116 protein-coding genes and 1 tRNA gene (2 of these 117 cut by a window edge) are annotated in these 109412 nt (G+C 64.8%); 53 read left to right on the top strand and 64 right to left on the bottom strand.

The features are described 5' to 3' along the window. The 3 genes from EAE28_RS11580 to EAE28_RS23750 form a co-directional block, all read left to right on the top strand. On the top strand, positions 1–791 hold the final stretch of the coding sequence (locus EAE28_RS11580; protein ID WP_127106364.1) for an NADP-dependent malic enzyme. The gene continues 1480 nt to the left of window position 1, outside the view; the window shows 791 of its 2271 coding nt (coding positions 1481–2271); the start codon falls outside the window, past its left edge; the stop codon is at positions 789–791. Further along, a complete protein-coding gene (locus tag EAE28_RS11575) occupies positions 788–1660 on the top strand; it encodes a ribokinase (protein ID WP_127106362.1) in 873 nt (290 codons plus the stop codon). The genes EAE28_RS11580 and EAE28_RS11575 overlap by 4 nt, the downstream gene beginning before the upstream one ends. Positions 1661–1768: 108 nt before the next feature. Beyond that, entirely contained in the window at positions 1769–1912 is a 144-nt protein-coding gene (locus EAE28_RS23750; protein ID WP_164736620.1) for a hypothetical protein, read from the top strand. Between the two features lie 226 nt (positions 1913–2138). Here EAE28_RS23750 and EAE28_RS11570 read toward each other — a convergent pair whose 3' ends face one another. Next, positions 2139–3371, bottom strand: coding sequence for an argininosuccinate synthase (locus tag EAE28_RS11570; protein ID WP_127106360.1), 1233 nt, complete (start codon positions 3369–3371; stop codon positions 2139–2141). Between the two features lie 150 nt (positions 3372–3521). Between EAE28_RS11570 and EAE28_RS11565 the strand changes: the two genes are divergently transcribed. Genes EAE28_RS11565 through EAE28_RS11555 form a run of 3 tightly spaced genes read left to right on the top strand, consistent with a single transcriptional unit; the run spans position 3522 to position 5258 of the window. Then, positions 3522–4301 carry a hypothetical protein gene (locus EAE28_RS11565; RefSeq protein WP_127106358.1) on the top strand — a complete coding sequence of 260 codons (780 nt, stop codon included), beginning with the start codon at positions 3522–3524 and terminating at the stop codon, positions 4299–4301. Next, entirely contained in the window at positions 4294–4731 is a 438-nt protein-coding gene (locus EAE28_RS11560; protein WP_164736619.1) for an acyl-CoA thioesterase, read from the top strand. Before EAE28_RS11565 ends, EAE28_RS11560 begins: the two co-directional genes overlap by 8 nt. Then, a complete protein-coding gene (locus EAE28_RS11555) occupies positions 4728–5258 on the top strand; it encodes a GNAT family N-acetyltransferase (RefSeq protein ID WP_127106354.1) in 531 nt (176 codons plus the stop codon). The genes EAE28_RS11560 and EAE28_RS11555 overlap by 4 nt, the downstream gene beginning before the upstream one ends. Positions 5259–5344: 86 nt before the next feature. On the opposite strand, the gene hslU is transcribed toward EAE28_RS11555, so the two are convergent. Further along, a complete protein-coding gene (hslU, locus tag EAE28_RS11550; RefSeq protein WP_127106352.1) occupies positions 5345–6643 on the bottom strand; it encodes an ATP-dependent protease ATPase subunit HslU in 1299 nt (432 codons plus the stop codon). Then, complete coding sequence (gene hslV / locus EAE28_RS11545) at positions 6640–7197, bottom strand: ATP-dependent protease subunit HslV (RefSeq protein ID WP_127106341.1); 558 nt, start codon at positions 7195–7197, stop codon at positions 6640–6642. Before hslV ends, hslU begins: the two co-directional genes overlap by 4 nt. Positions 7198–7299: 102 nt before the next feature. Here hslV and tsaE point away from each other — a divergent pair, with 102 nt between their 5' ends. From tsaE to trxA, 4 genes are read left to right on the top strand one after another with little or no spacing between them, the layout of a single operon-like run. Next, positions 7300–7755 carry a tRNA (adenosine(37)-N6)-threonylcarbamoyltransferase complex ATPase subunit type 1 TsaE gene (gene tsaE / locus EAE28_RS11540; protein ID WP_127106339.1) on the top strand — a complete coding sequence of 152 codons (456 nt, stop codon included), beginning with the start codon at positions 7300–7302 and terminating at the stop codon, positions 7753–7755. Then, entirely contained in the window at positions 7748–10666 is a 2919-nt protein-coding gene (gene addB, locus EAE28_RS11535; protein WP_127106337.1) for a double-strand break repair protein AddB, read from the top strand. The genes tsaE and addB overlap by 8 nt, the downstream gene beginning before the upstream one ends. Then, positions 10659–13973: a double-strand break repair helicase AddA gene (gene addA / locus EAE28_RS11530; protein ID WP_127106335.1), complete on the top strand. Its 3315-nt coding sequence runs from the start codon at positions 10659–10661 to the stop codon at positions 13971–13973. The genes addB and addA overlap by 8 nt, the downstream gene beginning before the upstream one ends. Positions 13974–14028: 55 nt before the next feature. Further along, positions 14029–14349 (top strand): thioredoxin, encoded by a 321-nt coding sequence (trxA, locus tag EAE28_RS11525; RefSeq protein WP_127106333.1) that lies wholly within the window; start codon positions 14029–14031, stop codon positions 14347–14349. A 51-nt stretch (positions 14350–14400) separates the two neighbouring features. Here trxA and EAE28_RS11520 read toward each other — a convergent pair whose 3' ends face one another. Beyond that, positions 14401–15969 (bottom strand): PAS-domain containing protein, encoded by a 1569-nt coding sequence (locus EAE28_RS11520; protein WP_127106331.1) that lies wholly within the window; start codon positions 15967–15969, stop codon positions 14401–14403. 125 nt (positions 15970–16094) lie between these two features. Next, positions 16095–17483 carry a sensor histidine kinase RegB gene (gene regB / locus EAE28_RS11515; RefSeq protein ID WP_127106329.1) on the bottom strand — a complete coding sequence of 463 codons (1389 nt, stop codon included), beginning with the start codon at positions 17481–17483 and terminating at the stop codon, positions 16095–16097. A 90-nt stretch (positions 17484–17573) separates the two neighbouring features. Between regB and EAE28_RS11510 the strand changes: the two genes are divergently transcribed. Next, the gene (locus EAE28_RS11510) at positions 17574–18194 is read left to right on the top strand and encodes an SCO family protein (RefSeq protein WP_127106327.1); all 621 of its coding nucleotides are present in this window, start codon (positions 17574–17576) and stop codon (positions 18192–18194) included. An 85-nt stretch (positions 18195–18279) separates the two neighbouring features. Next, complete coding sequence (locus EAE28_RS11505) at positions 18280–18837, top strand: ActR/PrrA/RegA family redox response regulator transcription factor (RefSeq protein WP_127106325.1); 558 nt, start codon at positions 18280–18282, stop codon at positions 18835–18837. Between the two features lie 111 nt (positions 18838–18948). Here the strand turns inward: EAE28_RS11505 and EAE28_RS11500 are convergent, their stop codons facing one another. The 4 genes from EAE28_RS11500 to EAE28_RS11485 all read right to left on the bottom strand — a co-directional run bounded on the left by EAE28_RS11500 (position 18949) and on the right by EAE28_RS11485 (position 21335). Continuing rightward, positions 18949–19341: a MarR family winged helix-turn-helix transcriptional regulator gene (locus EAE28_RS11500; protein ID WP_127106745.1), complete on the bottom strand. Its 393-nt coding sequence runs from the start codon at positions 19339–19341 to the stop codon at positions 18949–18951. Between the two features lie 44 nt (positions 19342–19385). Continuing rightward, positions 19386–20231, bottom strand: coding sequence for a carbon-nitrogen hydrolase family protein (locus EAE28_RS11495; RefSeq protein ID WP_127106323.1), 846 nt, complete (start codon positions 20229–20231; stop codon positions 19386–19388). A 4-nt stretch (positions 20232–20235) separates the two neighbouring features. Next, positions 20236–20499 carry a glutaredoxin 3 gene (gene grxC, locus EAE28_RS11490; RefSeq protein WP_127106321.1) on the bottom strand — a complete coding sequence of 88 codons (264 nt, stop codon included), beginning with the start codon at positions 20497–20499 and terminating at the stop codon, positions 20236–20238. A 74-nt stretch (positions 20500–20573) separates the two neighbouring features. After that, positions 20574–21335 (bottom strand): ComF family protein, encoded by a 762-nt coding sequence (locus tag EAE28_RS11485; RefSeq protein ID WP_127106319.1) that lies wholly within the window; start codon positions 21333–21335, stop codon positions 20574–20576. Here EAE28_RS11485 and EAE28_RS11480 point away from each other — a divergent pair. Continuing rightward, positions 21334–22194, top strand: a complete 861-nt coding sequence (locus tag EAE28_RS11480; protein WP_127106317.1) for a methyltransferase domain-containing protein — start codon at positions 21334–21336, stop codon at positions 22192–22194. The genes EAE28_RS11485 and EAE28_RS11480 overlap by 2 nt on opposite strands. Before the next feature lie 65 nt (positions 22195–22259). Next, a complete protein-coding gene (gene hemH, locus EAE28_RS11475; protein WP_127106315.1) occupies positions 22260–23318 on the top strand; it encodes a ferrochelatase in 1059 nt (352 codons plus the stop codon). A gap of 129 nt (positions 23319–23447) precedes the next feature. On the opposite strand, the gene EAE28_RS23745 is transcribed toward hemH, so the two are convergent. Both EAE28_RS23745 and EAE28_RS11470 read right to left on the bottom strand, forming a co-directional pair. After that, complete coding sequence (locus EAE28_RS23745) at positions 23448–23624, bottom strand: hypothetical protein (protein WP_164736618.1); 177 nt, start codon at positions 23622–23624, stop codon at positions 23448–23450. A gap of 148 nt (positions 23625–23772) precedes the next feature. Further along, positions 23773–24396 carry a L,D-transpeptidase family protein gene (locus EAE28_RS11470; RefSeq protein WP_127106313.1) on the bottom strand — a complete coding sequence of 208 codons (624 nt, stop codon included), beginning with the start codon at positions 24394–24396 and terminating at the stop codon, positions 23773–23775. A 151-nt stretch (positions 24397–24547) separates the two neighbouring features. Here EAE28_RS11470 and dalA point away from each other — a divergent pair, with 151 nt between their 5' ends. Beyond that, positions 24548–25141, top strand: a complete 594-nt coding sequence (gene dalA / locus EAE28_RS11465) for a divisome-associated lipoprotein DalA (protein WP_127106311.1) — start codon at positions 24548–24550, stop codon at positions 25139–25141. A 4-nt stretch (positions 25142–25145) separates the two neighbouring features. On the opposite strand, the gene EAE28_RS11460 is transcribed toward dalA, so the two are convergent. After that, positions 25146–25628 (bottom strand): L,D-transpeptidase family protein, encoded by a 483-nt coding sequence (locus EAE28_RS11460; RefSeq protein ID WP_127106309.1) that lies wholly within the window; start codon positions 25626–25628, stop codon positions 25146–25148. After that, on the bottom strand, positions 25625–26062 hold the full coding sequence (locus EAE28_RS11455; RefSeq protein WP_127106307.1) for an NUDIX hydrolase: 438 nt from the start codon (positions 26060–26062) through the stop codon (positions 25625–25627). Before EAE28_RS11455 ends, EAE28_RS11460 begins: the two co-directional genes overlap by 4 nt. Before the next feature lie 123 nt (positions 26063–26185). On the opposite strand from EAE28_RS11455, the gene hslO reads away from it, so the two are divergent. The 8 genes from hslO to EAE28_RS11415 all read left to right on the top strand — a co-directional run bounded on the left by hslO (position 26186) and on the right by EAE28_RS11415 (position 35149). After that, positions 26186–27178: an Hsp33 family molecular chaperone HslO gene (gene hslO / locus EAE28_RS11450; protein ID WP_127106305.1), complete on the top strand. Its 993-nt coding sequence runs from the start codon at positions 26186–26188 to the stop codon at positions 27176–27178. Continuing rightward, positions 27165–27761: a CoA pyrophosphatase gene (locus tag EAE28_RS11445; protein WP_246022334.1), complete on the top strand. Its 597-nt coding sequence runs from the start codon at positions 27165–27167 to the stop codon at positions 27759–27761. Before hslO ends, EAE28_RS11445 begins: the two co-directional genes overlap by 14 nt. Beyond that, positions 27758–28909 (top strand): CCA tRNA nucleotidyltransferase, encoded by a 1152-nt coding sequence (locus tag EAE28_RS11440; protein ID WP_127106301.1) that lies wholly within the window; start codon positions 27758–27760, stop codon positions 28907–28909. Before EAE28_RS11445 ends, EAE28_RS11440 begins: the two co-directional genes overlap by 4 nt. Before the next feature lie 48 nt (positions 28910–28957). Continuing rightward, positions 28958–30793 (top strand): ABC transporter ATP-binding protein, encoded by a 1836-nt coding sequence (locus EAE28_RS11435; protein ID WP_127106299.1) that lies wholly within the window; start codon positions 28958–28960, stop codon positions 30791–30793. 94 nt (positions 30794–30887) lie between these two features. Beyond that, a complete protein-coding gene (locus EAE28_RS11430; protein WP_127106297.1) occupies positions 30888–32723 on the top strand; it encodes an ABC transporter ATP-binding protein in 1836 nt (611 codons plus the stop codon). Beyond that, positions 32723–33145: a VOC family protein gene (locus tag EAE28_RS11425; RefSeq protein WP_127106295.1), complete on the top strand. Its 423-nt coding sequence runs from the start codon at positions 32723–32725 to the stop codon at positions 33143–33145. Before EAE28_RS11430 ends, EAE28_RS11425 begins: the two co-directional genes overlap by 1 nt. After that, entirely contained in the window at positions 33142–34359 is a 1218-nt protein-coding gene (locus EAE28_RS11420) for a class I SAM-dependent RNA methyltransferase (protein ID WP_127106293.1), read from the top strand. The genes EAE28_RS11425 and EAE28_RS11420 overlap by 4 nt, the downstream gene beginning before the upstream one ends. Positions 34360–34375: 16 nt before the next feature. Continuing rightward, positions 34376–35149 (top strand): ion transporter, encoded by a 774-nt coding sequence (locus tag EAE28_RS11415; protein WP_127106291.1) that lies wholly within the window; start codon positions 34376–34378, stop codon positions 35147–35149. Between the two features lie 6 nt (positions 35150–35155). Here EAE28_RS11415 and EAE28_RS11410 read toward each other — a convergent pair whose 3' ends face one another. Then, complete coding sequence (locus EAE28_RS11410; protein ID WP_246022333.1) at positions 35156–36430, bottom strand: PP2C family protein-serine/threonine phosphatase; 1275 nt, start codon at positions 36428–36430, stop codon at positions 35156–35158. Between the two features lie 155 nt (positions 36431–36585). Here EAE28_RS11410 and EAE28_RS11405 point away from each other — a divergent pair, with 155 nt between their 5' ends. Continuing rightward, on the top strand, positions 36586–36912 hold the full coding sequence (locus EAE28_RS11405) for an Hpt domain-containing protein (protein WP_127106289.1): 327 nt from the start codon (positions 36586–36588) through the stop codon (positions 36910–36912). A 5-nt stretch (positions 36913–36917) separates the two neighbouring features. Here EAE28_RS11405 and ilvA read toward each other — a convergent pair whose 3' ends face one another. After that, positions 36918–38165: a threonine ammonia-lyase IlvA gene (ilvA, locus tag EAE28_RS11400; RefSeq protein WP_127106287.1), complete on the bottom strand. Its 1248-nt coding sequence runs from the start codon at positions 38163–38165 to the stop codon at positions 36918–36920. Positions 38166–38282: 117 nt separating this feature from the next. On the opposite strand from ilvA, the gene EAE28_RS11395 reads away from it, so the two are divergent. After that, a complete protein-coding gene (locus tag EAE28_RS11395; RefSeq protein WP_164736617.1) occupies positions 38283–39467 on the top strand; it encodes an alpha/beta hydrolase in 1185 nt (394 codons plus the stop codon). A 3-nt stretch (positions 39468–39470) separates the two neighbouring features. Here EAE28_RS11395 and EAE28_RS11390 read toward each other — a convergent pair whose 3' ends face one another. Together EAE28_RS11390 and EAE28_RS11385 are read right to left on the bottom strand one after the other, a co-directional pair. Beyond that, positions 39471–40097: a Smr/MutS family protein gene (locus EAE28_RS11390; RefSeq protein ID WP_127106283.1), complete on the bottom strand. Its 627-nt coding sequence runs from the start codon at positions 40095–40097 to the stop codon at positions 39471–39473. A gap of 21 nt (positions 40098–40118) precedes the next feature. Further along, positions 40119–40784 carry a Tim44/TimA family putative adaptor protein gene (locus EAE28_RS11385; protein ID WP_127106281.1) on the bottom strand — a complete coding sequence of 222 codons (666 nt, stop codon included), beginning with the start codon at positions 40782–40784 and terminating at the stop codon, positions 40119–40121. A gap of 102 nt (positions 40785–40886) precedes the next feature. Here EAE28_RS11385 and EAE28_RS11380 point away from each other — a divergent pair, with 102 nt between their 5' ends. The 4 genes from EAE28_RS11380 to EAE28_RS11365 all read left to right on the top strand — a co-directional run bounded on the left by EAE28_RS11380 (position 40887) and on the right by EAE28_RS11365 (position 43362). After that, positions 40887–41342, top strand: a complete 456-nt coding sequence (locus EAE28_RS11380) for an FxsA family protein (protein ID WP_164736616.1) — start codon at positions 40887–40889, stop codon at positions 41340–41342. A gap of 68 nt (positions 41343–41410) precedes the next feature. Then, positions 41411–41947, top strand: coding sequence for a protein-export chaperone SecB (secB, locus tag EAE28_RS11375; RefSeq protein ID WP_127106277.1), 537 nt, complete (start codon positions 41411–41413; stop codon positions 41945–41947). Between the two features lie 380 nt (positions 41948–42327). Then, positions 42328–42699 (top strand): hypothetical protein, encoded by a 372-nt coding sequence (locus tag EAE28_RS11370; protein ID WP_127106275.1) that lies wholly within the window; start codon positions 42328–42330, stop codon positions 42697–42699. A 63-nt stretch (positions 42700–42762) separates the two neighbouring features. Continuing rightward, positions 42763–43362, top strand: coding sequence for an HD domain-containing protein (locus EAE28_RS11365; protein ID WP_127106273.1), 600 nt, complete (start codon positions 42763–42765; stop codon positions 43360–43362). 219 nt (positions 43363–43581) lie between these two features. Here EAE28_RS11365 and fghA read toward each other — a convergent pair whose 3' ends face one another. From fghA to smpB, 3 genes are all read right to left on the bottom strand, one after another. Next, positions 43582–44415, bottom strand: coding sequence for an S-formylglutathione hydrolase (gene fghA / locus EAE28_RS11360; protein ID WP_127106271.1), 834 nt, complete (start codon positions 44413–44415; stop codon positions 43582–43584). Further along, positions 44415–45524: an S-(hydroxymethyl)glutathione dehydrogenase/class III alcohol dehydrogenase gene (locus EAE28_RS11355; protein WP_127106269.1), complete on the bottom strand. Its 1110-nt coding sequence runs from the start codon at positions 45522–45524 to the stop codon at positions 44415–44417. Before EAE28_RS11355 ends, fghA begins: the two co-directional genes overlap by 1 nt. A 75-nt stretch (positions 45525–45599) precedes the next feature. After that, entirely contained in the window at positions 45600–46076 is a 477-nt protein-coding gene (gene smpB, locus EAE28_RS11350) for an SsrA-binding protein SmpB (RefSeq protein ID WP_127106267.1), read from the bottom strand. 85 nt (positions 46077–46161) lie between these two features. On the opposite strand from smpB, the gene EAE28_RS11345 reads away from it, so the two are divergent. The 4 genes from EAE28_RS11345 to EAE28_RS11330 all read left to right on the top strand — a co-directional run bounded on the left by EAE28_RS11345 (position 46162) and on the right by EAE28_RS11330 (position 48331). Beyond that, a complete protein-coding gene (locus EAE28_RS11345) occupies positions 46162–46548 on the top strand; it encodes an I78 family peptidase inhibitor (RefSeq protein WP_127106265.1) in 387 nt (128 codons plus the stop codon). 247 nt (positions 46549–46795) lie between these two features. Next, positions 46796–47134 (top strand): DUF2794 domain-containing protein, encoded by a 339-nt coding sequence (locus EAE28_RS11340; protein ID WP_127106263.1) that lies wholly within the window; start codon positions 46796–46798, stop codon positions 47132–47134. A gap of 74 nt (positions 47135–47208) precedes the next feature. Next, on the top strand, positions 47209–47565 hold the full coding sequence (locus tag EAE28_RS11335; RefSeq protein ID WP_127106261.1) for a YigZ family protein: 357 nt from the start codon (positions 47209–47211) through the stop codon (positions 47563–47565). Positions 47566–47680: 115 nt separating this feature from the next. Then, on the top strand, positions 47681–48331 hold the full coding sequence (locus EAE28_RS11330) for a pseudouridine synthase (RefSeq protein WP_127106259.1): 651 nt from the start codon (positions 47681–47683) through the stop codon (positions 48329–48331). Between the two features lie 3 nt (positions 48332–48334). Here EAE28_RS11330 and EAE28_RS11325 read toward each other — a convergent pair whose 3' ends face one another. The 23 genes from EAE28_RS11325 to EAE28_RS11215 all read right to left on the bottom strand — a co-directional run bounded on the left by EAE28_RS11325 (position 48335) and on the right by EAE28_RS11215 (position 67541). Further along, entirely contained in the window at positions 48335–48799 is a 465-nt protein-coding gene (locus tag EAE28_RS11325) for a PTS sugar transporter subunit IIA (protein WP_127106257.1), read from the bottom strand. A 70-nt stretch (positions 48800–48869) separates the two neighbouring features. Continuing rightward, a complete protein-coding gene (gene hpf, locus EAE28_RS11320) occupies positions 48870–49436 on the bottom strand; it encodes a ribosome hibernation-promoting factor, HPF/YfiA family (RefSeq protein WP_127106255.1) in 567 nt (188 codons plus the stop codon). Between the two features lie 81 nt (positions 49437–49517). Beyond that, positions 49518–50786 carry an RNA polymerase factor sigma-54 gene (locus EAE28_RS11315; RefSeq protein ID WP_127106253.1) on the bottom strand — a complete coding sequence of 423 codons (1269 nt, stop codon included), beginning with the start codon at positions 50784–50786 and terminating at the stop codon, positions 49518–49520. A gap of 24 nt (positions 50787–50810) precedes the next feature. Next, positions 50811–51551, bottom strand: a complete 741-nt coding sequence (lptB, locus tag EAE28_RS11310; RefSeq protein ID WP_127106251.1) for an LPS export ABC transporter ATP-binding protein — start codon at positions 51549–51551, stop codon at positions 50811–50813. A 6-nt stretch (positions 51552–51557) separates the two neighbouring features. Continuing rightward, positions 51558–52055: an LptA/OstA family protein gene (locus EAE28_RS11305; protein ID WP_127106249.1), complete on the bottom strand. Its 498-nt coding sequence runs from the start codon at positions 52053–52055 to the stop codon at positions 51558–51560. A gap of 10 nt (positions 52056–52065) precedes the next feature. Continuing rightward, positions 52066–52683: a hypothetical protein gene (locus EAE28_RS11300; protein ID WP_127106247.1), complete on the bottom strand. Its 618-nt coding sequence runs from the start codon at positions 52681–52683 to the stop codon at positions 52066–52068. Positions 52684–52690: 7 nt separating this feature from the next. Then, a complete protein-coding gene (locus EAE28_RS11295) occupies positions 52691–53302 on the bottom strand; it encodes a ribonuclease D (protein WP_127106245.1) in 612 nt (203 codons plus the stop codon). A gap of 107 nt (positions 53303–53409) precedes the next feature. Beyond that, on the bottom strand, positions 53410–54006 hold the full coding sequence (locus EAE28_RS11290) for a pentapeptide repeat-containing protein (RefSeq protein WP_127106243.1): 597 nt from the start codon (positions 54004–54006) through the stop codon (positions 53410–53412). Further along, positions 54006–54452, bottom strand: a complete 447-nt coding sequence (locus EAE28_RS11285; RefSeq protein WP_127106241.1) for a flavodoxin domain-containing protein — start codon at positions 54450–54452, stop codon at positions 54006–54008. The genes EAE28_RS11290 and EAE28_RS11285 overlap by 1 nt, the downstream gene beginning before the upstream one ends. Continuing rightward, the gene (locus EAE28_RS11280) at positions 54452–55642 is read right to left on the bottom strand and encodes an FAD-dependent oxidoreductase (protein ID WP_127106239.1); all 1191 of its coding nucleotides are present in this window, start codon (positions 55640–55642) and stop codon (positions 54452–54454) included. Before EAE28_RS11280 ends, EAE28_RS11285 begins: the two co-directional genes overlap by 1 nt. A gap of 1 nt (position 55643) precedes the next feature. Next, a complete protein-coding gene (locus EAE28_RS11275) occupies positions 55644–57134 on the bottom strand; it encodes an aldehyde dehydrogenase (RefSeq protein ID WP_127106237.1) in 1491 nt (496 codons plus the stop codon). Continuing rightward, positions 57131–57922 (bottom strand): aspartate dehydrogenase, encoded by a 792-nt coding sequence (locus EAE28_RS11270; RefSeq protein WP_127106235.1) that lies wholly within the window; start codon positions 57920–57922, stop codon positions 57131–57133. The genes EAE28_RS11275 and EAE28_RS11270 overlap by 4 nt, the downstream gene beginning before the upstream one ends. 4 nt (positions 57923–57926) lie before the next feature. Then, positions 57927–59600: a thiamine pyrophosphate-binding protein gene (locus tag EAE28_RS11265; protein WP_127106233.1), complete on the bottom strand. Its 1674-nt coding sequence runs from the start codon at positions 59598–59600 to the stop codon at positions 57927–57929. An 18-nt stretch (positions 59601–59618) separates the two neighbouring features. Next, positions 59619–60407 (bottom strand): SDR family oxidoreductase, encoded by a 789-nt coding sequence (locus EAE28_RS11260; RefSeq protein ID WP_127106231.1) that lies wholly within the window; start codon positions 60405–60407, stop codon positions 59619–59621. Between the two features lies 1 nt (position 60408). Beyond that, complete coding sequence (locus tag EAE28_RS11255; RefSeq protein ID WP_127106229.1) at positions 60409–61323, bottom strand: VOC family protein; 915 nt, start codon at positions 61321–61323, stop codon at positions 60409–60411. Then, positions 61320–62129 carry an alpha/beta fold hydrolase gene (locus tag EAE28_RS11250; protein ID WP_127106227.1) on the bottom strand — a complete coding sequence of 270 codons (810 nt, stop codon included), beginning with the start codon at positions 62127–62129 and terminating at the stop codon, positions 61320–61322. The genes EAE28_RS11255 and EAE28_RS11250 overlap by 4 nt, the downstream gene beginning before the upstream one ends. After that, positions 62126–62866: an SDR family oxidoreductase gene (locus tag EAE28_RS11245; RefSeq protein ID WP_220443922.1), complete on the bottom strand. Its 741-nt coding sequence runs from the start codon at positions 62864–62866 to the stop codon at positions 62126–62128. Before EAE28_RS11245 ends, EAE28_RS11250 begins: the two co-directional genes overlap by 4 nt. Then, positions 62863–63909, bottom strand: coding sequence for a Rieske 2Fe-2S domain-containing protein (locus tag EAE28_RS11240; protein WP_127106225.1), 1047 nt, complete (start codon positions 63907–63909; stop codon positions 62863–62865). The genes EAE28_RS11245 and EAE28_RS11240 overlap by 4 nt, the downstream gene beginning before the upstream one ends. A gap of 64 nt (positions 63910–63973) precedes the next feature. Next, positions 63974–64543, bottom strand: coding sequence for a cupin domain-containing protein (locus EAE28_RS11235; RefSeq protein WP_127106223.1), 570 nt, complete (start codon positions 64541–64543; stop codon positions 63974–63976). A gap of 52 nt (positions 64544–64595) precedes the next feature. Next, the gene (locus EAE28_RS11230) at positions 64596–65363 is read right to left on the bottom strand and encodes an ABC transporter permease (protein WP_127106220.1); all 768 of its coding nucleotides are present in this window, start codon (positions 65361–65363) and stop codon (positions 64596–64598) included. Between the two features lie 99 nt (positions 65364–65462). Continuing rightward, positions 65463–66440 carry an ABC transporter substrate-binding protein gene (locus EAE28_RS11225; protein WP_127106218.1) on the bottom strand — a complete coding sequence of 326 codons (978 nt, stop codon included), beginning with the start codon at positions 66438–66440 and terminating at the stop codon, positions 65463–65465. A gap of 38 nt (positions 66441–66478) precedes the next feature. After that, positions 66479–67249, bottom strand: a complete 771-nt coding sequence (locus EAE28_RS11220; protein ID WP_127106216.1) for an ABC transporter ATP-binding protein — start codon at positions 67247–67249, stop codon at positions 66479–66481. Beyond that, positions 67239–67541, bottom strand: a complete 303-nt coding sequence (locus EAE28_RS11215) for a recombinase-like helix-turn-helix domain-containing protein (protein WP_127106214.1) — start codon at positions 67539–67541, stop codon at positions 67239–67241. The genes EAE28_RS11220 and EAE28_RS11215 overlap by 11 nt, the downstream gene beginning before the upstream one ends. 217 nt (positions 67542–67758) lie before the next feature. On the opposite strand from EAE28_RS11215, the gene EAE28_RS11210 reads away from it, so the two are divergent. Next, the gene (locus tag EAE28_RS11210; protein WP_127106212.1) at positions 67759–68559 is read left to right on the top strand and encodes an IclR family transcriptional regulator; all 801 of its coding nucleotides are present in this window, start codon (positions 67759–67761) and stop codon (positions 68557–68559) included. Here the strand turns inward: EAE28_RS11210 and EAE28_RS11205 are convergent. Both EAE28_RS11205 and EAE28_RS11200 read right to left on the bottom strand, forming a co-directional pair. Further along, complete coding sequence (locus EAE28_RS11205) at positions 68556–69677, bottom strand: FAD-dependent monooxygenase (protein WP_127106210.1); 1122 nt, start codon at positions 69675–69677, stop codon at positions 68556–68558. The genes EAE28_RS11210 and EAE28_RS11205 overlap by 4 nt on opposite strands. Before the next feature lie 191 nt (positions 69678–69868). Further along, a tRNA-Leu gene (locus tag EAE28_RS11200) sits at positions 69869–69955 on the bottom strand. A 193-nt stretch (positions 69956–70148) separates the two neighbouring features. Between EAE28_RS11200 and EAE28_RS11195 the strand changes: the two genes are divergently transcribed. Beyond that, positions 70149–71138: a complex I NDUFA9 subunit family protein gene (locus tag EAE28_RS11195; protein WP_127106208.1), complete on the top strand. Its 990-nt coding sequence runs from the start codon at positions 70149–70151 to the stop codon at positions 71136–71138. A gap of 3 nt (positions 71139–71141) precedes the next feature. Here the strand turns inward: EAE28_RS11195 and EAE28_RS11190 are convergent, their stop codons facing one another. Continuing rightward, positions 71142–71945, bottom strand: a complete 804-nt coding sequence (locus EAE28_RS11190) for an undecaprenyl-diphosphate phosphatase (protein ID WP_127106206.1) — start codon at positions 71943–71945, stop codon at positions 71142–71144. A 215-nt stretch (positions 71946–72160) separates the two neighbouring features. Here EAE28_RS11190 and EAE28_RS11185 point away from each other — a divergent pair, with 215 nt between their 5' ends. From EAE28_RS11185 to gltB, 3 genes are read left to right on the top strand one after another with little or no spacing between them, the layout of a single operon-like run. Continuing rightward, positions 72161–73597, top strand: a complete 1437-nt coding sequence (locus EAE28_RS11185; RefSeq protein WP_127106204.1) for an NAD(P)-dependent oxidoreductase — start codon at positions 72161–72163, stop codon at positions 73595–73597. After that, positions 73594–74055 (top strand): GFA family protein, encoded by a 462-nt coding sequence (locus EAE28_RS11180; protein WP_246022332.1) that lies wholly within the window; start codon positions 73594–73596, stop codon positions 74053–74055. The genes EAE28_RS11185 and EAE28_RS11180 overlap by 4 nt, the downstream gene beginning before the upstream one ends. Next, positions 74052–78590: a glutamate synthase large subunit gene (gene gltB, locus EAE28_RS11175; protein WP_127106202.1), complete on the top strand. Its 4539-nt coding sequence runs from the start codon at positions 74052–74054 to the stop codon at positions 78588–78590. Before EAE28_RS11180 ends, gltB begins: the two co-directional genes overlap by 4 nt. Positions 78591–78658: 68 nt before the next feature. Here the strand turns inward: gltB and EAE28_RS11170 are convergent, their stop codons facing one another. From EAE28_RS11170 to EAE28_RS11145, 6 genes are read right to left on the bottom strand one after another with little or no spacing between them, the layout of a single operon-like run. After that, the gene (locus tag EAE28_RS11170) at positions 78659–79825 is read right to left on the bottom strand and encodes an ABC transporter substrate-binding protein (RefSeq protein ID WP_127106200.1); all 1167 of its coding nucleotides are present in this window, start codon (positions 79823–79825) and stop codon (positions 78659–78661) included. A gap of 53 nt (positions 79826–79878) precedes the next feature. Next, positions 79879–81744 (bottom strand): AMP-dependent synthetase/ligase, encoded by a 1866-nt coding sequence (locus tag EAE28_RS11165; protein ID WP_127106198.1) that lies wholly within the window; start codon positions 81742–81744, stop codon positions 79879–79881. Further along, positions 81741–82511, bottom strand: coding sequence for an ABC transporter ATP-binding protein (locus EAE28_RS11160; RefSeq protein ID WP_127106196.1), 771 nt, complete (start codon positions 82509–82511; stop codon positions 81741–81743). Before EAE28_RS11160 ends, EAE28_RS11165 begins: the two co-directional genes overlap by 4 nt. Further along, complete coding sequence (locus tag EAE28_RS11155) at positions 82508–83308, bottom strand: ABC transporter ATP-binding protein (RefSeq protein ID WP_127106194.1); 801 nt, start codon at positions 83306–83308, stop codon at positions 82508–82510. Before EAE28_RS11155 ends, EAE28_RS11160 begins: the two co-directional genes overlap by 4 nt. Further along, positions 83305–84384 carry a branched-chain amino acid ABC transporter permease gene (locus tag EAE28_RS11150; RefSeq protein WP_127106192.1) on the bottom strand — a complete coding sequence of 360 codons (1080 nt, stop codon included), beginning with the start codon at positions 84382–84384 and terminating at the stop codon, positions 83305–83307. The genes EAE28_RS11155 and EAE28_RS11150 overlap by 4 nt, the downstream gene beginning before the upstream one ends. Positions 84385–84388: 4 nt before the next feature. After that, positions 84389–85264, bottom strand: a complete 876-nt coding sequence (locus EAE28_RS11145) for a branched-chain amino acid ABC transporter permease (RefSeq protein ID WP_127106190.1) — start codon at positions 85262–85264, stop codon at positions 84389–84391. Positions 85265–85632: 368 nt separating this feature from the next. On the opposite strand from EAE28_RS11145, the gene EAE28_RS11140 reads away from it, so the two are divergent. The 4 genes from EAE28_RS11140 to EAE28_RS11125 all read left to right on the top strand — a co-directional run bounded on the left by EAE28_RS11140 (position 85633) and on the right by EAE28_RS11125 (position 89875). Beyond that, positions 85633–86730: a transglutaminase-like domain-containing protein gene (locus EAE28_RS11140; RefSeq protein WP_127106188.1), complete on the top strand. Its 1098-nt coding sequence runs from the start codon at positions 85633–85635 to the stop codon at positions 86728–86730. Continuing rightward, on the top strand, positions 86727–87995 hold the full coding sequence (locus EAE28_RS11135) for a phosphopantothenoylcysteine decarboxylase domain-containing protein (protein ID WP_127106186.1): 1269 nt from the start codon (positions 86727–86729) through the stop codon (positions 87993–87995). The genes EAE28_RS11140 and EAE28_RS11135 overlap by 4 nt, the downstream gene beginning before the upstream one ends. A 126-nt stretch (positions 87996–88121) precedes the next feature. After that, a complete protein-coding gene (locus EAE28_RS11130) occupies positions 88122–89213 on the top strand; it encodes a GSCFA domain-containing protein (protein ID WP_127106185.1) in 1092 nt (363 codons plus the stop codon). Between the two features lie 137 nt (positions 89214–89350). Further along, positions 89351–89875 (top strand): hypothetical protein, encoded by a 525-nt coding sequence (locus EAE28_RS11125; protein WP_164736615.1) that lies wholly within the window; start codon positions 89351–89353, stop codon positions 89873–89875. On the opposite strand, the gene EAE28_RS11120 is transcribed toward EAE28_RS11125, so the two are convergent. After that, on the bottom strand, positions 89859–90563 hold the full coding sequence (locus tag EAE28_RS11120; protein ID WP_127106181.1) for a winged helix-turn-helix domain-containing protein: 705 nt from the start codon (positions 90561–90563) through the stop codon (positions 89859–89861). The two genes, EAE28_RS11125 and EAE28_RS11120, sit on opposite strands and share 17 nt — an antisense overlap. Continuing rightward, complete coding sequence (locus EAE28_RS11115; protein WP_127106179.1) at positions 90541–90831, bottom strand: hypothetical protein; 291 nt, start codon at positions 90829–90831, stop codon at positions 90541–90543. Before EAE28_RS11115 ends, EAE28_RS11120 begins: the two co-directional genes overlap by 23 nt. A 224-nt stretch (positions 90832–91055) precedes the next feature. On the opposite strand from EAE28_RS11115, the gene EAE28_RS11110 reads away from it, so the two are divergent. From EAE28_RS11110 to EAE28_RS11090, 5 genes are all read left to right on the top strand, one after another. After that, positions 91056–91802, top strand: coding sequence for a hypothetical protein (locus EAE28_RS11110; protein ID WP_127106177.1), 747 nt, complete (start codon positions 91056–91058; stop codon positions 91800–91802). A 223-nt stretch (positions 91803–92025) separates the two neighbouring features. Further along, positions 92026–92643 (top strand): ribonuclease HII, encoded by a 618-nt coding sequence (locus tag EAE28_RS11105; protein WP_127106175.1) that lies wholly within the window; start codon positions 92026–92028, stop codon positions 92641–92643. 114 nt (positions 92644–92757) lie between these two features. Further along, entirely contained in the window at positions 92758–93867 is a 1110-nt protein-coding gene (locus EAE28_RS11100) for a site-specific DNA-methyltransferase (protein ID WP_127106173.1), read from the top strand. A 204-nt stretch (positions 93868–94071) separates the two neighbouring features. Beyond that, positions 94072–94461: an MbcA/ParS/Xre antitoxin family protein gene (locus tag EAE28_RS11095; protein ID WP_127106171.1), complete on the top strand. Its 390-nt coding sequence runs from the start codon at positions 94072–94074 to the stop codon at positions 94459–94461. Then, positions 94458–95150, top strand: a complete 693-nt coding sequence (locus EAE28_RS11090) for an RES family NAD+ phosphorylase (protein ID WP_127106169.1) — start codon at positions 94458–94460, stop codon at positions 95148–95150. The genes EAE28_RS11095 and EAE28_RS11090 overlap by 4 nt, the downstream gene beginning before the upstream one ends. Here EAE28_RS11090 and EAE28_RS23740 read toward each other — a convergent pair. The 5 genes from EAE28_RS23740 to EAE28_RS11070 form a co-directional block, all read right to left on the bottom strand. Then, positions 95147–95302, bottom strand: a complete 156-nt coding sequence (locus EAE28_RS23740; protein WP_164736614.1) for a hypothetical protein — start codon at positions 95300–95302, stop codon at positions 95147–95149. The genes EAE28_RS11090 and EAE28_RS23740 overlap by 4 nt on opposite strands. Positions 95303–95313: 11 nt before the next feature. Further along, positions 95314–96084 (bottom strand): FCD domain-containing protein, encoded by a 771-nt coding sequence (locus EAE28_RS11085; RefSeq protein WP_127106167.1) that lies wholly within the window; start codon positions 96082–96084, stop codon positions 95314–95316. A gap of 119 nt (positions 96085–96203) precedes the next feature. Further along, entirely contained in the window at positions 96204–96836 is a 633-nt protein-coding gene (locus tag EAE28_RS11080) for a YiaD family glycine zipper/OmpA-like lipoprotein (protein WP_127106165.1), read from the bottom strand. Between the two features lie 127 nt (positions 96837–96963). Then, positions 96964–97809: a methylated-DNA--[protein]-cysteine S-methyltransferase gene (locus EAE28_RS11075; protein ID WP_127106163.1), complete on the bottom strand. Its 846-nt coding sequence runs from the start codon at positions 97807–97809 to the stop codon at positions 96964–96966. A gap of 137 nt (positions 97810–97946) precedes the next feature. Continuing rightward, positions 97947–99134, bottom strand: coding sequence for a 4Fe-4S double cluster binding domain-containing protein (locus EAE28_RS11070; RefSeq protein WP_127106161.1), 1188 nt, complete (start codon positions 99132–99134; stop codon positions 97947–97949). Positions 99135–99231: 97 nt separating this feature from the next. Here EAE28_RS11070 and EAE28_RS11065 point away from each other — a divergent pair, with 97 nt between their 5' ends. From EAE28_RS11065 to htpX, 4 genes are read left to right on the top strand one after another with little or no spacing between them, the layout of a single operon-like run. Further along, positions 99232–100449, top strand: coding sequence for an MFS transporter (locus EAE28_RS11065; protein ID WP_127106159.1), 1218 nt, complete (start codon positions 99232–99234; stop codon positions 100447–100449). Between the two features lie 39 nt (positions 100450–100488). Beyond that, positions 100489–101133: an endonuclease III gene (gene nth / locus EAE28_RS11060; protein ID WP_127106157.1), complete on the top strand. Its 645-nt coding sequence runs from the start codon at positions 100489–100491 to the stop codon at positions 101131–101133. Next, positions 101130–102119, top strand: coding sequence for an adenosine kinase (locus EAE28_RS11055; RefSeq protein ID WP_127106155.1), 990 nt, complete (start codon positions 101130–101132; stop codon positions 102117–102119). The genes nth and EAE28_RS11055 overlap by 4 nt, the downstream gene beginning before the upstream one ends. A 55-nt stretch (positions 102120–102174) precedes the next feature. Continuing rightward, on the top strand, positions 102175–103077 hold the full coding sequence (gene htpX, locus EAE28_RS11050; protein ID WP_127106153.1) for a zinc metalloprotease HtpX: 903 nt from the start codon (positions 102175–102177) through the stop codon (positions 103075–103077). A gap of 306 nt (positions 103078–103383) precedes the next feature. Here the strand turns inward: htpX and EAE28_RS11045 are convergent, their stop codons facing one another. The 3 genes from EAE28_RS11045 to EAE28_RS11035 are packed head-to-tail and all read right to left on the bottom strand — an operon-like array spanning position 103384 to position 105793. After that, complete coding sequence (locus EAE28_RS11045; RefSeq protein ID WP_127106151.1) at positions 103384–104511, bottom strand: CaiB/BaiF CoA transferase family protein; 1128 nt, start codon at positions 104509–104511, stop codon at positions 103384–103386. Further along, on the bottom strand, positions 104508–105200 hold the full coding sequence (locus EAE28_RS11040; RefSeq protein ID WP_127106149.1) for a DsbA family protein: 693 nt from the start codon (positions 105198–105200) through the stop codon (positions 104508–104510). Before EAE28_RS11040 ends, EAE28_RS11045 begins: the two co-directional genes overlap by 4 nt. Beyond that, positions 105197–105793: a DUF721 domain-containing protein gene (locus tag EAE28_RS11035; RefSeq protein WP_127106147.1), complete on the bottom strand. Its 597-nt coding sequence runs from the start codon at positions 105791–105793 to the stop codon at positions 105197–105199. The genes EAE28_RS11040 and EAE28_RS11035 overlap by 4 nt, the downstream gene beginning before the upstream one ends. Before the next feature lie 87 nt (positions 105794–105880). On the opposite strand from EAE28_RS11035, the gene EAE28_RS11030 reads away from it, so the two are divergent. Next, complete coding sequence (locus EAE28_RS11030; RefSeq protein WP_127106145.1) at positions 105881–106954, top strand: A/G-specific adenine glycosylase; 1074 nt, start codon at positions 105881–105883, stop codon at positions 106952–106954. A 24-nt stretch (positions 106955–106978) separates the two neighbouring features. After that, the gene (locus tag EAE28_RS11025; protein WP_127106143.1) at positions 106979–108121 is read left to right on the top strand and encodes an alkane 1-monooxygenase; all 1143 of its coding nucleotides are present in this window, start codon (positions 106979–106981) and stop codon (positions 108119–108121) included. A 108-nt stretch (positions 108122–108229) separates the two neighbouring features. Here EAE28_RS11025 and corA read toward each other — a convergent pair whose 3' ends face one another. Continuing rightward, positions 108230–109282: a magnesium/cobalt transporter CorA gene (gene corA, locus EAE28_RS11020; protein WP_127106141.1), complete on the bottom strand. Its 1053-nt coding sequence runs from the start codon at positions 109280–109282 to the stop codon at positions 108230–108232. A gap of 9 nt (positions 109283–109291) precedes the next feature. Further along, positions 109292–109412: the 3' portion of a DMT family transporter gene (locus EAE28_RS11015; protein WP_127106140.1), read on the bottom strand. Its footprint extends 752 nt past the window's final position; the window shows 121 of its 873 coding nt (coding positions 753–873); the start codon falls outside the window, past its right edge — the gene reads right to left on this strand; its stop codon occupies positions 109292–109294.

Here is a 109412-nt window from a genome sequence, read left to right as displayed (position 1 = left end):
GCGAGCTGACCGTGGTCAACGCCGCCAACACGCGCCACCTCGATGTCTACAAGAACTACCTTTACAAACGCCTGCAGCGCAAAGGCTTCGACCAGCGCGACGTCCACCGCATGACCACCCGGGACCGGCACATCTTCTCGGCGCTGATGCTTCAGCACGGGCATGGTGACGCGCTGGTCACCGGGGCCACGCGCAAATCGGCGCTGGTCATGGACATGATCAACCACGTCTTCGACGCCCGTGCGCAGGATGGGGCAGTGGGTGTCTCGGTACTGCTGCACAAGGGCCGGATCGTGCTGATCGCCGACACGCTGGTGCATGAATGGCCCGAGGAAGAAGACCTCGCCGACATCGCCATCCGTTCGGCAGGCGTGGCGCGCAGTCTTGGGATTGAGCCGCGCGTGGCCTTCGTCAGCTTCTCAACCTTCGGCTATCCGATTTCCGAGCGGTCCGAGAAAATGCACGTAGCCCCCGACGTGCTCGACCGGCGCGGCGTTGATTTCGAATATGAGGGCGAGATGACCGTCGACGTCGCCCTCAACCCCAAAGCGGCCGAGGCGTATCCCTTCTCCCGCCTCACCGGCCCGGCGAACATCCTCGTCTGTCCGGCGCGGCATTCGGCCTCGATCTCGGTCAAGCTGATGCAGGAAATGGCCGGCGCCACGGTGATCGGCCCCATCCTGACCGGCGTGCCAAAGCCGATCCAGATCCTGTCCACCGGGGCGACGGTCAATGACATCATGAACATGGCCGTCATGGCGGCCTGCCGCGTGGGTCACGTCTCGAAATGACCGTTTTCTGCCTCGGCTCGATCAACATCGACCACGTCTACCGCCTGCCGGCACTGCCGCAGGCGGGCGAGACGCTCTCGGCCACCTCGCACACCCCCGGACTGGGCGGCAAAGGCATCAACCAGAGCGTCGCGGCGCTCAGGGCCGGGGCGCGGGTGGTGCACATCGGCGCCGTGGGGCAGGGCGATGCGTGGATCGAGGCGCAGCTGACCGCGCATGGCATCGCGCTGGACCGTATTGCGCGGGTCACGCAGGGGACCGGCCACGCCATCGTTGCGGTGGATGATGCGGGCGAGAATCAGATCATCATCCATCCCGGCGCCAATCAGGCGCAGGATCTGGCGATGATCGACGCGGCGCTGGCGACGGCGCAGCCGGGCGATTGTCTGCTGGTGCAGAATGAGACCTCGCATCAAGTTGAAGCCGCCCGGATCGCCCGCGCCCGTGGCCTGCGCGTTTTCTATTCCGCCGCGCCGTTTGCGCTGGACCCGCTGCGCGCCATCCTGCCCCACGTGACGCACCTGCTGGTCAACGCCGGAGAGGCCGCCGCGCTGGTGAAATCCACCGGCACTGCGCTGCCCGATCAGCCGGTCGAGGCGGTGATCGTCACCCGTGGCGCGCAGGGGGCCGAGTGGATTTCGGCAGGCACAGAGCCGCTTTTTCAGCCCGCGTTCCCCGTCATCCCCGTCGATACCACCGGCGCGGGCGACTGCTTCGCCGGATCTCTTGCCGCCGCGCTGGACCGGGGGCAGACCCCAGCACAGGCCCTGCGCTACGCCGCCGCTGCCGCTGCCCTGCAAGTGACGCAGCCCGGCGCTGCCCCGGCGATGCCAGATCGCGCCAAAGTTGAGCTGCTTCTCGCCGGTTGACCGCACCCCCGCGCAGAATCGCCCGATCCTTGCCATCTTTTTGCCGCCGTTAAGCGTTTCTTCAGAGATGTGCCGCTATCGTGTGGCTCAGAGCTTGGAGACCGCGACATGAACACTCGTGCCGATACTGCCGCCACCCCGTACACGCCCACCCGACAGCAAGGCACGTCCTTGCCCGCCGGTGCTGGCATCGCGCTGGCCGTCGTCGTTGGTTCGCTGATGTGGATCGGGATCTTCGCGCTGATGATGTGATTTACCGGCGGTGATCCCCGGTTCGACGGTTTCCTGGCAGCGATCGTCGATACTGGCTCACCGGGTCTCAGGACCGTACCGGATGCAGCCTTCGGGCTGTTCGACCCGGCGGTCAGGCTGAACAATCCCCCTCTGCCTGACCGCTGACCTCCTCCAAGACGACCTCAACAAGAAAACGGGCCGCGTTTCCGCGACCCGTTTTTTTCATTGCACCGTTGGGAAAGGTTTATTCTTTCCCGGCCACCCGCGCATTGCGCGTGGCGATCAGTTTCAGACGCAGCGCGTTCAGGCGGATGAACCCGGCGGCGTCCTTCTGATCATAGGCACCGGCGTCGTCTTCAAACGTCACATGCGCCTCGCTGTAGAGCGAATGCTCGGACCAGCGCGCCACGGTCCGCACCGAACCCTTGTAGAGCTTCAGCTTGACCGTGCCCGACACATGCTCCTGGCTCTTGTCGATCAGCGCCTGCAGCATCTCGCGCTCGGGCGAGAACCAGAAGCCGTTGTAGATCAGCTCGGCATAGCGCGGCATGATCGAATCTTTCAGGTGACCCGCGCCCGCATCCAGCGTGATCTGCTCGATGCCGCGATGGCCTTCCAGCATGATCGTGCCGCCCGGCGTCTCATAGACCCCGCGCGATTTCATGCCGACAAAGCGGTTTTCCACGAAATCCAGCAGGCCGATGCCATGCTTGCCGCCAATCTCGTTCAGCTTGGTCAGGATCGTTGCCGGCGACATCGCCTCGCCGTTGATCGCCACCGGATCGCCCTTTTCATAGGTGATCTCGATGAATTCGGGCGTATCGGGCGCGTCCTCGACAGCGGTGATGCGCTGGGCGACGTAATCGGGGGCCTCGACACCCGGATCTTCCAGAATGCGCCCCTCGGACGAGGTGTGCAGCAGGTTCGCATCGACCGAGAACGGCGCTTCGCCGCGCTTGTTCTTGGCAATCGGAATCTGGTGCTGCTCGGCGAATTCCAGCAGTTTGGTGCGGCTCGACAGATCCCACTCACGCCACGGCGCGATCACCCGGATCGACGGGTCCAGCGCGTAAGCCGACAGCTCGAAGCGGACCTGATCGTTGCCCTTGCCGGTCGCGCCATGCGCCACGGCATCGGCGCCATGCTTATGCGCCAGCTCGACCAGATGCTTGGAAATCAGCGGCCGCGCGATCGAGGTGCCCAGCAGATAGAGCCCCTCGTACACGGCATTGGCGCGGAACATCGGGAACACGAAGTCTCGCACGAATTCTTCGCGAACATCCATGATATGGATGTTCTCTTCCTTGATGCCCATCATCAGGGCCTTGGCGCGTGCCGGTTCCAGCTCCTCGCCCTGGCCGAGATCGGCAGTGTAGGTGATAACCTCGCAACCGTATTCGGTTTGCAGCCATTTCAGGATGATCGAGGTATCGAGCCCGCCAGAATAGGCCAGCACGACTTTCTTGGGCGCGGACATGGGCAAATCTCCAAGGATTGAACGGGCACTGGCTATCCGCTTTACCCCGCCTGCGCAACACCCCGGCGCGTTGCAACCGGGCCGGGAACGGCGATTGACACCCTTGAGGGGATCAGGGGAGACTGTCGCATCGTTTAAGGAGTGTTCAGGATGCGTGGCATCGAGATTTTTACCCATGCAGTGCGCATGGTCTTTGGCAATTTCAACACGGTTTTGCGGCTTGGCGGCGTGGCGCTGCTGGTGATGGTCGTGCTGCTGCAGTTCACAGGCGCTGCGCATTTTAACCCGCCTGCGGCAACGACGACGGACGCCGTCATGCCCGCCTTCTTCACCTCGCCCGGCATCCTCCTGCTGAACCTCGCGCAGATCATCATCGGCTTGTGGGTCGTCGTCGCGTGGCACCGCTACATTCTGCTGGAAGAAGAGCCCGGCGCGTTTGTCCCGCGCTTTAACGGCAGTGCGATCTGGGGCTATATCGTCGCGGGGTTCCTTTACGGGCTGGTCATCGCCGTTGTGGCGCTCCCGCTGGGGATGGTCGCGGGGGTGGTCGCTTTCATTGTGCTCAGCCCGGGCCCCCAGTCCCACATGGCCGCCGGGATTTTGTCCGCCGTGATCGTCTTTTTCCCCGTGATCTGGCTCGCCTACCGTCTGTCTCCTGTCCTGCCCGCCGCAGCAATCGAGAACCGCCTGAAGCTGAAAGAGGCATGGGCCGCCACCAAGGACGGCGGCGCGTCGCTGATCTTGCTGGGGATCATCACGATTGTCGGTAGCTGGCTGATCAACCTTCCCGCGTCTTTCCTCGCCGATGTTTCCCTGCCGCTGGGTCTGCTTTGGGCTGCGGTGGCGAACTGGGTGTCGATGATGGTCGGCGCGTCGATCCTGACCACGATCTACGGTGTCTATGTCGAGAAACGTACGCTCAATGTCTGATCCCATTGCCCCCCGCCCCGAACTGCTGCGCGCCGTGGTCCACCCGTGGCACCACGACATTTTCGGCCACATGAACGTCCGCCATTACGCGCCGTTCTTCGATGACGCGTCGTTCTTTCTGTACACCAGCCTCGGCATTCCGATCTCGTGGATGCTTGAGGAACACGGCGTCCACATCGTTTCCGCCAAGGCCGAGACGAATTTTATCAAAGAGCTGAAAGCCGGCGACGGGGTGATCATTGATGGCGCGGTCAAGCGGTTGGGGGGCCGGTCGATGACCTTTCATCTGCGCATGATCCACGCCGAAACCGGCGCGCTGCATGCGACCTATGACCTGACCGAGGTGTTCTTCGACCCCAAAACCCGCGCCTCGGCCCCGATGCCGGACGCGGTGCGCGAACGGCTCGCGCCCTATCTGGTTGAAGAATGACACCCCTTCCGGCCCCGATTGCCGACTTTACCACCGAGCGGTTGTCTGTCGTCCGCTGGGCACCGATCCTTGGTGACCCGGCGCAGCGCAGCGCGCTGGAACGTGAGCTCGACACGCTTCTGTCGGCTGAGGTTCTGAGCGATCTTCCCCCGTCGATGCAGCGTCAGGCGACGGGACAGTCGGTGTCGGCGTGGATCGACGACCGGGCCGCCGAAAGCGATGTGTTTGTTCTGCGCGGGCTGATGGAGCAAAAGCTGGTCGGGTTGTTGATCCTGAACGTGACGCCTGACCCGGTTCCACTTCTGCATCTTGGCTATCTTCTGGACCATGCCGTCTGGGGCCGAGGCTATGCGACCGAGTTGGTTTGCGGTCTGCTCAAAGCGGCGCAACGGGCAGCACCCTTACGCTTGATCGGCGGCGTCTCACGCGACAACCCGGCGTCGGCGCGGGTGCTGCAAAAGGCCGGGTTCGCGCTTGAGCAAGCAACAGATGACACCGACTTCTACGCCCGCGCCTTGCTGGTCTGAGCGGGAATGTATGTGAACAGGGGGTTAACGCACGGCGCTAACCCCCTGTTTTCATTGATAGGACGGGTTTGTCCCATCGTGGGACATCACAGCACGTAGCGGCTCAGATCCGTCGAGCGCGACAGCGCGCCGATGTTTTTCTCGACGAACTCGGCATCCACGACGACCGATTGGCCGCCCCGGTCGGGTGCCGCAAAGCTCAGCTCTTCGAACACCCGTTCCATCACCGTATAAAGCCGCCGCGCGCCGATATTCTCGACCGCAGTGTTCACCTCCGCCGCGATCCGCGCCAGCGCGTGGATGCCATCTTCGGTGAAGGTCACCTCGACCTCCTCGGTCTTCATGAGCGCGGTGTATTGCCGGGTCAGCGCGTTGTCGGTCTCGGTCAGGATGCGCACAAAGTCATCCTCGGTCAGCGCGCGCAGCTCTACCCGGATCGGCAGACGCCCTTGCAGTTCCGGCAGCAGATCCGACGGCTTGGCGACGTGAAACGCACCCGAGGCGATGAACAGGATATGATCCGTCTTGACCGGCCCGTGCTTGGTGGAAACCGTCGTCCCCTCGATCAACGGCAGCAAATCGCGCTGCACGCCTTCCCGGCTCACATCCGCGCCGCGCGTTTCAGCCCGCGCGCAGACCTTGTCGATCTCATCCAGAAACACGATGCCGTTCTGCTCGACCGCTTCCACGGCTGCGGCCTTCACCGCCTCCTCATCGAGCAGCTTGTCAGCCTCTTCGCTCAGCAGAATGTCGTGGCTTTCCATCACCGTCATGCGCTTCTTGGTCGTGCGCCCGCCGAAGGCCTTGCCGAACAGATCGCCCAGGTTCATCCCCTGCGCCTGCATGCCCGGCAGCTCCAGCATCGGCATCGACGGCGCGGCGTCGGCGATTTCCAGCTCGATCATCGTGTCGTCCAGCTCACCGGCGCGCAGCTTCTTGCGGAACAGATCCCGCGTACCCGAGCGCGAGTCCTTGCCCGCAATCGCGTCCAGCACCCGTTCTTCCGCATTCGCCTGCGCCCGCGCGCGCACATCTTCGCGCATCGCATCGCGAGTCATCGTCATCGCCGCATCCACCAGATCGCGGATGATCTGCTCGACATCGCGGCCGACATAGCCAACTTCCGTGAACTTCGTCGCCTCGACCTTCAGGAACGGCGCCTTGGCCAGCTTGGCCAGACGGCGGCTGATCTCGGTTTTGCCGACACCGGTGGGGCCGATCATCAGGATGTTCTTGGGATACACCTCATCACGCAGATCCGCGGACAGTTGCCGACGCCGCCACCGGCTGCGCAGCGCCACGGCCACGGCGCGCTTGGCGTCGGCCTGACCGATGATGAAGCGATCCAGCTCGCTGACGATTTCGCGGGGGGTCAGGTCGGTCATTTGCGGATGCTCTCCACGGTCAGGTTGCCGTTGGTATAGACGCAGATCGACGCGGCAATCGCCATCGCCTTGCGCGCCACCTCTTCGGCGGGAAGGTCGGTTTCCATCAGCCCGCGCGCAGCGGCTGCGGCGAAGTTGCCGCCCGAGCCGATGGCGGCGATGTCATATTCCGGCTCCAGCACATCGCCCGCGCCGGTGATGACCAGCAGGTCATCGCCATCGGTGACGATCAGCATGGCCTCAAGATTGCGCAGGTATTTGTCCATGCGCCAGTCCTTCGCCAGCTCGACGCAGGCGCGGGTCAGCTGGCCCGGGCTCGCCTCCAGCTTTTTCTCCAGCCGTTCCAGCAAGGTAAACGCATCAGCGGTCGAGCCGGCAAAGCCCACCACCACCTCACGCCCCGGCGCGCCGATGCGGCGCACCTTGCGGGCCGAGCCCTTGATCACCGTCTGGCCCAGGCTCACTTGCCCGTCGCCCGCGACGACCACTTCACCGCCGCGCTTGACGGCCAGGATCGTGGTGCCGTGCCAGCCGGGAAACTTGTCTTCTGCCATGGTCAAGCCTTTCGCATTGTCCTGCCCTATATGGCGGCGGGGGGCCTTGGTCGCAAGAACCCCCCTCTGGCGGGGGTCCGGCACGGGCGTTAAGCTGCGCGCATGAAACCCGTTCATTCCCCCCTCTCGCTGCCCGATCCCGACGCCACCGACCGCTTCGCGCAGGCGATGGCGGGGGTCGTTGGCGCGGGCGATGTCCTGTTGCTTGAGGGCCAGATCGGCGCGGGCAAGACGCATTTCACCCGTGCGCTGATCCGCGCGCTGGGGGTGGCTGAGGACATCCCGTCGCCGACGTTCACCTTGGTGCAAACCTATGAGGCCGGGTTCGAGATCTGGCATGCCGATCTCTACCGGCTAAGCCATCCCGATGAAGCGGTTGAGCTGGGTCTGACCGAAGCGTTCGAGACAGCGCTGTGTCTGGTCGAGTGGCCCGAGAAGTTGGGAGCCGATCGGCCAAAACAGGCTCTAACATTGCAATTTTCGCTGGAAGGCGAGGGGCGGCAGGTTGCCTTCGCGTCGGACGATCCAGCCTGGGAGGCGCGTCTTGCTGATGTTTGAACCCCACGACGGTCCCCGCGTTTTCGGTGTCGCACCCGGCGCCGATTTCCCCGCCGAGCTGGCGCGCGGGTTGCGCGAACGCGTGGCAGGGCTACCGCCCGAAGCGCTCGCCCGGTGCGAGGTTTTGGTGAACACCGCGCGGATGCAAGAACGACTGCGCGCCGCGCTGATGGCGCAGGGGCCGGGGTTTCTGCCGCGCCTCCGGTTGATCGGCCAGGTTGCGGGGGGTGAGACGGATGCCCCCCTGCGCACCCGTCTGGAACTCGCGCAACTGATCCGCCAGCTGTTGCAGGCCGAGCCGGATCTGGGGCCGACCTCTGCCGCGTTTTCGCTCGCCGAGAGCCTGTTTCGCCTGCTCGATGAGATGCAGGGCGAGGCGGTGACGCTGGACATTCTGGACCAGCTCGACGTTTCGCAACATTCGCTGCACTGGGATCGGTCCCTGCGCTTCATCCGGCTGATCGCGCGGTTCCTTGGGCCTGCGTCCGGCGGGCAGGCGCAATTGCGCGCCGCAGTGGAACGGTTAACGGCACAATGGGCTGAGACCCCGCCGACCCACCCGCTGATCATTGCCGGGTCAACCGGCTCGCGCGGGCCAACGGCGCTGCTGATGCAAGCCGTTGCGCGGCTACCGCAGGGCGCACTGGTGCTGCCGGGATTCGATTTCGCGCTGCCGGGGCCGGTCTGGCGCAGTCTGGACGATCCTCTGCAGTCCGAGGATCACCCGCAATTCCGCTACGCGCATCTGATGGAGGGTGTTGGGGCAGAACCCCGCGTCGTGCAGCCGTGGACGCAAGCCAGCGCGCCGGACCCTGCGCGCAACGCGCTGGTCTCGCTGGCGCTGCGTCCCGCGCCAGTCACCGACCAATGGCTGCGCGACGGGCCGGGGCTGGGCGACCTATCCGGCCCCACCGCCGCGCTGTCGCTGATCGAGGCCGCGACGCCGCGACAAGAGGCGCTGGCGATCGCGCTCTGCCTGCGGGATGCGGCGGTGCAGGGCCAAAAAGCGGCTCTAATCACGCCTGATCGTACGCTTGCGCGTCGTGTCACCGCCGCGCTTGACCGCTGGCATTTGCGCCCCGATGACAGCGCCGGGCGGCCCTTGTCCCTGTCCGCGCCGGGCCGTTTCCTGCGCCAGAGCGTCGAGCTGCTGACCCGCCCGGTCACGGCAGAGGCGCTTATTGCCCTGCTCAAACACCCCATCGCCCATAGCGCCACCGAGCGCGGCCCGCATCTGCTGCATTTGCGCGATCTGGAGCTGTATCTGCGCCGCAAGGCGATCCCGTTCCCTGACCGCACGGCGCTTGCGGGTTTCGCCGCCCGCGATGAGGCGCGCAAGGCGTGGGCGGAATGGCTCACCGGCGCGCTGGATGCGCTGCCAGGCGAGGGGGAGCGTCCGCTGGCCGACTGGGTCGCCGCCCATGCCGCTTTGATCGCGCATCTGGCTGCCGGGGCTGGGGGCAAGGGCACCGGCGAGCTGTGGAAAGAGGCGGCGGGCGAGGCCGCGCTGGCGCTGTTTGATGATCTGACCGAACATGCCGTCTTTGGCGGTGAGATGCTCGGAAGTGACTATTCGGCTTTGTTAGAGACGCTTTTCGTTGGCCGCGAGGTTCGCGAAGTGTTGGAAAGCCATCCGCAGGTGATGATCTGGGGCACGCTTGAAGCCCGCGCGCAGGGGGCCGATCTGGTGATCATGGGCGGGTTGACCGAGGGCACTTGGCCCTCTGCCCCCAGCCCCGATCCGTGGTTCAACCGGCGCATGCGGCTGGACGCCGGGCTGTTGCTGCCCGAGCGGGCGATTGGCCTGTCCGCGCATGACTTCCAGCAGGCCGTTTGTGCGCCGCGCGTTGTGCTGTCGCGAGCCCGGCGAAATGCCGAAGCGGAAACCGTGCCTTCGCGCTGGCTGAACCGTTTGACGAACCTGATCGGCGGGCTGAAAGCGCAGGGCGGCGATGTTGCGCTGGCCGCGATGCGCGACCGGGGGGCGCAGTGGCTCACGCTGGCTGATGCGTTGGAGGCCGATCTGCGCGCCGTGCCTGCGGCCAGTGCCGCGCGCAGTCCGCGCCCGGCCCCCGCGCCACCCGCGCAGGCGCGGCTGAATGAACTGCCGGTGACGCGGATCGAGAAACTGATCCGCGATCCCTACCACATCTACGCCGAGCGCATCCTGCGGCTGGGCAAGCTCAATCCGCTGGCCCCGCAGGCTGACGCGCGGCTGCGTGGAACCGTGTTGCACAAAGTGCCCGACGATTACGTCAAGGCGCATCCGCCCGGCACGCCTGCCGATCTGGACGCATTTTTCGCCATCGCAGAGACTGTTTTGGCAGAACACTGCCCCTGGGTCGCCACCCGTTTGCACTGGCGCGCGCGGCTGGAACGCACCGCGCGGGACTTTGTCGAGTGGAACGCCTCGCTGGGCGGCGAGCCGGTGCTGAGAGAGGAGCGCGGCGCGATTATCCTCGCCAATCCGCCTTTCAAACTGACCGGCCAGCCCGACCGGATTGACCGGCTGCCCGATGGCAGTTTGCAGATCTATGACTACAAGACCGGCAGCCTGCCGAGCAAAAAGCAGATCGAGTTCTTCAACATCCAGCTGGTCCTTTTGGCGATGATGGCCGGGGATGATGCCTTTGGCCTTGGTCCGGCCGAGGTGACGCTGGCGGAATTCGTCGGTCTGGGCAGCGCCTTCAAGCGGCAGGAGTCGCCCAGCGACCCGGGCACAGTGGCCGAACACCGGGCCAAGCTTTTGGATTTGATCACGACGTATCGCGACCCCGAGCAGGGCTTCACCGCCCTGCGTGCGGTCGAGATGGAGACGCATTACGGCGATTACGACGCGCTGTCGCGCCGGGGGGAATGGGAAGTGACGGACAAGCCGGTGACGATCCGCGTGGGGCAGTCCGATGGATGAGGCCACGCTGAACCAGATCCGCGCGGCAGAGCCCTCGGCCTCGACCTGGCTGTCGGCGAATGCGGGCTCGGGCAAGACCAAGGTGCTGATCGACCGGGTGGCGCGGCTCTTGCTGAACGGCACGCCGCCGCAACGGGTGCTGTGCCTGACCTACACCAAGGCCGCCGCCAGCGAGATGCAGAACCGGCTGTTCCAGCGGCTGGGCGAATGGGCGATGCTGGAAGATGGAGAGCTGATCGCCCGGCTGCAGGAAATGGGCGAGCAGGTCGCTGACCCTGATTTGCTGCCGCGAGCGCGCCGCCTCTTTGCTCGCGCGATCGAGACGCCGGGCGGGCTGAAGATCCAGACGATTCACGCGTTCTGTTCCTCTTTGCTCCGGCGTTTTCCGCTGGAGGCCGCGGTGACGCCTGACTTCTCCGAGGTCGAGGAGCGCAGCCTTGAGCAATTGCGGCTGGAGCTGCTGGACCGCTTTGCACGCGGGCCGGAAGCCGGGGCGATGCAGGCGCTACTGGTGCGGTTGAATGAAGAGGCCTTCGGCAAGCTTCTGGCTGATTTCGGCAAGCATAGAGACGCTTTTGCCGGGGAAATGCCCGATCTGGACCCGCTGTTCGATCTGCCGCGCGGGTTTGATGAAGACCAGTTGCTGGGGGCTGTCTTCGATGGGGATGAGGGGGATCTTTTCTCGCGTCTGGTGCCCAAGCTGCGCGCGGGTGGCGCGAATGACAACAAACTGGCCGATGCGCTGAGCGGGATGCGCGAGCCGGGGCTGGCGGATTTGCCTGTGCTGGAGAGCAAGCTGCTCACCGGCGCGTCGGCCAGAGAGCCCTACACCGCCAAGACCGGCAAACACGTCACCAAGGGCACGGCCCCCAGCATCGGGCCGGATGATCTGGAGGCTCTGGACGCGCTGGGTCAGCGGGTTGAGGACGCGCGTGCCCTGCGGCTGGCGCTGTCGGCGTGGGATATGGCCTTTGCGCTGCACCGTTTCGCGCGGCTGTGGCTGCCGGCCTTCGATGCGGCCAAGGCGCGGCGCGGGTGGCTGGATTTCGACGATCTGATCCGGCTGGCGCGCGATCTTTTGTCGAAAAGCGAGGTCGCACAGTGGGTGTTGTTCAAGCTCGACGGCGGCATAGATCACATTCTGGTGGACGAGGCGCAGGATACCTCGCCCGGACAGTGGCGGGTGATCGAGCTGCTGACGCAGGAATTCACCGCCGGTCTGGGGGCGCGCGATGAGCTGCGCACGATCTTTGTGGTGGGCGACCGCAAGCAGTCGATTTACTCGTTCCAGGGTGCGGACCTGATGGGGTTCGAGCGCACGCGCGAGCAGTTCCGCGAGCGGCTGGCGGCGGTGAAACAGGGTCTAAGCTTGCAGGAATTGAAGCATTCCTTCCGCTCGTCGGACGCGGTTCTGCGGCTGGTCGATCATTGCTTTGCGCCTGAGGCTGGGGCCGGAGGCCTCGGCGGCGCGCCAGAGCATCTGGCGTTTTTCCCGGCGATGGCCGGGCGGGTCGATCTGTGGCCTGCCGTACCCAAACCCGAAAAGCCCGAGGAAACGCCGTGGGAAAGCCCGGTCGACCGCCCGTCGCCGGATAACGCCGAGGTCGAGCTGGCGCGCATGATCGCGCAACAGATCCGCGCGATCATTGACCGGGGTGAGCAGTTGGACACGCGCAAGGGCCCGCGCCCGGTGCATGAGGGCGATTTCCTGATCCTGGTGCGGCGGCGGCGCTTGCTGTTTCACGCGCTGATCCGGGCGTGCAAGGCCGAGGGGCTTGAGATCGCCGGGGCCGACCGGCTGAAACTGGGCGACGTGCTGGCGGTGCAGGATCTGATCGCGCTGCTCAAGTTCCTCGCGTTGCCCGAGGATGATCTGTCGCTGGGCGTCGCGCTGCGCTCGCCGCTGTTCGGGTTGGATGAGGACGCGCTGTTCCGGTTGGCGCATGGGCGCAAGGGGTTCTTGTGGGAACGGCTGCGCAAGGAACCGGCGCTTGCCGAGGTCCGCGCTGTGCTGGACGATCTGCGCGGGCAGGTCGATTTCCTGCGACCTTATGAGCTGATCGAGCGGATTTTGACCCGGCACGACGGGCGGCGGCGGATTCGCGCCCGCTTCGGGGCTGAGGTTGAGGATGCGCTGGAAGCCTTTGTCGATCTGGCGCTGACCTATGAGACCGGGCATGTGCCCTCGCTCGACGGGTTTCTGGGCTGGCTTGAGGCCTCGGACGCCGAGGTGCAGCGCCAGTCGGAGTCGGCCGGGCGCAGTATCCGGGTGATGACGGTGCATGGCTCCAAGGGGTTGGAAGCGCCGATTGTGATCCTGCCCGACACTGCGGCGCGCAAGGCGCCGAACGCAGCAACGCTGGTCGAGGTGGGGGGCGTGCCGATCCTGCGTGCGACCAAGGACGGTGCGACGCCGCAGCAGCGTGAAGCGGATGAGGATGTCGCGCGGCTGCGCGAGGAAGAGAGCGACCGGCTTTTGTACGTTGCGCTGACTCGGGCCGAGCGGTGGCTGATTGTTTGTGCGGCGGGCGATGTCGCGGGGCCGTGCTGGTATAGCCGGGTTGAGACCGCGATGTCGGCGCTGGCGCCGGTGCCGCTGGACACGCCGACCGGGGTGGGGCAGCGCCATGCGCATGGCGATTGGCCAGCGTTGGGGGAAAAGGCGCAACCGCCAGAAACAGGCTCTGACTTTGCCGAATTGCCCGACCTGCCGCCGGAACCTGAGGGGCTGCGCGCGCTGACACCCTCGGCGCTGGGCGGGGCGAAGGCATTGCCAGGGGCCGGGGATGAGACGGATGTGGCGATGGCGCGGGGGAGTTTGATCCACCGGCTGTTGGAAGAACTGCCGGGGCTGCCAGAAACGGAGCGCGCCTTGCATGGCGGCGCGCTGATCCTGGGCCAGCCCGACGGAGAGGCCAGTCTGGCCGAGGCGATGGCGGTGATGGCCGCCCCGGCGCTGGCCGATATCCTGAGCGGAGACGCGCTGGTCGAAGTGGCGCTGTCGGGCGAATGGAACGGGCGGCAGATGTGGGGGCTGATCGACCGGCTGATCATCACGCCTGGGCGGATTCTGGCCGTCGACTTCAAATCCAACCGCGCGGTGCCACGCGACGCGACGCAGGTGCCCGAGGGGCTGCTGCGCCAGATGGGGGCCTATGCGCACCTGCTGGGCGCGCTTTACCCCGGTCGGCGCATCGAAACCGCGCTGTTGTGGACCGCGACGGCCCAGTTGATGCCGCTGGACCCGGCGGCCGTGGCTGCGGCACTGGCGCGCGCTGCCCTTGACCGGGGTGCGGTGGCTTCATAGGTAGAAGAGAACACAGTTATCCCCCCGCTTTCAGATTGCCGTCAGGAGACACCCCATGGCTACTTTCCCCGTGACCGACGCCACCTTCGAAGCCGAAGTGCGCAACAGCGAGCTTCCCGTTGTCATCGACTTTTGGGCTGAATGGTGCGGCCCGTGCCGTCAGATCGGCCCGGCTCTGGAAGAGCTGTCGGCTGAATTCGACGGCCGCGTGCGCATTGCCAAAGTGAACGTCGATGAAAACCCGCAGATCACCGCTGCGATGGGCATTCGTGGCATCCCGGCGCTGTTTCTGGTGAAAGACGGCCAGGTTGTTGCCAACAAGGTCGGCGCTGCACCGAAAGCCGCGCTGCAAAGCTGGATCGAAGCCTCGATCTGAACGGCGATATCGCGCATTGAGAACGCCGGGCCCCAAGGGTCCGGCGTTTTTTCATACGTTGGCGTGCAGGACTTGTGCGCGGGTGGTGGTGCTGATGGGTGTATCGACCTGCGCAAAGGAGATCATCAGCGCACCGGTTGAGGTGCGCCGCGCTTCGATGCGCAACTGCTCGCCGTCCGCCATGCGCATCAGCCCGCAGACCGGCTGGCCGTCGTGCTGCCCCGGTCGGCTGAGCGCGGCGACGCGCGACCACAGCGCGGGATCGTCGCCGGCCTCTCGCCAGTTGTCCAACGCCTCGGCCAGCGTGACGGCGTTGAGCGATTCCTCGCCTTCAAGCATCCAGAGTTGGCTGAAAGCGGTATTGGTCAGCATCAACTGGCCGGTCGCGGAAAAGACGGCGATTGCCTCTTCGAGCTGGTTGAGCACGGATTGGCTGGTCTCCATCTCGGCCCGGACGTGGCGGTTGTGATGGGTTTCCGAGGTGATGTCTTCGATCAGAAAGGCGAGCGCGCCGTCCGGGTGGGGTGACGCGCTGACGCGAAAGGTCTGGCCACTTGGCAATGACCAGGTTTCTTCAAATTCGCCCACCGGCGCGGTGGTTTCGATCTCAAGCAAGCGCCGTGCCCAGCTGCGATAGTCGCGCGGTTCAGGCAAAACGTGTTTATCGCGCATCCGGTTGAGAAAACCCTCTATCCCCGGTCGCGACAGCAGAAATTCGGGTTCCAGGCCGGTAAGATCGGTGAGCGCGGGATTGAACATCTGCAACCGCCGCGCGCGATCGAACACGGCCAGACCGATGGGCAAGGTGGCGAATGTCTTGGTCAGCGTCTGGATAAAGTCGCTTTTCGTGCGCTCGGCCTGATGGGCGTCGTCGGCGGGCAGCGCATAGGCCAGCGTGCCCTCGCCGCCATCCACACGGGTCAGGTCGAACCAGGACTGGCCGTCGTCATCGGGATCGGGCAGAGAAATGCGCTGGCGGGGTCCGACGGTTCCGGCAGGAAAGAGGGCGGGCAGGGGCCAGGCGATTGCCACGCCTTTGCTCGATTCAGCGAGATACTTCAGATAGGCACCGTTCGCCCAGGTCACTTGCCCCTGCGCATCTTCACGCCACAACAGCAGCGGTGCGGATTCGGTCATCTGGCGCAAGAGGTTCAGCTCATCCTGCAAGGCGCGGAAGCTGAGCCGATCGAGCAGTATCGCCCCTTCGTCTGACAGGGCGTCGATCACGGTAAGCCGAAGCGCGCCGTCCAGCCAGTCCAGCACCACCTCGGTCGCGCAACCCTCAGTCCCGGTAAGCCGGGTTTGGCGCTGGCGTGGCGCGGTGTCGATGGCGGCGGGCAGATCGGGGATATCCGCGCTGAGAAAACGGATGAGCCGTGCCCGATCATCGTCGCTGTTGCCGTCGCTTTGGCGCAGGGATTCAAGCAAGGAGTGACCGCGAGGGTTGGCGTCGACCAGCGTGGTGCCGTCAAACAAGAAGGCAGCCTCGCTGCCGGATCCGACGCCCGAGCCGCTGCGCGACCGCGACGGAAGGATGGCACAAACAATCAAGAGTATCGCCACAACCGTCAGGGCCGAGGTTCCAACGAGGACCAGCGCGAAGCCTAACGTTGTGTGCATGGGACCATCCTGTCTGCTGTCCGCAAAGCCACCTGCGTGTCTTTGCCGAGGTTGCCGACTATCGGTCAGATTGGTTAAGCCCGCGTTAAAGCCCGCGTTCAAGCATGCCGTCGGAAAGGGTCATTTCAGGACGTGCTGTTGTCGATCGGCGCGTTTTCCCCCAGGGCGCGGCGGGCGTTGCTTTCGATGGCGCTGCGGGGCCAGCGAACCTCGGCGATGGCACCGCAGGGCTCACCGGGAACCCCCAATGGCGCGCCGTGCTCGCGGCAATTGCCAAAGCGCACGGCGGCACCGGTCCGTTCCAGCAGGGTTTTGGCGATGAAAAGACCCAGACCCATCCCCTCATATTCAGGCCGCGAGTCGCTGCGCGGGGAATAGCCGCGCCGCTCACGCAGGTAAGGCTCGCCCATCAGGTCCAGCAGATGCGGGGGATAGCCGGGGCCATCGTCAATGACGCGCAGGGTGATGTGGGTCTCGGTCCATGTCGCTTCGACCCAGACCTGCGATTGCGCGAAATCGACCGCGTTCTGGACCAGGTTGCGCACACCGTGGATGATCTCGGGGCGGCGCTGGATTTCGGGCATGCGACCGTGATCGGTGGCGAAATCGACCATGACGATCTTGCCGCGTTTGGCATGAGGCTCGGCGGCCTCATCGACCACGGCGCGCAAGGGGGCGTTGCGCAGGTGCAGGTCGTCTTTCCCGGCCTGACCCATCGAGTGCAGGATGGCGCGGCAGCGGTCGGCCTGTTCACGGATCAGGCGCGCGTCGTCGGCCAGTTCGGGGTCGTCCAGCGCCTTGATCAGCTCGGACGAGACCAGCTTGATCGTGGCCAGCGGCGTGCCCAGTTCATGCGCGGCGGCGGCGATCACCCCGCCCAGATCGGTCAGCTTCTGTTCACGGGCCAAGGCCATGCTGGTGGCCAGAAGGGCCTCGGCCAGCGTTTGCTTTTCAGCCGCGATCGAGCGGGAATAGAGCCCGATAAAGGCGATCCCGATCACCAGCGCGGCCCAGAAGCCGAAGCGGAACAGGTCCGGCAGCAGCAACAGCGCGCCATCGGGCAGGCGCAACGGTTCAAACGTAAACGCCAGCGTGGACGCAAGAATGGCGGTGCCCACACCAAGGATCAGCGTCGAGCGGGTTTGCAGCGCCGTGGCGGCGATGGTGACGGGGGCGATCAGCAGCAGCGCGAAGGGGTTGTTGAGGCCCCCGGTCAGGAAGAGCAGGAGCGCCAGCTGGGTAGTGTCGAAGGCGAGGGTAAGCAGGGCCTCGGTCTCGGACAGGCGCTTGGTGCGCGGGAACAGATAAGCCGACAGCAGGTTTGACGCCGCCGAGACGCCGACGACGGCCAGACACAGGGTCAGCGCGAAGTCCAGATTGAACAGATAGCGGGTGACCAGCAGCGCCACGACCTGCCCGCTGGCCGCCAGCCAGCGCACGCGTGTCAGCGTTTCCAGCCGGACCCAATGGCCCTGCACGTCACGGTTCATCAGGCTCAGGGTGGAGTTTTCCATCAAGCGGCCTTGTGTCGCGGTCACGGGTTTGCGCCTTGTTACGCGCGCCGGGCTGAGGCATCAAGCGGCTCTCAAGGACGCGAGGACGCCATGATCAAGACCTATACCATCGGTGCTGCGGCATTTATCGCCGGGCTTTTGGGCGTGTTGGGCTACATGGCCTTTTCGCCCGACAGCGATGATCCCTTTGGGCCCTGCCGGACGGCAGCGGTGCAGGGCGGGCTGTCGTCGATTGGCGGGCCGTTCGAACTGATCAACAGCGCCGGGCAGACGGTAACCGACACCGATGTTATCACCATGCCCAGTTTGGTGTATTTCGGATACACCTTCTGCCCGGATGTCTGCCCGCTGGACAGCGCCCGCAACGCGCTGGCAACCGAGCTTCTGGAAGCCGAGGGCAGCATGGTGCAGCCGGTGTTCATCTCGATCGACCCTGAGCGCGATACGCCCGAGGTTGTCGGTGAGTTCGCCAGCATCTTCCACCCGCGCATGATCGGCCTGACCGGCAGTGACGAGCAGGTGCGCGCCGCGTCGCGGGCGTATCGCACGTTCTTTTCGCGGCAGGCCGGGGACGACGAATTCTACCTCGTTGATCATTCGACCTTTACCTATCTGGTCTTGCCCGAACATGGCACGGTCGAGGTGTTCCGCCATGACCTGAGCGCTGAACAAGTGGCGCAAACTGCGCAGTGCTTCATCTCGCGGGCGTAATGCTCCTTATCTGGAATCTTGCATCCAGATTTGATTTCGCCTCTCATGACGACTAGATCGTTCTCAACAACGCGAGGGAATTGGCATGGCCGATGATAGCCCGCTCGATCTTGGCGAGGATCCATCGCTGCTTTTGGTGGATGATGATGAGGTATTCCTCAAGCGTCTTGCCCGCGCGATGGAGCGGCGCGGTTTCGCCGTCGAGACCGCAGGCTCAGTCGCGGCAGGCAAGGCGCTGGCGCTGGCCCGCCCACCCGCTTACGCGGTGATCGACTTGCGGCTTGAGGACGGTAACGGGCTGGACGTGGTGGAAGCGCTGCGCGCCAAGCGGCCCGATGCGCGGATCGTGGTGTTGACCGGCTATGGCGCGATTGCGACGGCGGTGGCGGCGGTGAAGATCGGCGCGACGGATTATCTGTCGAAACCCGCCGATGCCGACGAAGTGGTCAACGCGCTGCTGCAACACGAAGGCGCGGTATTGCCCGAGCCGCCAACGAATCCGATGTCGGCGGACCGTGTGCGCTGGGAGCATATCCAGCGCGTCTACGAGCAATGCGACCGCAATGTCAGCGAAACGGCACGGCGGCTCAGCATGCACCGGCGGACCTTGCAGCGCATTCTGGCCAAGCGCAGCCCGCGCTGAGGCCGGGTGAGGGGGGCCAGCCCCCCTCGGCGCGTGCCGCGCCTTCACCCCCCGGGATATTTTCGGACAGATGATGGCTCCGGGGGTGGTGCGGAAAATTTTAGGAAAAGTTTAGTCGTCGGTTTCCAGTTCCGAGCGCAATTCGCGCAGAACCGGCAGGATGGCGCGCACCTTGTCGATGCCGATCTTGCGCGCCAGTGCGCCGATGACCGGTGCGATGGCGTGCAGGGCGGCATCGCGCGCGGCGCGGCCTGAGGGGCTGATCGACACGAATTTGCGCCGGGCGTCGTCCCAGTCGGGGCGGATGTGGATATGCCCCGCGACTTCAAGCTTGGACAGCGTGTTGGTCATCGCCCCGCGCGTGACATGGAAGGATTTGGCCAGCTGTGCCGGGGTGCGCTCGTCCTGGGTACGGGCGAGGTGGTTGAGCACCGAGAAATGCGACAGCTCCATGCCCCTGGGCAGCACTTTGGACAGCCGGGCGCGTGCCAGCTGATCGGTCATGAACAGCTCGGCAAAGAGCGGCACCGCGAGGTCGTCGGCGGGCTTCACGCTCGCGGCTCCGGGGCGGCATAGGGCCGGTCGTGGCTGAGGGCAGGCACGCGGCCACGGGCGCTGTCGACGGCGCGCAGGTCGAGATCGGCATAGATCACCCCCGGCTCGGTCCCGGCGTCGGCGATCACCTCACCCCAGGGCGCGATGGCCAGCGCGTGGCCGTAAGTGGCGCGCTGGCGGCCGGTGGTTTGCGGGTGCTGGCCGGTCTGGGCGGGGGCCAGAACGTAGCAGCCGGTCTCGATGGCGCGGGCGCGCAGCAGGGTTTCCCAATGCGCGGCGCCGGTAACCGGGCTGAAGGCGGCGGGGACGGTCAGCACCTGTGCCCCGGCTTGGGCCAGCGCGCGGTAGAGATGGGCGAAGCGCACGTCGTAGCAGATGGTCATGCCCAGCGTGGCGAAGGGGGTTTGCGCGGTGACGGCGCGGTCGCCGGGGCGGATGCCGGCGGATTCGCGGTAGGTCTCAGATTCCGAGACCTGCACGTCAAAGAGGTGGATCTTGTCATAGCGCGCCGTGATCGCCCCGTCGGGGCCGATCAGCAGCGAGCGGTTGGCAAAGCGCGGGTCGCTGTCATCGCCGGTCTTGAGGATCAGCGATCCGGCCAGCAGCCAGATCCCGGTGCGCGCGGCTTCATCGCGGAGCATCGCCAGAACCGGATCGTCGGCTTCCTGCGTGAGCACATTTTGCTGGTGCTTGCGATCCGCCGAGATGCAGTTGGTGCATTCCGGCGTCAGCACGAAGCCCGCGCCGCCGGCGATAGCCTCGCGCACCGCGTCGCGCACGAGGCCTACGTTGTCGGCGGGCAGGTCGCCGACGCTCAGCTGCACGATCCCCGCGCGCATCGGCTCAGCCCTGCAACAGCGGGTCAAGCCCGCCGCGCCGGTCCAGCGCCATCATGTCGTCGCAGCCGCCGATATGGGTCTCGCCGATGAAGATCTGCGGCACGGTGCGGCCGCCGCCTGAGCGCTTGATCATCTCGGGCTTGCGGTCGGGGTGGGCGATGACGTCGATTTCGGTGAAGGCAGCGCCCTTGGATTTGAGCAGCCGCTTGGCGGCGTGGCAGTAGCCGCAGAAGGGCGAGGTGTAGATCTCGATGACAGGATTGGGCATGGAACATCCTTTCGCGTTTCAAAGGGATGTAGTGCGCAACGGGGCAGTTGTGAACCGTTAACGCCTGCGTCGCGTCATTCCTCACGCAACACGCGGGCCAGAATGATCACATCGACATCATCCGCGCCTGCCGCGAAGCAGGCTTCGGCTGCTGCAGCCAGTGTGGCACCTGAGGTCATCACGTCATCGACCAGCAGGACATGCCGCCCGGTGATGCGGGCAGCGCGGCGGGGATGGGCGGTGATCGCGCCCTGCATGTTCTCGAACCGACCCAATCGGGTGCGCCCGCCCTGTGAGGTGGTGGCGCGGGTGCGCAGCAGAAGGTCAGGGCACTGCGGGCGGTCAAGCGCGCGGGCCATGGCTTGCGCCAGCAGCGCGGACTGGTTGAAGCGGCGACGGAACAGCCGCCAGCGGTGCAGCGGGACCGGGGCGATCAGCGTATCGGGGCGGATCAGCGGTGCCGCGACGCGGGCCATCCAGCGTCCGGCGGGGGTGGCGATGTCGTGCCGGTCGCCGTGCTTGAGCGCCAGCACCAGTTTGCGTGCGGTCGCGCCGTAGATCAGCGGGGCGCGGGCGTGGCTCCAGGGGCGGGCGGTGGTGCGGCAATCGTCGCACAACTGGGGCGCGTCGGCGGGATCGCCGGGCAGGGGCGCGCTGCATTTGTCGCAGCTCAGCCCAGTGACAAAGGGCGTATCGGCCCAGCAGTGCCCGCAGAGCGTGCCGGGCTCGGTGACCGCCGTGTCGCAGGTCAGGCAGTGCGGCGGGTAGAGCGTATCGAGCGCGGCGCGCAGCATGGTCTTGACTTCACCCGCCGGGACGCGAAACACAAAGCCCATGAATGCGACACCTCCCCCCGCCCTGACCGACCGCGCCGCGCTGGCCCGGTTCCGAGCCCGCGCCTTGCGCGATCCCGCGTTGTTCCTGCAAGAGGACGCGGCTGACGAGGTTCAGGAGAGACTCGCCGAGGTTAACAGAACGTTTACGGCACCGGCTGTGATCACGCCTTTTCCGCAAGTGTGGGAAGGACGGTTGCCCGGTGCGGTGATCATCCCCGATACCGAGGTGCTGGATCTGAAACCCGGTGCGCATGATCTGGTGATCCATGCCCTTGCGCTGCACTGGGCCGATGACCCGCTGGGCCAGCTGATCCAGAGCCAGCGCGCCCTGCAGCCGGATGGGTTGTTCATGGGCGTGATGTTTGGCGGGCAAAGCCTGCACGAGCTGCGCTCGGTGCTGGCGCAGGCTGAGGCCGATGTGACGGGCGGCTTGTCGCCGCGCGTGGTGCCGATGGGCGAAATCCGCGATCTGGGGGCGCTCTTGCAACGCGCCGGATTTGCGCTGCCGGTGGCGGACGGGTTCACCCGGACGGTGTTGTACCGCGATCTACTGCACCTGGTGCGCGACCTGCGGGCGATGGGCGAGGTGAACGCGCTGGCCGTGCGGCACAAGGCGCCGCTGCGTCGGGCGGTGCTGGCGCGGGCCGTGGCGCTCTACAGCGAGGTTTTCGCGGATGCCGAGGGACGACTGCCTGTCACGGTGGAAACGCTGTTCCTGACCGGCTGGGCGCCGTCTGAGACGCAACAAAAGCCCCTGCGCCCCGGTTCGGCGGCGCATCGGCTGGCGGATGCACTGGGAACGGCGGAAACCGGGCTGGAGCCTGCACCATTTGCCGCACCCCGTTTGCCCAAGGATTGACGGGCCAAGGATTGACCGGCGCTGCCCAGCCGCTAGCTGTGGGACGCCACCGGAAAGGACCACCCATGACCGACCAAGCCGCCCGAGGCCGACTGGCCCATGCGCCCGCTGACCACCCGCCTGTCGCCAAGGCCAAGGTCGGGGTGCTGATTGCCAACCTCGGCACGCCCGACAACTATGATTATTGGTCGATGCGCCGGTATCTGGGCGAGTTCCTGTCGGACAAGCGGGTTGTAGATCTGGCCTCGTGGAAATGGCAGCCGATCCTGCAGCTGATCATCCTGACCCGGCGGCCCTTCAGCTCGGGCAAGAATTACAAATCCATCTGGAACCACGACAAGGGCGAGAGCCCTTTGTTGACCATCACCAAGGACCAGACGGCGGCGCTGACCGAGCGGATGCAGGCGGCGTATGGCGATCAGGTGATGGTCGATTTCTGCATGCGCTATGGCAACCCGTCGACCGAATCCGTGGTGGATAAGATGGTTAAGGCGGGCTGCGAAAAGATCCTGTTTTTCCCGCTGTACCCGCATTACGCCGGGGCGACGCTGGCCACCGCGAATGATGAGTTCTTTCGCGCCCTGATGGGCCAGAAATGGCAACCGGCGGCGCGCACGGTGGCGGCGTATTTCGACGATCCGCGCTATATCGACGCCTTGGCGCAGTCGGTTGAGCGCGCCTATGCCGCGCTGCCGCAGCGCCCCGAGGTGCTGATTGCGTCCTATCACGGCATGCCCAAGCGCTATTTGCTTGAGGGCGATCCGTATCACTGCCAATGCCTGAAAACCACGCGTTTGCTGCGCGAACGGCTGGGCTGGGAGGGTGATTCGATCCACACCTCGTTCCAGTCGGTGTTCGGGCGTGAGGAATGGCTCAAGCCCTATACCGTTGAGTATGTAGCGAAACTGGCGCAATCCGGGGTCAAGCGGATCGCGGTGATGGCCCCGGCGTTCTCGGCTGATTGCATCGAGACGCTGGAAGAGATCCAGGAAGAGATCCGCGAGGCGTTCGAACATGCAGGCGGCGAGACGTTCACCTATATCCCCTGCCTGAACGATGACGCGGCGCATATGGATGCGCTGGCGGCGATTGCGCAGGACAATCTGGGCGGTTGGCTGGGCTGATTGCGCTGCAGTGCCAATAAAGACAGGCCCGGCGGGGTGTTACACCGTGCCGGGCCTTATCGAAGCGGTAGAAATGCAAAAGGGGTCAAGCGATGCCTGACCCCTTAAGACTTGATCGCGGTGTGCAGATCAGGAAGCCAGAGCGGCAACCAGAACCAGCAGCAGCAGCGGGATCACAACGCCGCCGACGGACGACGACGAGTGAGCCACAACAACTTCCGGCTCGACATACGGCTCAACATAGCCGGTTGCCAGAGCAGCGGTGCCGACGACAGCGAGAAGGCCAGCGAGAGCGATTTTCTTCATGTTAATCTCCAGATATTCGCACGGCCCTGCATTTTTGAGGACAGGAACGCGCACCCAAGACGATACCTCGTCCCTAATCTGAAAGCAGTTTGCGCGCACAAATGCAACGGGGCTCTTTTTGCTTTTCATCCTCGGCGCAGGGATGGCGTCAAATTAGCAACACCTGTGTCCCGACGCGCGTAAAGCTATAAAGTTCAGCAATATGTTCATTGTAGAGCCCGATGCAACCGCTCGACGACCGGCGTCCGATCTTGCGGGTGTCGTGGGTTCCGTGGATCCGGTAGAACTGCCAGCTGAGGTACAGCGCATGGGTGCCAAGCGGATTGTCCGGCCCGGGCGGCACGTAGGGCGGCCAGTCAGGATAGCGCTCAAGCATCGACGGTGTGGGGCGCCAGTCAGGGCCGACAACCTTGCGTACGATCTCGGTCCGTCCGCGGCGCGTTAGTTCATCGGTCATCGGAACCGACGACGGGTACAGCCGGTAGGTGCCGCCATCCTCGGACCAGAAATGCACGCAGCGGCTTTCGGTATCCGCAAGGATCGCGCCGCGTTGCAGGTTCGAGAAATAGTCGCGCCATTCCAGCGTGCGGAAGCTTGAGATGTTGCGGGGCGTGCTCTCCAGATCGGCTTCCATCTGGGTGGAGTTGTTCAGCGCGTTGGTTTGCGGCGCTGTTTGTGCCCAGACAGCGGGGGCAGCGAGCGTGCCACCCAGAGCAGCGGAGCCAGCCAGAAAGCCACGGCGACTGAGCCGCCGGAAGGGGTCATTGGTCATCGATAGGCCTCACACGTTTATTTTTTTCCGCAAGGTATACGACAAAATGGCCGCAGTCGCAACGAGACCGCGCGGGATCACAGTGAGTTGCGTTTGAACTTTTAAAGGGATTTCGCTATGCCCAAGGGCGTTGCCTATTCACAGGAACTCTATGTCCAGCCTCGTTTATCCTGCTCTCGTGGCTCTTGCGCTGATCGCTGGCTGCACCTCGACGGCAAGCACGCCGATGCGTCTGGGCCCTGATGGACGACCGGTCGCCGTGGTTTACCGGATCGCCGAACGCGATGTGCCGCAGATTCAGGCGCGGATGCGGGATGCGATCAACACGGTGCGTCAGCAGCAGGGCCTGGCGCCGGTCGAGTTCGACGTGGCGCTGACCTCGGCTGCCGCGACGCAGGCGCGCGACATGGCCCTGCAGGGGCGGCCGTGGCACTTTGGATCGGACGGCTCGTCGCCGATCGACCGGGTGCGGCGCGTGGGCTACACCGGGCATTTCCTGGGCGAAACCCTGTCCGAGACCTATGAGACCGAGCTGGAAACCCTGACCGCCTGGCTGACCGAGGCTGATACACGCGGGATCATTCTGGACCCAAGGGCGCGCCAACTGGGCTTTGCCTGGCATCAGGACGCCAACGGCAAGCTGTGGTGGGTGCTGACCACGGGCGTTGATGATGGCTCGGGACTGGTGGCGCAACAGGGGCAAAGTCAGGCACCCGTTGCCATGACGGCGCCGAACCGGGGCTAAGCCCTCAGGCTGTGATCACAACCCGTGTCCCGTCGCGCACCATCGCGTAGATCTGCTCGATCTGACGGTTGGTGACGGCGACGCAGCCATCCGTCCAGTCCCCCTGCCGACGCCGCGTGCCGTGGCCGTGGATAAAGATATCCCCGCCCGGATCACGCCCCTCGGCCAGCGCCAGCGCGCGGTCCTGCGCGTTGGGATAGTCGATGCCCAGCGACAGATGGAAGGCGCTGTTCGGGTTGCGGCGGTCGATGGTGTAAACCCCTTCGGGCGTGCGCGAATCACCGCGTTGCAGCTTGTGACCCTGCGGGTTCTGTCCCAGCGCGATATCATAGCTGCGCAGGCGCTGGGCACCGGAATACAACGCCATCCGGCGGTCGCTTTTGGAGATGCGGATCTCGGTGACCTCGGGGCCGTCATAGTCCAGCCGCCGGGGCGCGCCGGTGCAGGCGGCGAGCATCAGCAAAAGCAGGCTGCGCCGGGCGATCATCCGATCAGCCCCCGGACAAAGGCCGCATCGCCGGGATTGCCCAGCAGTTCGACCGCCTCGTGCGGGTCCAGCCAATGCGCGCTGTGGCCCGGTTCGGTCGGGGCGGACAGGCGGCGGACAGGGAAGGCGAGGTAGATCATGCAGAGCTTTTCGGCCCACAGGTCGTATTCCGGCATGAAGGTGAACCGCCGAAACGTCCCCAACCGCCGAGGCGCGGCGATGCGCCAGCCGGTTTCCTCGAACACCTCCCGGTGCAGCGCCTGGATCGGCGACTCGCCCGCCTCGACCCCGCCGCCAGGCAGCTGGAATTCCGGCTGCGGCGCGGCTTGATGCGTCACCAGGATCTGCCCGTCGCGCCACAGCACGGCATAGGCCCCTGGCCTGCGGATATAGCGGCGGCCCCGTTCAGGCGGGGTGCCAAAGCGCGGGTTCATGCCCGTCCCCTTGTTTTACGAAGGCCTGCTCGTAAGGGGCGAATCAGCTTTGCCCCTTGGCCCTGAGAAATGGATTCCTATATGACGGCCTCAAAGCCAAGCCCCTTACGTGAAGGTTGACCCATGACCCTCGGTGCGCAAATCGCCTGGGACGACACCGTCCTGCCCTTTCAGCTGGACCGCAGCGATATCCGTGGCCGTGTGGCGCGGGTCGATGGCGTTCTGGATAAAGTCCTGTCACAGCATGATTATCCGGCCCCGATCGAAGATCTGGTGGCCGAGGCGATCCTGCTGACCGCCATGATCGGCCCGACGCTGAAACTGCGCTGGCGCCTGTCGATCCAGATTCGCGGCAAAGGTGCTGCGCGTCTGATCGCGACCGATTATTATGCACCGGGCACCGATGGCTCGCCCGCGCAGATTCGCGGTTACGCCAGCTATGATGCCGAACGGCTTGAGCTCGACCAGCCCGGTTTTCCGCAGATCGGTGAGGGTTACATGGCAATTCTCATCCATCAGGGCGAGGATATGCAGCCCTATCAGGGCATCACGCCGATTGCCGGCAACTCGCTCTCTGACTGCGCCGAGGCGTATTTCGCGCAGTCCGAGCAGCTGCCGACGCGCTTTTCCAGCGCCTTTGGCCGCTCGACCCTGCCGGGCCAGCCCGAGACGTGGCGCGCTGGCGGCATCATGCTGCAGCACATGCCCAAGGCCAGCCCTTTTGCCAAGGGCGAGGGTGGTTCGGGCGAGGGCGGTCTGCTGACGGCGGGCGATCTGGTCGACGGTGACGACGCCGAGAACTGGACGCGCGCCAATGCTCTCTTGGATACGGTTGAGCAGCTGGAGATGATCGGCCCCTCGGTGCAGCCCACCGATCTGCTGGTGCGCCTGTTCCATGAGGAAGAGCCGCGTGTCTATGACTCGCAGCCGATCACCTTTGGCTGCACCTGTTCGGAAGAGAAGGTGCGTCAGTCCTTGTCGATCTATTCGGCCAAGGACATCGCCTATATGACCACCGATGAGGGGACCGTGACTGCCGACTGCCAGTTCTGCAGCGCGCATTACGTTCTGGACCCCAAGACCGTCGGTTTCGAGGCCCAGGATGCCAGCAAGTGAGATGATCGACCGGATGCGGGCCGCGCTGCATGGCGATGGCCCGCAATCCAGCGACTTTGACCTGAACCCGCAGTTTCGCCCCAACGGGCTCAAGCTGCGGCCCGCTGCCGTGCTGATGACTCTGGTCGAGCAACCGGGCGGCTGGGCGGTATTGCTGACCAAGCGCGCCTCGACGCTCAAGCACCATCCGGGCCAGATCGCCTTTCCCGGCGGCAAGGTTGATCCGGGTGACGCTGACCCGCAGGCCGCCGCATTGCGTGAGGCGCATGAGGAAGTCGGGCTGGACCCGGCGCAGGTGACGATCTTAGGCGCGATGCCACCGCATGAGACGGTCACCGGCTTCACCGTCTACCCGTTCGTCGGTGTGGTGAACGGCCCGTTTACCCCGGTGATCGAGGCGGGTGAGGTCGAAGAGGCGTTCTTCGTGCCACTCGCGCATCTGCTGGATGAGCGCAATTATGCGATCCAGAGCCGCGCCTGGCTGGGCCAGAGGCGCGGCTATTACACTGTGCCGTGGGGGCCGTATTACATCTGGGGCGCGACAGCGCGGATGCTGCGCGCGGTGGCGGCGAGGCTGGCATGAAGGTTTCCGGCGTCTGGTTGGACAATCCGGGCACGCAGGCCGTGCTGGGGATGCTGACGGGCGCGGGTTATCAGGCGCTGGCCGTGGGCGGCTGCGTGCGCAACGCGCTGCTGGGCGTGCCGGTGACGGATGTGGATATCGCCACGGATGCTTTGCCGGAAACAGTGTCTAACCTTGCCGAATCTGCTGGTTTGCGCGCCGTTCCGACCGGGATTGCGCATGGCACGGTAACCGTGGTTGCGCAGGGTGAGGGGTTTGAGGTCACCAGCTTTCGCCACGACGACGAAAGCTTTGGCCGCCACGCCCGCGTGTCCTTTGGCGCCGATCTGGCGCAGGACGCGGCGCGGCGCGATTTCACCATGAACGCGCTTTATGCGCAGGCCGATGGTACGGTGATCGACCCGCTCGGCGGGTTGCCGGACCTGCTGGCGCGCCGGTTGCGCTTTGTCGGCGATGCCGAGGCGCGCATCCGTGAGGATTACCTGCGTGTCCTGCGGTTCTTCCGCTTTCACGCGCAGTATGGCGACCCTGAGCAGGGGCTGGACGCTGACGCGCTGGCCGCCTGCGCCGCAAATTCGGCAATGTTAGAGACGCTTTCGCGCGAACGCGTCACGGCTGAGCTGCGCAAGCTGCTGGCTGCTGCCGATCCCGCACCCAGCATCGCCGCGATGGCGCAAGCCGGTGTTCTGAACGCCGTGCTGCCCGGCGCGGATGCAAGTTCGCTGCCGATCCTCGTGCATCTGGAAGATGGCGTACCGGGCGGGTGGCTCAGGCGGCTGGCGATGCTGACGGGGGAGGTTGACGGGCTGCGGCTGTCCAAAGCGGAAGCCCGCGATTTTGGCAAGATTAGAGACGCTTTTGGCTCTATGCACAGCCCCGCTGCGCTGGGCTGGACATTGGGCGAAACGCTGGGTGCGGATGCTGTTCTGGGCCGTGCTGCGCTTTTTGAAAACCATGCACCGGAAGGCTGGCACGCGGACGTCAGACGCGGGGCAGAGGCCCAGTTTCCGCTCAAACCCGCCGACCTGATGCCCGGGCTGCAAGGCCCCGATCTGGGCACCGCGATCCGGCAGGCGCAGGCGCAGTGGCTGGCCAGCGATCTGAGCTTGGGCAAAGAGGCGCTTCTTTCCCGGCTGGGTCTGGCCTAACCCCGGCGCGCGGCCTAGATTGCCTTCACAAGTGAAGGACCGGCGCCCGTGTTTAAGTTTTTCGAGACCCTCGTTGACCCGTATGTCGCCTATCGTCAGGACGACACGCCGCCGCGGAAACTGCTGCCGTTCCTGCTGGAATACGCGCGACCGTTCCGCAAGGTTTTCGTGGTCACGATCATTGCCTCGATGCTGGTTGCCTTCGCCGAGACCGGGCTCTTGTGGTATCTGGGACGCGTGGTCGATCTTATGGGGACCAGCGATGCGGCCAGCTTCTGGCAGACGCATGCGCTGGAGCTGCTATTGGCCGCGCTGTTCTTGCTGCTGATCCGGCCAGTGATGCAGGCCATCGATGTCGGTCTGATCAACAACGCCATCCTGCCGAACTTTGGCACGTTGATCCGCTGGCGCGCGCACCGGCAGGTGATGCGGCAATCCGTCGGCTGGTTCGAGAACGACTTTGCCGGGCGCATCGCCAACCGGATCATGCAAACACCCCCCGCCGCAGGCGAGGCGGTGTTCCAGATCTTCGACGCACTGACCTATTCCGTGGCCTATATCATCGGCGCGGGGGTGCTGTTGGCCGGAGCCGATGTGCAGTTACTGCTGCCGCTGCTCGTCTGGCTGGCGCTGTACCTGATGCTGGTGCGCTGGACCGTGAAGCGGATTGGGCCGGCGTCGATGGCGGCTTCGGACGCGCGCAGTGCGGTGAACGGGCGGGTGGTGGATGCCTATTCCAACATCCACTCGGTCAAGCTGTTCGCCCAGCAAGAGCTGGAATTCGACCATGCCCGCGAAGCGATCGAGAACGCGCGTCAGACCTTCAACCGCGAGATGCGGCTGTTTACCATCATGGACCTGTGTCTGGTGACGCTCAACGGGCTGCTGATCGTGTCGGTCGTGGGCTGGGGCCTGTGGCTGTGGTCGACGGGGGCGGCCAGTGTCGGGATCGTCGCGGCAGCCTCGGCTCTGGTGCTGCGGCTGAATGCGATGACCGGCTGGCTGATGTGGGCCGTCAGTTCGTTCTTCCGCAACATGGGGGTCGTGGCCGAGGGGATGGAAACCATCGCCCAGCCGATCAGCCTGACCGACGTGCCGGGGGCCAAGCCGCTGGTGTTTGCGGATGGCAAGATCGAGCTGGACAACGTGAGCCACCATTACGGGCGCGGCTCGGGCGGGTTGCAGGCGCTGTCGCTGACCATCAAACCGGGCGAGAAGATCGGCGTTATCGGGAGATCGGGCGCGGGGAAATCGACCCTCGTCAAGCTGCTTTTGCGGTTTTATGACCCTGAGGGCGGGCGCATTCTGATCGACGGGCAGGACATTACCCATGTGCAGCAAGACAGCCTGCGCGCGCAGATCGGCATGGTCCAGCAGGACACCGCGCTGCTGCATCGCTCGGTGCGTGAGAACATCCTGTACGGCCGGGGCGACGCGACCGAGGCCGAGATGATCGAGGCCGCCAAGCGGGCCGAGGCGCATGACTTCATCGAGGCGCTGGGCGATGCCGAGGGGCGCACCGGCTATGACGTGCGCGTCGGCGAGCGCGGGGTGAAGCTGTCCGGCGGGCAACGCCAGCGGATCGCCATTGCCCGGGTGATCCTGAAAGACGCGCCGGTGCTGGTGCTGGACGAGGCGACCAGCGCGCTGGACAGCGAGGTCGAGGCCTCGATCCAGGAGACACTCTACGGGATGATGGAGGGCAAGACGGTGATTGCCATCGCGCACCGGCTGTCGACCATCGCCCGGATGGACCGGATCGTGGTGCTGGATGACGGGCGGGTTGTCGAAGAGGGCAACCACGCTGAACTGCTGGCGCAGGGCGGGCTTTATGCGCGGTTCTGGGAGCGGCAGTCCGGCGGGTTCATCGGCACCGATGACTAAAAAGGGAGGGGGGCCAGCCCCCCTCGCCCGTGCCGGGCTCACCCCCCGGAGTATTTGAGACAAGATGAAAGGGCGCGGATTTCGCGCGGCACATATGGCACTTTCGACCCTGATCAACCCGTTTCGCGCCGCCGAGGGCGCCCCGCCACGCGCGCTGTGGTCCTTTGTGCGCTGGGCGCTGAGCGGCGCGTGGAAGGGGATCTGGATTGCCACGGTGATCTCGGCCGCCGGGGGTGTGACCGAAGTGCTGGCGGCGCTGGTCATGGGCGCGGTGATCGACGCGGCGACGGGCGGGCAGGTGGCGACGTTCTTTGCCGACAACTGGCTGATGTTGCTGGGTTTTGCCGGGTTCTTCTTGTTGCTGCGCCCGCTGGCCTTTGGCCTGAACAGCGCTGCCAACTTTCTGACCATTGCGCCCAACATCGACCCGTTGGTGTTGTCGCGGCTGAACCGCTGGACGATGGGTCAGGACATCGGCTTTTTCGACAATGATTTCGCCGGGCGCATCGCGCAAAAGCAGATCCAGACCGCGCGTGCGCTGACCGAGGTGGTGAGCGAGAGCATCAACACCGTCGCCTTCGCGCTGTCGTCGCTGGCCGCCTCCGCCGCGCTGATGGGGGCGATTGACTGGCGGCTGGGGCTGGGGCTGGCGGTCTGGGCGGTGCTGTATCTGATGCTGATCCGTCTGTTCATTCCGCATATCCGCAAGCGCGCCTCGGCGCGGGCGGGGGCGCGGGCGATGGTGACGGGGCAGGTGGTGGACACGATCACCAACATCCGCACCGTGAAGCTGTTCGCCCATGCCAGCTTTGAGGACCGCAACGCGCTGGATGCCATGCACACCTACCGCGACCGGGTGTTGGGCTATGGCCGGGTCTCGGCGACGTTCCGCATTTGCCTGATGCTGGTTGCCGGGGTGCTGCCCGTGGCGCTGGTGGGGGGCACCTTGTGGCTGTGGACGCTCGGGACCGCCACGACCGGGGACATCGTGGCGGCGGGGACGGTGTCGATCCGGCTGGCGCAGATGACCGGTTGGGTCAGTTTCACGCTGATGGGCATTTATGCCAATCTGGGCGAGGTCGAGGATGGCGTGCGCACCCTGACCGCGCCGCATGCGTTGCGTGATGCCGAGGGCGCGACGGTGATGCCGCCGGTGCTGGGTGAGATCCAGTTCGACGATGTGAGCTTTGCCTATGGGCGGCGCTCGGGCGGTGTGGACGGGTTGAACCTGACGATCCGGCCCGGGGAGCGGATCGGGATCGTGGGGGCCTCGGGTGCGGGGAAATCGACGTTGGTGTCGATGCTATTGCGGCTCTATGACACCGAAAAGGGCGCGGTTCGGATCGACGGGATCGACGTGAAAAGCGTCACGCAAGAAAGCCTGCGCCGCCAGATCGGCATGGTCACGCAGGACACGGCGATGTTCAACCGCTCGGCCCGCGACAACATCCGCTATGGCCGCCCCGACGCGACCGAGGCCGAGGTCCATGCCGCCGCCCGCGCCGCCGAAGCGCATGAGTTCATCCCGCAGCTGCGCGACAATGCGGGCCGCGAGGGGTTCGAGGCACATCTGGGTGAGCGCGGCGTGCGGCTGTCGGGTGGTCAGCGGCAGCGGATCGCGCTGGCGCGGGCGTTCCTGAAGGACGCGCCTATTCTGGTGCTGGACGAGGCGACCAGCGCGCTGGACAGCGAGGTCGAGGCGCAGATCCAGGAGGCGCTGACGCAGGTGATGACCGGCAAGACCGTGCTGGCCATCGCGCACCGTTTGTCCACGATTGCCAAGATGGACCGCATCATCGTGCTTGACGAAGGCCATGTCGTCGAGGAAGGCACGCATGAAGAGCTGCTCGCCTCAGACGGCCGCTATGCGCGGTTCTGGGCGCGGCAGTCGGGCGGGTTTCTAGGCGTGGATGAGGACGAAGAGGCGTGATGGATCTGGAGACGGTCGATGCGGCAGCGTTCGGGCGCAGCCTGAGCGGGCTGGGCGTGAACCTGTTGTGCCGCGATGTGCGCGGGATGGCGGCGTTTCTGGCCGGGGTATTCGGTCTTGGCATCCATCGGCTGTCGGATGACTTTGCGCTGGTGCGGCACGGGGAGGTGTTGATCCAGCTGCATTCGGACGCCACCTTCGCCCGGCATCCGCTGCACGATCTGCTGCCCGAGAACCCGCCGCGCGGGGCGGGGGCGCAGCTGTATCTGTTCGGAATCGACCCTGACGTGGCGGTTTCGCGCGCCGAGGCGCATGGAGGAACGGTTGTGGAGCCGCCCGCCGACAAACCGCATGGCCTGCGCGAAGCGACGATCCTGTCGCCCGAAGGCTATGCCTTTTCACCAGCGGTACCCAGCGCATGATTACCATTGAACGTCTGAACTTGCGGGCCGAGGGTGTGGCCCCCGGCGTAGTCGTCGCCCGCGCGCTGCCCGGAGAAGAGGTGACGGGTGAGGCGGTCGAGGGGCGCATTGCGCAGCCGAAGATCCTGACGCCCTCGGCCCAGCGGGTCGCTGCGCCCTGCGCGCATTACAAGGCCTGCGGCGGCTGCTCGCTGCAACACGCGCGTGATGATTTTGTTGAAGAGTGGAAGACCGGCGTGGTCCGGCAGGCGCTGACCGCGCAGGGGCTTGAGGCGGCGTTCCGACCCACCGTCACCTCGCCCGCTGCCACGCGCCGCCGGGCGACGTTGACCGGGCGGCGGCTGAAGTCGGGGGCGCTGGTGGGGTTCCACGGGCGCGCCTCGGGCACGGTGACGGCGATTCCGGGCTGCACCCTGCTGGACCCGGCGCTGATCGCCGTGATCCCGGCGCTTGAGGCGCTGGTGGTCGAAGGCGGCTCGCGCAAGGGCGAGATGCGGCTGACCGTGACGCGCTTTGCCGAAGGGATCGAGGCGGCCGTCGAGGATGGCAAGCCACTGGACACCGCGCTGCGCATCGCCGTGCCACAGATCGCCGGGGCGCATGGCTTGGCGCGGCTGGCGTGGAATGGTGAGGTGCTGCTGCAAGAAGCCCCGCCGACGCTGGCCATGGGCCGCGCGCGTGTCTCGCCGCCACCGGGGGCTTTCTTGCAGGCTACGCCGCAGGGCGAGAGCGCGCTGCGTGCTGCGGTGGTGGAGGCGGTCGGCAGCGCCAAACGGGTCGCCGATCTTTTCGCCGGCTGCGGCACCTTCGCGCTGCCCCTTGCCGAAACCGCCGAGGTTCACGCGGTTGAAGGATCAGCGCCGATGCTGGACGCCCTGAACCACGGCTGGCGCAATGCCAGTGGCCTGAAACGCGTGACCACCGAGGCGCGCGATCTGTTCCGCCGCCCACTGCTGCCCGACGAGCTGGCAAAGTTTGACGCGGTTGTGATCGACCCGCCGCGCGCCGGGGCCGAGGCGCAGATCGCCGAGCTGGCGCGCGCGCAGGTGCCGGTAATCGCGCATGTCAGCTGCAATCCGGTGACTTTCGCCCGTGACGCGCGCACATTGCTGCAGGCGGGTTACCGGCTGGACTGGGTGCAGGTGGTGGATCAGTTCCGCTGGTCGGCGCATGTGGAGCTTGCGGCGCGCTTCGTGTGGCCCCATATCGCCTGAAAACCTGCAGGGCATCATGACAACGCGCGACCGTATTCTGGCATTTCTGGACCGCACAGCCGTGCGCAACACCATTCTGGTGGTGATCCTGATCAATGCCATCCTGTTGGGGATGGAGACGTCGACCACGATCATGGCGACCGCCGGGCCGCTGGTGGTGGCGCTCGATTCGCTGTGTCTGGCGATCTTTGTGGCCGAGCTGGCTGCCAAGCTGTTCGCGCTGCGCGGTCAGTTTTTCCGCTCGGGCTGGAACATCTTTGACTTTGTGATCGTCGGGATCTCGCTGGTCCCCGGCGCACAGACGCTCAGCGTGTTGCGCGCGCTGCGGGTCTTGCGGCTGTTGCGCGTCATCTCGGTTGCGCCGACGTTGCGCCGGGTGGTTGAGGGATTCGTGAATGCGCTGCCCGGTATGGGCTCGGTCATCTTGTTGATGGGGATGATCTTTTACATCGGCTCGGTGCTGGCGACGAACCTGTTTGGCACCAGCTTCCCTGACTGGTTCGGCGATCTGGGGGCCTCGGCCTATACGCTGTTTCAGGTGATGACGCTGGAAAGCTGGTCGATGGGCATCGTGCGCCCGGTGATGGAGATCCATCCGCAGGCCTGGCTGTTCTTTGTGCCTTTCATCCTGATCACCACTTTCGCGGTGGTCAACTTGCTGGTCGGTCTGATCGTCAACTCGATGCAGGACGCGCATAAGGAGGAAAGCAACGCCCGCACCGATCAATACCGGGACGAAGTGCTGGCGCGACTGAAAGCGATCGAAGAGCGGTTGCAGCGCAACGAGTAAGTGGGCTCAGCCCGGGTCGATGTATTCAAACAGCGCGCAGCTGACATCGTCAGGGAAATCCTCGGACCCGTGCCAGCGGGCCAGATCCCACATCAGGGCGTTGAGCAAGGCATTGCCCCTGAGCGCCGCAAGGTCGCGCAGCGTTTCCTCAAGCCCCTCTTGGCCCATTTCATCGCCGCGCGCATTGGGGCATTCGGTGACGCCGTCCGAGATCAGCAGCAGCCGCTCACCGGGCATCAGTTTTGCCTGTATCTCATGATAGCTGGCATCCCCCAGCAGGCCGACGGGCATGCCGCCGTGTCCCAGCTGTGTGCAACTGCCGTCCTGATGCTGGATGATCGGGTGGGGATGCCCGGCCTGTACCATCCGCACCAGACCTGAGCGGCGGTCGATGATGGCATAGATCAGCGTCACGTAGCGCTCGGTCTGGATTTCCGACAGCATGAGCCTGTTGATCGCATCGGCCACATCGGCGGGCGGGCGACCAATCGGGCCGTCGGGGCCCATGGTGATGGCGATGTTGTGGTCGGGCGAAGCGCCGGACAGCAGGCCCGACAGCCGCGCGGTCAACAGGGCCGAGGTCACGCCATGCCCTGACACGTCAAAGGCATAAAGCCCGACGACCCCCGGCGAGATGTCGAAAAACCCGACCATGTCGCCGCCGACATGCCCCGAGGGCCGCAGGATCAGGCTGATCTGGCCGGTGTCATACTGATGAGCGCGTTCGCGCAGCAAGGATTGTTGCAGATTTCGCGCTTCGATCAGGTCGCGGTCGAGAGAGTCATACAGCGCGCGCAGCTTGTGCAGCGTGTCGCTGAGCAGAGCGTTGTTGCCGCGCAGGGTGCGTTCCATCGCCAGCACGCGTTCCCCGGCGTTGATCCGCGCGCGCAATTCGCCGGGATCGACGGGTTTGGCCAGAAAGTCATCGGCCCCGACATCCAGCCCTTCGGTTACGGCCGTCTTGTCGGATTTCGAGGTGAGCAGGATGAAGTAGACGTAGCGATCCATCGGCGTTGCCCGCAGGGCACGGCAAAACTCGATCCCGGTGATGCCCGGCATGATCCAGTCGGACAGGACCAGATCAATCGGCAACTCTGCGCAGAGTGCCAACGCCTCTTGCCCCGAGGCAGCGTGGTGCACGATAAACCCGCGTCCGCGCAGCCCGGCCTCAACCACCATGCGTTGCCCGCGTGAGTCATCCACGATCAGAACATGCTGAATCGCCTGGTCGGAAACCGCCGGTAGCGGCAGCGTGTCGGATGTTGGGGCGAAGGCGGGCACGGGACACCTTTGAGGACAGTTCTCTAGTTTTGCCGCCTAGAAGGTTAACAACTGCTCAAACCGGCAATTGTTTTTTCTTGCCATTTTGCGTTAGTGTTCTCTTAAAGGTTGAAGATAAAAAATGCGGTCAAAAACGATCTGAGTGAGGTGCCGACATGATCGACTGGGTGCACGTTAACCAATTGCGCACAGATGTGGGCGATGGGTTTGATGATATTGTTGAGGTCTTTCTGCAGGAAGTCAGCGACCGGCTCGCGCGTGTGGATGTCGATGCCGATCTGCAAACCCTGGCGGCAGACCTGCATTTCCTCAAAGGCGCAGCGTTGAACCTTGGGTTTCAGGATTTCGCCGCACGCTGCGCGCGTGGGGAAGACAGTGCGATGGCCGGTCGCCGGGGCGAGGTTACGCTGTCAGAGCTGATCCAGTCGTTTGAAGACACGCGCGCCGCCTTCGTGAGCGGCCTGTCGCGCCAGGCGGCCTGAGCCGCCTAAACCAGAAAATTCGCCAGCGTTTCGTCGATGGTCACATCGCGGAAATCGAAGCCCGCTGTTTCCATCCGCGTAAAGAGCGCCGTGATGTTGTCGGCGCGTGTCGTTTCGACCCCGATCAACACCGAGCCAAAGTTCCGCGCCGATTTCTTGAGGTATTCGAACCGGGCGATATCGTCGTCAGGGCCCAGAATCTCAAGGAAATCTCGCAGCGCGCCGGGGCGCTGGGGCAGGCGCAGGATGAAGTATTTCTTGTGCCCGGCGAAGCGCATGGCGCGTTCCTTGACCTCGGGCAGACGCTCGAAGTCAAAATTCCCGCCCGAGGTCAGGCAAACCACCGTCTTGCCCGCGATCTGATCGGCAAGATCGGGCAGGACATCGACCGACAGCGCGCCCGCGGGTTCCAGCACGATCCCCTCGACGTTGAGCATCTCCAGCATGGTGATGCAGATCCGATCCTCGGGGGCCAGCAGCACATGCGCCGGGTCCACGTCGGCCAGCGCCTCGAACGGGCGGGCGCCGATGCGGGCGACGGCAGCGCCGTCCACGAAGCTGTCAACCTTGGGCAGCGTCACCGGCGCGCCCGCTTGCAGCGCGGCGGTCAGGCTGGCACCGCCCAGCGGCTCGACGTAGCGAAAGGCGACCTGCGCGCCCAGCCCCTCAAAGAACCGTTTTACGCCTGACGACAGCCCGCCGCCGCCCACGGGCAGGATGATCATGTCGGGCATCCGGCCCAGTTGCTCGACAATCTCGACGCCGACGCTGGCCTGACCTTCGATCACGTCTTCGTCATCGAAGGGCGACAGGAAATGCGCGCCCGCTTCGGTGCAGAACGCCTGTGCGGCCGAGAGTGCCTGATCGAAATAATCGCCGGTCAGCCGGATCTCGACGAAATCGCCGCCGAAGATCCGCGTCTTGTCGATCTTTTGCCGGGGTGTCGTCACCGGCATGTAGATCACGCCTTTGCGGCCGAAGTGGCGGCAGGCAAAGGCCACGCCCTGCGCGTGGTTGCCCGCGCTGGCGCAAACGAAAGTGTCCTGATCCGGTGTCGTGTCCAATACCCGCCGCATGGCGTTGAACGCCCCGCGGATCTTGTAGCTGCGTACCGGCGTCAGATCCTCACGTTTGAGCCAGATATCGGCACCGAAACGGTTGGACAGATGGTCATTGCGTTGCAGCGGCGTCGGTTCAAACAGGCGGCGCAGTTCAGCAGCGGCGGTGCGGGCAGGGGTGAGGATATCGCGCATGCTCTCCGTCTACTGCGCAACGCAGCCACGGGCAAAGGACATTCTGCGCAGACCCCCCATGACCTTGTTACAGGGGTCGTGTATCAACACGGGGCACCCGAGCCGGACAGATACCCCATGCGCCTGTTTCTCTTTGCATCCCTCATACTGCTCGCCGCCTGCGCCGTGCGCGAAGAGGTCGACTTCGTGCAAGGCCCGGCCGAGGGGACGGTCAGGCAAGATGTGCTGGTCGGTACCACGCGCGGGGCGGACCCGACGCAGCCGGTGCCCGGCTGGAGCCGCTCGCCCGAGGTGACCTATGGGCGGTATGTGGTGTCAATTCCGCCGGACCGCGAACCCGGTGCGATCCCGCGTCAGCGCCCGCGTTCGCAGGCTGATCCGCAGCGGCACTTCATGCTCGCCGGGACCGAGGCGCTGAACGCCCCCGGTTTCGTCCGCGCCCTGCGCGCCGAGCTGGCCGAACAGCCGTCGGCCCAACGCGAGGCCGTGGTGTTCGTGCATGGCTTCAACACCGCCTTTATCGAAGGCGTCTACCGAACCGCACAGCTGGATTACGATCTGCACATTCCAGGCGTGATGCTGCATTACTCGTGGCCGTCGCTGGGTGCTCCGCTGGCCTATGCGCATGACCGCGACAGCGCGCTGTTTGCGCGCGACGGGTTGATCGACATGCTGCATCAGGTGCGCGCCGCGGGGCCGCGCCGCATCATCCTGATCGGCCATTCGATGGGCGCGCATCTGACGATGGAGGTGCTGCGACAGCTGGCCCTGACCCGTGATCCGGCGATGGCGGCAATCGGCGGGGTGATCCTGATTTCGCCCGATATCGACGTGGAGCTGTTTCGCCAGCAGGTCCGCGCGATCGGTCCGTTGCCCGAGACCTTCATGATCGTCACCTCGCAGCGCGACCGGGTTCTGACCCTGTCCGCCAGCCTGACCGGCGAGCGGTCGCGGCTGGGCAACCTGTCGAGCGCCGAGGACGTGGCCGGACTGGGCGTCACCCTGGTCGATGTCAGTGCCTTTGGCACCGGGGCGGGCCATTTCACCGCCGGGTCGTCGCCTGCGCTGATCGGGCTCTTTGCGCAGATGAACGCGTTCAATCTGGCGCTGGGGCAGGAAACCTCGGGTTCGGTTCCGCTGCTGCCGGCAACGATCCTGACCCTGCAGAACACCACCGAGATCATCCTGAACCCGCTGAGCGGCGAAACCCGGCGCGGAGGCCGTGCGGTCTTGCCGTGGTGGATGCGGCGGCTGGTGACCGGCGACGAGACGCTGGCCGAGACGGACGGATCGTCGCGCTGACGCTCAGCGACGTTTGCGCAGATAGACGTAATAGGCGCCGCTGCCGCCGTGGCTGCGGTGTGACTCGCGCAGTTCCATGACCATCGGCCCCAGTGGAGCCGAGCGCAGCCAGTGCGGGACCTCGTGTTTCAGCACCCCGGCGCGTACCGGCATCGGCGCGACGTGATCCTCGCCCTTTTTGCGGCCCTTGCCGGTGATGACCAGCACCAGCCGCAACCCGCGCTGATGCGCCGACAGGATAAACCCGATCAGCGCGCCATGCGCCTGCGCCACGGTCATGCCGTGCAGGTCGATGCGCGCCTCGGGCTCCATCTTGCCGCGCGTCATGGTGCGGTGCAGGTTGCGGTCCATGCGCACAGGCTCTCGCGCCAGTCGCTCGCTGACGGTTTCGGCAAGGTCCAGTTTGATGGTGGGGGTCGGGGTGCTGATGCCGGGGCGCTTGATCACCTGCGGCATGGGCAGCGGCCGGCTGGCGCCAACCGGGCGGGAAGGTTCGGGGAAGGCGGGCTTGGCGTCAGGGACCGGGCTCGCGCGCGTCTCGGGCGCAGGTTCCGGTCGCATCTGACGCGCGCTACGCGCCACGCGCTGCCACAGCTCACGCTCGTCGTCTGTCAGGCGGCGGCGAGCCATGCGCGGGCCTCGCTGTCGGGATCAGTCGTCGGTGGCGACAAGCCGCCAGTTCGGGTTGTCCGAGCCCATGACACGGGCAAAGGTCCAGGTGTCGCGTTCCTGCTTCACGGTGTTCGCGTCACCTTCAACGATCTTGCCTTCACGGTCGCGCACCACGCTGGTCAGCTCACCGATAAAGCGCACGCTGACTTCGGCTTCGCGCGTGTCGGGGTTGAACCGGGCGCTCGACAGCGTAATCTCGCGCACGCCGACAAAGGTCGCCTCGACTTGCAGACCCTCGCGTTCGCGCAGCTGCACAACCTCGTCGAAGCTTTCGAACACGTCACGGGACAGGAACGGCACCAGATCGTCCATCGAGCCGCGCTCGAACCCCATGAGGATCATCTCATAAGCCCCGCGCGCACCGCCCAGAAACTCGGTCACGTTAAAGTCAGGCTCGATCCGCTTCATTGCCGCTAGCGCGACAGCGGTTTCCGAACCCGCCGGGGCGTGGTCGGTGATATCGTGATCCTCGCCCCCTTCGATGACCTCAAAGCCGGCACGCTGACGCGCAGGCGACGCAGCGCCCGGGATCGGCGCAGCCGGGCGTTCATGCCCGTCGCGCGTGCCCAGCACATTGCGCAGCTTCACAATGAGGAAAATCGCAATGCCAGCGAGAACCAGAAGTTGTATCACAGCGGAATCCATAATGTCCTCGGGCAGACGGCGGCCTTGGTTTCAAACGAGTGTTGCTTATGTAGGGTGCGTTGTCGCCTAAGTCCACCATCACGCCGAAAGGGAAATCGCCTCGTGCCCATCTTGCTGCTGTTCATCGCTCTGCCGTTGATCGAAATCGCGCTTTTCATTGCCATCGGCGGTCAGATCGGGGTCGGTGCGACACTTGCGCTCATCTTGTTGTCCGCACTGCTGGGCGCGTCCATCCTGCGCGGCCAGCAGGCCCGCGCGGTGGCGATGATGCAGGGCGGTCTGCGGATAGAGCCGGGCACGTTTCTGGCGCAGGGGGCGTTTCGCGCCTTTGCCGGGTTGTTGCTGATCCTGCCGGGTTTTCTGACCGATGTTGTGGGGCTTGCCCTGCTGATCCCGGCCCTGCAACGCGCCGTGGTGCGCGCGATCGGGGCCAGAGCAACCGTGTCAACGGCGCATGTGTACCGCAACGATGACGTGGTTGAGGGCGAGTTTACCGTGCGCGAACCCGGTCGCGAGCCGCTGGACCCTGATCGCCGGATCGACGACCAGCGCCATTGAGGCGCAGGGTTTCACCTGCTAGAACCCGTCGCAACCAACACAAGACTTAGCGAAAACAGGAGAGTTTCATGGCCGAGAATGGCAACGGCGCCGCGCCGCAACCGGCTGCGCCGAACGGGGCGCAGAATGGCGCCCAACCGCAGGTGAAGTTTCAGGTTCTGGCGCAATTCGTGCGCGACCTGTCGTTCGAGAACGTGATCGTGCGCGGCAATGGCGTGCTGCCTCCGGGTCAGCCCGACATCCAGGTGCAGGTCAGCCTCGACGCAAAAAAGCGTGAAACCGACGGGCATTACGAGGTGATCTCGAAGTACAAGGTCGAGTCGAAGAACAAGGAAACCGGTCAGACCCTGTATCTGATCGAGCTGGAATACGGCGGCATCTTCCTGATCGACGGGCTTCCCGCCGACCAGCTGCACCCGTTCCTGCTGATCGAATGCCCGCGCATCGTGTTCCCCTTCGCGCGCCGCATCATCTCGGACGCAACCCGTGACGGCGGCTTCCCGCCGCTGAACCTGGACATGATCGATTTCATGGGCATGTACCGCCAGCAGCTGCAACGTCAGCAAGGCCAGGCTGGCCAGCCGGGCGCGCCGCTGGCTTCCTGATCGGTTGTTGCGCATCAGATTTGACGGCCGGACCCTCGGGTCCGGCCGTTTGCATTTGCGGATTGTTAAGAATTTCGTGGCAGAGTCGGCGGCAGGGAAACAGTTCTGACCGGCAAGGGGTGTTGGACGTGGCCAGCATGCATCCGCCTGACCTTGATCAACCCGCGCCCGCGCGGATATCGCGGCAGGATCGCCAGACGCGGGTAGGCATCCTGCGCAATCTCAACCCCGTGCCGCGCCCACCGGCGCGTCGCCCTGCCTTGACGGGGCGCTGGCCTTGCTTGCGCAGCGCGCGCCGCAAGGCGGCAGCGACTGTGTCGGATGTGGTGCCGCGTCCTGACGTCGCTGAAAAACCGGCCCCTGCAGAAACACACAACGCCGTGGATCGCAGCCCCGACGGGCGGGTGCGACGCATCGACATCGACGGACTGATGGCCTCGGTCGATGGGGTGGGCACGGATCCGCCGGTTCGGGTGGCCTATGCGGCCACCATGCGCGCGGATGGCGAAAGCGCCCCTGACGTGCCCAAAAGGCGCAGACCGCCCTCGATCTTGTCCGCAGAAGCCTGGGCCGATGATGCGGATGAAGATGACGACCCCCTCGCCATCGCATTCGAGGCGGCCAAACACGCGCCCGATGCGCAACCCGCTCCGCCGGCTCGGCGATCACGCACCGGCCTGTGGATTGCGCTGATCGGCCTGGTTGTGGCGCTCGCCATCGCTGTTCTTGTTCCCGGTTGGACCACCGTTTGAGTCGCCTTTACCCCTTGGGCCGCATTCGCTATCTGCGAACTGGCGCCACAGACGGGGATAGCGATGAAACAGCCACGGGCCTGGCAACGGATGCTCTCGGGGCGCAGGCTGGATCTGCTCGACCCCACACCGATGGACATCGAGCTGGAAGACATCGCGCATGGGCTGGCCTTTGTCGCGCGATGGAACGGGCAGACGACGGGTGACTGGCCCTACTCCGTGGCCGAACATTCGCTGCTGGTGGAAACGCTTGCCGGTCGACTGGACCCCCGCTTCAAGCCGCGCTGGCGCCTGGCCGCCTTGCTGCATGACGCGCCGGAATACGTCATCGGCGATATGATCTCGCCGGTCAAAGCGGCAGTCGGGCCCAGCTATGGCGCCTTGGACACGCGGCTGACCGCTGCGATCCATTTGCGATTTGGCTTGCCAGCGATCCTGCCCAAATCCGTGAAAACGCTGATTAAAAAGGCCGATACGCTCAGCGCCTGGCTGGAAGCGACGCAGATCGCGGGCTTCACCCGGGCAGAAGCTGACCGTTTCTTTGGGCGCCCCACGCCTGAGATCGTCGGTATCACCATCACGCCGCGCCCCCCGCGCGAGGTGCGCGCTGACTATATCGCGCGGCACGCACAGCTTTTGGCCGAAATCGACGCGCAAGCGTGACAGGCAAAGCGAGGGGCTCCTCGCCCCTCGCGCTCCCCCGCCAAAGGAGGCGCACGCGCCCCCTTTGGAAACCCCCGTGGATATTTGATGCATAAAGTTGGGCTTTAACGGTCCGTGAACCCTGCAACTTTATGCCTTAAATATCCTGGGGGGTGAATTCGGCGGCAGCCGAAGAGGGGGGCAACGCCCCCCTGATCCGTGCCACCACGGCGCGAAACCTCAACCGTTCAGATGCTGCGCGTGCCAGGCGATCTGAGCGGGCAGAACGCTGGAGATGAAGTAGTACGAGTGATCGTAGCCTTCATGCATCGTCAGCTCCAGCGGTTGGCCGGCAGCGTCACAGGCTGCCTTCAGCCGCTCGGGCATCAGCTGGTTCTCCAGAAACCCGTCCGCCGCGCCCTGATCCACCTTCAGCGCCGGCAGCCGGGCGCCCGCATCGATCAGGCGGCAGGCGTCGTATTCGGCCCAGGTTGCCCGGTCGTCGCCCAGATACAGCCCCAACGCCTTGTGCCCCCAAGGGCAGTCGCTGGGCGCGCAGATCGGGGCGATGGCGCTGACCGAGCGGAAGCGTTCCGGGTTGCGCAACCCGATGGTCAGCGCGCCATGCCCGCCCATCGAGTGCCCGGTAATCCCCTGCCGCGACACGTCGACCGGGAAGTGCTGCGCCACCAGCGCGGGCAGTTCCGTCTCGATATAGCTGCGCATGCGGTAGTTCGCGGCCCAGGGGGCTTGCGTCGCATCGACATAGAACCCGGCACCGAGGCCAAAGTCATAGGCGCCCTCGGCATCATCCGGCACGCCCTCGCCGCGTGGCGAGGTGTCGGGGGCGATCAGGATCACCCCGTGTTCCGCGCAGGCCGCGCGGAACTCGCCCTTTTCAGTGACATTCGCCCAGGAGCAGGTCAGCCCCGACAGGAACCAGACCACGGGCATCGGCCCCTCGCCATCGGGCAGGAAGATCGAGAACTCCATCGGCGTGCCGGTCTCGGCGCTGTCATGGCGCCAGACTTCCTGCCAGCCGCCATGCGAACGCCAGCGGTTGATGCGTTCCATCAGAACACCACGACCGAGCGGATCGATTCGCCGGCGTGCATCAGCTCGAACCCCTTGTTGATCTCTTCCAGCGACAGCGTGTGGGTGATCATCGGGTCGATTTCGATCTTCTTGTTCATGTACCAGTCGACGATTTTCGGCACATCCGTGCGCCCGCGCGCGCCACCGAAGGCCGAACCTTGCCAGACGCGCCCGGTAACCAATTGGAACGGCCGGGTAGAGATTTCTTTCCCCGCCTCGGCCACGCCGATCACGGTCGAGACGCCCCAGCCACGGTGGCAGGCCTCAAGCGCCTGACGCATCACGGTGGTGTTGCCGGTGCAGTCGAAGGTGTAATCCGCGCCACCGTCGGTCAGCGCGACCAGATGGCTGACGATGTCGCCGTCGATCTTGGTGGGGTTCACGAAATGGGTCATGCCGAACATCTTGCCCCACTGCGCTTTGTCGTCATTGATATCGACGCCGATGATCTTGTCGGCCCCGACCATCCGCGCGCCCTGAATGACGTTCAGGCCAATGCCGCCCAGACCGAAGACCACGACATTCGCGCCGGGCTCGACCTTGGCTGAGTTGATCACGGCACCCACGCCGGTGGTCACGCCGCAGCCAATGTAGCAGGCCTTGTCGAAGGGCGCGTCGTCGCGGATCTTGGCGACCGCGATCTCGGGCAGGACGGTGAAGTTGGAGAAGGTCGAGCAGCCCATGTAGTGATAGATCGGCTGACCCTTGTAGCTGAAACGCGTGGTGCCGTCGGGCATCACGCCCTTGCCCTGCGTGGCGCGGATCGCGGTGCAAAGGTTGGTCTTGCCGCTCAGGCAGCTTTTGCACTGGCGGCATTCGGGGGTGTAGAGCGGGATCACGTGGTCGCCCGGCTTCACCGATGTGACGCCCGCGCCGACTTCGCGCACGATACCGGCACCCTCATGGCCCAGCACCGACGGGAAGATTCCCTCGCTATCCAGACCGTCCAGCGTGTAGGCGTCGGTGTGGCAGATGCCGGTCGCCATGATCTCGACCAGGACTTCGCCCGCCTTGGGGCCTTCCAGATCAAGTTCAACGATTTCGAGCGGTTTCTTCGCCTCAAAGGCAACGGCGGCGCGGGTTTTCATCGGTAAGCTCCAGGTCAGAACGTTTGCGCCAATTTGCCCGTCGGGCAGTCTGGATGCAATCGGTAACCCGAAGTGTCAGCCGTGCTCTTTGAGCAACCGGCGCTTCTGGCGGTCCCAGTCGCGCTTGGCCGAGGTCTCGCGTTTGTCGGTCAGCTTCTTGCCTTTGCCGACGCCGATCTTGATCTTCACGCGGCCTTTGTCGTTGAAGTACATGACCATCGGCACCAGCGTCATGCCGTCTTTCGCGGTTGCCGCCCACAGACGGGACAGCTCTTTTCGGCTGACCAGCAGCTTGCGTTTGCGGCGTTCTTCATGGCCCCAGGTCTTTGCCTGCAGGTAAGGCGCGATGGCCGAGTTGATCAGCCACAGCTCGCCGTTTTCGACGGTGGCATAGCTTTCGGCGATGTTGGCACCGCCCTGGCGCAGCGATTTCACTTCCGACCCGTACAGGACGATTCCGCATTCGAGATCGTTCTCGATGAAGTAATCGAAGCGGGCACGCCGGTTCTCGGCGATCACTTTGCTGTTGGGATCGTGCTTTTTCTGGGCCATTCTCGCGATCTATTGGTTTGATTAGAGCCTGTCCAGTGGTGGCGCTGTTTCGCGCTGCCCACCTACCCAGGAGGAATGTCCGTTTATGAGACCCATCCTAGCCCTTGCAGGCATCGTGTTGCTCGCAGCGTGCGAGCCGATGCCACCGATGTCATCGGGCCCGTATTACCGGCCCGCCCCGCCGATGGAGCCAGTTGTGCCCGAAGCGCCGCCGATGTCTCCCCCCATGGCCCAGCCGCCGCGCGTTACACCGCCGGTCGCGCCGATCAGCACGGACCCGTCGGATACCTGTGGCGCGAACAGTTTGCAGCATTTTGTCGGCAGCGTCGCGCCGCAACCTTTCCCGGCCCCCGGACCGGTGCGGGTTATCGGTCAGGGCGACCCGGTGACGATGGACCACAACCCACAACGCCTGAACGTGACGGTTGATCGCGAAACGCGTCGGCGCGTGGTGTCGCTTAGCTGCGGATAAGCTGTCAGCCGCAATAAAGCCGGACCGGGTGCCTTGCAGCACCCGGTCCTTCGCTTTGCCGGGGTTTGCTCCCGTCGGGTGGGGGCCCAACGAGGCCCGGAACGGTCATGCGATGGCGTGGAGTATCGAGCAGGATCATGGCGATTCGCGGGCAGAACGGGGCAAAGACGGTGGGAAGTCCGAAAATTTTGCCGCAACGCCGGTGTAAGGCTTGATTTATCGACGGGCGAGAGACACGATTTTTCTCATGAATGTGCAAAATTTCGGCTCTGCGCCGTCTTACACCGAGCAGGTGAGTTATGATCGGTTCGAGCTGGGTCAGATCCTCTCGGTCTATGGCCGGTTCGTTGCAGCCGGTGAGTGGCGCGACTACGGCATTTCGGCGCTGCGCGACCGGGCTGTGTTCTGCATCTTTCGGCGTGCCGCCGAAAACCCGCTCTATCGCGTCGAAAAGATTCCGGCCCTGCGCCAGCGCCAGCAGCTCTATGCGCTGATCGGGGCAGAGGGACAGGTGCTGAAACGCGGCAGCACGCTGCGCAGCGTTCTGGCCCCGCTAGAGCGCAAACTCATCCGTACGCTGGACTGATCGGCGCGGCGCTTCCCATGGATAGCGCCGCGCACAGGCTTGCCCCTGTTGTTGCCGCGGCCTAAGCCTGAAGCATGCGTATCCTTGAGAATGTCATCAGCGACCGCGGGTCGAAATATGCGGTTTCGGGCGGGCCTTGCACCAGTGAGGATGACGCGAAGGCGTTCATCAAGGAGCTGTGCCGCAAGAAGAAATTCGCCAAGGCAACGCATAACACCTGGGCCTTGCTGACCGCCGACGCACCGGTGAAAAACGACGACGGCGAGGCCGGGGCGGGCATGTTGATCGTGCGCATGCTCGAGCGCGAGGGGCTGCGCGACCATATCATCGTGGTCACCCGCTGGTATGGGGGCAAACATCTGGGCGGCGATCGTTTCCGCCATGTGCAAGACGCAGTGCGCCTGTATCTGGACGACTTGGGCCGATCGTGAACGCGAACTTCGGCGCGTGTCCCGGAAAGGTGTTGAGCCGGGTGAGCGGATCGAAGAGCACTGCCACCAGCAGTTCCGCTGGACTGACCCTGCGCACAGGTCTATCCGCAAGGGTATGAGTGAATTCATCTATGCCCCGCCGCCGGGAGCCCCGCGTATCCTGCATCTGGATGACGATCTGCTGGTGGCGGACAAGGACTCTGGTCTGCTGTCTGTCCCCGGTCGGGGTGAGGATCGGGCGGATTGCCTGATTGCGCGCCTGCGGGAAGAGTATCCCGAAGTGCTGCTCGTGCATCGGCTGGATCTGGACACCTCGGGCGTGATCATCTTTGCGTTGACGCAGCAGGCGCAGGCGCATCTGGGTCGCCAGTTCGAAGAGCGCAAGACGCAGAAGCGCTATATCGCCCGCGTGCAGGGTCACCCCGAAGAGCAAAAAGGCCAGGTTGATCTGCCGCTGGGCGTAGACTGGCCCAACCGCCCGCGCCAGATGGTCGATACGGTGAACGGGCGGCCGTCACAGACCGACTGGCGTGTCCTGCGCCATGAGGGCGACACCACGCGCATGGCGTTGAAGCCGCTGACCGGGCGCAGCCACCAGCTGCGCGTTCATATGCTGGCGATGGGGCACCCTATTCTGGGCGATCCGCTCTATGCGACGGGTGCTGCGCTGGACTACCCGCGCCTGATGCTGCATGCCGAAGAGCTGCGGCTGCGTCACCCGCGCACGGGGGCGCAGATGACCTTTCGGTCAACCGCGCCGTTCTAGGCCTCAGGCGGCCTTGCTGTCGGCGGTTTCCGTCAGGATGGCGAACAATTTGTCGGGGTCTTCGTTGGCGCGCAGCTTGGCGCAAACCGACGCGTCGCGCAGCGTGCGCGAGACCAGCGCCAGCGCCTTGAGATGCTCAACCCCGGCATCGCGGGGCGCGAACAGCGCAAACACCAGATCGACCGGCGCGCGGTCAACCGAGCCATAGTCGAGCGGGCGGTCCAGACGGATGAAGATCCCGCGCACGCGTTCGATGCTGTCGATACGGGCGTGGGGCAGGGCGACACCATGTCCAACCCCGGTCGGGCCAAGGCTTTCACGTTCCTGCAGCGCGTCGATGGCGATCGATTCATCGATCCCATGGGCGGCCGCAGCGATTTCAGCGAGATCCTGGAACAGGCGTTTCTTGCTTTTCACAGCGTTGCAGACCCGGATTGCCCCGGGCGTCAACAGATCAGCCAATTCCATGCAGTGCTCCTGCTCCGTCTTCGCGATAGGTCTGGCCCCCCGCGCGCGCTGCGCAGGGGGCCGAACCGAATTATTGCGGGTCAATCCAGCCGACATTCCCATCTTCGCGTCGGTAGACCACATTGATCCCCCCGTGACGCTCGTTGCGGAACACCAGGACTGGTGAATGGGCAAGCTCCATCTGCATCACCGCTTCACCGGCCGAGATCGATGGAATACGCGCTTCCATCTCGGCGATGATCATGGGTTGCAGAGTATCGGGCTCATCCGCATCCGACCCTTCGTCAGAAGCGAGGATATACGAGGAACCCTCACCGAATTCAACCGGGGCAACCCGATCGCGGTGGTGGTCCTTCAGACGCCGCTTGTAACGGCGCAACTGCTTGTCCATGCGCTCGCAACAGGCATCAAAGGCAGCGTAGATGTCGTTGGCCTGACCCTTGGCCTGGGCCGTGAGCCCGGTCGACAAGTGCACGGTTGATTCGCAGACATGGGTGTGGCCTTCACGGGAAAACACGATATTCGCGTCGGTCGGCCGCTGGGAGTATTTCTCCATCACGTTGCCCAGTTCGCTTTTCACATGCGACTGGAGCGCCTCGCCAACATCGATCTGTTTTCCACTGATCTGGTACCGCATGGGCCTCTCCTTCTTACGACGGACACCCCTGAGCCAACACGGCACCGGGCGTTTCCGCCAGCTCGGCCTGTCGTTGCGTACTCATCCCCCGCGTTTAGAAGCGGCCAGTCTGCGCCGCGTCGAGGACGGGGGAATTCGCAGGCCTTGTCTGTATTTGGCGACAGTTCTACGGGCGATGTCAACGCCTCGATCATGCAACATTCTAGTGATCGCATCGTCCGACAGCGGCTTGGCTGCGGGCTCGGCGGCGATCAGCTCGGCGATCTGACGCTGCACCGCGCGGGCCGACACCGGGCCGCCGGCGCTTTGCAGCGTGGCCGAGAAGAAAATGCTCAGCGGCCAGAGCCTTCCGTCCACGTCAATCGCCTTGCCAGCAAGGGCGCGGCTGACCGTCGACGGATGCAGGCCCAGTTCGGCGGCCAGATCCTGTTGTGTGGCGGGAACCATCGCCAGCGGTCCGTGATCAAAGAACCCGGCCTGCGTTTGCGCCAGCCATGTCCCGATCCGTCCCAGCGTCTTGCCGCGCTGCTCCAGTGCCGCCAGCATCGCGCGGGCACGGGCCAGCAGCTCGGGTGCGAAGTTTTCGGTCTCGGCCTTGCGCACCATGGCGTGATCGAGCGCCGCCACCGGGCGATTCGAATCAACCGGCACAACGCTGATCTCACCCGCTTTGCGCAGCAGTTTCAGGTCGGGCGACAGGATGGTTGCCGCGTCCCGGCCATCATCATGGATCGGATGCGCCGTGAGACTGCGCAACAGGTCGGCGCGGTCCCGCGCCTCGCTTTGCGACAGGCCCAGGGCGGTGGCGATACTCTTCCAGTCCTGACGGGCAAAGGCGGCAAGCTGCCCGACCGTCGTCGCCGCCTGATCGGCACTCAGCCCCTTGTCGATCAGTTGCAGGGACAGCGCCTCACCCACCGTGCGCGCGCCGATACCGGCTGGCTCGCAGCGTTGCAGCGCGGTGAGGGCCTCGGCCAGTTCGTCCTCGTCCAGCGCGTATTCCTCGGCCAGCGTGGCAAGGTCGGTGTCCAGCAACCCGTCTGGCCCCAGCTCCGAGATCAGCAAGAGCGCCATCGCTGCGATGCGTTCGGGCAGCGCCATACGCCCGATCTGGCGGCGCAGGTCGTCCTGAAAGGGTGCGGCGTGCGCGGTCTGGCGGTCTTCGACCGACAAGGTCACCGCCTGCCCGGCGCTACGGCTTTCGACCAGCAGGAACGGATTGCGCCCGGCTTCGCGCGCCAGTTCGTCGGCCAGTTCGGACGGCGACATGCGCAGGATGGCCAGCCGGGTGCGCAGCTCGGGCGTCAGGGCGAGGCGCTGCTCAAGCCGCAGCTCAAGCCGCGGGCTCATCCCCACGGGCTGTGCCCCCGGATCTTAGCGGAAGCTGTCACCCAGATAGACGCGGCGCACGTCATCATTGGCCACCACCTCTTCGGGTGTGCCGGTCATCAGCACGGTCCCGTCGTGAAGGATATAGGCCCTGTCCACGATCTCAAGCGTTTCGCGCACGTTGTGATCGGTGATCAGCACGCCGATACCCCGTGCGGTCAGATCGCCGACCAACGCGCGGATGTCGCCCACCGCAATGGGGTCAACGCCGGCAAACGGTTCATCGAGCAGCACGAAGGCCGGGTTCGAGGCCAGACAGCGCGCGATCTCGGCCCGCCGCCGTTCGCCGCCCGACAGGGCCAGCGCCGGGGATTTGCGCAGGCCTTCAATGTGGAATTCGGACAGAAGCTCTTCCAGCCGGGCCTCACGGGTGCCGCGATCAGGCTCGGCGATTTCCAGAATGGCCTTGATATTGTCTTCGACCGACAACCCGCGAAAGATCGACATCTCTTGCGGCAGATAGCCGATACCCATGCGCGCACGGCGGTACATCGGCCAGCCGGTCACGTCGATACCGTCGATGCTGACGCGCCCGCCGTCCGCCGGGACCAGCCCGGCGACGCAGTAAAAGCACGTCGTCTTGCCCGAGCCATTCGGCCCCAGCAGCGCGACAACCTCGCCGCGGCGCAGGTCCAGATCAATGCCTTTGAGGATCGGGCGACGCTTGTAACTTTTGCGCAGCCCCTGGATGCGCAGGCCGTCGGCCAGCGGTTCGGCAGAACTCATAAGGTGTCATTCCATCCGGATGATGGTGCGCACACGGCCCATCATGCGACCCGAGCCCGAGCGCAGATCGGCAACAAAGCGTTCACCCGACAGCATGTTGGCACCCTGCACCAGCATCACGCTGCCGGTCATTTCCAGCGTTTGCGCGTCCATGTCGTAGACCGCTTCGCGGGCTTCCAGCGCTTCGGTCGGCGTGGCCATCGTCACCCCGCCAGAGGCCACCAGCCGAGCGATCCGCTGGCTGCCGGTCTGCGTGTCCTGAGTATACACCAGCCGAAGTGATTGAGCCGAAATATGCAGGTCGCCCTGTTCGGCCACAACATTGCCGGTGAATTCGGTGGCCCCGGTCGTCTGGTCGACGGTGAGATCGTCCGCCGTCACTTCCAGCGCGGTCCCTTCCAGTTGGAGGGACTGACCAAAGCTGATCTGCACCCCCTGCTGCGCCAGCACGGGAGAGGCGGCGAACAGCGACACGATGATCAGGCGGAGCAAGAGACGCGGCATTTGAGAGTCCTCAATTGTCAGGCTGATAGTTCAACCGCACACCGCCCCCGAAAACAAGCAGATAACCCGTACCATCCCCGGAATCGACCCGCATCTCCATGGAACCGGCGGTAATCTCGCCCGCCGGAGCGGTGCCGCTGACCCTGCCGGGAATGGTGACACGGGTGGAATCCAGCAGACCGACCATGCTTTGTGCCGTCAGATCGTAGCCGGGCGTCGCGGTCAGTTCCAGCCCGCCGGTCATGTCAAAGGTGCCGCGCCCCCGGTCAATGGTGCCGTTGGTCGCGCTGGCGGTCAGGTTTTCACCGTCGCGCCCCTCAAGCCGCAGGTGCAGCCCGGTGACCTCAAGCCGCATCGTGGCGTTAGGGTCCGAGCGGGCGGTCTGGGTGATGATGGTCAGCGCCGCGCCATCGTCGGTGACCCCGGCGAAATGGGCACCCGACAGGCGCGGATCGCGGGCGCGGTCCTCGACGTCGATCTCGGCGTTCGAGATGGCGGCGGTCGGGTCGATCGTGCGGGCCAGCATGAACACCAGCGACAACAGGATCAGCGCGGTCAGCGGCAGCACCACCTTCAGGATGCCCACCACCCTGCTGTGTCCCGGTCGGCCGATGCTTTGCTCGCTCATCGCCATATCAGTGCGAGAAGATGTCCATGTCGGGCCAGCCCATCAGGTCCAGCTTGGCGCGGTGCGGCAGGAAATCGAAGCACGCCTGCGCGACCTCGGTGCGACCCTCGCGTTTCAGCATGACCTCAAGCCCGGCCTTCAGCTTGTGCAGGTACAGCACATCCGAGGCCGCATAATCGCGCTGCGCCGGGGTGATCTTTTCCGCCCCCCAGTCGCTGGACTGCTGCAGTTTCGAGATGTCGACGTTCAGCAGTTCCGTCAGCAGGTTCTTCAGCCCGTGCCGGTCGGTATAGGTGCGCACCAGTTTCGAGGCGATCTTGGTGCACCAGACGGGCGCGGCCAGCACGCCGAAGCGGTGGTACATCACCGCGATATCGAAGCGGCCATAGTGGAACAGCTTGAGCACCGTCGGATCGGCCAGCAGCTTTGTCAGGTTTGGCGCTTCGGTCTGATCCTGGCTGATCTGCACCAGACAGGCGTTGCCGTCGCCGCCCGACAGCTGCACCAGACACAGCCGGTCGCGGTGCGGGTTCAGACCCATGGTTTCGCAGTCGATGGCCACCACGGGGCCAAGATCCAGACCATCGGGCAGATCGTTCTGGTAGAGGGTAATGGCCATGATGTCCTCGGGCTTTGTCGCGTGCGGTTGAGGCTCCAATACCGGGCCAAGGCCCTGTTGAACAGGGTCAAACCCGTGAAACGCTGCGTGCCGGGGGCCGTTTTCCTTCAGTAAAACGTGTAGCCGAAGGCCATGCCAAAGGCGCGGTCGGACAGTTTGGCATTGCCGATCCGCGCGCCGCGCAGCCAGAGGCGGCCATGCACCTCGGTGCCTGACAGGTCAGCGTCGGCGGGCAGGAGGGTGTCCTGCGCCCACAGCCCCCCCAGAAACTCGGTTCCCACCAGCGTGGTCGGGCCGTCAAAGCGCGCCTCGGCCAGATCGGCGTTGCCGTAGCAGATCGCGGCGGACAGGTCGGCGCGCTGCGCGAAGCGGGCGGCGCGGAACCCGGCGGTGCCGCGGAACTCGGCGTGATCAAAGCGGGCGGGGCCGTCGATCCGCACCCGGTCAAAGCGCGCATCATTGGTGAACAGCGCGCCCGAGAAATCGGCGCTGGCAAAGGTCGCGCCGGTGAACCAGCTCAGCCCCTCGAACACCGCGCCTGCGGCCAGCACGCCGCCGTCAAACCGCGCGCCGGTGAAATCGACGCCGCACAGCGTCAGCCCGCGCAGGTCCAGCGGCTCGGTCAGGGTCAGCCCTGCCAGCTCCAGCGCCTCGCCGTGTTTCCACGGGCGTTGCAGCGCGTCGCGGACCTGTGCGGACTGCATCACGCGTCCGCCTGTGCGAGGATGTCATCGACCCACGGCAGGGCCAGATCATCGGCCATATCGTCGCCCGAGGCATTATGCGTCACGCGCTCGCCCACCAGCTCGGCCCCGGCCCCGGCCAGCAGCTCTTCCATCCGCTTGCCGCCGAAGTTGTAGGTCTCAGGATATTCGCTGTCGCCCATGCCAAAGACGGCAAAGCGGATCCCGTCGAGCGAGGGTTTCTGCGCCTCCATCTTCTCGGCAAAGGGCTGGGCCGAGGCGGGCAGCTCGCCGTCGCCATAGGTCGAGCAGACGACGATATAGAATGTGTCCGTGTCGAAATCGGCAGGGTCGAAATCCGACAGGTTGGTCACGCTGGCGTCGTGGTCCGACAGGTGCGCGGCGATGTCTTCGGCCAGCATTTCAGCGTTGCCGGTTTCGGTGCCGTAGAGAAGGGCGATCTGCATCAGAGGTCTCCTGTCTGGCGCGCGGTCGCCAGCATCTGTTCGGTGGTGGTCAGCTTTTGGCGGCAGCGGTCGGCGGGGCAGGCGGCGCGCTCGGCGGCGTCGATAGCCTGCCATTGGGCATAGGTCACGGCTTGCGGGACGCGCGCGCTCAGCGCATCGCGGCCCGGTTTGGTGGTCGCGGTCCCGGCGAGGTCAGCGGCGATCCGCGCCGCAACCTGCTGCGCATCGGCGCGGTTTTCGGGGATCGTGCCGCGCGGTCCCCGGCGATACCAGCCAGTCGCATAAAGTCCGGGGCTGACCGCGCCCGCGTCGTCGGTGGCGGGCGTGTCGCCAGTGAAGCCGATGGCGGTGAGCACGGTATCGCAGGGCAGGGTCAGCTGCTCATCCCCCCGCCGGAAACGCGCGGCGGTGACATGGTCAGTGCCGTCCAGCGCCTCAGGCGTCCAGCCGAAGCGAAAGGCGATCTCGCGCGTCGCCCCCTCGGGTGCGTGGCCGTCGATGCCTTGCAGCGCCTCGATCAGTTTGCCCTCACCTTCAGCACCCTGAACCGAAATACGCGCCTGCGTCAGCCGCCCCAGTTCGCGCAGCATCACCGGGTCGAACTTGGCCTGATCGGCGGGCGAGCGGCCCACGACGTCGATCCGCTCGACCCCCGCCGCCATCAGCGCCTGCGTATGGGCCAGCGACAGGTCCGAGCCGTGGAATTCTTCCGGCCCCTTGGCCAGCACGCGGATCAGATCGACGGCGACATTGCCGTTGCCGATCACCACCACCCGCTTGCCGATCTGCGCAGGCTCCACACCCGGCATATCGTTCCACGCGCCCGTCACCTGACCCGAGCCATAGACCCCGGCCAGCCCCTCACCCGGAATGCCCAGACAGCGATCCGTGCGCAGGCCAAAGGCCATGACCACGGCGTCATACATCCCGGTCAGGTCATCCAGCGCGATGTCGGAACCGACCCTGACATTGCCGAAAAACCGCACATCGCTGCGCTCGAACAGCCGCTCGAACTGGCGGATCACTGCCTTGGTGCCTTGATGGTCCGCCGCCACACCGTAGCGGATCAACCCATAGGGAACCGGCAGCGCGTCGATCATGTCGATGCGCGCGTCGGGCAGCGCCTTGACCAGCGCCTGCGCGGTAAAGCAGCCCGACGGGCCGGTCCCAAGGATTGCAATCGACACCATCTCAGCCCTCCTGCAGGCGTGCCCAGGGGTGCGGGCGGCCCGTCAAATCCACATACAGCGACTTTTGCGCCATATAGGCGCGGATCCCCTCGCGTCCCTTTTCACGCCCCATACCAGCATCCTTTTCCCCGCCAAAGGGCGTCGAGATCGAGAATTGCTTGTAGGTGTTGATCCAGACCGTCCCCGTGGTGATCGCCCGCGCGACGCGGTACGCGCGGGGGAAATCGCGCGTCCAGAGGCCGCAGGCAAGCCCATAATCGTTGTCATTGCCCTGTGCGATCACGTCCGCCTCATCGTCAAAGGGCAGGACGACCAGCACGGGGCCGAACACTTCCTCGCGGCAGATGCGGTCGGTGTTGGTCACATTCGACAGGATCGTGGGCATGTAATAGCTGCCCGTGTCGTAAATCCCGCCCTCGGGCGCAAAGCCACCGCAGAGCACCGTCGCGCCGTCTTCCACCGCCTGCGCGACATGCGCAGCGACGGCAGAGCGGTGGTCAGGATGCACCAGCGGCGCGACCTGAGTCGCCGGGTCCAGCGGATCGCCAACGACCAGCGCCTTGGTCGCGGCGACCAGCCGGGTGACGAACTGGTCATAGATCGCCCGCTGCACGAACAGGCGTGAGCCGGCGATACAGCTCTGGCCCGAAGACGAGAACACCCCGAACAGGATCCCGGCCACGGCCAGCTCCTGATCGGCATCCGAGAACACGATGGTGGGCGATTTGCCGCCCAACTCAAGCGACACGGGCATCAGCTTTTCGGCGGCCTGCCGGGCCAGCGTGCGGCCGGTCGAGGTGCCGCCGGTGAAGCTGACCTTGGCGATCGAGGGATGCTCGACCAGCAGATTGCCGATCTCACGCCCCGCGCCGGGCAGGACCGAGAACAGGCCCTTGGGCAGGCCGGCCTCTTCCACGATGCGCGCCAGCTCCAGCGAGACCAGCGGCGACCAGCTGGCGGGTTTCAGAAGCACCGCGTTGCCCGCCGCCAGCGCCGGCGCGACCTTTTGCGCGTCCGAGGCGATGGGCGAATTCCACGGCGTGATCGCGGCGACCAGACCCAGCGGCTCGTGTACCGACATCGTCAGGTAATCGCCGCGCGGGCTGGTCAGGCTGTCGTCAAGCGTCTCTAACGCTGCCGCCATGTAGCGGAACGTCGCCGCCGCGCTGGCCACCAGCGCCGAGGTTTCGCGCAGCGTCTTTCCAGTGTCGCGGGTCTGGATAAAGGCGATGCGCTGGGCGTTGGCGTCGATACCGTCCGCGATGCGGTGCAGATAGCGCGCACGCTCATGCGGTTTCAGGCCGCGCCACGCCGGGTCTGCCTGCGCCTTGAGTGCCCGCGCAATCGCCCGCTCGCCATCGGCACGGCTGGCCCCTTTGAGTACGCGGTTGACCGAACCATCGGCGGGAAAGATCGAGGTGATCTCGGCCCCGGTGCCGATCTCCCATTCGCCGCCGATGAACAGCCGCCCGTCGGGCAAATCATGGGTCATATCGCCACCTCATTCAGCCGGTTCATCACTTCACGCGCCACCGAATACACCGTGGCGAGCGAGGTCTTGGGGTTGTCGGGCGAGGGTTTCCCCTCAATCCGCATGGTGTAATCCGCCGCCCCGGAGGTCACGCGGTATTCATGGATGTTCTGGCCCACCGTGGGGTCGGCCACCATCCGCACCTGCGTAGCCTCGAACCCCAGACCCGCCAGCGCCAGCGTCGCGGCGACATTGGCGTTCTTGGGGTATTGCAGCGCAGCCTCGCGCGCGGTGCCGGTGAAGAAGGTCGCCGGTTCGGTCAGCGCGGGCAGGTCGAGCAGACCCTCGGCGGGTGTGCCTTTCCACGCCAGCGGCGGCTTGCGTGAGGTATAGATGACCGACGTGATCCCCGACGGTTTCAGCGCCGCCAACAGATCCACCCCGCCGATTGCCCCGGCAGGCAGCACGATCCGCGTGTGTCCAGCCTTGGCCGCCGCACGCACCGTGTCGTGCAGATCGGCATCCGCCAGCGCGCCAATCGACACCACAACGCACTCGATCCCGGCCTTGAGCGCAGACACCACGGTTCCCGCCACCGCCGAATGCCCGGCGCATTCCACGATCAGATCGGGGCGCGCGGCCAGCAGGGCGTCGGTGTCGGTGACCACCTCAAACCCCGCCGCGCGCGCCGCGTCAGCCTGTGCGGGGCGCAGCAGGACGGTGACGCGCGCAGGCATCGCTCCCTCACGCGCCAGCACGTCGAGCAGCGCGCGGGTGATGTTGCCGTATCCGATCAGGCCCAGATGCATCCGCTCAGACCTTGTTTCCGGCAGCGCCTGCGGGCGGGCCCGAGAAGGTCTCGCCAAACGGACCGATGGCGATCATGTCCACTTCGATCAGGCGCGGGCCGGGGGCAGCAAGCGCGGCATCCAGCGTCGCAGCGAAGTCGTTCACATCCGAAACGAGGGTATGCGGCAGGTTGATCGAGGCGCAATGCGCCTTGAAATCAGGGGTTTGCAGCGCCGAATAGTGATAGCGACTGTCGTATTGCGCGTCCTGGATGTTCTTGATCACGCCATACGCCTGATCGTTCATCAGCAGGAATACCACCGGCGCGTTTTCCTGTACGGCGGTGATCATCTCGGCGATGCCCAGCTGCGTGCCGCCGTCACCCAGAAGCGTGATCGCCTTGGGCCCGTCGCTGGCCAGCGCCGCGCCGACCCCCATGGCCACGCCCTGACCGATGCCGCCGCCCAGCGCGTGAACGCCGTGACGCGGCTCGGCAAAGCCGACGTAGCGGTTGCCGAAGGTCGAGTTCGAGATCGTCACATCACGCACCCACGCATGGCGACCGGGCGCGACACGCTCCAGCAACGCATCGGCAACCACCTGATACGGCCCCATCTGCGCGCGCAGACGCCCCTCAGCTGTGGCGCGGGCGGTGGCGACGTCGAAGCTCAGTTGCGGATCGACGTCCAGTTTCTCGGGCAACAGCGCCAGCAAGCGGCGCAGCGTGTCGGCGGAATCACCATGCACGAACAGCTCGACCGGGTAGTTGCGGCCACCCTGTGAGGCCTCGGCGTCGATCTGCGCCAGCGGGCGCGGCAGGCGCATCGCGTTGTTCAGCGTCTCGTTGCCGCGCAGGCGCGAGCCGACGACGATCATCAGATCGGACGAGGCATAGAGTGCCTGCGCCTCGGGCGTCATGTTGAACGCACCCAGATTGGCCGGATTCTGTTCGGACACCGTGGCGCGCCCGTTGGTCGAGGTGACCACGGCGCAGCCACGCCGCACCAGTTCGGTCGCCTCGGCGCTGGCGTGGCGCGCGCCGCCGCCCAGCCACAGGATCGGGCGCTTGGCTTCGATCAGCAAGGCAGCGAGTGCGGCCACGGCGTCGTCGCTCGCTTGCGGCCGCTGGGGTTGCGGCTTGAAAATGCGGGTCGCCCCGGCGGCCTTGGCGCGTTGCACATCGACCGGGATTTCCAGCGTCACCGGGCCGGTGGGCGCGCTGATCGCCGCCGAAACCGCAGCGGTCAGGGTGCCAATGGCGGAATCGGCGCTCCACAGGCGGTAATAGGCCTTTGAGATGCCCTTGAGCATATCCGGCTGGCGCGGCACGTCATGGATCGGCGCGCGGTCGCGGTCGGCAAAGCCCAGATCGACGGTGGCGGTGATGTGCAACAGCGGCGTGCCTGCCGTCAGCGCCTCGACCTGCGCGCCAGCGGCATTGCCCGCAGCGGTCCCGGTCGAGGTGATCACCACGCCCATCTCGCCCGATACCCGCGCCCAGGCATCCGCCATGCTCATCGCGCCGGATTCGCCGCGTGCGGGCACAAAGCGGATGACGCCCTGCCGTGCTATCGCGTCCAGAATCGGCATGTTGTGGATCGAGATCACGCCGAACATCGTGGTCACGCCGATCTCGGCCAGATAGCGCGCGATGAAGTCGCCAACGGTTTCCGTCTGGGCAATGGGTTCGAGTTTCATGTCCATGATCCTTGGCAATCAAATATGGCGCGACAGGCCGCCCGAGACTTCAAGCTGAGCCCCGGTGATGTAACTGGCGGCCCGAGAGCCGAGGAAAGCAATGGCGGCAGCGGCTTCGCTGGCGTCGCCCAGGCGGCCCAAGGGGATGCCCTTGTTGCGCGCGAGATCGGCGTACCAGACCTCGCGGCTGACGGATTGGTCGGGGCGCTCGGCAAAGCGGCGGGTCCATTGGCCCGAGCCGATCAGTCCGATCAGCACCGAATTAACGCGCACATGCGGGGCGAACTCGATGCTCAGCGATTTCAGCAGGCTCTGCACACCGGCACGGGCCGATGCGGTGCAGACCATGTGTTTCTCAGGCTGGTAGGCCAGCAGCGAGTTGACCGCGACGATGGCTCCGTTGGACGCCTTGAGCATCGGCAGAAAGGCGCGGGTCGGGTTGATCTGGCTGAACAGCTTAAGGTCATATTCCGCGCGCCAGTCGTCGTCCGAGGTGGTCTCGAACGTGCTGACCCGTCCTTGGCCTGCGTTGTTCACCAAGAGGTCGCAGGTGCCGAACCGGGCCTGAACCGCCGCCGCAAAGCCGTTGACGGCCTCGGCATCGAGCACCGAGAACGCCTGCCACAGAATGCGGTCCGCGCCGAAATCGCGTTCCAGCACGGCGGCGACATCAGCCAGACGCCCCTCGCCGCGCGCACAGAAGGCCACTTTCGCGCCCTGTTCCAGCAGCAGCCGCACCGCGGCCAGCCCGATCCCCGAGGAACCGCCGGTAACGACGGCAACCTGTCCTTCATACGGTTTGGTCATCTTATTTCTTCCTCAGCTCGGGGAAACCCGGATCGGGGCGGCCTTGCATCACCGCGCGCTGGGCGGCGGTGGGGGCTCCGGCGGTCATCCACTGGTCCATCTTCTCGGGCACATCGCGCGGCCAGACCTGCGCCTCGTGCGTGGCCTCGTCGATCTGCTGCACTTCGGCGGTGAACTCGATCACAAAGCCGGTGGGCGAGACGTAATAGGCGAACGGGTTATCCCCGGGCCCGTGACGGCCCGGCCCCCAGGTTGCCATGATGCCCTTTTCCTTCATCCGCCCTATCGAGCGCATGAACTCGTTGATCGTCGGCAGCTCGAACGCGACGTGGTTGACCGACGGGTAATGCCCCTGCACCAGCGCGATGGAATGGTGATCCGTGGCGCTGCGCATGAACACCATCTGGTCGGCGCTGTAGTCGGACACACGGAAACCCAGCACGCGGCAATACCAGTCCTGTACATCCGCCATATTGGCGGTGTTGAGCACCACATGGCTGACCTTGCGCGGGCGGGCCCATTGATCCTGCGGCGGCAGTTTGACGGTATCGGTGCGCAGGCGCAGGCGGCGGTTGTCGGGGTCCAGCACCTCGAACCCATAGCCCCCGGCGAAATCGTCGAACTCGGCGGGTTCGCCCACGACGGCCTCACCCTGTGCCACCAGTTGCGCATAAAGCGCGTCGGTGGTGGCGCGGTCCGCCATGGCGAAATGGATGTATTCGATGCCGTAGACCGGGCCGTCTTTCAGCCCATACAAGATCGGCTCGGCGCTGGTGCCCCGGAAATAGACCGCGCCGGGTTCCTCATAGGCCAGGGTCAAGCCCCAGTTCTGTTCGTAAAAGCCCTTGGTCGCGGTGATGCCCGGTGCGCGCATGACGAGGCCACGCAGCGCGCCTACTCGGATTTCCTGGGTCATGGGGTCACTCCTTGGTGGGCCTGCGCGCGGATGGCGGCTGCCAGCGCGGCGGGGGCTTGTTGGTGCAGGGCATGGCCCGCGCCGGGGATCAGCGTCAGCGCGCCCCGTTGGGCGGCGGGCAAGGCGGCATGGGCGGTCTTTGATTGGGCGGGCGGGGTCACGATGTCTTCGGCGCCCACGACAACGGCGGTCGGCACGTTCAGCGCGGCGCAGTCGGCGGCAAGGTCGCCAGAGGCGAGCATCCGCACGGCCTGAGCGTAGCCGGGCAGCTGGACCTTGCTCATGCCGTCAAAGACAGCAGTAACCAGCGCAGGGTTCTGGTCGGGCTGAAAGATCAGCCGGGGTGCGCGGGCGCGGGCGAACTCGGGCGCGCCGAGGGCGGCGAGGTCGTCCAGCCGTGCCGCTTGTTTGGCGGGCAGGGTGCCGGGCTGGGCACCGCCACCCTGCGCGCAGGAGGCGAGGGTCAGGGTGCTAACCCGCTGCGGATGGGCGCGGGCGAAGGCGGCACCGATCAGGGTGCCGAGGGAATGGCCGAGGAGGTGAACTTTCGGCAGCGACAGAGCGTCCAGAAACCCGGCCAGCGCGGTCGCGTAATCGGCAGCAACGGGCCAATCCATCGCCAGCGGGGTTGAGGGACCATACCCCGGCGCTTCCCACGCAATCACGCGCCAGCCGGGCAGGGCTTCGGCCACCCCGTCAAAAGCGCGCGCTTCGGAGCCGATGCCATGCAGCGCCACCAGCACCGGGCCATCCCCTTGATGCTCGCGCCAGCCGATCCCGGCGGTGATATGGTCGCGCGCGCTCATGTGACGAACACGTAGCCGTTGTTGACCGGCATCACTTGCCCGGTCAGCGTCAGGGCGGCCTCGGACAGCAGGAACGCGACGGTGCCCGTTACTTCGGCTGCCGATTGGGGGCCGGGGACGGCGCGGCCATCTTGGTAAAGGGAATGACGCGCGGTGGGGACGTATTCGGTGCTTTCGGTGGTCAGGATGCCCGGCGCGATGCAGGTCACGCCCACGCGGTCCGAACCCATCTCGCGCGCCAGCGAGCGGGTCATCGCCATCACCGCACCTTTCGAGGCGGTATAGGCCAGCAGGCGCGGTGCGCCCCACAGGGCAGTGTCCGAGGCGACGTTAACCACCCGGCCCGACCCACTGGCGCGCAGCATCGCCGAGCAGGCGCGGGTCATCAGCCAGGTGCCGCGCACATTGACGCGCTGAACGCGGTCCCACAGCTCCAGCTCGATATCCTCGAACGCCATGCCGCCCACATTGGTCGCCACCGCGCCATTGTTCACCAGCCCCTGCAACTCGCCCTCGGTCGCGGCGATATCGTCGGCCAGCGCGGTGATGCTGGCCGGATCGCCCAGATCCACCGTCACGGCGCGTGCGCCCAGCTCGGCGGCAGCGGCGGCGACGCCCTCGGCGTCGATGTCCGCCAGCACCAGCCGCGCGCCCTCGGCCGCGCAGCCCTGCGCCAGCGCACGGCCCAGACCGCGCGCAGCGCCGGTGATCAGAATGGTGCGACCGGACAGCATCATTCCGCAGCCACCTGCTTCAGCTCGGCCTCGACCTGTTCCTTGGCGGCGCGGGTCAGAACCTGACGGATGCGCGACACGCCCAGATCGTGCTGGTACAGCATCTCACGCTTGCGGGCGTCGTCGGGCATGCCTTCCAGCATGACGCGGTCCTGTTCCAGCACGTGCCAGTGGTTCGCTTCCAGCTTGGTGCGGTAGAGGAAACGCCAGGCTTCGCGCGCCAGCCCTTCGACCTTGCGCAGACGCCAGAAGAACACCTTGCAGGTGGTCTCATCCACCGGGGTGGTGAAGCCGACGATGCGCATGTTGCCACCGGGGCCAGCGGCGGGCGGGTAGGGGATGTCGAGGAAGCAGTACATGTTGCCGGGGAAGACGGCGAATTCGGCCCAGTCGAAATTGTCGCCGACCTGTCCCACGCGCGTGACGTGGAAACCATTGTCGGTCTTGTCGAGCTTCATCAGGTCCTGCTTTGAGCCAAAGGCCAGCGTGAAGCTCTCAGAGTGGAGGTAACAGCCGTGCATCGGGTCGGCGAGGTTATCGAGCGCGTAGCGGTAGTTGGTTTCCCAGACGCTGGTGCACAAAAAGCCGGTCCATTCATCGCCCACCAATTCCGGCGGCATCACCAGTTCGGGCGGCTCGGGCTGGGTCAGGCTGGGGATGTAGACGAAGACGGCATCCGAATGCTCGGTGACGTGGAAGTTCTTCAGCGCCTTGCGGCCCTCCATCGCGCATTCGGGCATGGCGGGAACGCGGACCACGACGCCCTCACCGTTGACAACAACGCCGTGATAGCGGCAGCCGATATTGCCCTCGTGGATCTCGCCATACGACAGCGGCGCGCCACGGTGCGGGCAGAAATCCTCAACGCAGGCGATAGAGCCGTCCGCCTTGCGCCACAGGACCAGCTTCTGGCCCAGCAGCTTGGTACCGTAGGGCTTGGTCGTCTTGACCTCGACCGATTTGGCGACGGGATACCATTGGCCCAAGAGGCCAGTGTTCACGCGATCCTCGATCAGGGCTTTCTTGTCGATGGCAGGAGCGGTCATGGGATCAAACCTCGGTAATCTTGCGGGGGCGTAAGGTGGGGTTGAACCCCACCCTACAGGCGGTTCAGCCGGCGGCTTTGGAACCCTTGGGCCGGGGGATCTTGGACACCGGGTGCTCGGGCGGATAGGTCGGGGTTACCGGCTTGGGGTTGCCGATCATCACGCAGAGCAGGGCCTCTTCGATGCCCTCGTTGCGCAGTCCGCGGTAGACGCCCGGCGGCACCGACAGGAGGTCGCGCTCGGTCAGGACGGTTTCGACCATCTCGCCCTTGTGCTCGATGAACAGGCGGATCGCGTGGCCTTTGAGGACAAAGAAGATTTCCTCGGCGTCACGGTGGATGTGCAGCGGGCCTTCGCAGCCGGCGGGCAGAACCATCGTCGAGAAGGTGAAATGCCCGGCCGGCACGACGTTCTCATCGTCCGACACGCCGGTCGCGCCGGTGCCGACATAGCGCATCTGGGCGCGGCGGTATTTGGGGTCGAAATCGGCCTGAAACTTCAGCGCGTCCCAGTCCAGCGTGCGCGAGGCATAGCGTGCGACGCGGCTTTCGATCCAGCTGTCCAGCGTCTTGCCCTCGGGGATGACCACGTCATCGGGTTCGATCGAGGGGAATTTCATCGGAGCGGTGCTCATGGAGGTCTCCTGCGGTTGGGGAATGCGGCGGGCTAGGATGGCTGGCCGCGGGTCAGTGTTCTTTTTTCGGGATGTAATGGAGCAGGCGCTTTTCAGCCCAGGCGAGCACCGAGTAGAGCACGATGCCGATGAGCGTCAGCAGCACGATGGAATTGAACACCATCGCGGCATTGGCCTGCCCGCCGCCGTAGCTGATCAGGAACCCAAGGCCCGTGTTGCCGCCGACCAGCTCGCCCACCGTCACGCCGATCACGGCGAGGGTCGAGGCGATGCGCAGACCGGCCATCAGGTTGGGCAGGGTCGAGGGGAATTCGACCTTGAGGAAGATCTCCCAGCGGCTGAGCGAATAGGCGCGGGCCAGGTTCACCATGTCGCGGTCGACGGTCTTCATCGCGGCGAGCACGTTCACCAGCACCGGGAAGAAGACGATCAGCACGGTGACCAGCAGCTTGGGCGTGGCGTTATAACCGAACCACATGATGAACAGCGGGGCGAAGGCGACTTTCGGCGCGATCTGCAGCGCAAGGATATAGGGCGAGAGCACGCGCTCCCAGAATTCCGACATGCCCAGCAGGTAGCCAATGATGGCCCCCATTGCCGAGCCGATGGCAAAGCCGAGCGTGGTATAAAGCGCTGTGGACAGGGTGTTGGTGATCAGATCCTCGCGCCGGTACATCCGGCCCAGTTCCTTGAGCATGTCCATCGGCGTGGGGATGATGAATTTGGGCACATCCATCGCGGGCGGCAGGAATTGCCAGATCAGCAGGACAACGCCCAGAATCACGATCCCGGCTAAGGTATGGCTTTTGGCAAGGCTCATGAGAGGTCTGGTCCTTGTGGCTGGGCAAGAAGGCTCCGGTCGCCGCCCCAAAGGGGTGACGGTGCAGCGACCGGAAGGGTTGAGAGTGTCAGGCGGTGGTTATTCGGTGACGAAGTCGTTCGTATAGGCGTCTTCAACCGGCACGACGTCGTTCACCAATTCGTTGGCGACATAGAAGTCTTCGGCGGTCTGCAGCTGTGCCGGGTCAAACGCACCGATCGGACGATCGCCATCCTGAGCATAGACGTTGGAGACATACATCTGCATGATCCGCTCGATCTGGGCGACGTTTTCAGCGTGGCGCGGCAGGAAGCCGACGTAGTCCTGCGCGGCCTGTGCCGGGTCAGCGATGATGTCGTCGATGGCGCGCAGGGTGGCCTGAACGAAACCGCGCACGGCTTCGGGGTTTTCAGCGATGTACGCGTCCGACGCGATGATCGCCTGCGCCTGCGAGGCGAAATAGTCGCGCGCCGGGGTGACGGTCAGCGGCACGCCTGCGTCTTCGATGGCGACGATCCACTCGGGCACGCCCGACATCGCGTCAATCGAGCCGCCGATCATGTTCTGGATGATGCCGCCCGGTCCAAGCGCCTGAATATCGACATCCGAACGGCCGATGTCTTCCGAGGCGAGAACAGCCAGCAGGTTGTAGAACGTGGTGTCCTGAAAGCCGATGACGCCGATCGAGCGGCCTTCCAGATCGGCGATCCCGTTGATGTCGCGGTCATTGCGCCACGCGATCTGGGTGATGCCCTGACCACCCAGCAGCGCCACGCCGCGGACTTCCAGCCCGTTGGCGCGCACGATCAGCGCGGTATCGCCCATGCCGCCGCCCAGCTGGGCGTTGCCGACAGCAACCTGCGTCGCCACGTCAGCGCCGCCCTGACCGATGCGGAAGGTCACGTCCAGACCGGCGTCGGCGTAATACCCTTTGCCCAGCGCCAGCTGGAACGGGGCGAAGGCGGGCAGGAAGTCAGGGGCCGGGAACAGATAGGTCAGCGGCGTTTGTGCCATGGCCGAGAGGCTGGAAAAGGCAAGGCCGGCAGCGGCGGCAAGGCCCAGAATGCGCGTCTTCATAGAGATACTCCCGTTGGTTTTATTATGGTCGTGGTGGATCACGCCGCGCGCTGGTCGAGGCGCAGCAAGGTGAAGATTTCAGCGGCGTGCTGGTGCACTTCGGGCAGCTGACGGCGCTTGAGCGGATGCGCACGGTCGGGCAGGTCGATGGGCATTTCGCACATCACCGTGCCGGGGCGCTCGGACAGCACCAGAACGCGGTCCGACATGATCACCGCCTCGCTTAGATCATGGGTGATCAGCAGCGTCGTGATGCCCGCTTCCATGATCGTCTCGGCGAACGAGTTCTGGATCAGCAGCTTGGTCTGTGCGTCCAGCGCCGAGAACGGCTCGTCGAGCAGAATGATGTCGGGATCAATCGCCAGCGTGCGGGCCAGGGCGGCGCGTTGGCGCATGCCGCCGGACAGCTGATAGGGGTAGTGGTTCTCAAACCCCGCCAGATGGCAGCGCTCCAGTTCCGCCATGGCGCGTTCGCGGCGCTGGGCGCGGGGCACGCCGCGCGATTCCAGCCCGAATTCGACGTTCTTGATGATCGTGCGCCACGGCAACAGCAGGTCTTTTTGCAGCATGAAGCCGACATGCGGATTGGGCTTGGTGACCAGCTCGCCCGAAACCCGGACCTCGCCGGTGGTCGGCTGGTACAGCCCCGCCGTCATGCTCAGGATGGTCGATTTGCCGCAGCCCGAGGGGCCGACGACCGAGACGAACTCGCCCTTTTCGACTTTGAAATTGATGTCGCGAACCGCCGTCAGCTCCTGACCCGTGTCCAGGTTGAAGCTTTTCGAGACGCCTTTGAACTCAAGCGCCATAACCGGCCTCCGCGTAGGCAGCGTCCAGATCCTTGTTCAGCGCCGACAGCTCGTCCGTCAGCAGCGCCAGATCCCAATCGGTGCGCCCCGAGATCGGCGCTGTCACGCCGCGGGCGGCCAGTTCCTTGGCAACCTCGGCAAAGTCATGCACCCGTTCGCCCATGATCGCCATCAGCGCCTGCGACAGTGCAGTCTCGGCGTCGGTCAGCGGGCGGCCCAGAGACTGGTGGGCCAGCGCCGGACGGCTCGTATCGCGGGCACGCTGCGAGAGGCGGTCTTTGAAGGCGTCCATGGGGTGGCTCCTTTGGTGCGTGTCGAGCAGATCAGGCTTGCACAACTGTTCATATTATAACATGCTGTTCATTATTGGAGCAACGAGGGATTCGGTCAAGCAGAATTTTCGTGCAGCCGTTGGCGGAACACGCAATGCGCGGTTCCTGAGCAGCCGGGCGAGAATTGCGGCAGACCGAAGGCACCGCTATTGAGCAGGCAGCTTTGGGGGGCATGACGTGACGGAAGAGAACGACGGCGACGGCACCAACTATTCTGTGCCACCGGTTCACAGGGCCTTTACGTTGCTGCGCCATATCGCGGCGGGGGGCCGGTGCAACAATGCCAGCGCCACCTCGCGCGCACTGGGCATCAACCGCACGACGCTGATCCGCCTTTTGCACACGCTTGAGGCCGAACGGATGATCGAGTCGATGGATGACGGGCTGAGCTGGCAGCTGGGCCCGGGCATGATCGCGCTGGCCGCCGATGCGCTCAAATCCCGCGATGTGCTCAAGGTGGCGCGCCCGGTGATGTCGCGGCTGGTGGCCCAGCTTGAGCTGTCCTCGCATCTGGGCATTCTGGACGGGACCGAGGTGATCTACCTGCTGCGCGAAACGCCCAATTCGCACCTGATCAGCAACGTCCGCGAAGGCTCGCGCCTGCCTGCCCATGCCACCACCATCGGCCGCGTGCTGCTGGGCTGGCTGCCCGAGGGCGAGATCGAGCGGCTCTACGTCGGTGACGCGCTGAAAACTTTCACCGAAAAGACGGCAAGCTCGCTGGAAGCGCTGACCGCCCAGACCGCCGCCGACCGGGCGCGCGGGGTGGCGTGGAGTTCGGGGAATTTCGAGCGCGGGATCGGATCCTGCGCCGCGCCGATCTTTGACCATCAGGGGCGCACGGTGGCGTCGATCAACGTGACCGGGCCTGAGACGCAGTTCACCCCCGACACGCCGCTGGCGCTGCGGATCGAAGAGGCGGTCAAGGCAGCCGCCGCCGAAATCTCGGCGGCGCTGGGGTTCACGGAACAGCCTTAAAGCGGGGCGGTCCACGCCTGATAGCCATAGACCCAGTCGGCATTGCCCTGAGTCTTGAGCCACTCATTCGCCAGAGACGAGCGCTGGATTTCCGAGGTGCGAGGGATGCGCGCCTCTTCATACCGGGTCAGTGCAGCGGGGACGCCGGCAGCATCGACGCCTTCCAGCGCGCGCGCCAGCACCACCGCATCCTCGATCGCCATGCAGGCCCCCTGCGCCATGAACGGCACCATCGGATGCGCCGCGTCGCCCAGAAGGGTGATGTGACCCTGCGACCAGTGCGCCATCGGCTCGCGCACATGCAGCGCCGAGCGCGTCGCGCTTTCGCAGGCCGCCAGCAGCGCGCGGGCCTCTGGGTGGAAATCGGCGTAATGGGCGCGCAGCTCTTCGATGTCGCCGGGCAGCGTCCAGCCCTCTTCCGCCCAGTCGTCCTGACGGTGGGTGGCAAAGACAAAAATCTCTTCGCCGCGGGTCAGCGGGAAGGTGACGATTTGCAGGTCGCTGGTCGGCCCCCACCATTTGGTGAAGGCGTCGAGGTTCGGCAGATCCCCGCCACGCTCGCGCGGGAAGACCGCGCGCCAGGACACCAGCCCGGTGAACTGCGGCGAATCAGGGCCAAAGACGGCGGTGCGCACGGGGGAATGGATACCATCGGCCCCGATCACCACATCCGCGCGGTGCGTGGTGCCGTCAGCCAGCACCAGCCACGCGCCGTCAGCGTCCTGCCCGACCTCTGCAACCTTGGCCCCAAACCGCAGCGCCCCTTCAGGCAGCAACACCTCAAGCGCTTTCAGCAGGTCGGCGCGGTGCACGGTCAGCGACGGCGCCCCATAGCGGGTCTCGGCGGCCTCACTCAGGGGCATGCGCGAGGTTTCTTCCCCCGTGTCCCATGTCCGGCTGATGCGATGCGTCGGGCGGGCGGCGTTCACCCGCAGATCTTCGCTGGCGCTCAGCCGGTCCAGCGCGTGGACGGCGTTCGGGGTCAGGTTGATGTCGGCGCCGACGCGGGCGAACTGCTGTGTTTGTTCAAACACCGTGACCTGATGGCCCATTTTGTGCAGCGCGATGCTGGCACACAGACCGCCGACACCGCCGCCGCACACTGCAATCTTAAGCATGGATTCCCCGCGAGATTTGTTCATATATGATCATGTTATTCATATATTGACAGTTGCTATAGCAGCGCGTCAACAAAAATGCGTCCCGAGCGGCGCGGGATGCTGGAAAGCTGAGGTTTTGAGCATCGGGGGATCAGAAAAGAGAAAAGCCGCGTAACTCATTCGAGCTACGCGGCTTTTACTTGAAGCAATGGTGCCCAGGAGAGGACTCGAACCTCCACTTCCTTACGGAAACTAGCACCTGAAGCTAGCGCGTCTACCAATTCCGCCACCTGGGCCGGTTGCGTGAGCGGTGGATTATCCGTAGCCCAATCCACTGTCAACGGCCCCCGATGAAAAATCGCGCGGCGACGTGAAAAATCTTTCGCTGCGGCGCAGCATGCCGCTGGTGCTAACCTTGCTTTAGTCTTGTCGTGACAAGGGGGCAGGGGTATTGAGCAAGACAAAGCGATGCTTGGCGCGGAGGTCAAAATGACGAAACTGGTCACGATCCTGGGCGGTTCTGGCTTTGTCGGGCGCTATATAGCGCGGCGCATGGCTCAGGCCGGGTGGCGCGTTCGCGTTGCGACGCGGCGGCCGAACGAGCGGATCTATGTCCGCACCTATGGCACGGTGGGTCAGGTCGAACCGATCTTGTGCAACATCCGCGACGAGGCTTCGGTCCGCGCGGTGATGGCGGGCGCGGACGCTGTGGTGAACTGCGCCGGTCTTCTGACGCAGAGCAAGAAGAACAGCTTCAAGGCCGTTCAGGCTGAGGGCGCAGGCATGGTTGCCCGCGTTGCGGCTGAATCGGGTGTGTCCGCGCTGGTGCACCTGTCGGCAATCGGTGCGAACGCGCAGTCCGACAGCGAATACGCCCGCACCAAGGCACAGGGTGAGGCCGCTGTGCTTGAAGCCTTCCCCAACGCGGTGATCCTGCGCCCCTCGATCATTTTCGGCCCCGAAGACGAGTTCTTCAACCGCTTCGCCGCGATGACCCGCTTTTCGCCGATCCTGCCGATTGCCGGCGGGTCGAGCAAATTCCAGCCGGTCTATGTTGACGACGTGGCTCTGGCTGCCGCGAAAGCTGCGATGGGTCAGGCTGCGCCGGGCGTGTATGAGCTGGGTGGCCCCGACGTCGCCACCTTCCACGCGCTGATGACGATGATGCTGACCGAGATCCGGCGCAACCGCGTGATCCTGAACATGCCGCGCTGGATGGCCGGTCTGACCGCGCGTGGCCTGGGGCTGGCGCAGTTCCTGACGGCGGGCCTGTTCACCAATACCGTGCTGACGGTCGATCAACTGCGCAACCTGAGCCACGATAATGTGGTGGCCGAGGGTGCCAAGGGGTTGGCCGATCTCGGGATCGACCCGGCGCCGATGGACCTGATCCTTCCGACCTACCTGTGGCGCTTCCGCCCGGCGGGTCAGTATGAGCTGATCAAGGAATCTGCGAAGGGCCTGCGCTCGCAGGGCTGAGGGTTACGAATACGCGACCCACAGCAGAGCCATGCCCAGCACGACCCGGTAGATCACATAGGGCGTGAAGCTGACGGCAGCCAGAAAGCGCATCATCACCTTGAGCGCAAACAGCGCGGCGACGAACGAGATCGCCGCGCCAATCGCGCCGTCGATCGCCGCTTGGGCATTGGCGGTTTCCACCAGATCCAGCGCCGTGATCGCGCCTGAGGCGATGATCGTCGGGATCGACATCAGCATCGACAGCCGCGCCGCATCGTGACGCTCGAACCCCAGAAACCGCGCGCCGGTGATCGTCGCGCCCGAGCGCGAGGTGCCGGGGATCAGAGCGATCGCCTGCCACAGCCCCAGAATGATGGCGTCGCGCAGGGTCCATCCCTCGGCGCGGCGGGCCTCGGTGCCCAGTTTGTCAGCGGCATAGAGCACGACACCGAACACCAGCATCGTCCAGCCGATCAGCGCAACCGAGCGCATCGCGTCGACAAGGCCGGTCAGCTTGAGAACCAGTCCGAGCACGATCACCGGCACCGTCGCAACCGCCAAAAGGAACGCCATCCGCGCGCCGGGCGAATCAAGTCGACCGCGCGCGAGGTCTGGCAAGCCCCGAATCACCATCATCACATCACTGCGAAAGTAGATCATGACGGCAAGCAGGGTGCCCACATGGACGGAGACGTCGATGGCGACACCCTGATCGGCGACGCCGGTAAGCTGCGGAAACAGGATCAAATGCGCCGACGAAGAGATGGGAAGAAACTCGGTAATCCCTTGAATTAACGCGAGAATAAAGATGTGCATTAGCGACATTTTGAGCGTTCCGGCTGGGGTTTTTCGCACCTTATCCCGTTTTGCCCATGGGGGAAGGGTGAAAAGATAGGGATTACATGCTGACCTAATTTTGGGGAAACACCCCGTCCATCCCGGGCTTGCCCCCGAAAAAAGGTGGATATAGGTAACGCTTGCTGACTTTTATTGCTGCGCGGTTCAGAGTATTCCTGCGCGACATTCCGGGAGACCCTGCCATGGCCACTCAGCATATGCTTCAGTTCGTGACCAAGCCCAAAGAGATGCCGACCAAGCGGGAGGCAGGCGAACGTCGCGAAGACTTCGCCGAGATCTACCGCGAGTTTGCCGCCGAAAAGGCTGGCGAGCAAGCCGGACGTTGCAGCCAATGCGGTGTTCCGTATTGTCAGGCGCACTGTCCGCTGCACAACAATATCCCTGACTGGCTGATGCTGACGGCGACGGGCCGCCTGCAAGAAGCCTATGAGATGAGCCAGGCCACCAACACCTTCCCTGAGATCTGCGGCCGCATCTGCCCGCAGGATCGTCTGTGCGAAGGCAATTGCGTGATCGAGCAATCGGGCCACGGCACCGTCACCATCGGCGCGGTCGAGAAATACATCACCGACACCGCGTGGGACAACGGCTGGGTCAAGCCGGGCCTGCCCTCGGTCGAGCGTGATCAGTCGGTCGCCATCATCGGCGCGGGCCCCGGCGGTCTGGCGGCGGCGGACAACCTGCGCCGTGCGGGCGTTCAGGTCACCGTCTATGACCGGTATGACCGCGCGGGCGGGCTGCTGACCTATGGCATTCCCGGCTTCAAGCTGGAGAAACCCGTCGTCATGCGCCGGATCGAGCAGCTGGAAGCGGCGGGCGTGCAGTTCGTGCTGAACTGCACCGTTGGCGAAGACATCAGCTTTGACGCGATCCGCGGCAAGCATGACGCGGTGCTGATCGCCACGGGCGTCTATAAGTCGCGCGATCTGGACGGGCGGGGCGCTGAACTGCCCGGCATCGTCAAGGCGCTGGACTATCTGACCGCCTCGAACCGCAAAAGCTTTGGCGATGACGTTGAAGACTATGACTCGGGCGCGCTGAACGCCGAGGGCAAGCGCGTCGTCGTCATCGGCGGCGGTGATACCGCTATGGATTGCGTGCGCACGGCGATCCGGCAAGGCGCCACCAGCGTCAAGCTGCTGTACCGGCGTGACCGCGACAACATGCCCGGCTCGCAGCGCGAAGTACAGAACGCCGAAGAAGAAGGCGTCGAGTTCGTCTGGCTGACCGCTCCGGCCGGGTTCGAGGGTGAAACCGAAGTCACCGGCGTCGTGGTGCAGAAGATGCGCCTTGGCACGCCGGATGCCTCGGGCCGCCGCTCGCCCGAACTGATCGAGGGCGCGGATTACGTCGAAGGCGCGGATCTGGTGATCAAGGCGCTGGGTTTCGAGCCCGAAGCGCTGCCGACCCTGTGGGGCGTGCCCGAGCTGACCGTGACCCGCTGGGGCACCATCCGCTGCGATCACACCACCCACGCGACCAGCCTGCCCGGCGTCTATGCCGTCGGCGACATCGTGCGCGGGGCCTCGCTGGTTGTCTGGGCGATCCGCGACGGGAACGAGGCAGCCGCCGCGATCCTGACCGAGCTGGCCCAATCTGCGGCGGTGGCGGCTGAATGAGCGCGGCTGCGGTCGGCTCTCGCACGGGCGGTTGCCTGTGCGGAAGCGTTCGCTTCAAGGCGGATCTGACCACGCTGGCCTTCGGCGCCTGCCATTGCGAAATGTGCCGCCGCTGGACGGGTTCTGCGCTGCTGGGCATCACGGTGCCCAGCCGGAACGTGCAGTGGGAGGGTGACGCGCAGATCGCGCGCTTCCAAAGCTCGGACTGGGCGGAGCGGGCGCATTGCCGAACATGCGGCTCGGCGCTGTTCTACCACGTGACAGCAGACGGACCGCACGCCGAGAATATAGAGATGCCGATTGGCCTCTTTGACGACGCGAACGGACTGACGTTTTCCAACGAAATCTACATCGACCACAAGCCCGACAGCTTTGCCTACACCGGCGACCATCCGCGCCACACGCGCAAGGAAACGCTGGCAAAATTCGGGATCTCGGAAGAGGAAGACCTAGCATGACCAAGTTTGATGAGAAGTGGGTTGCCGCCGAGGAAGCCAAGCGCGCCTGGATGGATCAGAACGGCCTGTACAAGGCTGAAGACGAGCACGCCTCTTGCGGCGTCGGCCTCGTTGTGGCGATCAACGGCCAGCCGTCGCGGCAGGTCGTGGTCAACGGCATCAACGCGCTGAAGGCGATCTGGCACCGCGGTGCTGTCGATGCCGATGGCAAGACCGGTGACGGCGCGGGCATCCATGTGCAGATCCCGGTGCCGTTCTTCTACGACCAGATCCGACGCACCGGGCACGAGCCCGACATGAACGCGCTGATCGCCGTCGGTCAGGTTTTCCTGCCGCGCACCGATTTCGGCGCGCAAGAGCGGTGCCGCACGATCGTCGAAACCGAAGTGCTGCGCATGGGCCATTACATCTATGGTTGGCGTCACGTTCCGGTGGACACCACCGTGTTGGGCGAGAAAGCCAACGCAACGCGGCCCGAGATCGAGCAGATCATCATCAAGAACACCAAGGGTTCGGATGAAGAGACGTTCGAGCGTGAGCTGTACGTCATCCGCCGCCGGATCGAGAAAGCCGCTGCTGCCGCGCAGATTCAGGGCCTGTACCTGTGCTCGCTGTCATGCCGCTCGATCATTTACAAAGGCATGATGCTGGCCGAGCAGGTCGCCACCTTCTACCCCGACCTGATGGACGAGCAGTTCATTTCGTCCTTTGCGATCTATCACCAGCGCTATTCGACCAACACCTTCCCGCAATGGTGGCTGGCGCAGCCGTTCCGCATGCTAGCCCATAACGGCGAGATCAACACGCTGAAGGGCAACGTTAACTGGATGCGCAGCCATGAGATCCGCATGGCCTCGTCCGCGTTTGGCGACATGGCCGAGGACATCAAGCCGATCATCCCCGCAGGGTCTTCGGATTCGGGCGCGCTGGATGCCGTGTTCGAGGTTCTGGTGCGCGGCGGTCGGTCTGCGCCGATGGCCAAGACCATGCTGGTGCCCGAGGCCTGGTCGAAGACCACGGTCGAGCTGCCCAAAGCCTGGCAGGACATGTACGCCTATTGCAACTCGGTCATGGAGCCGTGGGACGGCCCTGCCGCGCTGGCAATGACCGATGGCCGCTGGGTTTGCGGCGGTCTGGACCGCAACGGTCTGCGCCCGATGCGCTATGTGGTCACCGGCGACGGCATGCTGATCGCCGGGTCCGAGGCGGGCATGGTCCCGGTCGATGAGCTGAGCGTGCGCGAAAAAGGCGCGCTCGGGCCGGGGCAGATGATCGCCGTCGACATGAAAGAGGGCAAATTGTACCGCGACGTGGCGCTCAAGGACCGTCTGGCGGCCAGCCAGCCGTTCGGCGAGTGGATCGACAAGATCATCGACCTGAACAGCCTGCTGCGCGACGTGCCAGAACTGCCGATGTTTGATGGCGAGGCTCTGCGCCGCCGCCAGATCGCGGCTGGCTATTCGATGGAAGAGGTCGAGCAGATTCTCACGCCGATGGCTGAGGACGGCAAGGAAATGATCGCCTCGATGGGCGATGACACGCCGTCTGCGGTGCTGAGCAAGATCTACCGCCCGCTCAGCCATTTCTTCCGCCAGAACTTCAGTCAGGTCACCAACCCGCCCATCGACAGCCTGCGCGAAAGCCGGGTGATGAGCCTGAAAACCCGCTTCGGGAACCTCAAGAACGTGCTGGACGAATCCAGCGCGCAGACCGAGATCCTGATGCTGGAATCCCCGTTCATCGCGAACGAGGAATTCAAGGTCATGGTGCGCCAGTTCGGCGACGGCGTGGCGATGATCGACTGCACCTTTGTTGAGGGTGCGGGCGAAGACGCGCTGCGTCAGGGGCTTGAGCGTATCCGCGCCGAGGCCGAGGATGCCGTGCGCTCGGGCGCCGCGCATCTGGTGCTGACCGATGAGAACCAACGCGAAGACCGCGTGGCGATGCCGATGATCCTGGCGACCAGCGCGGTGCATTCGTGGCTGACGCGCAAGGGTCTGCGGACCTTCACCTCGGTCAATGTCCGGTCGGCCGAGTGCATCGACCCGCATTACTTCGCGGTGCTGATCGGCTGTGGTGCGACCACCGTCAACGCCTATCTGGCGCAAGATACCATTGCCGACCGGATCGAGCGGGGCCTGCTTGAGGGCAGCCTGACCGACGCAACGCGCCGGTACCGTGACGCCATCGACGCCGGTCTGCTCAAGATCATGTCCAAGATGGGCATCTCGGTGATCTCGTCCTATCGTGGCGGGCTGAACTTTGAATCCGTAGGCCTGTCGCGCGCCCTGGTGGCCGAATATTTCCCCGGCATGCAAAGCCGTATCTCGGGCATCGGTCTGCACGGCATCCAGTACAAGGTCGAGCAGGTCCACGCCAAAGGCTGGCGCGCGCCCGTGGGGCCGCTGCCGGTGGGCGGGTTCTTCAAGGCACGGCGCTCGGGCGAGAAACACGCCTGGGAAGCGCAGACGATGCACCTGCTGCAATCGGCCTGCGACCGCGCCAGCTATGATCTGTGGCGCAAGTATTCGGCAGCGTTGCAAGCCAACCCGCCGATCCATTTGCGCGACCTCCTGGACTTCAAGCCGCTGGGCCGTGCCCTGCCGATTGAAGAGGTGGAAAGCATCACCTCGATCCGCAAGCGGTTCGTGACGCCGGGCATGTCGCTGGGGGCGCTGAGCCCTGAGGCGCACAAGACGCTGAACGTTGCCATGAACCGCATCGGCGCCAAATCCGACAGCGGCGAGGGTGGCGAGGATCCGGCGCACTTTGTGCCTGAGGCGAACGGCGACAACCCGTCGGCCAAGATCAAGCAGGTGGCCTCGGGCCGGTTCGGCGTTACCGCCGAATACCTGAACCACTGCGAAGAGCTGGAGATCAAGGTCGCGCAGGGGGCAAAGCCCGGCGAGGGTGGCCAGCTGCCCGGCATGAAGGTGACGGCGCTGATCGCGCGCCTGCGTCACTCGACGCCGGGTGTCACGCTGATCTCGCCGCCGCCGCACCATGACATCTACTCGATCGAAGACCTTGCGCAGCTGATCTACGATCTCAAGCAGATCAACCCGCGCGCCAAGGTGACGGTGAAACTGGTGTCGTCGTCCGGCGTGGGCACGATTGCGGCGGGCGTGGCCAAAGCCAAGGCCGACGTGATCCTGATCTCGGGGCACAACGGCGGCACGGGGGCATCGCCCGGCACCTCGATCAAATACGCGGGTCTGCCGTGGGAGATGGGCCTGACCGAGGCGCATCAGGTTCTGGCGATGAACAACCTGCGCGACCGGGTGACGCTGCGCACCGATGGTGGTCTGCGCACCGGGCGCGACATCGTCATGGCGGCAATGCTGGGGGCCGAGGAATTCGGCATCGGCACCGCCGCGCTGATCGCCATGGGCTGTATCATGGTGCGGCAGTGCCAGTCGAACACCTGCCCGGTCGGGGTCTGCACGCAGAACCCCGAGCTGCGCAACAAGTTCACCGGCAATGCCGAGAAGGTGGTGAACCTGATCACCTTCTACGCGCAGGAAGTGCGTGAGATCCTTGCCAGCCTCGGCGCACGCTCGATTGACGAGATCATCGGCCGGGCCGATCTGCTCGCGCAGGTCAGCCGGGGGTCGGCGCATCTGGATGATCTTGACCTCAACCCGATGCTGATCACCGTCGATGGCTCGCGCAACATCCGCTACGACCGCGACAAGCCGCGTAACGCGGTGCCTGATACGCTGGACAGCGAAATCATCCGCGACGCCGCCCGTTTCTTTGACGAGGGCGAGAAGATGCAGCTCAGCTACGCGGTGCGCAACACGCACCGCACGGTGGGCACGCGGGCGTCCAGCCACATCGTCAAGAACTTCGGTATGCGCAACACGCTGCAGCGCGACCACCTGACGGTGAAACTGGCGGGCAGCGCCGGTCAGTCGCTGGGGGCCTTCGCGGTGCGGGGCCTCAAGATCGAGGTGTTCGGCGATGCCAACGACTATGTCGGCAAGGGGCTGTCGGGTGGATTGATCGTGGTGCGTCCGCGCATGTCCTCGCCGCTCAAGGCGTCCGAGAACACGATCATCGGCAACACGGTGCTCTACGGTGCCACCGACGGCGCGCTGTTCGCGGCGGGCCGTGCGGGCGAACGCTTCGCGGTGCGCAACTCGGGTGCCAAGGTGGTGGTCGAGGGCTGCGGCTCGAACGGGTGCGAGTACATGACCGGCGGGGTCGCGGTGATCCTGGGGTCGATCGGGGCCAACTTTGGTGCCGGGATGACCGGGGGCATGGCCTATCTCTATGACCCTGAGGGGCTGGCGAGCGGTCTGATCAACACCGAGACGCTGGTTACCTGCCCGGTCACCGTGCCGCATTGGGAAAACCAGCTGAAGTCGCTGATCGAAGAGCATCTGGACGAGACCGAAAGCGCGCTGGCTGACGAGATCCTGCGCCGCTGGGATCTGGAGAAGGGCAACTTCGTGCAGATCTGCCCGAAAGAGATGCTGATTCACCTGCCCGAACCGCTGGTCATCGAACAGGCCGCGATGCCCGCTGAGTAAGGCCACAGCAACGCGATAAAAAAGGGGCCGCAAACGCGGCCCCTTTTCGTTAGCTCAGTGCGACGATCTTACATGTCGCCCGGGATGCTGGTCACGGTGTTCCACTGACCACCACCAACTTCGCTGATGAAGATGTCATTCGCGCCCTGATGGTCGGCCCCAAAGTTGATGTGGGTGCCCAGCAGGTGGTCGTCATAGTCCAGCCCTTCCATGGCCGAGACAAAACCTTCGGTCGTCAGGTCAGGGCCTGCGTCAACCAGCGCCATCACAAGCTGACGCGCGGCGGTATAGCCAAGCATGGCAAAGCCCGAAGCAGGCTGGCCATAGCGCTCTTCATAGGCGGCAATGAAGGCGGCGGGCTCTTCTTCGGTTGCGCGGGCGCGCAGATCCTGCCAGCCGGACGACGCAAACAGGCCGTCAGTCACGCCACCCGGCACCATCGCCACCGGCTCAAGGAACCCGGCAGACGAGGTCAGGAAGTGGACGTCATCCCAGCCCAGCTGTTTGGCGGTGCCAACCACGGTGATCCCGGCGCGGACGCCCAGTGCCTGCGTGACGATCTGGCAGCCCGCAGCGCGCAGACGGCTGACGGCACCGACAAAATCCTGCTCGTCAGGACGGTGGCTGGTTTCATCGACAAAGGTCAGGCCCAGACGCTCGGCGGTCTCATGCGACGACAGCGCGATCTCTTCGCCAAAGTCGGTCGGCAGATACATCGAGCAGACATTGGTCGCGCCGGTCGTCTCGTGCAGGTACTGGATGCCCGCCGCGATCTGGTCGTAGTAGCTGGAGAAGGACACGAAGTTCATGCCCGGCGGTTCGGGCAGAATGGCGCGCGCAGCGGTCAGCGGCGCGATGTTGGGCACGCCCCGGCGTTCCATCAGCGGGTAATGCGCCAGGTTATGCGGCGTGCCAAGGTTGAGCAGCATCGCAAAGACGCCGTCGCGCTCGATCAGCTTGTTATAGCCCTGCGTGGCGCGGGGCAGCTGATAGCCGTGATCCTCGACCAGATAGCGGATCTGGCGGCCGTTCACGCCACCGGCTGCGTTGATCTCATCGAAATACAGGTTCGCGCCGTTGACCGCCGGGGTCGAGACCGCCGCGAAAACGCCCGACAGGTCATGCACGCCGCCAATCAGGATCTCGGTATCGGTCACGCCACGGGTCTGCGCGACGGCGCCCGATGCGACCGTGGCTGCCAGTGCAGCGGCAAAGAGCGTGAGTGTCTGTTTCATTATCGTTCCTCCCTTATCGAGCCCTCCCCAGGCCCGGTTTCAATCATGGTTCCTCAGTACATCGCGTCAATCAGCGGCTTGTGCCGTGTCTCGACGGTTGCGCGTTTCAGCTTCATGGTCGCCGTCAACTCCTCATCTTCGGCGGTCAGAAGCACGTCGATCAGGCGGAAATCCTTGATTTGTTCGACGCGCGCGAATTCCTTGTTGACCGCGTCCACCTCGGCCCGGATCAGCGCCAGCACCGGCTCGGCCCGGCACAGGCTGCGGAAGTCGCTGAACGGCACCTTCTGGTCCTGCGCGTATTTCTCGACGTTTTCCTGATCGATCATGATCAGGCAGGTCAGATATTTGCGCCGGTCGCCGATCACCACGGCATCGCTGATATAGTGGCTGAACTTCAGGCGGCTTTCGATCTCGGCGGGGGTGATGTTCTTGCCGCCCGCCGTGATGATGATGTCCTTCATCCGGCCGGTGATGGTGGTGAACCCGTCATCGACGCGCCCCACATCGCCGGTGCGCAGCCAGCCGTCTTCGGTAAAGGCCTCGGCTGTCTTGTCGGGCTTGTTCAGATAGCCCTTGAAGACGTTCAGGCCTTTGACCTGAATCTCGCCATCGGGCGCAATGCGCACATCGACGCCGGGATTTGGCCGCCCGACCGAGCCGGTCCTGTTCGCCTCGGGCAGGTTGATGGTGCCGACACCGGCGGTCTCGGACATGCCGAACCCTTCATAGAGCGGCACGCCGATCGCGTGATACCAGCGCAGCAGTTCCGGCGAGATGGGCGCGGCCCCCGTCAGCCCGCGCGTGATCCGGTCCATGCCCAGCATGCGGCGCAGGTTGGCGAGCACCAGAAAGTCCCAGATCCGGTAGCGCAGCGCCACGCCGCCCGGCACATCGCGCCCGTCCAGCAAATAGGCGGCGCGGGCCTCACCGGCCTTGATCGCCCGGCTGAAGGCCCAGCGGCCCAGCAGGGTGGAGTCCTGCGCCATGACCAGCACGCGCGAATAGATCTTTTCCCAGACGCGCGGCACGGCGACGAACCCATGCGGCGAGATTTCCCGCAAATTGTCGAACACCGTCTCAGGGCTTTCGGCAAAGTTCACCGTCGAGGACACCACCAGCGGTGTATAGAGCGACACCACCCGTTCAAGGATATGGCACAGCGGCAGGAAGCACAGCTGTTCGGCGTGTTTCTGGAAGGGCAGGCCGTACAGGCTCGACTCCATCGCCGCCATGATGTTTTCCTGCGTGAGCATCACGCCTTTGGGCTGCCCGGTGGTGCCTGAGGTATAGATGAGGACCGCCACATCATCGGGCTGCACCGCGTCGATGGCGGCGTTGAACACGGCGTCATCGCGGTTGTTGCGGCCCAGATCATAGAGGTCGGACAGCAGCATGCATTTGTCGTGGTGAAAGTCGTGCAGGCCCTCGCCGTCAAAGATGATCACCTTGATCAGCGACGGCATCTGCGCTTCGACTTCGAGGAATTTGTCGAGCTGTTCCTCATTCTCGACAAACAGGAACCGCGTCTGGCTGTCGCTGACCAGATAGGCCAGCTGGCTGGCGGAATCGGTCGTATAGACCCCGGACGAGATTGCGCCGAGGCATTGCGCGGCCATGTCGCAATACATCCACTCCTTGCTGTCCTCAGCCAGGATCGAGATCACCTCGCCGCGTTGCAGACCAAGGCTGCGCAGGCCGGTGGCGATGTCTTGCACATTGGTCAGGTAGTCGGCCCAGGAATAGGCCTGCCAGATGCCAAGGTCTTTCTCGCGGTGCGCGGTCAGCGCTCCGTTCTCCTGACAGCGGGCGCGCAGCAAGGCGGGGATGGTGGTGTGGCTGTCGATGCGCATCGGGCTGATGCCCGGCTCGGCATTGACGCGGACGCCTTTGAGGTCCTTTTCAGGCTGTGCGTTCATCGCCAGGTTTTCCTCTTTTTCCAGCGCCGCTCGCCGCGTTGTCCTTCATGCGCGTGTCCCAGATAGAAGCTCTGAATGTCCTCGGACGCGGCCAGCTTGTCGGCGGTGTCGGCCATGACGATGCGGCCCAACTCCATCACATAGCCCTGATCGGCCAGATCCAGCGCCACGGCGGCGTTCTGCTCGACCAGCATCATGGTCACGCCCTCATCCTGATTGAGCTTGCGCAGGATGGTGAAGATTTCCTGCGTCAGCAGCGGAGACAGGCCCAGTGAGGGTTCATCCAGCAGCATGATCTTGGGCCGCACCATCAGCCCGCGCCCGATGGCCAGCATCTGTTGCTGGCCGCCCGACAGCGTGCCGGCCTCCTGGTTGCGGCGCTCGGCCAGAATGGGAAAGTAGGTGAACACCAGATCCCGGTCGCGCGCGATCTCGGCGCGGTCGTTGCGGGTATAGGCACCCAGCGTCAGGTTTTCCTCGACCGTGAGCAGGGGGAAGACCTCGCGCCCCTCGGGCACCTGTACGATGCCCTGGCGCACGACGTGATGCGGCTCACGGCCCTGAATTTCGCCGCCCTCAAACAGGATCTGGCCCTTTTCGGGGTTCATGATGCCTGAGATGGTTTTCAGCAGCGTCGTCTTGCCCGCGCCATTCGCCCCCAGAACGGCAACGACCTGACCCTTGTGCACCTCAAGACTGACGCCCCGGATCGCCATGATCGGGCCGTAAAAGGTTTCGAGGTTCCGCACCTCAAGAAGCGCGCTCATACCCGCTCCCCTTTCGCATTCGCGGTTTTTGAGATGGCCGAGGTGCCCAGGTAAGCCTCGATCACCGCCGGGTGCGATTGCACCTCGGTCGGCGTGCCCTCGGCCAGCGCGGCCCCGTCAGCCAGCGCCAGCACCCGGTCGCAGACCTTGGAAACCAGCCCCATGTCATGCTCGACCATCAGCACGGTGATGCCCATCTGGCGGCGGATGTCGTCGATCCACCAGCGCATGTCCTGCGTTTCCTCGACCGAGAGGCCCGAGGCAGGCTCGTCCAGCAGCAACAGCCGCGGCTTGGTCGCCAGCGCGCGCGCCAGTTCGACCACTTTGCGCACGCCGTAGGGCAGGCCCATGATCATCTTGTCGCGGTAGGCCTGCAGATCGAGAAACTCGATCACCTCCTCAACCGCCAGCCGGTGCTTGCGCTCTTCCGAGCGGGTGCGGCCCATGAACAGGATCTCTTCCACCAGCGTGGTCTTGCGGTGGCGGTGGCGACCGACCAGCAGGTTTTGCAGGACCGTGGCGTGATCGAACAGCTCGATGTTCTGGAAGGTCCGGGCGATACCAAGGCTCGCCACCTCATTCGGGCGGCGGTCCAGCAGGTTCTGGCCGTCGAAGGTGATCTTGCCGTTAAACGGCCGGTAGAACCGCGAGATCATGTTGAACACGGTCGATTTTCCCGCGCCGTTCGGTCCGACCAGCGCGAAAACCTCGCCCTCATTGACCGACATCGACAGGTTGTTCACCGCCGTCACGCCGCCGAATTTCAGCGTCACGTTTTCCAGTGTCAAAAGGCTCATCTCAGACGCTCCGTCTTGAGGTAGGTCTTCTGCCGGCGGAACATGTCGCGGCGGGCGAAGGGGAACAGCTCCAGCCAGGTGCGCATCTTCAGCCATCGACCGTACAGGCCCATCGGCTCGAACAGGATAAACGCGATCAGCAGCATGCCGAACACGCCCGTTTCCAGTCCGGGGATCGAGGCCGAGCCGAGGTTGTCGGTCAGGATCGACAGGAACTGCGGCAGGAAGGCGATGACGATCGCGCCCAGAAACGCCCCGTGGATGAAGCCAAGCCCGCCGATGATGATCATCATCAACAGCTGGATCGAGATCAGGAAGTTGAAGGTCTCATTGTTGAACGCCCCGGCGAACAGGCCCAGCAGCGCCCCGCCAAGGCCTGCAAAGGCGCAGCTCAGCCCGAAAGCCAGCGTCTTGGTGCGGGCCACATCGACGCCCATCGCCTGCGCCGAAATCTCGGAGTCGCGCACGGCGGCGAACGCGCGGCCCAACGGCGCGCGCAGCAGGTTGCGGTAGAGCAGGGTGACGACAACGGCGGTGCCAAGGGCGAGGAAATACCAGCTCGCCGGGTTGGCCCAGCGGTTGATCTCAATGCCAAAGATCCAGATCTCGGGCGCGAACTTGCCGTTCACGCCGCCGGTCCACGGCGACAGGATGACGATCACATCGTCGGCCAGAATCGCCAGCGCCAGCGTGAAGATCGCGAGATAGACGCCGTGCAGCCGCAGGGCGGGCAGGGCGATGATCGCGCCGATCACCCCGGTCAGCACCCCGGCCAGCGGCAGCGCCAGCAGGATCGGCACGCCGTTCTCCATCATGATCACGCAGGAATAGCAGCCCAGCGCCATAAAGGCCGAATGGCCCAGACTGACCTGTCCGGTCTGTCCAGTCAGCAGCATCAGCCCAAGGCCCGCGACGGCCCAGATCAGCACGTTGGTGACTTCGCCCAGATAAAACGAATCGATGATCCACGGCAGCACCAGCATCAGCACCAGCAGTGCGCCATAGACCGACAGGGTCCAGCGGTCGGGGAACAGGCGGATGTCGTGATCGTAGCTTGTCTTGAAATGAAACCGCATGGCGTCAGACCTTTTTCACGCGCACCTGCGCGAACAGCCCGTTGGGGCGGAACACCAGGACGAGGATGAGCAGCGCGTAAGGAGCGATCTGCGAATAGCCGGTGGGGAAGTAGCGGGCGGCGAAAGGCTCAATCAGGCCGACAATAAGACCGCCCATCAAGGCACCGGGAAGGCTGCCGAATCCCCCGATGACGGCGGCGGCAAAGGCCTTGATTCCAATGAAACCGGACGAAATATCCAGCGTCCCCTTGGACGCGTAGAGGATTCCCGCCACGCAGGCGACGACTCCGGCCAGTGCCCAGACCGCGCCCTGCACCCGTTTTACCGGAATGCCCATATAATAGGCAGCCATCTGATTCTGCGACGCAGCTTGCATGGCAAGCCCTAATTTCGTGCGCTGGAAAAATTGCCAGAGCAGCACGGTCATCAGCAGCGTCACCACGATCACCGAAATATCCGCCAGACTGAGCACGACTCCCCCGGCGCGCACGTCGCCCAAGGCGAGGGGCGAGTGCAGGCTCTGCGGCTCGTGGCCCCAGATCACCCCGGCGACGAAACGGATCACGAAGCCCAGCGCGATGGTCAGGATCACCACTGCTGTCTGGCTCTGTCCGAACATGAATCGCAGGATGGTGAGATCAAGCAGATACCCGAGCGCCGCCATGATCAGCAGCGCTACTGGTACCGCCAGCCAGAAATTCATCCCCAGATATTGTGGATTGACCAGGCCGATCATCACAAATGCGCCGAGCATCATGAAGTCGCCCTGGGCGAAATTCACGGCTTCGGTCGCCTTGTAGATGAGTACGAAACCCAGCGCCACCAAGCCATAAACGCAGCCGTTCGCGAGACCGCTCAAGAGCAGTTGCATCACTTCCATGGAAGGTCCTCCCAGACCAGCGCCCAACCCTAACCCAGCGTTTGCCGCCAGTGCCGGTGCCCTCCGGGCGCTTTTGTAAAGGATTGCCGCAAGCCGGTGGTATTTCAACCTTTTTTCCAAGGCTTCCCAAAAGCGGACGCGACGGCAACTTACGCCGCATCGCAGAAGGGCTGAATCGAGGATTCCTTGCCACGGATTCCGAGATTCTGGCTTCTTTGTGGCAATTTGTTGTCTCGAATGAAACAAAACTCTTCTTGTGGGCGAGTTGCGGAGTTACACTTTTCCAATGTTCGACTCCTGCATGCTGCCAGCTACGGAGCGGGTCGACGTCAACTGCTGCCAAAAGTCACGATTGGGGGACTCAAAAAATGTCGAGCACAGCTGCAAAGGTACTCAACCCAGAATTGCTGGAACTCTTCAGCGATTCAACGCTGGGACTCTATCTGGATTCGAAGGACTCTCAGGTCTTTGCGATGGGTGAGGTTCGCCACCTCGCGCCGGGCGAAGTGCTGGATGAGCGCGGTGAATCGCCGTTGTTTATCATTCTGGATGGTCGTCTGGCCGGGGCCCGCGACTGGTTTGGTCCGGGGAATCACTTTGGCCCCACCGGCCAGACCCTGCAGGCCGTTGATCTGCCGGCGCGCGTTTGGGTCACCGACACCTCGTCCGCAGCCTGGGCCACGCCGCAGGGCCGCACGCTGCGCCGCTCGCTGACGCAGGCGCTGATTGCCGCCGATGTGGCCGAGTCGAACGCGACCCCGCCTGAGTCGCTGCCGGACCCCGAAACCCTGTGCGATTTCGATCACCCGGCGATTCGCCGGCAAGCCGCGCGCCTGCGCCGGGCCTCGCCTGCCAGCACCGCTGAGGCGATTCTCAAGTTCGTTCATTCCTTCCCGTACCGTTTCGGCGCCTGGCAAGAGCGCGCGTCCGATACGCTGGAGCGCCGCGTTGGTATGTGTACCACCAAGAGCAACCTGCAGGTCGCGCTGATGCGCGCCGCCGGTCTTGAAGCCGGTTTCGCCGAAGTGCCGATGTCCACCTCGGTTCTGGGCAAGCTGATGCCCGCTGGCTGGCTGGCCCTGCAGCGCCCGACCGTGCGCCACTACTTCGCCGCGGTGAAGCTGGGCGGTCGCTGGCATGGGGCGGATTCGTCCTATGACGTTGCCAGCTACCGCATCTATCTTGAGATGTTCCCTTGGATGGCGCACCGCGAAGAGCCGACGCTGTCCGAAGGCCATCCCTACATGCCCGCGCTGGAAATCCAGCATGCGGATCTGTTCGACATCACCGTGGTGCCCGCGATCACCGCCGAGATGGGCAAGAAGAGCCGCTTCCTGACCCGCCATTTCGAGGCGTTGAACACCCGCATGGACCGTGCGCGTGGCTCGCAGTTGCGTTGGGCGCGTGAGGCCGCCGGCCTTTCGACCCCGGCAGAGTCGGCTGTCGAGAACGAGGTTCGTGCATGAGCCTTTACGACTGGGACTTCCGCGCGCCGACGCCCTCGACCATGGGCGATCATGACGTGCCGCGGGCCTCGAGCAGGCTGGAAGGGCGACGTATCGCCCTTCTGGTCACCGGGGGTATTGCCGCCATGAAAGCCCCCGAGATCGCTCGCGGGCTTCGGCGGCATGGGGCCAGCGTCACCGCCTTCGCCAGCGAAGACGCGTTGCGCTACGTCGCGCGGGATGCGCTGGAATGGGCGACGCTGGGGCCGGTGGTCTCGGCGCTGACCTGGAAGGCCGAGCATCTGAGCGACGGCGCGCCCTTCGACGCTTATCTGGTCGCCCCGGCGACGCATTCCACCATCGCCAAGATCGCGCACGGGATCGGTGACACCGTCGTCACCTCGACGATGATCTCGGCGCTGGGCCGGATGGAGCAGGGGCGCTGCCAGGTGCTGATCGCGCCGACGATGCACGGCACCATGCACAACAGTCAGCTGGTCGACAACGCCCAGCGACTGGCGGCGCAGGGCGTCAAGATGATCGCGCCGCGCGATGCCTACGGCAAGCATAACCTGCCCGACACCGAGACCCTATGCATTGCCGTGGGGCGTGCGCTGAGCGCCTCGCCGCTGCGGGGCCGCAAGGTCATGGTCACGGCTGGTCCGACCCCGGTGCCCATCGACGGCGTGCGCCGCATCGTCAACCGCTTCCGCGGTCGTCTGGGCGCGCAGGTGGCCGAGGAACTGATCTGGCGCGGCGCGGATGCCGAGCTGATTCTGGGCGATGGCGCGTGGCGGCCCAAGGCACCGATCCCGGTGACCGTTACCCGCACCTACGACGAATACCGCGACACGGTTGTAGCGCGGTGCAAGGCAGGGATGTGGGCGGGCGTGTTCTCGGCTGGCGTGGCTGATTACCGGCCCAAGGTCGCGGTTCAGGGCAAGATCGCCTCGGGGCAGGCGACCTATATGCTGGAAATGGAACCGACCGAGAAGGTCATCGACATGGCGATGGCGGCGGATCCCCGGATGCACACGGTCGCCTTCAAGTATCTTGAGGGAGTCAGCGAGGAAGAGCTGATCCGGGTCGCTGGCCAACGTCTGGACCGCGCCGGTCTGGTCGTCGCCACCCGTGGCGAAGACACGCGCGGCACCGACCAGCGGGCGCTGATGGTGCGGGCTGATGGGGTGACACCCATCGAGAACAAGCGCGCGATTGCCAACGCGATTGCCGATTACCTCGAGGGGCTGACCGGCAATGTGGCGATGATGAAAGCCGCTGAGTAACGCCTCTGTCGCAACCCCAAGCCGCCGCGTGCCGGGGGCTGGGGTTGCGGAACCCACAGTTGCGCCATTGACGACCTATGGTTGGCTGTCTAGCCTTGATGCACGTGGGCGAAAGGGGCCGGGACAGTGAATCCGTACAAAAGCGTTCCCGAAAAAGGCTACTGGAAACAGGCAATTGCCAGCCGCTCGCCGTTTGACGTTACTGAATTATGGGATCCCAAGTTCCGCATCCCCCGTCGCGCGCCGATCGTTACCTTTGGCTCTTGCTTCGCCCAGCATTTCGCCAAGGCACTGCTCAAGCGCGACATGAACTGGTTTGACGCCGAACCGGCCCCGGCTGCGGTCAGCGACGGGCTGGCGGTGACCTTCGGCTATCGCACGTTTTCAGCGCGTACGGCCAACATCTATACCCCCTCGCTGTTGCTGCAGTGGTTGCGCTGGGCCTTTGGCGACGCTGAGGTTCCCACCGAAGTCTGGCAAACGGGTGATCGCTTTGTCGATCCCTTCCGCCCGCGTATCGAGCCCGACGGGTTCGACAGCCCCGAAACTGTGGTACGCCTGCGCAATCAGACGCTGGCGGCGCTGCGTGACTGCGTCACCAAGGCCAAGGTCTTTGTCTTCACGCTGGGGCTGACGGAAAGCTGGTTTCACAAGGACGGCTACGAATACCCCATGTGCCCCGGCACGGCAGGCGGCAGCTTCGACGGCGCGCAGCATGTCTTTGTTAACCAGCGCTTTACGCAAGTGCATGAGGCGTTGGAGCAAGCCATCGCGCTGATGCGTCGCCACAACCCGCGGCTCATGGTGTTGCTGACAGTGTCACCCGTGCCGCTGATTGCCACCAACAGTGGCGAGCATGTCCTGGTTGCCACGATGCAGAGCAAATCCTTGCTGCGCTCGGTCGCGTGGGAGGTTTCGGCCAGCCATGATTTCGTCGACTACTTCCCCAGTTACGAGATCATCAACGCCCCCTCATTCAAGGGCATGTTCTTTGAGCCTGACCAACGCTCGGTGAACCCGGTGGGTGTGGATTTCGTCATGCGCAGCTTCTTTGACGCCCGCGAGCGCAAGTTCGGCGCCGACGCGATGCCCGCGTCACGCCGCGCGCCGAATGACAAGGACAAGGCTCCGGCGGCTTCCGAAGGGGCGACCAGACGGCACGACGCCGATGTGGTGTGCGAGGAAGAGGTGCTGGCCGCCTTTGGTCCGCGCGGATGAAGGTCTGCGTCATTGGGAATTCGCACGCCGGGTCCTTGCTTGGCGCCTTGGATGCGCTGCCGGAAGACCGGCGGCCGGCCTGGGATTTTTTCGTTGCTCCCAACGGCTTTCGCGACAAGGCCGGGCTGAAGGCTATCGTGCATGATTCCGTGCGGGGGGCGTTTCTGGGCTTCCCGTATTATCGGTCAGACAAGGGCGCTGACGCGGTGATCGCCGATTACGACTGCTTCATTCTGGTCGGCGCTCATCACCCGGTCGGCGCCATCGCAGGCATGCTCAAGCAAGAGATGAGCGACCGCTTCCGCGCCGCCGCGCTGGCCGAGATTTGCCAGACCACGCGGCTTTACCGTTTCGCTCAGGCGATTCGCAGCACCAGTACCGCGCGAATTTTGCTGACCACGCGCCTTGCGCCCACGGACGCCAACCGCGCAGACGTGGCCGATATCGCCCGGACAGCGGCGGAGGTGGCGGCGTTCTGGGCGGGGCATGGGGTTGAGTTGATTGCGCAGCCGCAGGCGACCTTGACGCCTGAGGGGCTGACGCGCATGGAGGCTCTGATCAGCGTCGAGAACCACCACTTCACACTCGACGCCTCGACTCTGGCGCTGGAGACGTTGAGAGCGGCGCTTGCCGTTCCCCGCGCGGTCAGATCATCCGAATGACGTCTTTCTCGACCGCCAGCATATAGCCTTGCCGCGCGATGTTGCGCACCAGCAGTTCGCTGACCATCTGGTTGCCCAGTGAATCGCGCAGGCGTTTGATGCGGGTGGCCCCGGCGGCCTCCTCACAGTCAGACTCGCGACGGCCCGAGATCACCGATTCCAACTGCGTGCCGGTCAGCATCTCGCCGTCCATGCGGGCCTCGGCCAGAACGGCCATGGCTTCGACGGCCGCCTCGGTCAGGTTGAATTCCAGATCGTTGATATAGACCTTGCGCTCAGCCCGGCTGATCACCAGCGACGACACCTGAATCCCGGTCTTCTGCACCTGCGCCAGTTTGCGGTTCAGCGCGATCAGGGCCAGCACCAGCACCAGCGATGTGATCAGCAGCAGGCTCGCGAACAGGATCAGCACAAAGATCACGCCCCGGTAGCTGACCAGCACCTCGGCAAAGGTGGTGCCCGATTGCGCCAGAATTTCCAGCAGCCGCAACTCGGCGTTGCCGGTCAGATCGGCGTTCTCGTTGAAGATCTGCAGCACACGCGCGTTGAACTCGTTCGTGTCCGGCAGGTTCAGGAACAGCAGAACCGCCGCCAGCGCCAGAATCAGGACGATGGCCGCGATTCCCAGAACGATGGCGCGCGACCCGATGCGCGTCAGGCTGATGTCAGAATCGGAGGTAGTGTCCATTGGTGTAGCCGGAATTGCCTGGTGCAGAGTTGCTGCTTACTGTGGACACAATATTGGACAAGGTCCAGCCAGACCGGGCAAGAGCGCTGCGAAGATAGGTTGCGGCGCTTTGCGCGTCGCAGGATCCCCCGCGGATCTCGGCCACGCCAAAGGCAAGTTGCACGGGGTTTTGTTGTTGTGCGCGGTACTCGGCATAGCACGCGGCCGAAGCCGGCAGCGCCATCACCAGCGTCGCGCCGGCGGCAAGAATCAGGTGCTTCAGTCGCATGGATGTTCCTGTGGGGTCAGAGTTCCTCATAGGCTAGAACATGCCGATAGGCTGCCTGCTATGCAATATCGCGCCGTGGGAACCGGGTTTCCGCCGGGGGGTTATCCGATAACGACGCGCCGATATTGCCTGTCAGGGGGCGTGGGGCACACCGTTCCCCCACACCGGAACCGAGCAGCAGAAGACCGCGCCGGTCCCACGATCTTTGCTTGAAAGGTTGGATCATGACACACCGAACTTTCCCCCCGTCAGCCTGGGTGGGCCTCTTGCCTCGCCGGCTGACAATGGTGGTCGCCGTCGCTGCACTGGCGCTGGGCGGTATGACCGCCGGCGCCCGTCCGGCCAAGGCCGATGCTGACGACATTCTGCGTTTTCTGGCGGGGGCGTTGGTGGTTGGCGCCATCGTTCACGCGATCGACGACAACAACACGCCGCAATACGCGGGCCGCTGGGCCTTGCCCGGCGCTTGCCTTGAGACGATTCGCGTCAACCGTCGCAACATCGACGCGTATAATGCCCGGTGCCTGCAACGCGCCGGCTACCAGAACCTGCCCTATCGCTGCCAGTACGAGTTCCGCGTCGGCAATGGTCGTACCCGCACCGGCTATATCGCCGAATGTATGTACGAAGCCGGGTTTGGCCGCGATCAGGGGGGCTATTCGCCGCCGGACCGCTACCCGCCGCAGTTCAGCCCGCCGCAGTACCGCCCGCCCTATGGTCGTCCGCCGGTGCATGGTCGTCCCCCCAACATGTCGCCCCCGCGCGCCGAACCGCCCACCAGCTGGCTGCCCGGCCATTGTGAGATGACCTATCGTCAGGGTGGTCGCCGGATTGATGGCTATTGGGGCCGATGCCTGCGCGAATCCGGTGTGCGCAACCTGCCCGGCCAGTGCCGCGTCACCTCGACCGACGGGGACCGGATCTTCAACGCCCTATGTCTGCGAAACGCGGGTTTCCGCCGCGGACGGTAAGAGGTCTCGTCCCGGATTGACCAAACGCCCATGACCAAACTCTGACTTACACCAAACCCTTTACCTGTTCCTGCGTGACGAGTGCTTTCACGATCCTGACTTGAGGCGTCATCACAATCCATGGACGACCCCGGCATGTGCCGGGGAAGGGGCGGGCCCATCCGGGCTCGCCCCTTGAGTTTGCCCGGCTTGCCCGGTCCGGCGCAGCGTGGTTGAACAGCCCATGACCAATCCCCGCACCACCCCCGATTTCGCCTTTGAAGCCGCCCTCAGCCCCCTGCGCGTCGCGGGGGTCGATGAGGTGGGGCGCGGCCCTCTGGCGGGCCCTGTGACCGCTGCGGCGGTGATCCTTGACCCTGCGCGTATCCCCCAAGGGCTGAACGATTCAAAGAAGCTGACCGAGCGTGCCCGCGACCGGCTGGCAATCGAGATCCGCGACAGCGCTCTGGCCTATGCCGTGGCCCACGCCAGCGTCGAGGAGATTGACAGCCTCAACATCCTGCGCGCCAGCCACCTTGCCATGCGCCGCGCGCTTGAGGCCCTGCAGCCTGCCGCGCAGCACGCCCTGATCGACGGCAACCGTCTGCCCGAGGGACTGGTCATTCCCGCCGACACCGTGGTCAAGGGCGACGCACGCTCGGTGTCGATCGCGGCGGCGTCGATCCTTGCCAAGGTCGAACGCGACGCGATTATGCGTGAACTTTCGCTGACAAACCCCGGATATGGTTGGGAAAAGAACGCGGGGTACCCCTCTCCGGCGCACCTGTTGGCGCTAACGGCCCTGGGGATAACCCCACATCATCGCCGTTCCTTTGCCCCCGTGCGCAAGATGTTGTGTTAAGAACATTAAATAAGGGCCTGATTCAAAAAGGAATTGACGCCGAGTCCCCAATGAATCATCTTAAGACAACGGAGCGCCTCAAAATCAAAAGAATGGCGCCCGAATGAGGCAGTGATGGCAACGAAGACCCGGGATGCGGCAGCTGAGAAGCTTCCGCTCGACCAAATTCTTGCGGGCGATTGCATTGATATCATGAACTCGTTGCCTGAGGGCAGCGTGGACCTGATCTTTGCAGACCCGCCGTATAACCTTCAATTGAAGGGTTCTCTCCACCGGCCGGATAACTCGGCCGTGGACGCAGTGACCGACCACTGGGACCAGTTCGCAAGTTTTGCGGCCTATGACAGCTTTACCCGCGCCTGGCTGAAAGCCGCGCGCCGGTTGCTGAAACCCGATGGCGCGATCTGGGTAATCGGCAGTTACCACAACATTTTCCGCGTTGGCGCGGCGTTGCAGGATGCCGGTTACTGGGTGCTGAACGACGTCATCTGGCGCAAGTCGAACCCGATGCCCAACTTCAAGGGCAAGCGGCTGACCAATGCGCATGAAACGATGATCTGGGCATCCAAGGCCGAGACGTCGAAATACACCTTTAATTATGAAGCGCTTAAAGCGCTGAATGAAGGTATTCAGATGCGTTCGGATTGGGTTTTGCCGATCTGTACCGGTCATGAGCGTCTGAAAGACGCCAATGGCGACAAAGCGCATCCGACGCAAAAACCGGAATCGCTGCTGCACCGCGTTATCGTTGGCAGCACCAATCCCGGCGATGTCGTGCTGGACCCGTTCTTTGGCACGGGGACCACGGGTGCCGTGTCCAAGATGCTGGGTCGTCATTTCATCGGCATCGAGCGCGAAGAAAGCTATCGCAAGGTCGCTACGGCGCGTCTGGACAAGGTGCGCAAACTGGATGCGTCGGCGCTGGAAACCTCGACCTCGAAACGCGCCGAGCCGCGTGTGCCCTTCGGCCAGCTGGTCGAGCGTGGCATGCTGCGTCCGGGTGAAATGCTGGTCTCGCCGCGCGGCAAGGCTGCCAAGGTGCGCGTCGATGGTTCACTGGTTTCGGCCGAACATCGCGGATCGATCCACCAGGTCGGTGCCTTGCTGGAAGGCGCGCCTTCCTGCAACGGATGGACCTACTGGCAGTTCAAACGCGACGGCCAGTTGATTCCGATCGATATACTGCGTCAGCAGATCCGGACCGAAATGGCCCGCGACGCCTGACGTCAAAAGTTTACCGCCAGCGTCCTTGGCCCCAAGCCGGGGACGCCACTTGATCCCCGTCCTTGTGGCGGGGGTTTTTTTTATCAAACCGCGACGGGGTGAGTCCGTCAAGCCAGTTCATGGGTAAAATGCGGCCGATCCGATCATATGGACTTTACATTTGGGCCATATGGTCCATATCCTGTGGATAACAGGAGATACAGCATGGACGCCGCGCTCACTCTGCATCCCAGTGATGGCCGCGCCGCCGTGGCGCTCAAGGCCTTTGGCCGCATCATTGCGGACTGGGGTCTGTCGCAGGCGCAGGCGGCCGCGCTGGCCGATATGTCCGAAAGCACGTGGAAACGCGCGCGCAAGCCCGGTTATGCCGGGGATCTGACGCATGACCAATTGCTGCGGCTCAGCGCGGTGATCGGCATTTACAAGGCACTGGCGCTCTATTTCGACGACCCGCTGGCCCGGCGCTGGATCACCCTGCCCAACACCGGCCCGCTGTTCGACGGTGCGCGCCCGGTTGAGACGATGATCGCTGACGGACTGCCGCAGTTCCTGCGCGTGCGCGCCTATCTGGATGCGCTCAGGGGCGGCATGTGAAGATCACGCCGTTGTCTGAACGCGGGTTGGTGCGGTTGATCCCGGCCACCTATCACAAACCGCCTGCCTTGCGCGGGCTGGTCGATACCGATGACGAACTGGCTGTTCTGGCGGAAATCGAAGGGCTTACCTCGGCCCGCCTGACCGCCGAAAGGGGGCGCAACCTGCATCTCGACCGGCGCGAGCTGGCGTGGCAGCGGCGGCGGCACGATCTGGCGGTCTATGGCAACAGCCACATCAACGCGGCTTTCGCCTATACCCGCGCGGGCGGCAACCGTTTCAATGACGGGGATCGGGGTGCGTGGTACTGCGCCTGGGACGTGCTGACCTCGGTGGCCGAGGTCGCATGGCACAAAACGCGCGAGCTGCGCTATGTCGGCGTGTTCACCGAAACCGCGCGCTATGTCGAACTGATTGCCGATGTGATCGGCGACTTCCCCGATCTGGGCGATCAGCCGGACCACGCGGCGCTGAACCCCGATCCGGCGCTGGGCTACCCTGAGGGTCAGGCGTTGGCCGGGCATATCCGCCGAGAGGGGCACGCGGGGCTGATCTACCCCTCGGTGCGCCACCCGGCTGGCCGCTGTCTGGTCCTGTTCGAGCCGACAGCGATCCGCAATGTGCGGCCCGGTGCCAGTTGGGAAATCAGCTGGACCGGGACGCCTGACTACAGCGTGACTGCGCTTTAGTCGTCTTTCTTGTTCTTCTCGGCAGCGGCCTTCATGCGGGCCAGCAGTTCGGATTTGTCGGGGGTGCCGCTGGGCTTGCCCGATTTGGAGGTGCGGTCCTGCGGCTCTTTGCTGTTGCGCCGCGGGTTGCCTGATTTGCCGTAATCTACCATGGGTCTTTTCCTTACTCTCGCGCCAGTTCGTGCTGATACCTCAGCCGGGCGATATCTTCGTTGCGATCCGCCTTGCGCAGATCGCTCAGCGTGTTTTCGACGTAATTCATATGGCTCTCGGCAGCGATGCGGGCGGCAAGCGGGTCGCGCGTCTGGATCGCCGCGTTGATCGCCCGATGCTGCGCCAGCAACTGCTCGCGGGTCGCGTGCTGCCGATACATCTGCTGGCGGTTATAGAAGACACCCTCCTTGAGCAAGTCGAACATGGCCCGCATCATGTGCAGCATGATGATGTTGTGGCTGGCTTCGATGATTGCCAGATGGAATTCCGCATCCAGCGCCGCTTCATCCGTCGGATTGCGCTTCTGATGCGCGGTTTCCATCTTCTGATAGACGGTGTCGATCACCTTCAGATCGGTGTCCGAGCCAAAGCGCGCGGCGCGCTCGGCGGCCATGCCCTCAAGGTCGCGGCGAAAGCTGACGTAGTCGAACACCGCCTCATCATGGCTGCCAAACAGCTTGATCAGGGGTTCGGAAAACGCCGAGCCCAGCATATCCGCCACGAACACGCCCGACCCGGCGCGGCTGATCAGCAGGCCACGGTCCTGCAGATTGGCAATCGCCTCGCGCAGCGACGGGCGGCTGACGCTCATCCGCTCGGCCAGTTCACGTTCTGACGGCAGACGCTCGCCGGGGCGCAACAGCCCGCGCAGGATCAACAGCTCGATCTGGCGGACCACCCCTTGCGACAGTTTTTCCTGATGGACCGGTTGAAATGGCATGGCCCCTCCCTGATTGGTCAAAAGATATGACCACTGCCGCCCTCGGGCAATGCCTATCGCGCGTAAATAAGGGGCCGGACCCGCAGGTCCAGCCCCTCAAGATGTCAGCCTGAACAGCCTCAGTTCGGGCGGATGGTGATTTCCACACGCCGGTTCTGCGCCCGACCGGCGGCCGAGTCATTCGAGGCGACCGGTTGCGTCATGCCAGCGCCACGGCCCTGCACGCGGCTGGCCGGTACACCCGAGGTGATCAGCACACCCGCCACCGCATCGGCGCGGCGCAGCGACAGCGTCTGGTTATAGCTGGCCGAGCCGGTCGAGTCGGTGTGACCGGTGACGATCACGGTGCTGCCGGGATAGCGCTGAAGGTTGGCGGCGATGGTGCGCAGATCCGATTGCAGATCCGGGCGCACGGCGGCGCTGTCGGTTGCGAACAGGATGTCCTGCGGCAGGGTCACGACGATCTCGTTGCCGGTGTTGACCACGCCCACGTTCGACCCCAGCGAGCCGCGCAGTTCGGCTGCCTGCTGGTCCAGATGGTTGCCGATCACGCCGCCCGCGATCGCGCCCAGACCGGCGCCGATCAACACGCGCTCGCTGCTGCCGTTGCCGGTCGCTGCGCCCAGCAAACCGCCGACTGCCGCGCCGGTCAGCGCGCCGGTGCCTTGGCGATACGGGTCGCCCGAACTGGTGGTACAGGCCGCGATCAGCGACAGGGCGGTCATGGCCGCAAAAGCCTTGGTTGCCATCATTTGGAAATCTCCTTTGAGAATACGCTTTGCTGGTAAACTATCCAAAGCCCGAAGAGTTCAACAGTAACACGCGCATAGCGCACCGTCACGTTGGCTTGATCGGCGGATTACCACCGATGCGGGTGCATCACGCCGCATCCTCGCGCGCCGCTTCCCACGCCAGCATCGCCCGTTTCACCGGCAGCCCCCAATGATAGCCGGTCAGCGCCCCCGATTTCGCCAGCGCCCGGTGGCAGGGAATCAGCCAGCTGATCGGGTTGCGCCCGACCGCTGCCCCTACGGCGCGGTTGGCCGTGGGCTGGCCGATCACGCGGGCGATCTCGGAGTACGAGGTGACATGGCCCGACGGAATGGTCAGCAGCGCCTCCCAGACCTTGATCTGAAACGGCGCGCCGATCAGGTACAGCGGTGCCTCATCCGCGCCGCCCGCGATCCCGAACGCCGCATCGACCCAGGGTTTCAGCCGCGCCGCGTCCTCGACAAACGTCGCTTTCGGCCACCGCCCGCTCAGATCCGCAAACGCTGCCGCCGCGCCCATCTCGGCGGCAAAGCCCAGCCCACACAGGCCTTTCTCGGTTCCCATCACCAGCGCAGGCCCGAAGGGGCTGTCGAACCAGCCCCAGGAAATAACCAATCCCGCGCCGCCCTTCGCATATTCGCCCGGCGTCATAGCCTCCCAGCGCAGGAACAGATCGTGCAGCCGCCCCGGCCCGGACAGCCCCGCCTCATGCGCCGCTTCCAGCACGGTGAACCGCTCGGCCAGCAGCGAGCGCGCGTGCCCCAGCGCCAGATACTGCTGATACCGCTTGGGCGAGACCCCGACCCATTGCGTAAACAGCCGCTGGAAATGCGCCGCACTCATGCCCAGTCGCCCGGCCAGATCCTCCAGCGCCACACGCTCGCCGCCCGCCTGGTCCAGCTCGGCAATCGCCCGCGCCATCACGCCGTAATGGTATCCCCGCTCGTCATCCATGCGAAAACCGCGCCCCTATCATCTGTCCGAAAATATCCCGGGGGGTGAGCCCGGAACGGGCGAGGGGGGCTGGCCCCCTTTCCCCGTCGCCCATCCTACGCAGCGGCCAACACCCAAGCGACCCGAAACCTGCGCTTTCAGCCCGCCCACCAGTCACGCGGTTTCAGCCGCGCCGCGCGGCCGGACCGGTCATCCAGCCACAACGCCAGCCTGCGCAGCGGCGACAGTGCCAGTTTCAGCCACAACCGGTTCCGGCGCTTGCTGTAGTCGCGGTTGAACGGGCAGACGCGCAGACAGATCGCGCAATCTGAGGCGAGCTTGGCCCAGTAGCCAAAGCATTTCTCGGCATCCGAGGTCCATTTCACCACGCCCTTGATGGCCGAGCGGTTCTGCGTCTGGGCGCTCGGTGCGCCGAACGGCAGCGCCTTTACCGGGCAGGCATCAGCGCAGCGGGTGCAGATGTCGCAGACCGCCTTCACGCCCAGCGGTTTGGGCGTGTCATGCGACAGCGGCAGGTCGGTGAATATCTTGGAAAACCGCAGCCTTGGGCCAAACTCCGGCGTGATCACCAGTTGATTGCGCGCGTATTCGCCCAGACCCGCCTTCACCGCGAAGGGGATCACCAGCCCGGTGTCGTTCATCGACGCAACCGCGTTATAGCCCAGATTGCGGATATAGGCCGCGACCTGCATCACGATCGCCGCCTCGTGACTGTACTCGCGCCCCGTCGCCGCCCCCGCCAAAGCGGACGGATAGGTCTGCACCAAGGGCTGATCCATCTGATGCCCCAGCACGATGACCGAAGTCATGCCGGGCGGCATCTCGACCGGGCTTTCCGAAAAGTCGCGCGTATCGACCTGCGTCTGATAGATCCAGCGCTCGTCAAAACCGGTCACCCCGCACAGATCCGCGCCAAAGAATTTCGCGATCCGCTTGACCTCAACCGCCATCCGCGCCGGGTCATCAATCGCTACCTGCACGGGGGCGACCGGCGTGTCGGCGCGGATCGGGGCCTGAAAGCCTTCGCGCACGCCCTCGGCGGCCGAGCGGTTCGAGATGATGTCACTGACCAGCCACGCCGCATTGCGCAGGGCAAAGTCCTTTTGCTGGAACCCCTCACCTTTGCGCGGATTGGCATCCATCCGGTAGCTGGCAAAGAACGCATCGCTCTGCTTGCTGCGCACCGTGTCGTCCCAGAACGCCCGGGTGAACACATCGTCGCGCTGGCGAAAGCGCGTGAAGTCTGGCGTCGTCTCGATCCCGGCGGCGGCATCGAGCAAAGGATCGGGCGGCAGGTTGTGGCCGCTGGCGGGCACGCTGGTCATAGCGGCACGCTAGGGGCGCTCACGGCCTAAGTCAAAGCCTCTGGACGTCGCCGGTGCTTCGCGCAAAGGTGGGGAGAACACCAAGGCCGGGTTGCCCATGAGTTTGCTGATCTCCTTCGCTGCGCTCTTCGCCTCGGTTTTTCTGTTGCAGCTGGGCCTTGGCAGCGTGGTGCCGCTCGATGCGCTGTCGGGCACCGAGCTGGGCTTCACCGCCGAGCAGATCGGCGCAATGGGCTCGACGCATTTTCTGGGCTTCTTCATCGGCTGCTGGTGGGCACCGCGCCTGATGGGCACCGTCGGCCACTCGCGCGCCTTCGCCGCTTTTGCCGCCGCCGGGACCATCGGCATTCTGGCGCATATGATGTGGGTCGATCCCTGGGCCTGGGCGATCATGCGCATGTCGTCGGGTCTGGCCGTCGCCGGGTGCTACACGATCATCGAGGCGTGGCTGCAGTCCAAGGTCACCAACCAGACGCGCGGGCGGGCGATGGGGGTCTACCGCGTGGTGGATGTGACCGGCAATCTGGGCGCGCAGGTGATGATCGCCTTCCTGACCCCGGCAGCCTATGTCAGCTATAACCTGCTGGCGCTATTCATGTGTGCCGCGCTTTTTCCCCTGCTGCTCAGCACGTCCGAGGCCCCGTCACCCGGTCCCGCCCCCCGCCTGCGCCCCAAGCTGGCGTGGGACAAGTCGCCACTTGGGGCGGTTGGTGTGGTGGTGTCGGGCATCACCGGGGCTGCGTTCCGTATGGTCGGCCCGCTCTATGGCCTCGCCGTCGGGCTTGAGGCGAACCGTATCGCGCTGTTTCTGAGCGCCTATGTGCTGGGCGGGGCTTTCGCGCAGTTTCCTATCGGTTGGCTCGCCGACAAATTCGACCGCCGTCTGGTGCTGATCTGGATCTCGGTCGGCTCGATCCTTGGTTGTGTGGCGATGGTGGCCGGGGCGCAGGGCAATATCGTCACGATCTTCCTTGCCGCCGGGTTCTTTGGCTTCACCACCTTCCCGATCTATTCGATCTCGACCGCCCACGCCCACGACTTTGCCGAACAACACGAGCGGGTCGAGCTGAGCGCCGCGCAGATGTTCCTTTATGCCGTGGGGGCCATTGCCAGCCCGGTGATCGCCTCGGCGCTGATTTCCGGCTTTGGCCCGGCCTCCATGTTCGTGTTCATCGCGCTGGCGCATGTGCTGCTGATCGTGTTCGGCCTGTTCCGCATGCAGGCCCGCCCGGCCCCCGAAGCCCGCACGCCCTATGTCTACACGCCGCGCACCTCGTTCCTCATCGGTCGCCTGATCCGACGTCGCGACGACTGAGCCTTGCCCCCCGCGCGCGTCCCGTTACAAAGAGCCCCTATGGCCGCCCAACTCGATTATCTGACGCTCAAAGAGATCTTCCTGCGCTTTCAGGCCGAGGAGGCCGAGCCGAAAGGCGAGCTGGAGCATACCAACGCTTTCACCCTGCTGGTGGCCGTAGCCCTGTCGGCGCAGGCGACCGATGTCGGCGTGAACAAGGCGACGCGCGCGCTGTTCCCCATCGCCGACACGCCGCAAAAGATGCTGGCGCTGGGCGAAGAGGGGCTGATTCAGCACATCAAGACCATCGGCCTGTTCCGCAACAAGGCCAGGAATGTCATCAAATTGAGCCAGATCCTGGTTGACCAGTATGGCGGCGAAGTGCCCTCATCCCGCGCGGCGCTGCAATCGCTGCCGGGCGTCGGGCGCAAGACGGCGAATGTCGTGCTGAACATGTGGTGGGGCGTGCCCGCGCAGGCCGTCGACACGCATATCTTTCGCATCGGCAACCGCACCGGCATCTGCCCCGGCAAGGATGTCGAAACCGTCGAGCGCGCGATTGAAGACAACATCCCCGCCGAATTCCAACATCACGCGCACCACTGGCTGATCCTGCACGGCCGCTATGTCTGCAAGGCGCGCAAACCCAATTGTCCGGTCTGCCTGATCCGTGACCTCTGCCCGTTCGAGGAGAAAACCCTGTGAAAAAGTACCAAGTCGCCGGCATCGGCAACGCCATCGTCGATGTCATCAGCACGGTGAACGACCATTTTCTGGACCACATGGGCATCCGCAAGGGCATCATGCAGCTGATCGAACGCGAACGCGCCGAGACGCTTTACGGCGCGATGAAGGACCGGCAGGAAGCCTCGGGCGGGTCGGTGTGCAACACCATCGCCGGGGCGGGCGCGCTGGGGCTGCGCACGGCGCTGATCGGGCGGGTGCGCGATGACGGGCTGGGCCGGTTCTTTGCCCAGGATACCGAGCGCACCGGCACGGCCTTTGTGAACCCGCCGGTGTCGGGCGGCGAGCTGCCCACCTCGCGCTCGATGATCTTTGTGACGCCGGATGGCGAGCGTTCGATGAACACCTATCTGGGCATTTCAGCTGAAGTTGGCCCCGATGACGTGGACCCGGCGGTCATGGCCGATACCGAGGTGCTGTTTCTTGAGGGATATCTCTTCGACAAGAACAAGGGCAAGGAGGCTTTCCTGAAAGCCGCCCGCGCCTGCCGCAAGGCCGGGGGCCGCGTCGGTATCGCGCTGTCGGACCCGTTCTGCGTAGACCGCCACCGCGCCGATTTCCGGCGTCTGGTGGCGAACGAGATGGATTACGTGATCGGGAATGAGCAGGAATGGACCTCGCTCTATCAGGTCAATGATCTGGACGAGGCGCTGGCCAAGGCGCAGGCCGATTGCGAGATCGTGGTCTGCACCCGCTCGGGCGAGCCGGTAGTGCTGATGCACAACGGCCACCGCGTCACCGCACCGGTGAAGACGGTTGTGCCGGTCGATGCGACGGGCGCGGGCGACCAGTTCGCGGCGGGGTTCCTGTTCGGACTGGTGAACGGGCACTCGCTGGAAACCAGCGGGCGCATGGGCTGCATCGCGGCGGCCGAGGTCATCGGCCATATCGGCGCACGCCCTCGCGCGGATGTGCTGGCGCTGTTCAAAGCCGAAGGGCTGGTGTGATCTTGCAGGCCGCCCAAGGCTCCCCATATCAGACGTCATAGCGACGGAGAAAACCATGGGTTACGTCAAGACCGGGATCCTGATGGCGGCGATGACCGCCCTGTTTCTGGCGATGGGCTACCTGATCGGCGGCTCGGCCGGGGCGCTGATCGCCTTTGTTGTGGCGGCAGCGATGAACCTTTATGCGTGGTGGAACTCGGACAAGGCGGTGCTGCGCATGCACAACGCGCGGCCGGTTGACGCCTATACCGCACCCGAGCTGCAGCAGATCGTCATGGAACTGGCCCGCAACGCCGACCTGCCGCCGCCTGCGGTCTATGTGATCGACAGCGACCAGCCCAACGCCTTTGCTACAGGGCGCAACCCGGACAACGCAGCTGTGGCGGTGTCGACCGGGCTGATGCAGCGGCTGTCACGCGATGAGGTGGCGGCGGTGGTCGCGCATGAACTGGCGCATATCAAGAATTACGACACGCTGATCATGACAGTGACCGCAACCTTCGCCGGGGCCATCGCCATGCTGGCCAATTTCGCGATGTTCTTTCGCGGCGGCGACCGGCGGGCGAACCCGATTGCGATGATCGCGATGATGATCCTTGCGCCGATGGCGGCCGGTCTGGTGCAGATGGCGGTGTCGCGCTCGCGTGAGTACGAGGCGGACCGCATCGGGGCCGAGATCTGCGGGCACCCTTTGTGGCTGGCCGACGCGCTGGGCAAGATCCAGACCTATGCCGCGCGGATCGACAATGACACGGCAGAGCGCAACCCGGCCTCGGCGCATATGTTCATCATTAACCCGCTGCATGCCCATGCGCGCGACAAGCTGTTCTCAACCCACCCGGCGACCGAGAACCGCATCGCCGCGCTGGAAAAGCTGGCGCAGAGCATGGGGCAGACCGGTCGCGCACGGCCTGCAACTGCGCCGTCAGGCGGCGCACAGCCGGGACCGTGGGGCTGACGGCGGCGTCCAGCGGCTCCCGCACTCTGTCACGGATCAAAGATCCGCTCCGCCGTTTGGGCCGGGCGCCGCTACGCGGCGCGTTGGGGGCGCTGCCCCCTTGCCCCCCGGGATATTTAGGGGAGCAAAGAACGGCAAACGGCGTGATCCGCAGGGACCACGCCGTCGTCTTCGCTCACGGTCATCGGCATCCCTGCCTGTACCGTTTCTCCAGCGTGGCGCGGTAACCTTAATATTGGGTAAATCGCGCCTCTTTGCTCTTCAAATATCCTGGGGGGTGAATGCGCGCTTGCGCGCAGAGGGGGGCTAGCCCCCCTTTCTGTCGCCCTCACCCAGCACCGGAGCAGGGCGGTCGGCGCCAGAACGGACGCCGTTGAACACAAAGGGCGAGCGGACACCCGCGTGTGCACCGAGGTCCAGTTGCATGCCGCGTGCAATGACTTGGGGGTCGGTGAAAACCTCGTCCATCGTGTTGATCGGACCCGCCGGGATGCCATGGTCTTCGCAGGCTTTGAGCAAGCCTGCCTTTGACCAGCTGCGCGTCGCGGCTGTCAGTGCCTCGGCCAGTTCGGCCCGGTGTTTTACCCGGTCGGCGTTGGCGAGGAAGCGGGGATCGGTGATCAGCGCCTCAAGCCCCAGCGCGCGGCACAGGCGTTGGTACTGGCCGTCATTCCCCGTGGCGATGATGATATGCCCGTCACAGCATTCAAACACCTGATAGGGCACCAGATTGGGGTGCCAGTTCCCCGTTCGTCCCGGCGGCGTGCCGGTGGCCAGGTAGTTCATCGCCTGATTGGCCATCACCGACACGGCGCAGTCCAGCAGGCTCATATCGACATGCGCGCCCAGCCCGGTGCGGCTGCGTTCGATCACGGCGGCAAGCACCGCGGTTGTCGAATAGACCCCGGTGAACAGATCCGTCACCGCGACGCCGACGCGATGCGGCTCGCCCTCGGCCGGGCCGGTGATCGACATCAGGCCGGACATGCCCTGAATGATGTAGTCATACCCGGCGCGGTGGGCATACGGCCCGTCTTGCCCGAAACCGGTGATCGAGCAGTAGATCAACCGGGGAAACTCGGCCCGCAAGCTGTCGTAATCCAGCCCGTATTTCTTCAGGCCGCCGACCTTGAAGTTCTCGATGACGATATCCGCGTCGGCCAGCAGCGCCTTGACCTTGGCCTGTCCATCAGCCGTTCGGAAATCGGCAACGACCGAGCGTTTCCCCCGGTTTGCGGCATGGAAATAGGCCGCGACGGGGGTACCGTCGCGGTCGATAAAGGGCGGGCCCCATTGGCGGGTGTCGTCGCCCTCGGGCGCTTCGACCTTGATCACCTCGGCCCCCAGATCGGCCAGAGTCTGACCCGCCCAAGGCCCCGCAAGGATGCGGGCCAGCTCGATCACGCGCAGGCCCGCCAGAGGTTTCGCGCTCATCCCCGGTTCAGGAGCGGATCAAGTATGGCGCGGAACTCGTCCATGCTCATGTTGGAATAGGTGGTGCCGTCGATGACAAAGGATGGGGTGCCGGTCACTTCGTACTCGGTCATGCCTTCCTGATAGACCTGCATCATCGCCGTGGCGAGGTCGCGGTCGGTCAGGCATTCGCTCAGTTGGTCGTCGGTCATGCCAGCGCGGCGGCCAATACGGCGCAGGTTGTCGGCGACGACGTTGGGATCGTCACCCTGCGCCCATTCGCGCTGCTCGTCATAGAGCATGTCGACGATGCCGAAATAGCGCATCTCGCCGCCGCAACGGGCGACCAGCGCGGCCCACAGGCCATAGGCGTCGAAATAGACTTCGCGATAAACAAACTTGACCAGGCCGGTGTCGATATACTCGGCCTTGAGTTGCGGCCAGACGGTGGCGTGGAAGTTGGCGCAGTGCGGGCAGGTGAACGAGGCGAACTCCATCAGGGTCACCTCGGCGTCCGGGTTGATCACCATCTCGGTCACGCGAGAGGTGTCGACCTGTCCCTCGGTGGTTTGCGCATGGGCAGCGCTGGGTTCGATCAGTGTCGAGCCGAGCGCGGGCGCATTGCCGCCGTTCAGGCGGGTCCAGGCACCGTAACCGCCGATGGCAACCACAGCGGCGACCCCCGAAAGCAGAAATGAACGTCTATTCATGCGTTATCCTTTCCTTCGTCCGCGAGCCCCTTCGGTCCGCGCCTTGTCTCTTTTGTCAAAATGTTGGTGGCCATCCGGTCCAGCGCAGCCTTGAGCCCGCTGTCGGCAACGCCCTCGGTCAGGCTGTCGACAACCGTGCGTGCCCGTGCCAGTGCCTGCGGTGACGGTGGTGCGATGTTGGCACGTTCAAAGGCGCGCTGGCTTTCAGCCAGCCCGCCTGCCAGCCCGCGCGACGAGGTCTGCGTGACCTTGATCCGTGCGATCGCGGCATAGCCGTAGATCGCGTTGACCCGTTCGCGCAGCGGTTCCAGTTGCATCTGCACCAAGGGTGCTGCGGCCCCTGAGGCCAGCACCGTCAGCGTCGCGCCAAAGCCCTTTTGCGCATAGCTGACCTTGACGGGCGTACACAGCGCCGCCAGATCAGGCCCTGCGACCTCGGCCCAGTGGGTGAGCAGCCGGGTTGTGGCAAATCCATGCGTTTCGCCCGCCTTGCGGATATGATCGCGCAACAGACCGCTGGCCGGCTCGAAGCCGCGCATGCGGCGCGCGCCTTTCCAGCGCGGCTTGGTCGAGGGATCGGCGGGAGCGGTCATCCGTGGGGCGTGCTTTCGTCTTGGTTCACAGTATTCTAGTCAGTTCCACGGCCGAGGCCAGTGGTCGCGGAGAGAGGAGGCTCAAGAATGCGTGACGGAATTGATCGGGATCAGGTCTCGGGCGCGCTGTTGCGCTGGTATGACCGCGCGGCGCGAGTGCTGCCGTGGCGCGTCGGCCCGGCCGAGCGTGCTGCGGGGGTGGTGCCCGATCCGTACCGCGTCTGGCTGAGCGAGGTGATGTTGCAGCAAACCACGGTGGCGACGGTGAAGGCGTATTTCCACCGTTTCACCACGCGCTGGCCGACGGTTGAGGCTTTGGCGGCGGCGCAGGATACCGAGGTGATGGCGGAATGGGCGGGGCTTGGCTATTACGCCCGCGCCCGCAATCTGATCGCCTGCGCGCGGGCGGTGGCGGGGCAGGGCGGGTTCCCCGATACGCTGGACGGGTTGCGGGCTTTGCCGGGGATCGGGGCGTATACCGCCGCCTCGGTAGCGGCGATTGCGTTTGATCGCAGCGAGACGGTGGTGGATGGCAATGTCGAGCGGGTGGTGGCGCGGCTGTTTGCGGTGCGTGACCCGATGCCCAAGTCCAAGCCGATGCTGGCCAGGCTGGCGACCCGGCTGACGCCTGACGAGCGAGCCGGCGATTTCGCGCAGGCGATGATGGATCTGGGTGCGACGGTCTGCACGCCGCGCGCACCGCGCTGTGGTGACTGCCCGCTGGCCGGGTTCTGTCTGGCGCAGGAGCAGGGGATCGCGGCAGAGCTGCCGGTCAAGACGGCCAAGACGCCGAAGCCGACGCGCCGGGGGATCGCCTATGTCGCGATCCGCGAGGATGGCGCGCCGCTGTTGGAAACCCGCCCGCCCAAGGGATTGCTGGGCGGGATGCCCGGCTGGCCGGGCAGCGACTGGGGCGACGATCCGACCCCCGCACCGCCGCTGACGGCGGATTGGGCGCTGCTGCCGGGGGTGGTGAAGCATACGTTCACGCATTTCCATCTGGAGCTGACCGTCGCCACCGCCCGTGTGCCCCAAGCGGTGAACCCTGAAACCGGCGACTTCCGCCCGGATTTTGATCCCGGCGCGCTGCCAACGGTGATGCGCAAGGTCTGGGACCATGCGGCAAGCGGCGATCTTTTCGCCGGGCGCGAGGGGGCATAGACTGCTGGCAACCGGAGGTTCGCGATGACCCAAACCCGCCCGCTCGGCTCGCTTGCCTCGGCCCTGCCGTTCTGGCTGTCGCTGGGGTTTGTGCCCATTCTGGCGGCGGGCACCGTCTGGGGCGGCTGGTGGCTGATCCTGCCCGTGCTCTATTCCGCCGGGCTGTTTTCGCTGCTCGACTGGTTCACCGGGCTGAATGAGGACAACCCGCAGACCGACGCGCCGCTTGGCCAGTTGTTCTGGTATCGCCTGATCACCCTGATCTGGTTTCCGGTGCAGTTCGGGCTGATCTATGGCGCGCTGTGGTGGGTGACGCATCGCGGCACGCTGACGGGTCCTGAGATGCTGATCCTGTTCTATGGCCTTGGCATTGCGACCGGTGCGGTTGGCATCGTGTATGCGCATGAGCTGATGCACCAGAAGACGGCGTCCGAGCGTTGGCTTGGGGATCTGCTGATGGCCTCGACTTTGTACAGCCATTTCCGCAGCGAACATCTGCGGGTGCATCACCTGTGGGTCGCCACCCCGCGCGACGCGGTGACCGCGCGCTATAACGAAGGGTTCTGGCGTTTCTTCTGGCGGGTGCTGCGCGACTGCCCGCGCTCGGCCTGGCGGGCCGAGGCGGCGATGCTGGCCCGGGCGGGGAAATCGCCCTGGGCGGCTGCGAACCCGTTCTGGCGCTATGCGGCGTTGCAGGCGGCGTTTCTGCTGCTGGCGTTTGTGGTCGGCGGCTGGCTGGGGCTGGGGCTGTTCGTGTGGCAGGCACTGATCGCGGTGCTGCATCTGGAGCTGACCAATTACATCGAGCACTACGGCCTGACCCGCCGGCATCTGGGCGAGGGGCGCTATGAGCATGTGCTGCCGCGCCATTCGTGGAACGCGGCGCACCGGGCGTCGAACTGGCTGCTGATCAATTTACAGCGCCATTCGGATCACCATTACAAACCCGACCGCCGCTTTCCCCTGCTGCAGACCTATACCACCGAGCAAGCCCCGCAACTGCCGCTGGGCTATCCGACCTTGCTGGCCGTGGCCGCAATCCCGCCCCTTTGGCGGCGGCTGATGAACCCGCGGGTGCGGGCGTGGCGGCGGCAGTTCTACCCTGATGTCACGGACTGGTCGGCGTATAAGGCGGGGACAAACCCGATGCCGCGCAGTGCGCGGTGAGCGGGTGGCGCGGCTCGGGGGCATCGAGCCCCCTCGCCGCGCGCAGGGGGCGCTGCCCCCTACGGCCTGTCGGCCTACCCCCGGGATATTTAGGGCATAAAGTTGGGATCAGCGGCGGCCGAGCCAGCCCTTGCGGTAAAACCAGATCGCGAGAACCACGGCGATCAGGCCCATGATGCCCATCACCACCGGGTAGCCGTAGCGCCAGTGCAGCTCGGGCATGTCGTCGAAATTCATGCCATAGACGCCGACGATGAAGGTCAGCGGAATGAAGATCGTGGCGATGAGGGTGAGGACTTGCATGACCTCATTCGCGCGGTTGGACTGGCTGGAGAGCAGGATGTCCACCAGCCCGGTGGCGATCTCGCGGTAGGTCTGGATGGTTTCGATCAGCTGCACCGCGTGGTCCTGACAGTCGCGCAGGTAGAGGCGGGTGTTGTCCGAAAAGCGCTGGGTTTCCTCGCGCTGAAGGGTGGCGACGACGTCGCGCATCGGCAAAATGGCGCTGCGAAGGCTCATCAGTTCGCGCTTGAGGACGTGGATCTCGCCCATATCGACCGCGTCGGGGTCGAAGACGACGGTGTCTTCGAGCTGTTCGAGCTTTTCACCCAGCGCTTCGAGCGCCGGGAAATACGCGTCGATCACCGCATCGATCAGCGCGTAGCACAGGTAGTCGGCTCCGCGTTTGCGCATCTGTCCCAACGGGTTGCGCAGGCGGGTGCGGACGGGGTCGAACACGTCGCCTTCGTGTTCCTGCATGGTGATGACGAAACCATCGCCGAGAAAGATCGACACCTGTTCGGTGTGCAGCCCTTCTTTGCCCGGCTCGGGCATGCGCAGGACGATGAACTGGTGGGCCTCGTATTCCTCGGCCTTGGGGCGCTGGTGGACGTTGACCACGTCTTCCAGCGCCAGCGGGTGCAGGCCGAAGCTGGTGCCGATCTTCTGCAGCATCTCGGTATCAGCCAGACCGTCGATGTTCAGCCACAGGATGCTGCCCGTATCGCAGGGGGCAAGGCTGGCATCCTCGGTCACGCCATCCGCATTAAAGCGGATCGCGCGGACGCGGGTTTCGCCGGCATCGGGGTCAGCGGTCAGCGTGCCGGGAGGGGTTCCCGGCGGGCTGCGGCGGCGGCGCTGGTAGCGGGGTGGCTTGGTCATGAGGGGAAACTAGCGCGCGGGTGGGGCCTTGGAAAGCTGGACCGCCAGAATTCCGGCCATGATGATCGCTACGCCGATGATATCGACCATACCCAGCGTTTCACCGAGCAGGGCGGCGGCGATGGCGACG

Source organism: Pararhodobacter zhoushanensis (assembly GCF_003990445.1).
GTDB lineage: Bacteria > Pseudomonadota > Alphaproteobacteria > Rhodobacterales > Rhodobacteraceae > Pararhodobacter > Pararhodobacter zhoushanensis.
The sequence above is the reverse complement of the archived record's forward strand: the minus strand, read 5'-3'. Positions and strand labels throughout refer to the sequence as shown.

What these genes read in the sequence shown, in the direction of transcription:
- gltB (WP_127106202.1), top strand. Translation starts at nt 74,052, where the DNA reads ATGACCAAGTTTGATGAGAAGTGGGTTGCCGCCGAGGAAGCCAAGCGC.
- EAE28_RS11415 (WP_127106291.1), top strand. Translation starts at nt 34,376, where the DNA reads ATGACAACGCGCGACCGTATTCTGGCATTTCTGGACCGCACAGCCGTG.
- EAE28_RS11325 (WP_127106257.1), bottom strand. Translation starts at nt 48,799, where the DNA reads ATGGAATTGGCTGATCTGTTGACGCCCGGGGCAATCCGGGTCTGCAAC.
- EAE28_RS11565 (WP_127106358.1), top strand. Translation starts at nt 3,522, where the DNA reads ATGCGTGGCATCGAGATTTTTACCCATGCAGTGCGCATGGTCTTTGGC.
- EAE28_RS11570 (WP_127106360.1), bottom strand. Translation starts at nt 3,371, where the DNA reads ATGTCCGCGCCCAAGAAAGTCGTGCTGGCCTATTCTGGCGGGCTCGAT.
- EAE28_RS11485 (WP_127106319.1), bottom strand. Translation starts at nt 21,335, where the DNA reads ATGGGCTTTGTGTTTCGCGTCCCGGCGGGTGAAGTCAAGACCATGCTG.
- EAE28_RS11235 (WP_127106223.1), bottom strand. Translation starts at nt 64,543, where the DNA reads ATGAGCACCGCTCCGATGAAATTCCCCTCGATCGAACCCGATGACGTG.
- EAE28_RS11385 (WP_127106281.1), bottom strand. Translation starts at nt 40,784, where the DNA reads ATGGATTCCGCTGTGATACAACTTCTGGTTCTCGCTGGCATTGCGATT.
- EAE28_RS11100 (WP_127106173.1), top strand. Translation starts at nt 92,758, where the DNA reads ATGGCAACGAAGACCCGGGATGCGGCAGCTGAGAAGCTTCCGCTCGAC.
- EAE28_RS11280 (WP_127106239.1), bottom strand. Translation starts at nt 55,642, where the DNA reads ATGGTGTCGATTGCAATCCTTGGGACCGGCCCGTCGGGCTGCTTTACC.
- secB (WP_127106277.1), top strand. Translation starts at nt 41,411, where the DNA reads ATGGCCGAGAATGGCAACGGCGCCGCGCCGCAACCGGCTGCGCCGAAC.
- ilvA (WP_127106287.1), bottom strand. Translation starts at nt 38,165, where the DNA reads ATGCGCGATATCCTCACCCCTGCCCGCACCGCCGCTGCTGAACTGCGC.
- EAE28_RS11035 (WP_127106147.1), bottom strand. Translation starts at nt 105,793, where the DNA reads ATGACCGCTCCCGCCGATCCCTCGACCAAGCCGCGCTGGAAAGGCGCG.
- EAE28_RS11560 (WP_164736619.1), top strand. Translation starts at nt 4,294, where the DNA reads ATGTCTGATCCCATTGCCCCCCGCCCCGAACTGCTGCGCGCCGTGGTC.
- EAE28_RS11460 (WP_127106309.1), bottom strand. Translation starts at nt 25,628, where the DNA reads ATGATCGCCCGGCGCAGCCTGCTTTTGCTGATGCTCGCCGCCTGCACC.
- EAE28_RS11170 (WP_127106200.1), bottom strand. Translation starts at nt 79,825, where the DNA reads ATGAAACAGACACTCACGCTCTTTGCCGCTGCACTGGCAGCCACGGTC.
- EAE28_RS11455 (WP_127106307.1), bottom strand. Translation starts at nt 26,062, where the DNA reads ATGAACCCGCGCTTTGGCACCCCGCCTGAACGGGGCCGCCGCTATATC.
- htpX (WP_127106153.1), top strand. Translation starts at nt 102,175, where the DNA reads ATGGGTTACGTCAAGACCGGGATCCTGATGGCGGCGATGACCGCCCTG.
- EAE28_RS11075 (WP_127106163.1), bottom strand. Translation starts at nt 97,809, where the DNA reads ATGGATGACGAGCGGGGATACCATTACGGCGTGATGGCGCGGGCGATT.
- EAE28_RS11505 (WP_127106325.1), top strand. Translation starts at nt 18,280, where the DNA reads ATGGCCGATGATAGCCCGCTCGATCTTGGCGAGGATCCATCGCTGCTT.
- EAE28_RS11520 (WP_127106331.1), bottom strand. Translation starts at nt 15,969, where the DNA reads ATGCACACAACGTTAGGCTTCGCGCTGGTCCTCGTTGGAACCTCGGCC.
- EAE28_RS11150 (WP_127106192.1), bottom strand. Translation starts at nt 84,384, where the DNA reads ATGCGGTTTCATTTCAAGACAAGCTACGATCACGACATCCGCCTGTTC.
- EAE28_RS11155 (WP_127106194.1), bottom strand. Translation starts at nt 83,308, where the DNA reads ATGAGCCTTTTGACACTGGAAAACGTGACGCTGAAATTCGGCGGCGTG.
- EAE28_RS11105 (WP_127106175.1), top strand. Translation starts at nt 92,026, where the DNA reads ATGACCAATCCCCGCACCACCCCCGATTTCGCCTTTGAAGCCGCCCTC.
- grxC (WP_127106321.1), bottom strand. Translation starts at nt 20,499, where the DNA reads ATGCCCAATCCTGTCATCGAGATCTACACCTCGCCCTTCTGCGGCTAC.
- EAE28_RS11220 (WP_127106216.1), bottom strand. Translation starts at nt 67,249, where the DNA reads ATGGCGCTTGAGTTCAAAGGCGTCTCGAAAAGCTTCAACCTGGACACG.
- EAE28_RS23740 (WP_164736614.1), bottom strand. Translation starts at nt 95,302, where the DNA reads ATGGTAGATTACGGCAAATCAGGCAACCCGCGGCGCAACAGCAAAGAG.
- EAE28_RS11160 (WP_127106196.1), bottom strand. Translation starts at nt 82,511, where the DNA reads ATGAGCGCGCTTCTTGAGGTGCGGAACCTCGAAACCTTTTACGGCCCG.
- EAE28_RS11205 (WP_127106210.1), bottom strand. Translation starts at nt 69,677, where the DNA reads ATGCTTAAGATTGCAGTGTGCGGCGGCGGTGTCGGCGGTCTGTGTGCC.
- EAE28_RS11405 (WP_127106289.1), top strand. Translation starts at nt 36,586, where the DNA reads ATGATCGACTGGGTGCACGTTAACCAATTGCGCACAGATGTGGGCGAT.
- EAE28_RS11395 (WP_164736617.1), top strand. Translation starts at nt 38,283, where the DNA reads ATGCGCCTGTTTCTCTTTGCATCCCTCATACTGCTCGCCGCCTGCGCC.
- EAE28_RS11445 (WP_246022334.1), top strand. Translation starts at nt 27,165, where the DNA reads ATGCCAGCAAGTGAGATGATCGACCGGATGCGGGCCGCGCTGCATGGC.
- EAE28_RS11135 (WP_127106186.1), top strand. Translation starts at nt 86,727, where the DNA reads ATGAGCCTTTACGACTGGGACTTCCGCGCGCCGACGCCCTCGACCATG.
- EAE28_RS11040 (WP_127106149.1), bottom strand. Translation starts at nt 105,200, where the DNA reads ATGAATAGACGTTCATTTCTGCTTTCGGGGGTCGCCGCTGTGGTTGCC.
- EAE28_RS11065 (WP_127106159.1), top strand. Translation starts at nt 99,232, where the DNA reads ATGAGTTTGCTGATCTCCTTCGCTGCGCTCTTCGCCTCGGTTTTTCTG.
- EAE28_RS11495 (WP_127106323.1), bottom strand. Translation starts at nt 20,231, where the DNA reads ATGCGCGCGGGGATCGTGCAGCTGAGCGTCGGCGACCTGCCCGCCGAC.
- EAE28_RS11430 (WP_127106297.1), top strand. Translation starts at nt 30,888, where the DNA reads ATGGCACTTTCGACCCTGATCAACCCGTTTCGCGCCGCCGAGGGCGCC.
- EAE28_RS11110 (WP_127106177.1), top strand. Translation starts at nt 91,056, where the DNA reads ATGACACACCGAACTTTCCCCCCGTCAGCCTGGGTGGGCCTCTTGCCT.
- EAE28_RS11555 (WP_127106354.1), top strand. Translation starts at nt 4,728, where the DNA reads ATGACACCCCTTCCGGCCCCGATTGCCGACTTTACCACCGAGCGGTTG.
- lptB (WP_127106251.1), bottom strand. Translation starts at nt 51,551, where the DNA reads ATGAGTTCTGCCGAACCGCTGGCCGACGGCCTGCGCATCCAGGGGCTG.
- EAE28_RS11030 (WP_127106145.1), top strand. Translation starts at nt 105,881, where the DNA reads ATGCGTGACGGAATTGATCGGGATCAGGTCTCGGGCGCGCTGTTGCGC.
- EAE28_RS11355 (WP_127106269.1), bottom strand. Translation starts at nt 45,524, where the DNA reads ATGAAAACCCGCGCCGCCGTTGCCTTTGAGGCGAAGAAACCGCTCGAA.
- EAE28_RS11025 (WP_127106143.1), top strand. Translation starts at nt 106,979, where the DNA reads ATGACCCAAACCCGCCCGCTCGGCTCGCTTGCCTCGGCCCTGCCGTTC.
- EAE28_RS11255 (WP_127106229.1), bottom strand. Translation starts at nt 61,323, where the DNA reads ATGACCCAGGAAATCCGAGTAGGCGCGCTGCGTGGCCTCGTCATGCGC.
- addA (WP_127106335.1), top strand. Translation starts at nt 10,659, where the DNA reads ATGGATGAGGCCACGCTGAACCAGATCCGCGCGGCAGAGCCCTCGGCC.
- EAE28_RS11285 (WP_127106241.1), bottom strand. Translation starts at nt 54,452, where the DNA reads ATGCAGATCGCCCTTCTCTACGGCACCGAAACCGGCAACGCTGAAATG.
- trxA (WP_127106333.1), top strand. Translation starts at nt 14,029, where the DNA reads ATGGCTACTTTCCCCGTGACCGACGCCACCTTCGAAGCCGAAGTGCGC.
- EAE28_RS11095 (WP_127106171.1), top strand. Translation starts at nt 94,072, where the DNA reads ATGGACGCCGCGCTCACTCTGCATCCCAGTGATGGCCGCGCCGCCGTG.
- EAE28_RS11185 (WP_127106204.1), top strand. Translation starts at nt 72,161, where the DNA reads ATGGCCACTCAGCATATGCTTCAGTTCGTGACCAAGCCCAAAGAGATG.
- hslU (WP_127106352.1), bottom strand. Translation starts at nt 6,643, where the DNA reads ATGACCGACCTGACCCCCCGCGAAATCGTCAGCGAGCTGGATCGCTTC.
- EAE28_RS11340 (WP_127106263.1), top strand. Translation starts at nt 46,796, where the DNA reads ATGAATGTGCAAAATTTCGGCTCTGCGCCGTCTTACACCGAGCAGGTG.
- fghA (WP_127106271.1), bottom strand. Translation starts at nt 44,415, where the DNA reads ATGGAACGCATCAACCGCTGGCGTTCGCATGGCGGCTGGCAGGAAGTC.
- EAE28_RS11165 (WP_127106198.1), bottom strand. Translation starts at nt 81,744, where the DNA reads ATGAACGCACAGCCTGAAAAGGACCTCAAAGGCGTCCGCGTCAATGCC.
- EAE28_RS11245 (WP_220443922.1), bottom strand. Translation starts at nt 62,866, where the DNA reads ATGATGCTGTCCGGTCGCACCATTCTGATCACCGGCGCTGCGCGCGGT.
- EAE28_RS11180 (WP_246022332.1), top strand. Translation starts at nt 73,594, where the DNA reads ATGAGCGCGGCTGCGGTCGGCTCTCGCACGGGCGGTTGCCTGTGCGGA.
- EAE28_RS11420 (WP_127106293.1), top strand. Translation starts at nt 33,142, where the DNA reads ATGATTACCATTGAACGTCTGAACTTGCGGGCCGAGGGTGTGGCCCCC.
- EAE28_RS11260 (WP_127106231.1), bottom strand. Translation starts at nt 60,407, where the DNA reads ATGACCAAACCGTATGAAGGACAGGTTGCCGTCGTTACCGGCGGTTCC.
- EAE28_RS11115 (WP_127106179.1), bottom strand. Translation starts at nt 90,831, where the DNA reads ATGCGACTGAAGCACCTGATTCTTGCCGCCGGCGCGACGCTGGTGATG.
- EAE28_RS11300 (WP_127106247.1), bottom strand. Translation starts at nt 52,683, where the DNA reads ATGAGCGAGCAAAGCATCGGCCGACCGGGACACAGCAGGGTGGTGGGC.
- hslV (WP_127106341.1), bottom strand. Translation starts at nt 7,197, where the DNA reads ATGGCAGAAGACAAGTTTCCCGGCTGGCACGGCACCACGATCCTGGCC.
- EAE28_RS11120 (WP_127106181.1), bottom strand. Translation starts at nt 90,563, where the DNA reads ATGGACACTACCTCCGATTCTGACATCAGCCTGACGCGCATCGGGTCG.
- EAE28_RS11425 (WP_127106295.1), top strand. Translation starts at nt 32,723, where the DNA reads ATGGATCTGGAGACGGTCGATGCGGCAGCGTTCGGGCGCAGCCTGAGC.
- addB (WP_127106337.1), top strand. Translation starts at nt 7,748, where the DNA reads ATGTTTGAACCCCACGACGGTCCCCGCGTTTTCGGTGTCGCACCCGGC.
- EAE28_RS23745 (WP_164736618.1), bottom strand. Translation starts at nt 23,624, where the DNA reads ATGAAGAAAATCGCTCTCGCTGGCCTTCTCGCTGTCGTCGGCACCGCT.
- EAE28_RS11295 (WP_127106245.1), bottom strand. Translation starts at nt 53,302, where the DNA reads ATGGCCATTACCCTCTACCAGAACGATCTGCCCGATGGTCTGGATCTT.
- EAE28_RS11045 (WP_127106151.1), bottom strand. Translation starts at nt 104,511, where the DNA reads ATGAGCGCGAAACCTCTGGCGGGCCTGCGCGTGATCGAGCTGGCCCGC.
- EAE28_RS11335 (WP_127106261.1), top strand. Translation starts at nt 47,209, where the DNA reads ATGCGTATCCTTGAGAATGTCATCAGCGACCGCGGGTCGAAATATGCG.
- EAE28_RS11510 (WP_127106327.1), top strand. Translation starts at nt 17,574, where the DNA reads ATGATCAAGACCTATACCATCGGTGCTGCGGCATTTATCGCCGGGCTT.
- EAE28_RS23750 (WP_164736620.1), top strand. Translation starts at nt 1,769, where the DNA reads ATGAACACTCGTGCCGATACTGCCGCCACCCCGTACACGCCCACCCGA.
- EAE28_RS11140 (WP_127106188.1), top strand. Translation starts at nt 85,633, where the DNA reads ATGTCGAGCACAGCTGCAAAGGTACTCAACCCAGAATTGCTGGAACTC.
- hpf (WP_127106255.1), bottom strand. Translation starts at nt 49,436, where the DNA reads ATGCGGTACCAGATCAGTGGAAAACAGATCGATGTTGGCGAGGCGCTC.
- EAE28_RS11215 (WP_127106214.1), bottom strand. Translation starts at nt 67,541, where the DNA reads ATGGACGCCTTCAAAGACCGCCTCTCGCAGCGTGCCCGCGATACGAGC.
- EAE28_RS11470 (WP_127106313.1), bottom strand. Translation starts at nt 24,396, where the DNA reads ATGACCAATGACCCCTTCCGGCGGCTCAGTCGCCGTGGCTTTCTGGCT.
- EAE28_RS11190 (WP_127106206.1), bottom strand. Translation starts at nt 71,945, where the DNA reads ATGTCGCTAATGCACATCTTTATTCTCGCGTTAATTCAAGGGATTACC.
- EAE28_RS11575 (WP_127106362.1), top strand. Translation starts at nt 788, where the DNA reads ATGACCGTTTTCTGCCTCGGCTCGATCAACATCGACCACGTCTACCGC.
- EAE28_RS11365 (WP_127106273.1), top strand. Translation starts at nt 42,763, where the DNA reads ATGAAACAGCCACGGGCCTGGCAACGGATGCTCTCGGGGCGCAGGCTG.
- EAE28_RS11240 (WP_127106225.1), bottom strand. Translation starts at nt 63,909, where the DNA reads ATGACCGCTCCTGCCATCGACAAGAAAGCCCTGATCGAGGATCGCGTG.
- EAE28_RS11145 (WP_127106190.1), bottom strand. Translation starts at nt 85,264, where the DNA reads ATGGAAGTGATGCAACTGCTCTTGAGCGGTCTCGCGAACGGCTGCGTT.
- nth (WP_127106157.1), top strand. Translation starts at nt 100,489, where the DNA reads ATGGCCGCCCAACTCGATTATCTGACGCTCAAAGAGATCTTCCTGCGC.
- EAE28_RS11230 (WP_127106220.1), bottom strand. Translation starts at nt 65,363, where the DNA reads ATGAGCCTTGCCAAAAGCCATACCTTAGCCGGGATCGTGATTCTGGGC.
- EAE28_RS11275 (WP_127106237.1), bottom strand. Translation starts at nt 57,134, where the DNA reads ATGACCCATGATTTGCCCGACGGGCGGCTGTTCATCGGCGGCGAATGG.
- EAE28_RS11070 (WP_127106161.1), bottom strand. Translation starts at nt 99,134, where the DNA reads ATGACCAGCGTGCCCGCCAGCGGCCACAACCTGCCGCCCGATCCTTTG.
- hemH (WP_127106315.1), top strand. Translation starts at nt 22,260, where the DNA reads ATGACCGACCAAGCCGCCCGAGGCCGACTGGCCCATGCGCCCGCTGAC.
- tsaE (WP_127106339.1), top strand. Translation starts at nt 7,300, where the DNA reads ATGAAACCCGTTCATTCCCCCCTCTCGCTGCCCGATCCCGACGCCACC.
- smpB (WP_127106267.1), bottom strand. Translation starts at nt 46,076, where the DNA reads ATGGCCCAGAAAAAGCACGATCCCAACAGCAAAGTGATCGCCGAGAAC.
- EAE28_RS11480 (WP_127106317.1), top strand. Translation starts at nt 21,334, where the DNA reads ATGAATGCGACACCTCCCCCCGCCCTGACCGACCGCGCCGCGCTGGCC.
- corA (WP_127106141.1), bottom strand. Translation starts at nt 109,282, where the DNA reads ATGACCAAGCCACCCCGCTACCAGCGCCGCCGCCGCAGCCCGCCGGGA.
- EAE28_RS11290 (WP_127106243.1), bottom strand. Translation starts at nt 54,006, where the DNA reads ATGCAGTCCGCACAGGTCCGCGACGCGCTGCAACGCCCGTGGAAACAC.
- EAE28_RS11250 (WP_127106227.1), bottom strand. Translation starts at nt 62,129, where the DNA reads ATGAGCGCGCGCGACCATATCACCGCCGGGATCGGCTGGCGCGAGCAT.
- EAE28_RS11305 (WP_127106249.1), bottom strand. Translation starts at nt 52,055, where the DNA reads ATGCCGCGTCTCTTGCTCCGCCTGATCATCGTGTCGCTGTTCGCCGCC.
- EAE28_RS11085 (WP_127106167.1), bottom strand. Translation starts at nt 96,084, where the DNA reads ATGCCATTTCAACCGGTCCATCAGGAAAAACTGTCGCAAGGGGTGGTC.
- EAE28_RS11440 (WP_127106301.1), top strand. Translation starts at nt 27,758, where the DNA reads ATGAAGGTTTCCGGCGTCTGGTTGGACAATCCGGGCACGCAGGCCGTG.
- EAE28_RS11270 (WP_127106235.1), bottom strand. Translation starts at nt 57,922, where the DNA reads ATGCATCTGGGCCTGATCGGATACGGCAACATCACCCGCGCGCTGCTC.
- EAE28_RS11390 (WP_127106283.1), bottom strand. Translation starts at nt 40,097, where the DNA reads ATGGCTCGCCGCCGCCTGACAGACGACGAGCGTGAGCTGTGGCAGCGC.
- hslO (WP_127106305.1), top strand. Translation starts at nt 26,186, where the DNA reads ATGACCCTCGGTGCGCAAATCGCCTGGGACGACACCGTCCTGCCCTTT.
- regB (WP_127106329.1), bottom strand. Translation starts at nt 17,483, where the DNA reads ATGGAAAACTCCACCCTGAGCCTGATGAACCGTGACGTGCAGGGCCAT.
- EAE28_RS11195 (WP_127106208.1), top strand. Translation starts at nt 70,149, where the DNA reads ATGACGAAACTGGTCACGATCCTGGGCGGTTCTGGCTTTGTCGGGCGC.
- EAE28_RS11330 (WP_127106259.1), top strand. Translation starts at nt 47,681, where the DNA reads ATGAGTGAATTCATCTATGCCCCGCCGCCGGGAGCCCCGCGTATCCTG.
- EAE28_RS11080 (WP_127106165.1), bottom strand. Translation starts at nt 96,836, where the DNA reads ATGATGGCAACCAAGGCTTTTGCGGCCATGACCGCCCTGTCGCTGATC.
- EAE28_RS11500 (WP_127106745.1), bottom strand. Translation starts at nt 19,341, where the DNA reads ATGACCGATCAGCTGGCACGCGCCCGGCTGTCCAAAGTGCTGCCCAGG.
- EAE28_RS11345 (WP_127106265.1), top strand. Translation starts at nt 46,162, where the DNA reads ATGAGACCCATCCTAGCCCTTGCAGGCATCGTGTTGCTCGCAGCGTGC.
- EAE28_RS11315 (WP_127106253.1), bottom strand. Translation starts at nt 50,786, where the DNA reads ATGAGCCCGCGGCTTGAGCTGCGGCTTGAGCAGCGCCTCGCCCTGACG.
- EAE28_RS11265 (WP_127106233.1), bottom strand. Translation starts at nt 59,600, where the DNA reads ATGAAACTCGAACCCATTGCCCAGACGGAAACCGTTGGCGACTTCATC.
- dalA (WP_127106311.1), top strand. Translation starts at nt 24,548, where the DNA reads ATGTCCAGCCTCGTTTATCCTGCTCTCGTGGCTCTTGCGCTGATCGCT.
- EAE28_RS11225 (WP_127106218.1), bottom strand. Translation starts at nt 66,440, where the DNA reads ATGAAGACGCGCATTCTGGGCCTTGCCGCCGCTGCCGGCCTTGCCTTT.